Source organism: Janthinobacterium sp. SUN120, from assembly GCF_030397735.1.
In the GTDB taxonomy this organism is placed as follows: Bacteria; Pseudomonadota; Gammaproteobacteria; order Burkholderiales; family Burkholderiaceae_D; genus Janthinobacterium; species Janthinobacterium kumbetense.
Map to the genome: position 1 here is coordinate 170673 of NZ_JAPUBW010000002.1, position 115343 is coordinate 286015.

The following is a 115343-nucleotide window of genomic DNA, read 5'->3' on the forward strand; positions in this document are numbered from 1 at the left end:
GGCGCCGGCCAGCTTCCAGGCCAGGAATATCAGGTACAGCGCGCCCGCGATCCGCAGCACCTGCTGCGCCATCGGGTACGCGATGAACACGCTGCCCAGGCCCACGCACATGAGCACGGTTTGCACGAAGATGCCGGCCTGGATGCCGAGGACTACCGGTAGCGCACCGCGATAGCCGAAATTGGCGCCGGTGGTGGCCAGCATGACGTTGTTCGGTCCGGGCGTGGCGGACATCACGAAGCAATAGCTCATCAGGGGCAGGAGTTCGGTCATGGCAGGCAGTCGCAAGGTGGAGAAGGCCCCAGTCTAGAAGCGCGGCACGCCAGGGACAAGGCACAAGGCGACGGATACAAGCACATGCTGTATCAGTCGAACGACTGCTACAGCGGCCCCCGCCCGGACAAGCATGCGGAAAGCTCTGTTCGCGGCCTGAAGCGGAACCGTCTGCGTCAGCCCGGGGAATCGATGCGTTTGTCCAGCGGCTTCGCGTGGAGGGCATCGGCGGCCCGGTCCACGAATTGCCTCACGTCCCCCACCTCGGCAAACAAGCCGGCGTAGGCCGCCCGTATCAGCACCGTGCACTGCTCGAATTTCGCAAGCTGCGACAAACCCTCATCAGTGGGCATGAATACCCGGCGCCGGGCATCATTGTCATCGTTCCGATGCTGTATCAGGCCCAGGCGGAGCAGCTTGGGTATCTTTTGCATGACCAGCTGGTGCGAATGTCCGAGTTCGCGCGCCAGATCCGAGGCCGAGGCCGTGCCGAGCGCTGCCAGAACAGTCATCAGCGAACACGAACGCACCGGGATGACGATCCCCATCGTGTCGAAGACGGTCTTGGATTGCTCAGCGATCAGGACGCTCAGCCGTTCGACGGCGCGGCCGAGAAACACGGCGTCATCGATCGCGGCCGGGTGAGGTGTCTTCTCAGTCAAGGCGCTTGTACCTCTGGATGCTGCCGTCCTGGTTCACGCGTTCCAGCGCCGTCACTTTCCCGCGCGAAACATTCAAGCGGTATCGAAAATCCGACACGCCTTCCACCGCGAACAGGTCGGGACCGATCGGCTCCAGCGCGACGCGAAACCGGTCGCGCCAGATAGTGTAGAGCGTGCCCTTGTCCAGGACGATCTGGCGGCCTTCATATTTTCCGGCGGCTTGCGTCAACAGCCCGGCATCGACATGCGGGCGCTCGATCGCTGCCGTCAAGCTGGGGAGCAGCCAGGCAAGTTCGGTTCGCCTGGCGTCATCGGTCTTCGCCAGATGTTCAAGCGCCAGCTTGTGCGCCAGAGGCAGCGCGCGGATGGACGGGCTTGGGATATCGGGTTGCACGCCGGTTCCTTCGAAATCGCCATGCTCCACGGGATCCTGGATCTGGCCGATCGGCACTTGCACGAAAAAATCGTCGTTGAGCGGCTTGCGTGCCACCGGATGCGCACCACCGGCGGTGCGCTCCCCGATCAGTGTCGCTCGTCCGAGCTTTTTCATTGCATAGGAAAACCATTCTGCGGAGGAAAAAGACGTGGAGCCGGTCAGGATATAGACGGGCTTGTCCACCATGCGCTTGCTCGGCAAGCCCGGCAACACCCATTGCCCGCGCTGGATACGCTTGCCATCCTCATTATAGTAATAGTCGAAGAGCAGCTGGTCTTTCTCGCTGGAGAAGAAATAGCTCGCCAGAAACTGCGCCATTTCCAGATGCCCGCCATTGTTATAGCGCAAATCGATGATGAGGGCGTCCGTATTGCCGACGAAGCGCATAACGGACGCCGCCGTATCATGGGCAAGTTCCGGATCGGCAAAATAGCTGAAGCGTAGATAACCGATATTTCCCTTCAGGCGAGCGACCTCGTCGAAACCGAAATTGGTCTCTTCCAGCCTGCTCAATTCTTCTTTGCGTATCTTGGCCTTGAGCGTCGGGTTGGCCTTTGCCTTGAATTCCGCTATCCATGCTGGGTCGGCGCCCACGAAGAAATGCAGGTCGCCGCTGACTTTGACGAGGTCGTCCGTCAGCTTGCCCGCAAACTCTGCCTGCGTCGTCGCCGAGTCATAATCGCCCTTGGTCAGATGCTCCTGAAGCACCGGCGCAATTTTTCTTGCGATGTCCGGAAACGCGTAGTTTGCATTCAAGGTGCTATTGAGGGAGGCGATGATCTCGCTCTTTTCATTGCGCGAAAGGCCAGGCTCCCCGGCAAAAGCGCCCGGTGCGCACATGATGGACAGCGCCGACAGCGTTTGAAGCAGACATAAGTGATAACGCATTCTGATGTTCCCCCCTCGGTGAAATTCAATCATACAATATATTGCGCAACATATTGTAGAAAAATCAAATCACCTCGGTGAGGAAAATAAACAACCTCCGCTTCCGTCCGATCTGTTCTCGCCAAAACGGTGCTTCGGCCAGCGCTGTCAGATTCAACGCTTCAGTGGCAGCCTCCGGCCGGCCATCGTCATTCGCAGCTTCCGCCGACACGGGACCGTCGGAATGATTCAGTGCACGACCTTGCTGCCTTCAGAGCAAGCTGGCGGCTCGGTCCCGCGCTGCAAGCCCCGCTGCGCGCCCTCCTCCTGCCATCTACGGCGTCGGCGCCGTCTCGTCCGGGCAGCTGACCTCGTCCTCCGGCGTATACAAGGTCATCGGCACGCGCTGGCCGTCCACTTCCAGCTCGCGCACCTTCGGCGGCACAAGCTGGAACTGGCCCGCTTGCAGCTTCTCGCGCAGGGGCTTGCAGCGCAGGGCATCGGTGGGGATTTGCCCGCGCGCCGTCCAGCTGCCGTCTTCTTTTTCCGCCAGCAACACCGACGAGGCGCGCGGATCATTGCTGATCAGCAACACGTCCTGCTTGCCGTCGCCATCGAAATCGAGCAGGTAAGCGTCGCACTGCGGCCCTGCCCGCTTCAGGCAGGCGGGCAGGCGCCAGGCCGGGCCCACTTGCGTCCAGTCCTGACGCAGGAAACTGTCCGGCAGCTTCGCTGTCGCCGGACGCAGGGTCAGGTTGATCGACACGTCGCTCAGCGCGCCCGTCTCGTCGAGGCGGTTCTGGCGCTTGAGCATGGCGTCGGCGCGCGCCCGCACGATGGCCGCATCCGGGCCCGTCGTGCGTTTCGTCAATTCCTGCAAGGCCGCCTGGCCATAGCGGGCGCCCTGGAAGCGCAGGTATTCGAAATCGAACTTGTCCACGCCCACCTTGCCGCTGTCCAGGCGCGCCATCTGGCTGGCCACGGAAATGCGCGCCGGGTCCGCCAGCGGCGAGAACAGGGCGAACAGCACCAGCAGAGTCACAAAGGCGGTGGCCACGTTGACGTTGGCGATCAGGTGCAGCCAGTCGCCATACTTGCTGGCCGCCCAGGCATAGCCGGCCGCGTAGCAGGTGGCGACCAGCAGGCAGGCGGCAGCGATCAGGCGGTCGGACGTCCAGCCGTGCGACATCACGCGCAAGGTCAGCGCGTAGATGGCGATGCCCACCACCCACGGCAGCAGCAGGCAAGCCAGGCGCGTGCCCAGGCGGATGCCGCGCGCCACGCCATGGCCCACTTCGCCGTTCTGGAAGGCGGCATTGATCAGCACCACCAGCACGCCGGCCATGCCCAACAGCACGGACGCCGCATGGCGCGTGGCCCACAGGCGCTCGAAGCCGATGAAAGGCAAGGTCAGCAGGAAACCGGAGACGAGCACGGCGGCGATCGGCATCAGCCACGACAGCAGCACCAGCAGCAAGGTGCGGATGCCGCGCACGATGGATGGGCGCACGTCCGTGATGTGGATGGCAAAGGAAAACGCGAAGCAGATGACGGGAATCACGAACCAGGCCTGGCCCAGCAGCTTTTTCAGGAAACTGAGCTTAATCAGCAGGAACAATTGCCCGCCCAGCCACAGCACCAGCCACAGGCCCAGCACGAACAGCAGGGAAAACAGCAGCTGGATGCCCAGCTTCCAGGCGATTTCAAAGTAGGTCGGGTAGCGGGCGATGCGCCGGCCATCCTGGGCGCTGGCCAGCACCAGCGCGTGGGCGATATAAAACCCCACCACGCAAAAACCGAACAGCTGGGCTGAAATCACGCGCAGCGGCGCGCCCGGCTTGTAGTTGCCCCAAATCACGTGCTCGGCGCCACGCGCCACGTCGTGCCAGGCCAGCACGGCCAGCACGACGGCCGCGCCGGCCATCCACAGGGCGATGCGCTTGAGGGACATGTGGCCCAGGCTGGACACCAGCAGGATGGGCAACAGCAAGCTGATCAGCATCAACGGACCCAGCAGGTAGGCTTCCGTGGCGGGCCACACCTTGTCTTGCGCCGTGCTGTACAGCCAGTACAGCAGCAAGCCTTGCAGCAGGCCCGTCACCAGGCGCGTCACCGCGATACGCGGCGCCACCACCGGATCGAGCAACGCCATGTTTTTTCCTGCGGCATCCTGCTGCATAGTCATTCCCTTAATAGTCGTTCATTGCAGTCATTGTTGCACTGCGAGCACGGCCATTATTGCATTTCGTTATCGTCATCTCAACAGCGATTCGCGCGCGCCCCCTTCCCGCCCACCCTCGCTGCGGCGCACCGGCAAGCTTTGCGCGAGGCCCCAGGCCAGCTCCGGCACGAGGAATAGCCACAGCAGAGGCTGGCCCGTCATGAGCAAGGCCCACGCCATCCAGGTGGAAAACAGGTAGCGGGCCACCGCGTCGTAGCGGCCGAAGCGCAGCTGCGGATCGAGCATGCGCAGCACCGACCAGACCATCACCACGCTGCCCAGCAAGCTGCTGATGAGCAAATGCAAGGGTTCGAACACTGGCAGTGGCGCGCCGCCCAGGGCCAGGTTGATGGCGTTCAAGTGCTCGCGCAGCAGCAAAAACGTCCACGGCGTGGTAAACGGGGCAATCATGAGCACATCGTAAATGGCGCTGGCGCGCACCACGCGGCGGAAGGCGGAAACGGACAACATGGCAACTCCTGTGTATGGAAAGCATCCATTCTCAAGGCTGGAGTACACTCCATGGTCAAGCATTTTATGAAGGAATCTCCATGCAGATCGGCGAGATGGCGCAGGCGACGGGCTTGAGCCGCGATACCCTGCGCTTCTATGAAAAGCGGGGCTTGCTGCGCGCGCGGCGCGGCGCAAATGGCTACCGAGACTATCCGCCCGAAGCGGCGGACTGGCTGCGCTACCTGCGCACGGCGCAGCAGCTGGGTTTTACGCTGGCGGAAATCGAGGCCGACATGCCGCTGCTGGCCGGCGCAGGCGATCCGGCCATGGCGGACCTGCTGCGCGCGGCGCTGGCGCGCAAGCTGGCCGACATCGATGCGCGCATCGCCGGCTTGACGCAGTTGCGCGGCGAACTGGCGCGGCGGATGGAGCCGCAGGCGGCCGCCTGTCCATTGCGGGGAGATGCCGATGCAGCACCAGCTCCCTAAAAAACAAAAACCGCCTGGGCATGGCCGCAGGCGGTTTTGACGTGGCGCAAGGCTGGAATTACTTGGCGGCCTTGCGGCGGCGCAGGAAACCCATCAGGCCCAGGCCGGCCAGCAGCATGGCGTAGGTTTCCGGTTCCGGCACGGCGGCCATCACGGAAACATTGTCGATCACGGCGCCCGAGTAATTGTCGAACGGCGTACCGGCCTTGGCGGCGCTGGCAAACGACAGGGTCGCCAGGCCGGTGGAAGCGGCCGTGAAGCTCAGGGTATTGCTGTACAAGGTGTTCGAGGCGGCGGCCGTCGAGTAGAAATCCCCCACCACGCCACCGAAATTGACGCTCACGCCCTGGCCTGCAGGGCCGCCGGAATTGCGCGCCATGTCAAAGGTCAGGCTGTACGTCTGGCCGGCAACGACGCTGAAATTTTGCGACAGGAAACCCGGACCTGGCGTACCCAGCAAATCGACGCTGTAGCCGTTGATGGCGTTATACGCATTGCGGATCAGGTCGACGGAACTGGCGCCCACGGTCCAGCCCGTGATGGCCGACGAACCGCTGTTGACGACTTTAAAGCCGCTGTCGAAGGTATAGCCGGAAGCAACTGTTTCAAAATTGCCATTCGTGATCAGGTTGACGGGGCTGGCGCTGGCAGTGCCGGCAGCAAACAGGGCGACAACGGCTGCGATGGTGGCGATTTTCATGAGCTGATTTCCTTGCCTTATTGGCATTAAAGTTACCTTAAGTGAAATCATATCGCAGCCAGGATGAAAATCCAAGAACTTTGCAAAAATATATTTAATGTGAGCAATTTGCAACGCCTTCAGGCACCTTCCCCCTTCCTCCGGAGGGCGACAGCTCAATCAAGCTCTTGCCGCGCCACCAGGATGCCATCCGCATCGGCGTAGATCCAGTCGCCCGGATGCACGGCCACGCCGCTGATCTGCACGCGCACGTCGCGCTGGCCGGCGCCCGTCTTGTTGCTCTTGCGCGGATGCGTGGCCAGGGCGCGCACGCCGATCTGGCAGACATTGATTTCCTCGCTGTCGCGGATGCAGCCATCGACGACGATGCCAGCCCAGCCGTTGCTTTCGGCCAACACGCCCAGCTGGCCGCCCACCAGCGCGCGGCGCAGGCTGCCGCCGCCATCGATCACCAGCACATGGCCCTGGCCCGGCGTTTCCAGGGTGCTGCGCACGAGGGCATTGTCTTCGAACACGTGCAAGGTGGTGGCGGGGCCGCTGAAGCGCACGCGCTGGCCGAAGGCGCGGTACACGGGCGGCAGCACGGCCAGGGTGCCGTCGTCCAGCATGGCTGCATAGTCGTCGCACAGGTCGGTGGTGGCAAAGGTCATGGGGATTCCTTTCGTGGCAGATGGCAACGATTCTATGCCTTTTGCAGCGCCGCGGCACGTGTTTTGCCGCCCACGCCCACGGCCGTGGCGATCGCCAGCGCCTGGAACAGGCCGATGAAGACGAACAGCATGGCCGGATGGTCGCCATCCATCAGCGCGCCAAAGAACAAAGGGCCCACGGCCAGGCCGCTGTCGAGCCCCGAATACACGACGCCGTACACGCGCCCGGTGGCATTCTTCGGCGCGGCCGCGCGTATCATCAGGTCGCGCGACGGCCCCGCCACACCCGACATCAGGCCGATCGCGCCCATCAGCACCACCGCGCCCCAGGCCGGCACGACGGCCATGCCCAGCAGCACGGCCAGCAGCGCGGCGGCGGCAAAGGCGATCGCCACGTTGCGGTCCGGCTGCTTGCTGCGCGCGCCCACCACGCCGCCGGCCAGCATGCCCACGGCCGAGGCCAGCATATAGGCCGTGTAGGCGCTCGTGGCCAGCGCCAGGCTCATGCCATACAGCTTGACGAGCGCCACGCTGGCAAAGCTCTGAATGCCGCCCAGGGCGATGGCGGTAATGAAGAAGAAGGCAAAGCACATCCACACGGCAGGCAGGCGCAGGAAGTCCAGCGTGCCTTCGCCGCCCGCGGCCTGGCCCGGCGCGGCCTGTTTCACGGGTTCGGGGCGGATGGCGTGGCGGTTCAGGAACAGGATCAGCAGCACGCCGAACGGCAGCACGGCCGCGCATTGCAAGGCCACCCGCCAGTCGTAGTTGGTGGCGACATACGTCATGAACAGGGGCGCCAGGGCCCAGCCGATATTGCCGCTGATGCCATGCACGGAAAAGCCGTAGGCCACGCGGGCCGCCGACACGCGCTGGTTGAGGATCGTGTAGTCTGCCGGATGGAACACGCTGTTACCCATGCCGGCCAGCATGGCGCCCAGCATCAGCGCCGCATAGCTGTGGGCGGTGGACAGGGCCAGCGCCGACACGCCCAGCAAGAAAATGCCGGAAAACAGCACGGCACGCGCGCCGAAACGGTCGACGACAAAGCCGGCCAGCGCCTGCCCCACGCCCGAGATGATGAAGAATACCGTCATCAGCAAGCCCAGTTCCGCATACGACAGGTCGAAGGCGGGTTTCAGCCAGACGAACAGGGCCGCGAGGATCAGGTGATAAAAGTGCGACACGCCATGCGCCAGCCCCACCAGGGCGATGACGCGCGCATCGCCGCGCAAGGTGGGAAGTCCGGATGCCGAGTTAGTTGTTATCATGTCATACCCTGTCTTATACTGGTGAAGCTCAAGTGTATGCAAAATACCATCGTCTGTTTTCCGACAGAACGACATAATTTATCGAATTAAGGCCAAGCTGATGGGTGTACCTATCCTCCACCATACCCGCATGTGTCCCCCACGGGAAGCGCCCAGCGCCACCATTCCCGTGACCATGATCGCGCGCGACCTGCAACCCGATGAATTTTTATTGCCGCACAGCCACCCCTGGGGCCAGGTCACGATGGCGCTCGAAGGCGTGCTGCGCATCACCGCCAACAACAGCAGCTGGGTGCTGCCGCCCATGCGCGCCATCTGGATCGCGCCCAACGTGGAGCATGCCGTCACGATACTGGAAAAAACCCGCTTGCGCCCCCTGTGCATCCATGCCGCGCGCGCGCCCTTTGCGGGCCACGACTGCAAGGTGCTGGAAGTATCGAATTTGCTGCGCCAGCTGATCATGGCGCTGGAACAGCTGGATCCGGGGCAGGAACCGGCGCGCGAAGCGCTGCTGGCCGAACTGATCCTCGATGAATTGAAACGCTCGGCCACGCGCCCCATCCGCGTGCCCTTGCCGGGCGACAAACGCCTGAAAAGCCTGTGCGACAGCCTGATCGAGAAACCGGGCTTGAACCAGACGCTGGAACACTGGGCGCAGCAGGTCGGCGCCTCGGAGCGTACTCTGGCGCGGCTGTTCGAACGGGAATTGGGCATGAGTTTTGGCCAGTGGCGCCAGCAAGTGCGCCTGGCGCACGCGGCGCCCCTGATCGCGCGCGGCGTGCCGCTGTCTCAAGTGGCCGAGGAACTGGGCTACGCCAGCCAGTCGGCCTTTTCCGCCATGTTCAAGAAGACTTTCGGCAGTTCGCCGTCAGCCTTCTTTGCCCAGGGCGACAGAATCTAGCCAACTGGAAAGCGCGCCGATACAGCGCTCAGGGCAAGGCGCAGCGCCGCAGGCAGTACGCTGGTACGGCAAGGCGATGCAACGCCGCCATGGGCGCTTTAGCGGTGCGCTCTCAAGCCATGAAGTCGAACAGGGAATTCTTGCCCGTATAACCCGGCAAGGCCGAGTTCGTTCCCATCTGTTCCTGCGCGGAATACGCTTTCACCAGCGCCTGCGCCTGGGCCGTCAGCGCCTTGGCCAGCACGGCTTTCTTGTTGGTGAGCGTCGTGATGTCCTTGCCGACCGTCTGCACTTCCTTGCGGATGATGCTCGTTTCGCCCGTCAGCTCGCCGATCTTGCTGGCGAACTGGTCCGCCACACCCTTGCCGTTATTGGTGAACATCTTGCTGACGGCGTCCGGATCGGCCGCGATGGCAGCCTTGAGCTTTTTGTCGTCGAGCACCAGCTCACCGCTCTTGCCCAGGGTCACGCCGGCGCTGCCCAGCACCGACGATGGCACGCCCGTGCTGGCCGTGCGCAGCACTTGCTCCATCTGCGAGCGCACTTGCCCCAGGGCCGTGTCGGACTTCAAGTCGCCCTGCTGCAGGCTCTGCAGCTTGCTGTTGAGTTCATTGTAGGCCGTGACGAAACTGGCCACGTTGCTGGCGATCTGGCTGCTGTCCTTGGCGATGACGAGGTCGGTCGTGCCTTTTTTCTTCAATTCGATGGTGGCGCCCTCGACAGCCGTCGTCAGGGTATTCGTGGCGCTCTTGATTTCCTTGCCGTCGACGGTCAGCAGCGCATCCTGCGCGGCGGCCGTCTGCTGCATGCCCTTGCCGGCGCCGGGCGCATAGCTGAGCAGATTGCTGACGGCCGCGTCGCCGGACACGCTGATACGCATGCTGCTGTCGGCGCCGCTCTTGCCGTTCAGGGCCAGCGAGTAGCCATCGGGGCCCTTGACCACGCTGGCGTCGATGCCCTGCTGCTTGAGCGCGGCGGCGATGCCGTCGAGGCTATTGTTGCTGCTGTCGATGGTCACCGCAATGATCTTGCCGCTGCCGGGCGTAAATTGCTTGCCGTCGGCCGAGCCCACTTCGATCTTGACCAGCGCAGGCGCCCCCGTGCCGATGGCCGCGCTCGATGATTTCTGCGCGCCGCTGAGCAAGGTCTGTCCCTGCGCCAGTTGCTTGACGTTCATTTCATGGGTGCCGCTGACCGCCTTGTCGGTGGTGGTGGCGCTCAGCACATCCTTGCTGCTGGACGTGGCCGACGTGGCCAGGCCGCTGCCGGCCATGTTCTTGGCCACGGTCTGGAATTTCGCCAGCGCCGATTGCAGCTGGCCCAGGCCGGAGAACTTGGCCTGGTCGCGCGCCAGGCTGGCGTTGAGCTTGACGACGCCCGTGTTTTGCGACTGCATCTGGCGCTCCACCTTCGCATACACATCGGCCGAGATATTGCCCTGCGTCGTCTGCTGCGTGTTATTGGTGTAGGCCCTGCTGTTGATGGTCGAATTAAACATGGTAGGCGTTCCCGTCGGGTGTAAGGTCATGGCACACGGTTCAGGTCGTGACCGTGTTGCGCTGGAAACGGACGGCAGGCGCGCGTGGCGCGGCAAGGTCCTTCTTCTGGTTGATAATTATGCAGTATTACTGGAATATCAAAACAGCGAACAGAACAGGTTTTTCCTGACTGCAAACCCATATGCACCATTTTAGCGCAATCACTTGCCGCCTATCGCGGACGTGCCTCAGCGCATGAATTTCGAAATGGCGCTGCTGACGGCCATGTCCAGTTGCTGGAAAGTGAGTCCCACCTTGAAACCGGCACTGCTGAAAATGCAGTGCGAGACGGCCACGCGCGCCTCGATGATGTGCGCCGCGCCATCATAAAACAATTCGAACAGCACCTTGCCCTTCTTGCCTGTCGGCACCGGTTCCGCGATGACGGCCGACATGCCGCCCGGCCCCACATCGAGGGTGCGCGCCGCCACAGGGCCCGCGCCATCCATTACCAACATTGCCTTGGCACGCAATATCTTGCGTGCGCCCTGCCTTTGCTCAACTGACACTGTATTCCGCTTCTCTATCTATGCATTGTCGATGCGGATGCGCGAGGCGCATCCATCGGACAAATATTATAGTTCTAAACGGAAATTTTGTTTGACTTGTCTCAAGCTTGGCATTTAAACCATATCAAGCCAAACCTTTAAACACCTAGCATAACCGTAGCGAGCGGAAGTGAGTTGTAGCCGAGAAGCGCAGCTGTGCGAATGCACGGGGACGCCGAGTCAGTGAGCACCGCAGGCTGCAAATCGCGACGCGCAGTAGGTTAGATTCGGTGTTTTTACTCCAGGTCGCGCAACTTGTTAAATGCTTCATCGATGCGCTCGACGCCGATGACCTTGAGGCCCTCGATGACTTGCTTGGGCAAGTTCGACTTGGGCACCACGGCCAGGGTAAAGCCCAGCTTGGCCGCTTCGCGCAAGCGCTCCTGGCCCCGTGGCGCGGGACGGATTTCACCGGCCAGCCCCACTTCGCCAAACACCACCAAGCCCCGCGGCAAGGGCTTGTTGCGCATCGACGAGTTAATCGCCAGCAACACGGCCAGATCGGCCGCCGGTTCCGTGATCTTCACGCCGCCGACGGCGTTGATGAACACATCCTGGTCGAAGGCGGCGATGCCCGCATGGCGGTGCGCCACGGCCAGCAGCATGGCCAGGCGGTTCTGCTCCAGGCCGACGGACAAGCGGCGCGCATTCGGCAAGTGGCTCGTATCGACGAGGGCCTGGATTTCCACCAGCAGCGGGCGCGTGCCTTCCTGCGTCACCATCACGCACGAGCCCGGCACCTGGTTGTCGTGCTGCGACAGGAACAGCGCGGACGGGTTCGACACCCCTTTCAAGCCCTTTTCCGTCATGGCGAACACGCCCAGTTCATTGACGGCGCCGAAACGGTTCTTGATGGCGCGCACGAGGCGGAAACTGGAATGGGCGTCGCCCTCGAAGTACAGCACCGTGTCGACGATGTGTTCGAGCACGCGGGGGCCGGCCAGCGCGCCCTCTTTCGTCACGTGGCCGACCAGAATGATGGTCACGCCCGTCTGCTTGGCCGCGCGCGTGAGCTGGGCCGCGCATTCGCGCACTTGCGCCACGGAACCGGGCGCCGAGCTGAGCGCGTCCGAATACACGGTCTGGATGGAGTCGATCACCACCACTTCCGGTTTTAAATCGGCCAGGGTGGCGAGAATCTTTTCCAGTTGGATCTCGGCCTGCAGTTTGAGTTCCTTGGCGTCGATGACGAGGCGCTTGGCGCGCAGGGCGATCTGCGCACCCGATTCTTCGCCGCTGACGTACAGCACGCGCTTGTGGTGCGACATATTGGCCAGCGCCTGCAGCAGCAGGGTCGACTTGCCGATGCCGGGGTCGCCGCCGATCAGCACGACGCCGCCCGCCACCATGCCGCCGCCCAGCACGCGGTCGAATTCCTCGATGCCCGTGCCGAAGCGGGGCACGTCGATGGCGTCGATATCGTCGAGCGACAGCACGGGCGCCGTCTGCGCCAGCGACATGTGCTGCGGGTTCGAATAGCGGTTGTTGCCGCCCGTCTCGGGCAGGGTTTCCACCATGGTGTTCCACTGGTTGCACGAGGTGCACTGCCCCATCCATTTGTTGCTGATGGCGCCGCAATCGCTGCAGGTGTAGATGGTCTTGACTTTTGCCATGGTGTACTTTGCCCGGGTAAGGTGAAACTGCTGTCTATATATACAGTATATACAAACGGCGGGCCGCCGTCACTGTGTCGCTTCGACCACGGGCACGCGGGGCGCCAATGCGCACATCAGCTCGTAGCCGATGGTGCCGGCGGCCAGAGCCACCTCGTCGATCGGCATGCCCTGGCCCCACAAGGTGACGGCACTGCCGACTTTTGCACCGGGCACGTGCGTCAGGTCGACCATCAGCATGTCCATCGACACTCTGCCGATGAGTCCCGTGCGCACGCCGTCGACGAGCACGGGCGTGCCTTCGGGCGCATGGCGCGGGTAGCCGTCCGCATAGCCGCACGCCACCACGCCCACCTTGATATTGCCGGCCGCTTCGTAGCGGCTGCCGTAACCCACCACTTCGCCGGCGGCGATATCCTGGATGCCGATAATGCTGCTGCGCAAGGTCATGGTGGGCAGCAAGCCGAACGCCTGCGCCGACGTGCCGCCGGGAGCGCCGCTGGGCGTGCCGCCGTACAGCATGATGCCGGGGCGCACCCAGTCGCTGTCCAGGTGGTGCAGCAGCACGCCGGCCGAATTGCACAGGCTGCGCGGCAATGATGTGCCAACGCCGGCGCCGATGCTGGCCGCGCCCGCTTCGAAACGCAGCATCTGCTGCTCCAGGGGCAAGCGCGTGGGCGCCGCCTCGTCCGCGTTGGCGAAATGCGTCATCAGGGTGATCGTGCCGATATGCGGCATGGCGCGCAGGCGCGCATACGCCCCCGCCACGGCGTCCGGCGTAAAGCCCAGGCGGTTCATGCCCGTATTCATTTTCAGGTGCACATCGATGGCGTGCGGCAGGCGCGCCGCTGCCAGCAGGGCGATCTGTTCCTCGCAATGCACGCTGCCGTTCAAGCCATATTGCGCCATGACGGGCAAATCGCTGGCGTCAAAAAAACCTTCCAGCAGCAAGATGGGCTTGGTCCAGCCCAGTTCGCGCAGACGCACGGCGTAGTCGACCTCGACCAGCGCCAGGCCATCGGCATCGGCAAAGCCCCGCATGGCCCGTTCCAGGCCGTGGCCATAGGCATTTGCCTTGACGACGGCCCACACCTTGGCGCCGCGGGCGCCGGCACGGGCGCGCGCCAGATTGTGTTGCATGGCATCGAGATGGATGGTGGCGAGAAGGGGCCTGGGCATATGCATCGTTCACGGCGGGTGGGAAAGCCGTATTTTACCGGATGCACCGTACGCGGACACGGCAGACGCCCAAGGTCGTATGCAGAGGACATCATTTATAAAATGCTCACATGTATGTGTATTTTTCTACGGCAGAAAAATTAAGGTTCGCTTAGGCAAGAGTATGCAAAGCGGCCCCTTCCAAACTTGGGGTTTGCCGTTTTTTCGTGGTATAAAGCAAGCCAGATATGATTTCAGGCAATCCAGAATGAATCGTGGTTTTTATACCATCATGGCGGCGCAGTTCTTTTCCTCGCTGGCAGATAACGCCCTCTTTTTTGTCGCCGTCGATTTATTGGTGTCCATGAAATCCCCGGCGTGGATCACGCCGCTGCTCAAACTGTCGTTCGTGCTGTTTTACGTGCTGTTAGCCGCTTTTGTCGGCGCCTTCGCAGATGCATTGCCAAAAGGCAAGGTCATGTTCATCGCCAACATGGTCAAGATCTTCGGCTGCGCCCTCGTCTTCTTCCACGTACACCCGCTGCTGGCCTACGCCGTCGTCGGTTTTGGCGCGGCCGTGTACTCGCCCGCCAAATACGGCATCCTGACGGAACTGCTGCCGCCGGAAAAGCTCGTGGCGGCGAATGGCTGGATCGAAGGCTTGACCGTCACTTCCATCATCCTCGGCACCGTCATGGGTGGCGCGCTCGTCAGCGGCCACGTGTCCGACATGCTGCTATCCTTCGACTTCCCCCTGATCGACACGGGCATCACCAACAAGACGGAAGCGGCCCTGTGCGTGGTGGTCGGCATTTATGTGCTGGCGACCCTGGCCAACCTGAAGATTCCCGACACGGGCTGCGTATATCCGCACCAGGAACGCAATCCTATCAAACTGATCACCGATTTTGCCAATTGCTATTCCATCCTGTGGAAAGACAAGCTGGGCCAGATCACCCTGGCCGTGACGACCCTGTTCTGGGGCGCCGGCGCCACCTTGCAACTGATCGTGCTGGAATGGGCCAAGCAATCCTTGAACATGCCCTTCGACAAGGCGACCAGCCTGGTGGGCGTGGTCGCCATCGGCGTGGCCGCCGGCGCCGTGCTGTCGGCCCGCTTCATTCCACTGCGCAAATCGCTGACCGTCATTCCACTGGGCATCGCCATGGGCGTGATCGTCATGATGATGACGCAAGTACATTCCGTATGGATCGCCTACCCGCTGCTGATACTGATCGGCGCCCTGTCCGGCTTTTTCGTCGTGCCCATGAATGCATTGCTGCAACATCGCGGCCACGTGCTGATGAGCGCAGGCCATTCCATCGCCGTGCAGAACTTCAATGAAAACCTGTCGATTTTGACCATGCTGGCCGTGTATTCGATCATGATCCGCTTGCACCTGCCGCTGAACATCATCATTACCCTGTTCGGCCTGTTCGTCGCCGGCACCATGTACATGATCATGCGCAAGCACAAGCTGAACCAAGCCGAGCACGACAATCTTTCCTTGATTGGCGAGCAAAAGCATTAATTTCGGGGGCTGACCCAGCGGATCAGCCCCCAGCATTACGCTGGCAGCATGCCAGCCAGCCGCCGCGCGGCGGCCTGCTCCGTCCAGTCAAGCGGCACGACAAAACCGCGCGTGCGCTCCACTTCCCAGCCTTCGACATTATCCACCGTGGCCACCATCACCGGTTGCGCCAGATCAAACAAGCGCACACGCAAGGCATCCACATCCAGCACTTCCACGTCGCGGCCCTTGAACGGCGCCAGCCATTGCAATCGCGGCAGCACGACATAGCGCTGCTCCAGCAATTGTGTGGGCGCGCACCAGAAGCCGTGTCCATGATCCTGGGAAATACCGTCCAGGGCGGGCGTGGCGTCCGGGGCATAAAACAGCCAGCCCTTGACCAGCGCCTGCGCCGCCCGCACGGGCTGCACTAGCAGGGCTTGCGCGGCCGGATGGCGGGACAAAGCCAGTTGCTTGTCGAGGATCTTGCGCATCTTCAATCCCAGGGTGTCGGCCAGGTTGGGGCCAATCAAGTGATTGAAGACGCCGGGATCGGGCGCGCCTTCGAGCAGGTAGAACTTGGTGGCGAATTCCCAGTGCAGCAATGCGCCACCCTGCACTCCATCGCGCAGCAGGAAATCGAACTCGCCCACCGTGTCGTTGCGGTTGACCTGCACTTGCAAGCCATGCGCTTGCAGCAGTCCGTGTTGTTCAAAATAAAAGGCCAGCAGCTTTTCAGCGTACAGGCCCAGGCGGGAATAGAATTTCGGCCCCAGCGCCGCATCGAGCGGCGACGGATCATCCTGCAGCGCGCCCAGCCAGTCGGCAACAGAAGGCGTGACGGGCGCGAGGCTGGCGATGCGCCCGCCCCAGTGGGAGCTGGCCGGGTCCAGCAAGTCCGGCGAGTCGAGCAACCAGGCCAGCGCACGCACGCGGGGGTGCGTCAGATGCCCCCAGCGGCGCTCGAAGCGGGCCTGGAAAGTGCCGGCGGCCGCATCACTCACCGTGCGAATCACCGTGCGTGCTTTTCGCCAGGCACAGATCGGCCCAGGCACGCGCCTTGGCCTTGCCCGTCTCGTCCTGCAGCAGCATTTCCGGGTGGAAAGTGGCAACGACGGCAGCCTTGCCCAGTTGGCGCACGGTGCCGCGCACGGGCTTTTCGCCGGGATTGATGCCGGCGGCGGCCATCGAGCCGAGCGTCAAAATGGTACGCGGCTGCAGCAGGGCCAGTTCGCGCTCGAAATACGGGCGGCAGGCGGCCGACTCGGCTTCTGTCGGCAAGCGTTCCTGGCCCGCCTCGTCGAGCGGACGGCATTTCAGCAAATGCGTGATGTACACATCGCGATCCGCATCGACGGCGATGGCTTTCAGCATATTGTCGAGCAATTTCCCCTGCTCGCCCGGCAAGGCGCGCCCTTCCCGCTCTTCCAGGCGCGACGGGCTGCTGGCCAGCATCAGCCAATCGCCCTGGCGGTCGCCGCGGCCCATGACGACGCCCTTGCGCGTCTTGCACAGGTCGCAGCGCGCGCACTTGGCGACGGCCGCCGTCAAGCCATCCCAGTCGAGGGCGGCGATATCCGTATCGCTCAGCTGTCTGGCGGGCGGCGGTGGAGGCGCATCGTCGAACCAGGCCGTATCGTCGGATGCGGCGGGAGCGGCAGGCGTGGCGGCAGGCGTGGCAGGAACGGGAGCGACAGGCGCAGCAACGTCAACGGCTTTCACCTCAGCAACAACCTCAGCTGCGGGTGCGGGCGGCACGACAGCTTCAACCACGGCGGCCACCGATGCCGCTGCTGCTTCCACGATCTCGGCGACGTCAGCCGCTTCAGCGGCCTCGGGTGCGGCGCCCTGGCGCAAGCGCCACAGGGGGCCGACGCCCATTTCTTCGAGGAAAACGGCGCTGCGGCTCATAAGGTATAACGCATCACGATGGCGTCCTCACGTTGCGAGTTACTGGCCGGATAGTATCCCTTGCGCCGGCCGATCTGTTCAAATCCATAGCGCTGGTAAATATCGAGCGCGCGCACGTTCGACGGGCGCACTTCCAGCAGCATCGATTCCATGCCCAGCTGGCGCGCGCAGGCGCAGGACTGGTTCAGCAGGAAGCGGCCCAGTCCCTGGCCCTGGATGGCGCCTTCGACGGCCACGTTGAGCAAGTGCGCCTCGTCGACGACCAGCATCAACAGGAAGTAGCCAAGCAAGGTGCCATCCACGTCGCGCAGCACCCAGGCCGGATATCCGCTTTTGAGCGAATCGACAAAGTTGCCGTGCGTCCAGGGATGCGGATACACGCGCTGCTCCAACGCCAGCACCTCGGTCAAGTCCGCTTCGACCATCGGCTGATAGTCGAGGCGCAGCAAGTCCCAGCCGGCAGCGCGGTCCTGGCCCGCCACACTCATTGCGCGGACTCCGCAGCGGCCTTGGCCTGTTGCATCTCTTGCCGTTCCGCGCTTGTAAAGGCGATCTTGTTGCGCAAATACAAAGGCTGCGCCTCGGCCGCCGTCACGAACTGGCCGGCAGCAAAGGCGATGCGCGCCAGCTGCGCCACTTGCACGGCGTGCGGCATGATGGCGGCATCGGCAGTCGCGGCGCACGGCAGCGCAGCGAGCGCCTCGGCGTATGCACTGAAACCGTTGCCGCAAGCGGCGACATCGCCTTGCGGCGCCACGCCGGCCGGCGCGCTCAGGGCCGGTGGCGCAACAATCTGCAAGCCATCCTGGTAATCATATTGCGCCCAGTACACTTCGCCCATGCGGGCGTCGAGCACGGTCACGATGCGTTGCGCGCCATGCTGCTGGTGGCACGCGAGCGCCATGGCGTCGAGGGTGACGACGGGCACGACAGGCAGCTTGGCACCATAGGCCAGGCCTTGCACGATGCCGCAAGCCGTGCGCACGCCCGTAAACGAGCCGGGGCCGGAGCCGTAGGCGATGGCGTCGACGTCGGCCAGGGTCACGCCCGCTTCAGCGAGCAATTCCTGCACCATCGGCAAGATGGACTGGGAATGGGTGCGCACGCCCGACGACGCGCGGGACAGGACGACATCGCCGCGCAACAAGGCGCAGGAGGCGAGTTCGGACGAGGTTTCAATGGCAAGCAGGGTGGGAAGTAAGGTAGACATAGCGTATTTTACCTTGCCGCGCCACGGCATGGCACTCCCCGCTGCGGCATGCCGTGGCAAGCCGGGCAGCCCTCACGCCGATGCGGCTTGCACAGCGGCCCCGCGAGGACGGCTATAATGAAAGACGCGGCTCATTATTTGACCGGCATCAAGTCTGCCGCGCCAAGCAATCGCCTAGCAATCGCTGAGCAACATCGTCTTTCCACTCTTGCCCTGGTCCGTTCCGTGAATCCACTTCTTGCTAAACTGCAACCATATCCCTTTGAAAAGCTGCGCCAGCTGTTTGCCGGCGTGACGGTCAATCCCGAGTATGCGCCCATCAGCCTGGGCATGGGCGAACCCAAGCATCCGACGCCGGCTTTCATCGAGCAGGCATTGGTCGACAATATCCATGGCCTGGCCAGCTATCCGACCACCATCGGTTCGGAAGCCTTGCGTACAGCCATCGCCGGCTGGCTCGAACGCCGCTATGGCATCCCCAAGCTCAATCCTGCCACGCAAATCCTGCCCGTGAACGGTTCGCGCGAAGCGCTGTTTGCGCTGGCGCAAACGGTGATCGATCCGGCCGCCGGTTCGCTCGTGATCAGCCCGAATCCGTTTTACCAGATCTATGAAGGCGCGGCCTACCTGGCCGGCGCCGAACCGTATTTCGTCAATTCCGACCCGGCGCGCAATTTCGGCTGCGACTACGACAGCGTACCGTCCAGCGTGTGGGAAAAAGTGAAACTGCTGTTTTTGTGCTCGCCAGGCAACCCGACGGGCGCCGTGCTGAGCCTGACGGACTGGGAACATCTGTTCGCCCTGTCCGAGCGCTACGATTTCGTCATCGCCGCCGACGAGTGCTATTCCGAGATTTACCACGGCGACACGCCGCCGCTGGGCGCGCTGCAGGCGGCGCACATGCTGGGCCTGTCCACCATCGAGCGCCCGTATGCGCGCCTGGTGGTGTTTTCCAGCCTGTCGAAGCGTTCGAACGTGCCGGGCATGCGCTCGGGCTTTGTTGCCGGCGATGCCGAAGTATTGAAAAAATTCCTGCTCTACCGAACCTACCACGGCGGCGCCATGAGCCCTGCCGTGCAGGCGGCCTCCGTCGCGGCCTGGAACGACGAAACCCATGTCGAGGAAAATCGCGCCAAGTACCGCGCCAAGTTCGACGCCATCACGCCGCTGCTGCAATCGGTGATGGACGTACAATTGCCGGACGCCGGCTTCTACCTGTGGGCCGACGTCAGCCGCACGGGCCTGTCCGACACCGAATTCGCGCAACGCCTGTACGCCGAATATAATGTGACGGTATTGCCTGGCAGCTACCTGGCGCGCGACGCGCACGGCATCAATCCGGGCCGCAACCGCATCCGCATGGCCCTCGTGGCCGAAACGGCCGAAGGGCTGGAAGCGGCCTTACGCATAGTAAAATTCTGCCAGCAGCTTTCCGCATCCGCATTAACTCACTAATAAGACATCATCATGAGCCAACAACTGCAAAACATCATCGACCAGGCCTGGGAAAACCGCGCCGAGATCAATCCGGGCAACGGCACGGCCGAACTGCGCGACGCCGTCTCCCACGTCATCAATGGCCTGGACAACGGCAGCATCCGCGTGGCGGAAAAAACCTCGGGCGACTGGGTCGTCAACCAGTGGGTCAAGAAAGCCGTGCTGCTGTCGTTCCGCCTGGAAGACAACGTCGTGCTGCCATCGGACGGCACGATGCAGTTCTACGACAAGGTCCCGACCAAGTTCGCCAACTACACCAAGGAAGACTTCGCCAAGGGCGGTTTCCGCGTGGTGCCGCCAGCCGTCGCCCGCCGCGGCAGCTTCATCGCCAAGAACGTCGTGCTGATGCCGTCCTACGTCAACATCGGCGCCTACGTCGATGAAGGCGCCATGGTCGACACCTGGGCCACCGTCGGTTCCTGCGCGCAAATCGGCAAGAACGTCCACCTGTCCGGCGGCGTCGGCATCGGCGGCGTGCTGGAACCAATGCAAGCGAACCCGACCATCATCGAAGACAACTGCTTCATCGGCGCCCGTTCGGAAATCGTCGAAGGCGTGATCGTCGAAGAAAACTCCGTCATCTCGATGGGCGTGTACATCGGCCAGTCGACCAAGATCTACGACCGCGCCACGGGCGAAGTGACCTACGGCCGCGTGCCAGCCGGCTCCGTCGTGGTCTCGGGCAACCTGCCTTCGGAAGACGGCAAGTACTCGCTGTACTGCGCCGTGATCGTCAAGCGCGTGGATGCGAAGACCCGCGCCAAGACCGGCATCAACGAACTGCTGCGCGGTATTTAATTACTGCGCCGCAAGGCGCACGTAACACCCTGAATGTCCCGCCCCGGCGGGACATTTTCATTTCCGACTAGCAACTTCAATCGTCGCGCAGCCATCACCCATCCTGTCCTATACTGGATGGCATGAATACTCCTCCCGTATTGATCGTCGGCGCCGGTCCTACCGGCCTCATGCTTGCCTTGCGTCTGGCGCGCCATGGCGTCGATTGCCGCATCATCGATAAAAACAGCGGACCGGGCCAGGCGTCGCGGGCCATGGCCGTGCATGCACGCACCCTGGAGTTTTACCAGCAGCTGGGCTTTGCCGACGAGCTGGTCAGCCTGGGCATCAAGATCAATGCCATGCACATTCACGAAGGCGGCGAGGAGCTGGTGAAACTGGCGCTGGGCGAGATCGGCGAAGGCCTGAGCCCCTATCCTTTCGTGCTGAGCCTGCCCCAGGACGAGCATGAACGCTTTCTTATCTGCAAGCTGGCCGCGGCCGGCGTGCATGTGGAATGGAACGTCACGCTGGACCTGTGGACGCAGGACGATAGCGAAGTGCAAGCCATTCTGCTCAATAATGGCGAACGGCAATATTGCACGTTTAATTATATTTGCGGCTGCGACGGCGCCCGCAGCAAGGTGCGCGAGATCGCAGGCTTCGCGTTCTCCGGCGGCACCTACGACCACCTGTATTACGTGGCCGATGCGCAAGTGGCCGGCAAGAATACGGATTTGCACGCTCACCTGGGCGCGAATGCGTTTGCGCTGATGTTGCCCGTGCGCACCAGCGGCATGCAGCGCCTGATCGGCATCCTGCCCGACAAGCCGGAAGGCGCGCCCGCGCCCGTCTTCGACGACGTGCGGGAACAGGTGGAAAGCTTGCTGAATATCCAGGTCGAGCACGTGAACTGGTTTTCCACGTATAAAGTGCATCACCGGGTGGCGGCGCAGTTTCGCGAGCGGCGCTGCTTCATCCTCGGCGACGCGGCCCACCTGCACAGCCCCGTGGGCGGCCAGGGCATGAACACGGGCCTGGGCGACGCCGTCAACCTGGCCTGGAAACTGGCGCAAAAGCTGCGGGGACAAAGCAACGACGCCCTGCTCGACACCTATGAAAGCGAGCGCATCGTGTTTGCCCGCAAGCTCGTCGCCACCACCGACCGCGCCTTCCAGGCCATCGTCGCGCAAGGCATCGCCGGGCAATTCCTGCGCCGCTGGCTGGTGCCGCACGCGCTGCCCTTCCTCTCCGGCTTCGGGCGGGCGCGCCGCTTGCTGTTCCGGACCGTGTCGCAAATCCAGATCAGCTATGAAGACAGCGCCCTGTCCGCGGGCCACGCAGAATACTTGCGCGGCGGCGACCGCCTGCCGTGGTTCTCCGATGGCACGCAAGACAATTTCACGGCCCTGCGCAGCATGGATTGGCAATTGCACATCTATGGCGAAGCGGCGCCCGAACTGCTGGACGAAGCGCGCGTGCTGAAACTGCCCGTGCATTGCTACACCTTCAATGTCGCCGCCAAGCTGGCCGGCCTGGGCCGCGACGCGGCCTACCTGGTGCGCCCCGACGGCCACATCGCGCTGGCCCTGCACCTGCAGGAAAGCGGCGCCCTGCGCGCCCTGGCCCTGCGGCTGGGCCTGCATTTCGGTCCGGCCGAATCGGGCAAGGCGGCGCCACGGCCCGTGTAAGGGAAATCACTGGGGCGTGTTGCACTGCCGCATCGACTGCGCATCGACTGTATAATGTCGGCTAACATCGCATATCGCGCCAGCGCAAGCGCCGCGATCAAGCGAACCGCATTCATACCCCCTTAGCCCTACCCATGACGACCATTACACTCTACGGTATCCCCAACTGCGATACCGTCAAAAAGGCCCGCACCTGGCTGGCCGCGCAGCAACTCGATTTCACCTTCCACGACTTCAAGAAGCAGGGCCTGGAACGCGCCACCGTCGAGGCGTGGCTGGCGCAATTGCCATGGGACGTGCTGGTCAACAAGAAAGGCACGACGTGGCGCGCCCTGTCCGACGAGCGCAAAGCATCGATCACCGACGCCGCCAGCGCCCTGGAGCTGATGCTGGAAAACCCGTCCATCATCAAGCGCCCCGTGCTGGACAAGGATGGCCAGTTCAGCGTGGCGTTTTCGGATGCGCAGTACCAGACCCTTTTCTCGCTGTAACCATACTTAGTTGACCACCGGAACGATGTTGCCGGCACGACCTTACCCATGACCACCTCCAAAACCCTCGCCCTGACCGAAAAACTGATCGCCCTGTCCTCGGTCACGCCCGACGACAAGGGCTGCCAGCAGCACCTGATCGATATCCTCACGCCGCTGGGCTTTGTCTGCGAAACGATACAGTCGAACGACGTCACCAATCTGTGGGCGCGGCGCGGCACGACGTCGCCCGTGTTCGTCTTTGCCGGCCATACGGACGTGGTGCCGACCGGCCCCGTCGAGCAATGGCGTTCGCTGCCCTTCATTCCCACGCACCGCGACGGCAAGCTGTACGGCCGTGGCGCGGCCGACATGAAGACCTCGATCGCCGCCATGGTGATTGCCTGCGAGGAATTTATCGCCGCCACGCCCGAGCACACGGGTTCGATCGCCTTTCTGATCACCAGCGACGAGGAAGGCCCGGCCACGGACGGCACCGTCATCGTGTGCGAGCAGCTGAAGGCGCGGGGCGAGCAGATCGACTATTGCCTGGTGGGCGAGCCGACGTCGAGCGCGCAGCTGGGCGACATGATCAAGAACGGCCGCCGCGGTTCGCTGTCGGGCCGTTTGACGATCAAGGGCGTGCAGGGTCACATTGCCTATCCGCACCTGGCAATGAATCCCATCCACGAAGCGGCGCAGGCGCTGGCCGACCTGGTCGAGGAAAAATGGGATGCGGGCAACGAGTATTACTTGCCCACCTCGTGGCAAATGTCGAATATCAACGCGGGTACGGGCGCGAATAACGTGATTCCGGGCGACATGGTGATCGACTTCAATTTCCGCTTTTCCACGGCCAGCACGGCCGAGGGATTGCAGGAACGGGTGCACGCCATCCTCGACCGGCATGACTTGCAATACGATTTGCAGTGGACCCTGAGCGGCCTGCCCTTCCTCACGCCGCGCGGCACCTTGAGCGATGCGCTGTCGGCCGCCATCCTGGAAGAAACGGGCCTCACGACGGAGCTGTCGACCACGGGCGGCACCTCGGATGGCCGGTTTATCGCGCAAATCTGCCCTCAAGTGATAGAATTCGGGCCGCCCAATGCCAGTATTCACAAGATCGACGAGCACATCGAACTGCGCCACATCGATCCCCTGAAGAATATTTACCGGCGCACCCTGGAGCATTTGCTGCCCGTCTGAACCAGAATACCGAGGCCCGTCACGGCGGGCCAGAACACCGTCTTTTCGAGAATGCCATGACCCCGAACCCGTTTTCCACGCCACGCGACCTGCTGCGCTACGCCGTTACCCGTTTTAATACCGCCAAGCTGTTTTTCGGCCACGGCAGCGCCGAAGCGTTCGACGAAGCGGCCTATCTGATCCTGCACACGTTGAAGTTGCCGCTCGACAAGCTCGAACCGTTCCTCGACGCCAAGCTGCTGCCGTCGGAAGTGGCCAGCGTGATGAGCGTCATCGACCGCCGCAGCATCGACCGCGTGCCGGCCGCCTACATCACCAAGGAAGGCTGGCTGGGCACGTACAACTTCTACGTCGACGAGCGCGTGATCGTGCCCCGCTCCTTCATCGCCGAGCTGATCCCTGAATACTTCTCGCCGTGGGTGGCGGAACCGGAAGCCGTGGAAAACATCCTGGAACTGTGCACCGGTTCGGGCTGCCTGGCTATCATGATGGCCGACGCCTTCCCGAACGCCCAGGTCGACGCCGTGGACATTTCCGCCGACGCGCTGGCCGTGGCCAAGCGCAACGTCGACACGTACAAATTGCAGGACCGCGTCACCCTGATCGAATCGGACCTGTACACGAACGTGCCGGCCAAGAAATATGATTTGATCATCAGCAACCCGCCATACGTGAATTCCGCGTCGATGGGCGCCCTGCCCCAGGAATACCTGGCCGAACCGCAAATCGCCCTCGACGGCGGCAGCGACGGCATGGACCTGGTGCGCAAGATCATCGCCGGCGCGGCCGAGCGCCTGACGGACGACGGCATCCTGATGATTGAAATCGGCAACGAACGCGCATACGCGGAAGCAGCCTTCGGCGAACTGGGCCTGACCTGGCTGACGACGAGCGCCGGCGACGACATGGTCTTCCTGCTGACGGCCGAGCAGCTCAAGCTGGTATAAGCGCTGGCGTCAGCGCGCAGCGCCTTAATTTACAACACAAAGAAAAAAATGATACGTTTCCTACAAGTAAGCCTGATGCGCGGCATCAAACCGTTGCTCGAACAAGTCGATGTCACCCTCAATCCGGGCGACAAGATCGGCCTGATCGGCGCCAATGGCGCGGGCAAATCGAGCCTGTTCGCCATGATGCGTGGCGAATTGCACCCTGACCAGGGCGAGATCGATTTCCCGGCCAAGTGGCGCGTGGCTTACGTGGCGCAGGAAACGCCGCCGCTGGACCGTGCCGCGCTCGACTATGCGATCGATGGCGACGTCACCCTGCGCAAACTGGAAGCGGAACTGGCGCGCCTGGAGTCGGAGCCTGCCACGTCGGAAAACGGTATCGCCATCGGCGAAATCTACAGCGCCATGGCCGATGCCGACGCCTACACCGTGCAATCGCGCGGCGAGCAATTGCTGCTGGGCCTGGGCTTCACCCTGGACCAGATGCAGCAACCTGTGGCCAGTTTCTCCGGCGGCTGGCGCATGCGTCTGAACCTGGCGCAAGCGCTGATGTGCCCGTCCGACCTGCTGCTGCTCGATGAACCGACCAACCACTTGGATCTGGACGCCATCATCTGGCTGGAAGACTGGCTCAAGCGTTACGCCGGCACCTTGCTGATCATTTCCCATGACCGCGACTTCCTCGATGAAGTCGTCAACGTGGTCGTGCATATCGACGAGCGCAAGCTGAAACGCTACTCGGGCAACTATTCGAGCTTCGAGCGCCAACGCGCGGCGCAGATGATCCTGGCCGCCGGCGCGCTGGAAAAGCAGCAGCGCAAGCGCGCCCATCTGGAATCGTTCGTGAACCGCTTCAAGGCGCAAGCGTCCAAGGCCCGCCAGGCGCAAAGCCGCATGAAGGCGCTGGCGAAGATGGAAGAATTGGCGCCATTGCGCGCCGCCGCCGAATTCTCGTTCGAATTCCGCGAGCCGCTGTCGGCTCCGAACCCGCTGCTGGTGATGGAAGACGTCGATGCGGGCTACAAGATCGAGAACGAAGCGACGGGCGAAATCACGCATAAAACCATCGTCAACGGCATCAAGTTTTCGCTGCAGATCGGCCAGCGCATCGGCTTGCTGGGCCAGAATGGCGCCGGCAAATCGACCCTGATCAAGACCATCGCCGGCGAACTGATGCCGCTGACGGGCGACGCCACCATGGGCAAGGGCTTGAACATCGGCTACTTCGCCCAGCACCAGGTGGAAATGCTGCGCCACGACGAATCGCCGCTGTGGCATCTGGCGAAGATCGCCCCGACCGTGCGCGAGCAGGAACTGCGCAACTTCCTCGGCGGCTTCAACTTCCCCGGCAACATGGTCACCGCCTCGATCGCACCGTTCTCGGGCGGCGAAAAAGCCCGTCTGGCGCTGGCCCTGATCGTCTGGCAGCGTCCTAACCTGCTGCTGCTCGATGAACCGACCAACCATCTGGATCTGGAAACGCGCGAAGCGCTGACGGAAGCGCTGGCCCAGTTCGAAGGCACGCTGGTCGTCGTGTCCCATGATCGCCACTTGCTGCGCGCCACCACCGACGAATTCATCATCGTTGCCGACGGCAAGCTGCAACCGTTCGACGGCGACCTGGACGACTACAAGGATTGGCTGTTCAAGACCAAGCTGGGCAAAGGCACGGACGTGCTGCCGGCCGCCGGCAAGGCCAACAAGACGGACTTCCCCGTGACGTCTTCCGTACCTTCGCCGGTAGCTGCCGCCCCTGCCGCGCCCGTGCGCGACAAGCGCAAGGAAGCGGAAGAGCGCCAGAAAACGGCCGCCCAGCGCAAGCCGATCGAAAACAAGATCAAGCGCCAGGAAGAGCAGATCGCCAAGCGCAATGCACAAAAGGCGGAAACCGACGCCAAGCTGGGCGAGCCGACCATCTACGACGCGGCCAACAAGGCCAAGCTGAAGCAATTGCTGGCCGACCAGACCTTCTTCACCAAGGACCTGGCACAGCTGGAAGCGGAATGGCTGGACTTGCAAGATCAACTCGAAAAGCTCGGTTAAGCAAGTAGCGACAAAAGACGACTCCCGGGTCGTCTTTTTTTTATGCCGCCTGCATGGGGCTGGGACTGCGGATCGCCATCAGGCGGTCGATGTCGACGAGGATCAATCGGCGTCCTGCCACCGTGCCCAGGCCCAGCAGGTAATCGGCTTCCGTCTCGCCCAGGCCGGGCACGGCGGCGATGTCGGCGGGCGCCAGGCTGACGATATCGGTGACGCCATCGACCACCATGCCCATCACGCCATTGCTCAGCTGCAGGATGATCACGTCGGTGGCCGGGTCGGGTGCGCCGTGGGCGCTGCCGAACGCGGCGCGCATGTCGACGATGGGAATGATCACGCCGCGCGAGACGGCCACGCTGTGCAGCACTTCCCCTTCCGAGGAAAAACGGTCGAGTTCCTTCAGCGGACGCAATTCCCGCACGCAACGGTAATCGAGACCGTATTCCAGGCCGCCCAGCCGGAAGCTCAAGTACTGCGTCAGGTATTGCGCGGTTGCGGCGCCAGGCGTGGTCGTGGGCTGCATGGTGTTCCTTTCATCCGGTAAGCGCTGCCAGGATGCGCAGTGGCGCAACGTTGGCCCCATGCTAACCAGCATCGCCGCAGGCGGCGTTGAGAAAACTCAACTTTCCCGGAAGGCCAGCCTGACCTCGGCGCCCCGCCTTGCGCCGGCGCAGCCATCTTCCCTTACAATACCGACATTCCCCCCCAACAGGCAGGCCATGCAACACCTCGTCAACCCCGCTGAAGTTGAATTTTCCGCCATCCGCGCCCAGGGCCCGGGCGGGCAAAACGTCAACAAGGTGTCCAGCGCCATCCATTTGCGCTTCCCCATCGCCGCCTCGTCGCTGCCGGAAGCGTACAAGGAACGGCTGCTGGCCCTGCGCGACAGCCGCATCAGCAAGGATGGCGTGCTGGTGCTCAAGGCGCAGCAGTCGCGCAGCCAGGAACAGAACAAGGAAGAGGCGTTGCGGCGCTTGCAGGAAATCATCGACAGCGTGACTTTCCTGCCCGCCGTGCGCCGCGCCACCAAGCCCACGCGCAGCTCGCAGCGGCGGCGCCTCGACAGCAAGAGCACGCACAGCGTCCTCAAGCAATCTCGCGGCAAAGTTATCGACTGATCAGGGCGGTGGCTTGTAAGTCCAGTCCAGGCTGCCCGTGCTGTCCGCGAACACAGGCTGCGTGGCCGGCGTGGCGCTGCGCAGCAAGGCCTTGATTTCTTTCGGCGGCCGGTCGTAGACCTTGGCCGGTCCGGGCGGCACGACGAGGGCGCGCACCGTCGTCTCGCCATCGACGAGGCCCAGGGTGCAGCGCGACTGGCCCGCCGTCGCCTGCCGCTCCTGGCGCAATTGTTCCACCAGCGCCAGCATCTGCGCGTGCAGGATTTCCGACTGTTTCACTTCCACGCGCAGCCGCGCCACCTCTTTCAGCACGGGAGCGATGCGCGCGGCCAGCTTGTCGTACTGCAGCTGCTGCGTTGGCTGCAGCTGCAATTCGCCGCGCCGCAGCTGGCCCGCCAGGGTCAGGTAGTTGCGCACCTCGGGCAATTGCGCGATGGCATCGATTTCCTGCTGGCGCTTGTGCTGCACCTGCAGGAATTGCGCCGCCTTCGCCAGGCTTTCCCCGATCTTTTGCTCCAGCGCGCTCAAGTCGGGCACGAGGGGGAACAGCAGCATTTCCACCTGCCTGCGGGGACCGGCGCTGCCGATGCGGATGGTACGCGCCGCCACGGCGCAGCCTTCGGCCAGTTCGATGACGACCTCGTCGGCGATGATCTCGCAATTGCTGGCGCTGTCGATCACTACGCGCGTGCCGGCGATGACGCAGCTTTCGGCCCGCTTCACGTGCACTTCGCCGCTCAGCGCCTGCAGCACGGAACCGGAAGCGACGCCCTCGACGCGCACGTCGCCGTGCTCGTTGAAGGCCGTGCCGCCCACCAGGTTGCGCTTGAGCCATATCAACCCGCCATGCGAGTGCAGATGGCCATACACGTCGCCATGGATGGTGATGTCGCTGCCGTCGAGCTGGCGCTGCTCCTGCACTTCGCCATACTCCTCGTAGGCGGCGCGCAGCTTCAGATTGCCCGTGGTGCGGCTGCTGACGCCTTCGCGGCTGACGATCTTGTTTTCGATCGACATCTTGCCGTGCTCATCGACATTCACATAGCCATCCATGGTGGCGACGACGAAAGCGCCATCGCTGAAATACTCGACCGACGTGCCTGGCCCCGCCACCGCAGCCAGGTCCAGCTCCAGCGGCGCGGGCGGCGGCAGCGCCTTGCCGGCCAGGTCATAGCCAGGCAAGCCGGGCGTGCCCGGCAGCAGGCGCAGCAGGCGCGCGTGCTTTTTCACTTGCGGGAAGCGGTTCTTGAAGCTGAGCAAATCCAGGCGGCCATCGGAACGTTCGCGCGGCGCGTCGTCGCGGTGGATGCCTTGCGACACTTCGACCAGCTGGGCGTCGCGCCCCGGCTGCGGCGGCAGCACCCGCGCCACCGTGATGCGCTCGGCCTTGCCGCTGGCGAGCATGGCGCGCACGGCCACGCTATCGATGCCGTAGTGCACGCCCTTGCACCACAAGTCAGCCACCAGCTCGTCAAACTCGCGGCGCGCCGGCACCTGGCCATCCGCGTCGGCAGGCAAGGTTTCAAAGTAAAACTCGGCGCTGTCGCCCCGGATCTTGACCTGTTTATACAGGGCGCGGCGCTGGGGCGGGAATGGCGCCACGCGCACGGCGATGCGCAGCAAGGCGTCGCCCTTGGGCGCGGCGCGGGGTGCGGGCGCATGGAACAGGGTCAGCAGGAACAAACCGTAATCTAGGCCCGCCAGCAACTGCCCCGACTGGAACAGCTGGTCGACGGCGGCGCGCAGCTGCGCCGGCGCCAGCGACAGGTCCAGGAACACGCCCTCGTCGCGCTGGACCAGGCCGTGCGGCAAGCCGCCTGCGGGGACCGCATCCGGAACGGGTGTGTCGTCGTCGCTCACGCCTTGCCTCCCCCAGCAGCCATTTCAAAGAATTGCCTCCGTGCACTAGAACAATATCACGGGGCGGGGCCGTGTGCCTGACTGAGCAACAATGCGGGCGGCCAGATGCAAACAGGGCCATGTCTTGCGAGATGGCCCTGTCGGAGGGGGGATGGCTGCCTAGCGGCGCGGCGGGTTGGAATAGATATCCTGGCCCACTTCGTTGATCTGGCGGCGCAGGTCGCGCCGTTCGTCGGGCGTCATGCGGCCCGTGCGGCGCGAGGCGTCGGCACCTTCATTGGCGCGGCGCTGCTCTTCGGCGCGCGTGTCGAAGCTGCGTGCGTCACGCTGTTCGCGCAGTCGCGTATCATTGCTGTTACTGCGCTGTACCTGTTCATACCGCTGGGCCTGCATTTGCTGCTGGTCGTCACGGCGTGGTGGCGGCTGGTTTTGCGCTGACGCCAGGCTGGCGGCAAACACGGAACAAACGGCAAATGCGGACAGCACAGTCGTACGTGCGGCAATAACTGCGCTGGGAGCGGCGTGAATTTTTTTAGTAAAGATATTCATTGAGTTCCTCTTCCGCGATGCCGTATAAACTAAAGCTGATTTCCACTGTGGCCCCAGTGTATGATGCTTTACACGGTGCAGTAAGAGTAATTGGGTAAAGTTTGTAACACTTTGTAATGGGTCGCCACAGCCCCTTGCCGACGCCGCGCGAGGCGTTACTATAGCAACTAATATAAGATAACACGACACCCTAAATGACCACAACCTCCACTTCCGGCAGCAATACAACAACGCAATCGATCCACGGCCACCAGGCAAAAATCATGGTGGTCGATGACGATGTGCGCCTGCGCGACCTGCTGCGGCGCTACCTGACCGAACAGGGCTTCAATGTCTTCACGGCAGAGAGCGCGACGGCCATGAACAAGCTGTGGCTGCGCGAGCGCTACGACTTGCTGGTGCTCGACCTGATGCTGCCCGGCGAAGACGGCCTGTCGATCTGCCGCCGCCTGCGCGGCGCGGGCGACCAGACGCCGATCATCATGCTGACGGCCAAGGGCGAGGACGTGGACCGCATCGTGGGCCTGGAAATGGGTGCCGACGATTACCTGCCGAAACCGTTCAATCCGCGCGAACTGGTGGCCCGCATCGGCGCCGTGCTGCGCCGCAAGGGTCCCGATGAAATCCCGGGCGCGCCGTCGGAAACGCCGCAAACCTTCGAATTCGGCGACTTCGTGCTGGACCTGGGCACGCGCACGCTGAAAAAGAATGGCGAAACGGTGCCGCTGACAACAGGCGAATTTTCTGTGCTGAAAGTGTTTGCCCGCCATGCGCGCCAGCCCCTGTCGCGCGAGAAACTGATGGAACTGGCGCGCGGCCGCGAATACGAAGTCTTCGACCGCAGCCTGGACGTGCAGATTTCGCGCCTGCGCAAGCTGATCGAACCCGATCCGTCGAGCCCGCTGTTCATCCAGACCGTATGGGGCCTCGGTTACGTCTTCATCCCGGACGGACAACCGCGCTGATCGCAGGCGAGGCATGATGAAGCTTGTTCCCGATATCAGCCTGGCGCGGCTGAAAAGCGGCTTGTTCTGGCGCACCTTTTTGCTGCTCGGCACCTTGACCACGGTCAGCATGATCACCTGGATCGGCATGATTTCCGTCATCCAGCGCGAGCCGCAGGCGCAGCAGATTTCCGCCCAGATCATTTCCGTCGTCACCATCACGCATGCGGCACTGACGCACTCGGCGCCCGAGCTGCGGCGCGAACTGCTGTTCGACCTCGTCAGCAATGAAGGCATCCGCATCTTCTCGCTGGAAGAGGACGACCGCATCGAGCCGCCGCCCGACAATTACCTGATGCCCGACATCGAGGCGCTGGTAAAGGCCAAGCTGGGCAAGGACACGCGCTTTTCCGCGCGCGTCAACGGCGTGGCCGGCTTCTGGGTCAGCTTCAAGATCGACGACGACGAGTACTGGCTGATGCTGGACCGCGAGCGCCTGCGCGGCCTGACGGGCTTCCAGTGGCTGGGCTGGGCCAGCCTGGTGTCCGTGCTGTCCGTGCTGGGCGCGGCCATCATTTCCAGCCTGATCAATCTGCCCCTGTCGCGCCTGACGGCGGCCGCGCGCGACATCGCCAAGGGCAAGCAGCCGGCGCCGCTGCCGGAAAAGGGCCCGATCGAAATCATCGAGGCGAACCGCAGCTTCAACCAGATGGTCGACGATTTGAAACAGGTGGAATCGGACCGCGCCGTGATTCTGGCCGGCATTTCGCACGATCTGCGCACGCCGCTGGCGCGCATGCAGCTGGAAGTGGAAATGGCGAACCTGTCGGACGAGGCGCGCGAAGGCATCCAGTCCGATATCGGGCAGATGGACGCCATCATCGGCCAGTTCCTCGACTATGCCAAGCCGACGGAAGCGTCGAGCTTTACCGATGTCGACCTGAGCGGCCTGCTCAGCGACATGACGCGCGAGGCCATGCGCCTGCCGGACGTGAAGATCAACGCCACCATCGCCGAGGGCGCGCATGCGATGGGCAACCCCACCGACCTGCGCCGCGTGCTGAACAACCTGATCGAGAATGCGCGCCGCTATGGCAAGACGCCCGGCAGCGACATGACGGAAATCGACATCGCCTGCCAGGTGCGCACCAGCCACGGTACGAAAAAGGTCATCATCGAGGTGCAGGACCACGGCACGGGCGTGCCGGCGGAAAAGATCGAGCAGCTGATGAAGCCGTTTACCCGCCTCGACACGGCGCGCGGGCAGGCAAATGGCGCCGGGCTGGGCCTGGCCATCGTCGACCGCGTGCTGCTGCGCCATGGCGCCGAATTACAAGTGCGCAACCGCGAAGGCGGTGGCCTCGCGTTTCAGATCAGCTTGCCAGCGGCGTAAGAGACACACGGCGCAGGCAGGTGGACGATAGTCTGGGCCTGGCCATCGTCGACCGCGTGCTGCTGCGCCACGGCGCCGAATTGCAAGTGCGCAACCGCGAAGGCGGCGGCCTCGCGTTTCAGATCAGCTTGCCAGCGGCATAAACGGACGGGAACGGCACAGCTGTGCCGTTCCCTGCCGCTCAGGCGGATGCCTGTTCCTGCGCCAGCAATTTATTCATCAACAATTCCGTTGCCCCATAGCCGTACAGGGAATCGCTTTCCATGCCCGGCGTATCGAAGGGAATCGATTCCTCACGGTTCAGCTTGGCAGGGTCGGCATCCGCATAGCTGGCGCGCCAGGCGCGCTGCAAGGATTCATTGCGGCGGATAAAGGCCGGCATGGGCCAGGCGTCGCGCTCCCAGTGGCGGCTGTCGCCCAGCAGGGGCCAGCGCTCGTTGAGCAGGGCCATGTCGCCCGTGCGCAGGCGGCGCACGGCCTGTTCCGGGCGCAAGCCTTCCAGCTCTTCCAGCGTGGGCAAGCTGTCGCGCTTCGGCCCGAACATATACGCCAGCATGATGCGCCCGGCAGGCGCCCTGCGCGCCACCACGCCGACGGCATAGCCGCCGCCCGGCAAGGGCACGGCAAACCAGCTGCCTTCTCGGTATGGTAATGATCTCATTTCTTGAAGCCCCCTGAAATACACCGGACAGCCGCTGCTATCCGACGTTAAATTTAATTAGGGGCACAGTCTACGCGAAGCGATGCGAAAGTGGCGCATGGTACGCCACAGCAACAAACCAATAGTTACAATATTTTCTCGTCATAGTGATACTGGGCAACAATCGGCCCCGCCTTGAACAGCGCTTCCTTCATGGCCGTGTCCAGGCGCGCGTCGCGGCGGCGCATCCATTCGAGCAGCATGGCCGCTTCCTTGCGGCTGGTGTCGCCCGCATGCGCGAGCACGCGGCGCAGTTCCGGGTCCGTGCACGCCTCGAAGCGCTGGCTGTTCAAGTCCAGCGCCTGCAGTGCGGCGATGGTGGCGCCGATGGCGCGGTGCATGTCGAGCGCGGTGGCCGGCAGGCCGGATTCTTCCAGTGGGACGGTGGTCATGCGCATTCCTTTTCGCGTGGTGGTGACATCGGCTGCATTCTCCACCGCGCGGACGAAAAGCTCAAGCGTCCACGGCACGTTTCCACCCATTCGGCCATAATCATGGCTCAGCAACAGCCTAAACCTCAGCGGCAGGAGCCCCATGTTCAATTTCGACTTTTACAATCCGACGCAAATCCTTTTCGGCCAGGGCCAGATCGCCGCCATCACGGCGCTGATCCCGCCCCAGGCCAGAGTGCTCATGACGTATGGCGGCGGCAGCATCAAGCAGAACGGCGTCTACGATGAAGTCAAGGCGGCGCTGGCCGGCCATACGGTGCTGGAATTTGCCGGCATCGAACCCAATCCCAGCTATGAAACCCTGATGCAGGCCGTGGCCATGGTGAAAAGCGAGCGCATCGATTTCCTGTTGGCCGTCGGCGGCGGTTCCGTGGTCGATGGCACCAAGTTCATCGCCGCGGCCGCCCTGCACGAAGGCGTGGCGTGGGACATCCTGGCGAAAGGCGGCAAGATCGTCGAAGCCGCCCTGCCCTTCGGCACCGTGTTGACCTTGCCGGCCACGGGTTCCGAAATGAATGGCTCGGCCGTGATCACGCGCAAGGCCACGCAAGAAAAGCGCTCGTTCATGAGCCGCAAGGTCTATCCTAAATTCTCCGTGCTGGACCCGTCGAAGACGTTCACCTTGCCGCTGCGCCAGGTGGGCAATGGCGTCGTCGATGCGTTCGCGCATGTGATGGAACAGTATTTGACCTACCCAGTGAACGCGTCCGTGCAAGACCGCTTCGCCGAAGGCATTTTATTGACCCTGATCGAAGAAGGCCCGAAGGCCCTGTCGCACCCGGACGACTACGACGTGCGCGCCAACGTGATGTGGAGCGCCACCCTGGCCTTGAACGGCCTGATCGGCGTGGGCGTGCCGCAGGACTGGTCCACGCACGCCATCGGCCACGAATTGACGGCCTTGTATGAGCTCGATCATGCGCAAACCCTGGCCATCATCCTGCCCAGCATGTTGCGCGTGCGCAAGCAGGCCAAGCGCGCCAAGCTGCTGCAATACGCGGCCCGCGTGTGGGGCCTGGACGGCGGCGACGAGGATGGCCGCATCGAAGCCGCCATCGCGCGCACGGAATTCTTCTTCCGCCACATGGGCGTCAAGACGCGCCTGGCCGACTACGGCCTGAATCACGCCAGCGTGGACGCCGTCGTGTCCGCCCTGGAAGCGCACGGCATGACGGCCCTGGGCGAACAGCGCGAAGTGACGCCCGCCGTCAGCCGCAAGGTGCTGGAACTCAGTCTGTAGATTCGCATCACACTGTTGTAAAACGGTCAGCCGGGTGGGACAGCTGGCCGTGGTTCATGCTAAGCTGTCATTTCGCTAGGGGTCCTGGAGCAGTCATCCGGGTGAGAGATACCCTTCGTACCTGATCTGGATAATGCCAGCGAAGGAAAGCGCAAAGTACCTCCCTCCTTTGATAGCTCCTGCGTTGGCGCCAGCCGAACAAGCAGCCTGCCGTGCTCTTTTTACAGAGACGGCTTGAACCACGAGCAATCTATGTCCACACCGAATTTATCCGTTTCTGTTCTGACCCTGGCCATCCTGCACGCGTTTGCCGCGCCCGCCCTGGCTTCCGACGCAGCCGACCCGCAGGCGCAAAGCATGGCCGAAGTCGTCGTCACGGCCAGCAAGGCGCCGGCCGCCAAGCGCGCCTCCGTGGGCGGCTTCAGTGACGCGCCGCTGCTGCAGACGCCGGCATCCGTCACCGTCATTTCGCAAAAAGACATGCAGGACTTGCAGATCCGCAACCTCAGCGATGCCGTCAAGCTCGACACCAGCATCAACGACGCCTATAACGCCGTCGGCTATGCGGAACAGTTTTCCATCCGCGGTTTCAAGCTCGATAACAATTCCAGCTACCGCAAGGATGGCGTGGCCATTCCTGGCGACACGCAAATCCCGCTGGAAAACAAGGAACGCATCGAAGTGCTGAAGGGCCTGGCCGGCTTGCAGGCAGGCGTGGCCGCGCCGGGCGGCGTGATCGACTTCATCGTCAAGCGCCCCACCGCCGCCCCGCTGCGCACGGTCACCGTGGAAACGCGCGAGCGCGGCACCGTGTACGGCGCCATCGACCTGGGCGGCCGCCTGGAAGACACGCGTTTCGGTTACCGCGTCAACGTGGCGGCCGAGCGCCTGCGCTCCTACATCAAGGGCGCGGACGGCAACCGCAAGTTCATTTCCGGCGCCTTCGACTGGCAGATTTCGCCGCAAGCCCTGCTGCAAATCGATGCCGACTACCAGGACAAGGCGCAGGCGACGGCGCCCGGCTTCCAGCTGCTGAACAATAAAACCTTGCCAACCGGCATCAGCGCCGACGCCATGCTCAACCTGCAGCCGTGGACGCGTCCCGTGGAAACCGTCACCAGCAATCTCGGTCTGCGCTTCCAGTACGCGTTCAGCGACGACTGGCACGCCACCCTGTCGGCCAACCAGCACTCGTTCAAGCGCGACGACTACACGGCCTTCCCTTACGGCTGCAGCGCGCAAGACCTGTACCCCGGCTTCTGCGGCAATGGCGACTTCGACGTGTATGACTACCGCAGCCTGGGCGAGACGAAAAAACCGCTGAGCGCGCAAGCCATGATCCAGGGCAAGTTCGCCACCGGTTCCCTGCGCCATGAATTCACGGCCGGCGTCTCGACCTTCCGCCGCAAGGACCGCGCCGGCCTGTACGTGTACGACTGGGCCGGCGTGAGCAACATCTACCGCCCGCAGATCGTCGACATGTCGACGGGCGTGCAAGGCCCCGTGCGCCTGGTGCGCAAGGACACGGAAAACTCCGTCTTCGTGCAGGACATCGTCAGCCTGGCGCCGGACTGGAAGCTGCATGGCGGCTTGCGCCATATCAATGTCGACGGCTACCAGTATGTACTCAAGGCCGATACGGAAATCCGCGCCAAGCACGATTTCCTGCTGCCCAACGTCTCGCTCGTCTACACCCCGCTCGACAATCTCTCCGTGTATGCGGCCTATTCGCAAGGCATGGAACATGGCGGCACGGCCGACCGCAAGGCGCTCAATGCCAACGTGGAATTGTCGCCCAGCCGCTCGAAGCAGGTCGAAGTCGGCGTGAAGATGGATGTGACGCCGGACTTCATGCTGGCGGCCAGCCTGTTCCAGATCCGCAAGGGCCTGGAATTCAACCAGTACGTCGACAGCACCGCCTATAACTTCGTGCGCGAAGGCCAGGCCCAGCACCGGGGGCTGGAATTGTCGGCCCAGGGCAAGGCATCGTCCAGCCTGAGCCTGGGCGCGTCCGTAACGGCCCTGAACAGCCAGCAGTCAGGCACGGGCAATGCCGACCTCGACGGCAAGCGCGTGCCCAACGTGCCGGCCTTCAAGGCGGCCGTGCATGCGGATTACGCCGTGCAACAGGTGGCGGGCTTGAGCGTGAATGGCAGCTGGGAATATGCGGGCAAGAAAGCGTTTGAGTACAGCAACACGACCTTCGTGCCGTCGTACAACGTGTTCAACCTGGGCGCCGCGTACGCCACGCGCATCGCCGGCACGCGCGCCGTGCTGCGCGCCGCCGTCAACAACGTGGCCGACAAGTTCTACTGGCGCGACGTGACGCCGGAATCGGATGGCTATCTGTATCCGGGCGCCAGCCGGACGTTCAAAGTCTCGGCGCAGTTTGACTTTTAATTGAGGGAAATGGCAGGCGCCGCAGCGAGCGCCTGCTGCAGCAAAGGCGCCGCCTGTTCCAGGCGCGCTTCCAGGCTGTCGCGCAGCACGTGGTAGACGATGCCGCGCGCGTCGAGCTCATCGAGCAGGTAGCGGTAGATCAATTGGCGCACGGCTTCCGACTCGCGCTGCAAGCCATCGGCCACCCAGGGGCTGTCGGGCGCCGTGACCAGGGTCAGATCGTACTGCGTGGCATCAGCCAGCGCCGCCAGTTGCGCATCGGCGCCGTGAAAATAATGGCGGCTGTACACCACCGTCATCAAGGGCGTCGTGTCGCAGAACAGGAAGTGGCGGGCTTGGGCGGCAGCGGCCGCTTCGCGTTCGACTTGCGTACGCGCAATACCATACTGATCCGCCGCGACGGGCACCCTGCCTTGCGTTTCCACAAACTCGCGTAAATACTCGGGCACCCACACCGTGCCATGGCGCTCGGCCAGGGCCGCCGCCAAGGTCGACTTGCCCGACGATTCCGCGCCCAGGATGGCCACGCGCACGCAACGCTCCATCACTTGAGGACCATCGCGCTCGGCGCGGCCGGGGCCGACTTTCGCCACGCCAGCAAGCCGATGACGGCCATCACGACGAAGAACGCGTACAGCACGGCCGTCAGGGTCAGGCCCTTGTGCACATACAGCCACACGTACAGCACGTCGACGATGATCCAGGCGATCCAGTTTTCCAGTTTCTTGCGCGACAGCAGGAATTGTCCCACCAGGCTGCCGGCCGTGAGGAAACCGTCCGCATGGGGCACGTCCGTGTCCGTCGTCGTCAGCAGCCAGGCGATGAGCAGGAAGCCCACCAGCCAGCCGACGGCGCATGCCAGCCAGCCGCGGCCGTCGAGGCGCGTCACGGGCAGGGTCTTGCCGCCGCTGGCCGGATGCAGCCACTGGTACCAGCCCCAGAACGAGACGCTGATGAACAGCAGTTGCAAGGCCATGTCGCCATACAGGCGCGATTCGAAAAACACGAAACCGTAGGCGGCCGAGGAAATGATGGCGAACAGCCACGCCCAGTGATTCTGGCGGATGTTCAGCGCAACGGTTGTCAATGCCAGGACAAAGGAAATCAGTTCAAGCGGCGTGGTGGCAAAACCCAGCAGGAGAAGCGTATCGTTCATGGGAATCGTGATGAGGCTGGTGGTGCAGTATGCAATACCAGCCATGAATAAGCAAGATTGCCCGCACCGCCAGCCCCCTCCCCCGCTCAGGCAAAGCCGCCCTTGACGGCGCGCGCCAGCGAACGCTGCACGATCAGCTTGTGGAAAGGCCGGATCAGCAGGATGTAGGCGCGCCCCACCCGATTATGGCAATGCACGACGCTGGACATGGTCACGCTGCCATGCCGCCCCGCGTCGCGGTTGCGCAGCACCGACAAACGGAAATCCAGGTGGCTGTCATCCTCGCCCACGATGATTTCATCGTCGCTGACGGCAAAGATGCGGAAGATGCCGATGCGCTTGCCAGGCCTGGCTTCCATCTGCCTGGCCGTCCGGATGCCGAAGCGCGCCACGATGGCGTCGCGCACCACCATCAGCTTGCGCGCCCAGCCCGGCTGGCTGCCCAGCAGCACGCGCGCCAGACTTTCCATGTCCATCTGGCGCGCCTGCGCAGTCGGCAGCTCGACGGCATACGCGTCGGCCAGGTGGCTGCCCGGGTACAAGGGGGCGATGCTGGCGCCCGGCGGCAAGGCCACGGCGCGTACCGCATTGTTCATCTCTTGCATGTGCTCTCCATGTGTTCAGTGATAACATGGCCATCATACACGACAATGTGAACAGCGATAACATAACATGAGCACGAACAGCAATTATCACCATGGCAACCTGCGCGACACCCTGGTCGCCGCCACCATCGCGCAACTGGCGCAGCAGCACGACGCCGCCCTTTCCCTGCGCGAACTGGCGCGCACGGTGGGCGTGTCGATCGCCGCCGTGTACCGCCACTTCCCCAGCAAGGAAGCCTTGCTGGCCGACGTGGCGGCGGCCGGCTTCGCCAGCCTGATCGCCAAATGGGAAGCCGAACTGCCGCCGCAGGGCAGCCTGCCTTCCGAACAGCGGTTTCAGCTGCTGGGCCAGCAATACATCGAATTCGCCCTGGCCGCGCCGGCCCACTACCGGCTGATGTTCGAACACCAGGACGTGCGCCAGTTCCCCGCCTTGCAGGACGCGGCGCAGGCGTGCTTCCAGTACGTGCTGCAGACGGCCGGCGCGGCCGTGCGCGAAGCGGGCCTCGATGCGCGCTGGGACAAGGCCGCCGCCAGCGCCGGCTGGTCGCTGGGCCACGGCTACGTGATGCTGCTGCTGAGCGGCCGCCTGGCCATGGCGGACGGCGGCGACGAGCTGTCGCCGGCCATGGTGCCGCGCTTTTTTCAGTTGCCCGTGGAGGCATTCATGCAGGCAAAGAATAAAATCGGACAGGAATAATATTTCAAGGCCCGCCTCTTCAAGCTGCGTCGCTGTCATCGACGCAGCAGGCAAAAGGCCGACGCTAACACTGCAGCGTTTTCCCTCCTACAATCATCCTCTTACCTTGAGTCAGGGCAACAAAGTCATTGATGAAGCTACGCAGCGAATTTTCAAAAATACCGCTATGTCCAATCACCAGATTGTTATCCGTGTAGGCGACAATGAAGGGATTGTAGGGACGGTGTGGTTCTATCGGCCGGAAATCAACATTTCCATATTTCTTTTCGGCAGACAGGTCGCGCTGCGCGACCTTGCATGGACTATGCTCATATTCGGCCGGATCGAAATTTTGCTCGACAACTGGCTCGTCCAACTTCACGCTCATTACGTGGGTTCGCTGCGGGCCATATTCGCCAAGCGCCTTGCCCCACAACGGCCACCTGTCATCGTCAGGCTTGCCATTGATGGTCGAGCCGAGTGCGCGGCCGATGGGAAACGCCCACTTGCGAGCCCAATCGCCCTGGGATGAAATCACCAACATGACTGGCGCCTGCGCTTTGTCATAGCTGCGGCGCGATGCCATCTGGTGGATATTTTCATACTGTGCCGCTTCAAGTGCAGGATTGACCAGCACGGTCAAATCGCCAAAACCTTGCAATGGCCCGGCCTTGTCAGCCGCCAGTTCTTTTTCGATTGTTTCAGCGACGGCTTTGAAGACGACCTGCCCACCAAAGCTGTGCCCAAACGCAAGCAACCCCATGAAAGGCGTGTTTTCCGACTCGCGCCGGGCTTCGCCGCGGTCGCGATAAAGGCCATTGAGCGCGAGCAGAAAGTGATGCAAGTCGCCTTGCCCCACCCGTTCTGCCGCCCGTTTACGGCCCCAGAAAGTGCAGAAACTGAGCGGCATCGGTAGCGAGCGACCGCGCCAGCCGACATACACGCCGATGACATTCACGTCCCCGCTGCTGGTCAGATTCATCCGCGAACGCGTATAGGGTCCGGCGACGCCAAGCGGTGCATCATTCAGGACAGCCCTGGTCTTGGCAAGCGAACGAGAAAAATCAAATGCATTGGTATCATCGGGATCGGCATTGTGATGCCAGCCATGGACGAAAACTACTACAATGGTATTCTTGCTCTTCGCTGAATACCGAATAACGTCAAGTGCGCGCTCGGCCCCCTCCTTGTCCCAGAATCGTCCATCATCGTCGACCTGGATGACAAAATCATTCGGCTCATGGAATAGGCCATTATCCTGCTGTATGGATTTACTGCGATAGGCGAACGAGGGTATCAATGATCTCAACGCAACGGCTGAAAAAACCTTGCTGGACTGTGTCATGAGATGACTCTCCATGGATACTTTAATTGAACTTATATACGCAATAATATACGCAATATTCACCCATTATTAATAAATAAACAATAGGCAATTTCATTCAATGAACATGGCGTCGTCAATCGCCCATCCACGTGCGACTTTGCGCCACGGCTGTCGTCCCGCCTGAAAATGCACGCTCCCATGCATCCATCTACCATCCCTGGCACCGAGGGCTATGCGGAAAATGCCGGGCAGCTCATTGCCCGGTACGCAAGCGTCAACTTCCCGGATAAATATCGGCCCGTCAGTCATCTCTTGCCGACGCGATCAGGCGCCGTGCTCGATATCGGCGCCGGGACTGGCGGCGACGCGGCGTGGCTGGCAAGCCTGGGGCACACGGTGACAGCCGTTGAGCCCGTTGCCGCCTTCCGCGAAGCGGGCATGAAGGCGCAGGTCGTGGCCAACCTTGAATGGGTGGACGATAGCCTGCCTGCGCTGTCGGCGATCGGCGCGCGCCAAAGCAGGTATGACCTGATTGTCGTCGCGGCCGTCTGGATGCATCTGGCAGCGGAAGAAAGGATGGCGGCAATGGGCAATATCAGCACCTTGCTCAAGCCCGGCGCAATGCTCATCATGTCCCTGAGACATGGCCCGGCCCCTGAAGGGCGGCGCGTCTTTGATGTCCCTGCCAGTGAAACGGCAGACCTCGCGATGCAACATCAGCTCAAGGTGATGTTGCATACGCAGGCGCCATCCGTGCAGCCGCAGAATCGCCTGGCGGGGGTAAGCTGGTCCTGGCTTGTCTTTGAGAAATGATTCAAGCTGAACCAGCGTGCGCCAGGACGTTGACACGGCCGCATTCAGCCGAGGCTGGCCATTATTTTGAAACACCCTTCATTTATGCATGACATATCGATAGACACGCTCTCCGTGATTGCCAGGCAATGCTTGGCGCTCACGTGCCTGCAACGCTTTTGCCGGCAGCATGCCCTGCACCACCCGGCGCTGTCCGCGTTCGCCGGCCACGTGTGGAAGGTGGCGCAGCTCGCGCCGGGGGATTTTGCCGCCTGGGAGCGCGGCTTTGCCTGCCTGGCAGTGACGGGCATGGGCGATCCCTGGCCGGACGACCTGCGCATGGCGCTGCCCGGGCACCTGCTCGGCGCGCTGGAGCAACTTGTCGGGCATGTGCTGGAAACGAGCGCCTGTACCTGGCATGGCGATGACCTTGCGGCAAGCCGGCGCCAGCTGGAAGCCGTGCTTGATATCTGTGCCAGGCATGGCGTGGCGGCGCCGCCGCTTGCGCACTATGTGCAGCACGATGCGGCGCTGCGTGGCGGCTGGGGGCCGATGCTGACGGACGCGGAAGTCAGGCGCTGGCAAGCCCTGCTATAACGCGCGGCTTGCAATGGCGGCGGAGGTTCACGCCGGCAGGCCCTGGCGCACCTGGTCGAGCAGCCGCTCCTCTTCCTCCGTATCCGCGTCGATTTGCGTGACGACGGTCCAGAATCGCGGGCAGGTCTTGATCTGCTCGAACGCATGGCTCGTTTCAAGCCGCACCATGGTTTTCCTCAGGCTGTGCAGATAGCCCTCTTCGATGACATCGAGCAGTTCGTCATCGGCAGCATCGATCAGCTCGAGCAGCGCGCCTTCGATCCTTGCATAGCCCTCCTCCCACAGCTGGCCGATTTCCGGCACGTCGACTTCGATGCACTCGTTCGACCAGTCCGGAGGATAGTAATCGCGCTCCCGGTTGGCGGGATCGGTGTCAAGGCTCAGCGAAAGGGAGGGGAACGATACGGCGTTGAAGGCAAAGGCGGAAAATGCCTGGTCCTTGAATGGGGACGCGCCCAGCAAGGCCAGCGACGCGCTGGCCAGCTTGAAGCAGGTTTCTTCGACGTCGTAGGCAGTTTCAAATGTCTGCCAATCAAGTGGTAAAGCGGGAGTCGGGGGCATGGCGGGCCTGTCGGAAAAATAAGGGTGGAAAGTGATCGGAATTATACGTGGCGCAGCCGATACGGCAGGCGCCGGCCGCGCGTACGGTGCGGCCGCAAAAAAGCCGCATCGGCCCTGCGGCGGATGCGGCTTTGCGCTAGCGCAAGCTAAAGCTTATTTCTTGGCGGCTTTCACTGCCTTCGGATACTTGATCGTCATTTCCTGCAGCAAGTTATCCGCGTGGTCCACTTCCTTCATCACCCACAGCATGTAGCGGATGTCGAGGTGGATGGCGCGCGTGATGGCCGTGTCGAAGTACCAGTCCTTGGTGATCGATTCATACGTCGAATCGAAGTTCAGGCCGATCAATTCGCCGCGCTTGTTCATCACGGCCGAGCCGGAATTGCCGCCCGTGGTGTCCGCGCTGGTGAGGAAGTTGACGGGCACCGTGCCCAGTGCCGGGTCGCGGAACTGGCCGTAGCGTTTTTGCTTGACGGCGTCAATCAAGCCTTGCGGCGCTTCGAACGGAGCCTTGCCCGTGACTTTCTCGACGATGCCTTCCACGGTCGTGAACGGCCCCTTGGTGATGCCGTCGCGCGGCGAGTACGGCGATACCGTGCCGTACGTGACGCGCAGGGTCGAGTTGGCGTCAGGATAGACCGGCTTGCCTTGCGATTTCTTCCAAGCAATCACGGCTTGCATGTATTGCGGAATCACGCGTTCCAGGTTGCCGTCGATTTCCTTGCGGCGCTCTTCCAGCGCCGCTTCGACGGGCTGCAGCTTGATGGCCAGCGCCATGAAGGCGTCATCGGACTGGGCAACAGCGGCCTGGTCCTTTTCCAGCCAGGCCAGGCGCTTGGCCGTGTCAGCCAGTTGCGTCTGCTGGTACAGGGCCGCCACGGCGCCTGGCGCCGGCAGCAGCGCGTCCAGGCCTTGCGGATGGCTCTTCGCCGCCAGTTGCGCGTAACGCTTCAAGCCCGCTTCAAAACGCGCCTGGTCGACCTTGTTGACATACGACTGTTCCAGGCGGGCCAGGCGGGCCTTGATGAAGGCCAGGTCGCGCTGCTGGAAGCCCGATTCGCGCTCGGCATCCGCTTTCTGGCGCTCCAGCGACAGGCGGTAGATGGTGCGCGCGCTTTTCAGCAAGTCGCTGTTGGTGGCCACGCTCCAGGCGAACTCTTCTTCGCTCAAGGCCATGTCGCTGGCGATCGCCGCGTCCAGTTCGGCCAGCAGGGTCGGCGACACGTTCGGCTGTTTCGCGTACCAGGCGCGGAACTCGGCATCCTGCACGTCCTTGATGGCGGCGATGTCCTTGCGGGCGAAACCGTCGAGCAAGCCCTGGGTTTTCTTCAGCACGTTGTTGATGCTTTTCACCACGCTCGCATAGCGCACGGCAGCGGCCGGGTCGCCCTTCGTCGAGTCGGCCATCACGGCCAGGTCTGCTTGCAGTTCGGATACTTTCAGGGGGAAGGCCGTATCGCGCGCGAAACGGATTTCCGCCGGCAGCTTGTAGCGGCTGGTGCGGCCGGGGTAGCCCGCCAGCAAGATGCCGTCACCGGCTTTCAAGCCTTCGGCCGACACCACCAGGAAATCCTTCGATTGGTACGGCACGTTGTCGGGCGACGGGTCGGCCGGACGGCCATCCTTGCCCACGTAGGCGCGCAGGAACGAGTAATCGCCCGTGTGGCGCGGCCACTCATAGTTGTCGGTATCGCCGCCGAAGTTGCCGATCTTGTCCGATGGCGCGTACACGAGGCGCACGTCGCGTATCATCATCTGGCGGATGCGGTAGTACTCGAGGCCGCGGTGGAAGGCGGGCACGGAGCAGCGGTACATCTTGTCCGTTTCGCATTCGGCGATCAAGTCCTTGATGCGCTTTTCCACGGCTTCGTGGCGCGCGCGGCCGCTCATGTCGGCCGTCAAGCCTTTCAGCACGCGGTCGCTGACGTTTTCCACCTTGTCCGTCACATACACGAGGCTGTTCGGACCGCCCGGCAGCTCTGCGGCGCGCGTCTTGGCCAGGAAGCCGTCGGTGATGTAATTGTGTTCAGGCGTGGAATTGCGCTGCACGGCGCCATACGCGCAGTGGTGGTTCGTCACCACCAGGCCGGCGTCGGAAACGAAGGCGGCCGAGCAACCGCCCAGCGACACGATGGCGCTCATCGGGTGCTTGCTCAGGTCGGCCAGTTTTTCTGCAGGAATGTCGATGCCGACCCGTTTCAGTTCGGCTTTCAGCTGCGGCAATTGGTGTGGTTGCCACTGCCCTTCGTCAGCGTGTGCGCCGGCGAACGCGCCCAGCAAGGCGACTGGTAATACGATTGTCTTGAACAAGATTTGCTCCTCCATAAAAAGCAGGCGAAAGTATAGCCTGTCCAGGCGGCCTGAGTCGGCAAAAATTATCCCATTGCAATTTCTGTATCAGGCGGCCGGCCGTCCCGTCCCCTGCAAGGGGATCTGCAGGGCCAGCCGGCAACCGGCGCCCGAGGCCGGCACACCGACCTCGAACTGCCCGCCCAGCGCCGTCACGCGCTCGGCGATGCCGATCAGGCCAAAGCACTGCTTCTTGCGCTGCTGCTGCGGCGTGATGCCGATGCCGTTGTCGCTGATGGCCACGTACACGGCGCAGGCATCCGAACTGAGCTCGATCTCGACCTGGCTGGCCTGGGCATGGCGCATGACGTTGCTGAGCGCTTCCTGCACGATGCGGAACAGCACGATCTCGACCTGGCTGCCGATGGCGGAAAACAATGCCTCGTCGCGTATCAGCAGCTGGCAAGCGACGCCGCTGCGCTTGCGGAAGTCGCCCACCTGCCATTCGATGGCGGCTTGCAAGCCCAGGTCCAGCGCCATCGGGCGCAGCTCGTTCATGATGCCGCGCACGCTCTTGATGGTGGTGTCGACGTTGCTGAGCACGGCGCCGACCCGGCGGTGCAGGCGCGGATGGGACCCTTCCGTGCGCGCGCTGAGCATGGAAATATCGATGCGCAGCGCCAGCAGGTTTTGCCCCAGTTCATCGTGGATATCGCGCGAAATGCGCTTGCGCTCATCTTCCTTGGCCGTTTCCAGGTGCAGCGCCAGCTGGCGCAGCTGCGCATGCGACTGGCGCAGGGCGCCATCCATCAGCTTGCGTTCGGTAATGTCCGTGTGCGCCACCACCACGCGCAGCGGCCCTTCACCGAGGAAGCGGCTGATCCTGGCCTGCGACCAGCGGGGACCCGAGCGCGTGGCAAACTCATATTCGAGCGCAAACGTGTCCGCATTGCCGGCGATGACGGAGCGGATGCCTGCGGCCAGCTCGCGCCCGGCGCTGCGCTGCCAGCGCGGGTCCGTGTCGCAGAATTCCAGGTAGTGCAGCGGCTGCGGCGTTTGCCCGACGAAGGCCAGGCAAGCCTGGTTGGCATGCACGACGCGGCCCGACCGGTCCAGCACCAGCACCCGGTCCGTCAGGGAATCGATGGTGGCGTGAAAGAAGCGCTCGGCATCGCGCAAGGCTTCCTGTGCCCGCTCGCGCTGGTGTACTTCCAGCTGCAGGTGCTGGTTGGCCCGCAGCAATTCGGCCGTGCGGTCGACCACCCGCTGGTCCAGCTCGCGGTGCAGTTCGCGCAAGTCCGCCTCGGCCAGCTTGCGCTCAGTGATATCGGAAAACACGCCGACAAAATGGCTGATCGCGCCATCCGGGCTGCGCATCGGCGTGATCGACAGCGATTCGACGAAGCGCTCGCCATTCTTGCGCCGGTTCACCAGTTCGCCATACCAGCTGCCATCCTGGTGCAGGCTGCGCCACATGGCTTCATAAAAATGCGGCAGATGCGTGCCGCCGCCGAGGAAGGACGGATCGCGGCCGATGGCTTCCTCCGCCTGGTAGCCGGTGATGGTGGTGAACGCGGGGTTGACGGAAATGATGCGGTTGGCGCTGTCCGTCACCAGCACGCCTTCGCGTATGCTGTCGAGTATCACGAAGGCGCGCCGCAAGGCCGATTCGCGCGCGTGCTCGTCGCCCAGGTCCGTCACCAGCATGCGCGCCGTGGCGCTGTCCGCATCGTAATTGGCTTCGATGCGCACCATGCCGCACATGCCGCCCGCTTCGCCTTCGAACAGCGGCGCTTCGAGCACCTGGCGCGCGCCGCCGGTGAAGACGGCGTCGAGGAAGCGCCGGAAGCCGCCCTGCGCCTGGGGCGCGACGAATTGCTCGAAACGCCGTCCCAGCAGCCGGTTCTTGTCGCGTTGCAACAAGCCGCAAGCTGCCACGTTGACACGCGTGATCACGCCTTCGCGCGCCAGCGAAAAGTAACTGACGGGCGCCTGTTCATACAGCTGCGCATAACGGTCGCGGCTGCTTTCAAATTCATTTTTCAGCTGTTCCAGCTCGGCCAGGGCCGCGCTCTGCATTTCCAGCTCGATCTGGCTGACCTGCAACTCATGCAGCTGACGCATCACGTCTTCATTCGACTGCGGCGCGGGCTGGTGCTGCTCCGCGGCCAATTGCTCCGCCTGCTCTCTCAGGCGGGCCGGCGCGCTGCCGTCGAATGGTTCGCTCATGACACGTGCTCGCCGCTACTGCCGCCGGCCACGGCGCCGGACTGGATCTGGCGCAGCTGGGCTTCCAGCAGTTTCGACTCTGTAATGTTGATGAAGGTCACCACCACGCCATCGATCACATTTTCGATCGTGCGGTACGGCATGATGCGCACGTTGTACCAGCGCCCCGTCTTCGTTTCCACTTGCCGCTCGCAAAACACCAGGCTGCGGATCACTTCCAGCGCATCGTCTTCCAGGCCCGGATAATCGAGGTCGTTGACGATGTCGCTGAGCGGACGGCGCAAGTCCGTCTGGATCAGCTTGTAGATTTGCGTGGCCGGCGCCGTGAAGCGGCGGATGCGCAGGTCGCTGTCGAGGAAAATGGTGGCGATATCGGTACTATTGAGCAAATTCTTCATGTCGCTATTGACCAGCGACAAATCATCGACCTTCGATTGCAGCTCCGCATTGACCGTGTACAACTCTTCGTTGAGCGACTGCATCTCTTCCTTCGACGTGGTCAGCTCCTCGTTCGTCGATTGCAGCTCTTCATTGGTCGACTGCAGTTCCTCGTTGGCCGATTTGAGTTCCTCGCGCGACGTCTGCATCTCGTCGCGCACGGCCTGGATTTCATTGCGCGCCTGCGCCAGTTGCTGTTCCAGTTCCAGCACCTTGGGGTTCGGCGAGCGGCCGCGGCGCGCCTCGGCCACCAGCGGCGCGCTGGCAAACGTCACGAACACCATGCCGCGCAGGGATTCAGGCTGGCTCAGCGCTTCCGCGCTCAGGTCGACGCCCAGCGACTGTCCCAGGTGGTCCTTGACCACCAGCCCCTTCAGGCGCACCACCCTCTCGCTCTGCAAGGCTTCCTTGATGAGGCCAGCCAGCTCGTAGCGCAAGCCTTCGCGCGCCATCGCGTGGATATTCCAGTTGGCCTTGCCGGCTGCCGGTTCGAGGAAGGCGCCCGTGCGCCCGTTGATATACAGGATGTCGCCATCCTGGTTCAGCAGCGCGGCAGCCGGTGAATATTTCTGGAGCAATAATTGCTCGACATGGGATTGAATCTTTCCAGTCATGCTGACTTCTCTCGTGTCGCTAGGTGTAGGGGGGGATGCCAACGATACCTTGGTAGGAAAATACGTGGGCAGGCGCTGGCGCGCCAGGTTGTCGAGGCGGCGGTACAACCGGGTCGACGTGGTCAGCGGTGAAAACAGGTCGGAAAAATGGCCGGGCGTGTCGGCGCTGCCCAGCAGCAAAATCCCGTCGCGGTTCAAGGCGTAATGAAACAGGGGTATCAAACGCTGCTGCAGCTTGGCATTGAGATAAATCAACAGATTGCGGCAGCACAGGATGTCGAGCTTGGTGAACGGCGGGTCGGAAATGATGTTTTGCTGGGCAAAGATGATCGTGTTGCGTATCTCTTTTTTCACGTGATAATCGTTCTTGTCGCGCAAGAAGAAACGCCCGAGGCGTTCGGCCGACACGTCGCTGCTGATGCTGTGCGGAAAGCGTCCCTGGCGCGCGCGGTCGATGGCGTCGGCCGACAGGTCGGTGGCAAAGATCTGCAGGCTGTACTTCGACGGCGGATTGATGCTGGCCACCACTTCATGGAACACCATGGCCAGCGAATACGCTTCCTCGCCCGTGGAACAGGCGGGCACCCAGGCCTTGAACGCGCGTCCGTCCGGATGGGCCGCCAGCAATTGCGGCAAGGCGACCATCTTCAGGTATTCCCACACTTTCGGGTCGCGGAAGAAACTCGTCACGCCGATCAGCAATTCCTTGAACAGCAAGTCGATTTCGGTGGGATTGGTGCGCAAGTACGGCACGTATTCTTCCATCGACGTCATTTGATACAAGCTCATGCGCCGCTCGATGCGCCGCAGCACCGTGTTGATCTTGTAATCCGTAAAACTGTTGCCCGTGTGTTCGGACAGCAAGGCGACAATTTCCTGCAAGGAATTGCGCCCGTTCGGTTCATGGCCTGGCAGGCTGAGGAAGCTGCTGCGGAACAGATAGGTGATGATCTTGTCCGGCATCTTGTCGGGAAAGTCGACCAGGTCCACCACTTCCGCGGCAATCGCGCTTTGCGGCATCATGTCGAACTTGGCCGTGTCCGGATGCTGGGCCAGGGTCAGCCCCCCTGCCTGCTTGATCGCCTGCAAGCCGCGCGTGCCGTCATTGCCCATGCCGGAAAAAATCACGCCCACGGCCAGTTCGCCCAGTTCGCTTGCGAGGCTTTCGAAAAAGGTGTTGATGGGCAAGCGGTGCCCGCGCAGCTGCACCGGTTCGCTGAGCACGAAACGTCCCTTGGACAAGCCCAGGTCGGCATTCGACGGTATCACATAGATATGGTTGGGCCGCAACTCCGCCTGGTGCGTGATTTCCGTGACGGGGATGCTGGTGGCGCGCTGCAGCAGTTCCGGCAGCATGGCCTTTTGCGTGGGATCAAGATGCTGGATCACCACATAGGCAATCCCGCTCTCCTGCGGCACGTTCGCCAGGAAGGCAACGATGGGATCGAGTCCGCCGGCGGATGCGCCGATGGCCACCACGGGGAAAACGATGGTGGCCACTTCAGGGACGGAAGCATTGCTGTGTTTACTGCGTGTCATCTTCTGCAAGAGTGCAGCCACGGCCAAAGCGTCAGGCTGGGAATTGATAATCTTGCATTCTAGCACTCAAGATGCGCGGCAAAACACGAATTTGGCGCAGGGCTTTTCCCTGCGCCAGGCTGCCCCCTAGCCGTCCCCTTTACTGCGCCTGCGGCACGTGCCAGCCGCCGCCCAGCGACTGGATCAGGGCCACGGCCGTCGTCTGGCGGTCCGCCTGCGCCTGCACCAGCGAACGGCGCGCCGACAGGGCCGTCACTTGCGCCGTCACCACGTCCGTATAGCCGACCTGGCCCGCGTTGTAGCGGTTCAGCATCTGCTGCTCGACCTGGTCGGCAGCGGACGACGCCTGCTGGCGCAAGGCCAGCTGTTCGGCCAGCGCGCGCGTGGCCGACAACTGGTCTTCCACGGCGCCAAAGGCACTCAATACCGTCTGGCGGTAGCGCGCCACGGCCGCCTCGTGTCCCGCCTTGGCCGCATCCACGCTGGCCGTGGTGGCGCCCGCGTTGAACAGGGTTTGCGCGGCCGACACACCCAGCGACCACAGGCTCGATGAGGCATTGAACAGGTCGCCCACCTTGCTGGCGCCGGAACCGTAGGAACCCGTCAGGTTCAGGCTCGGGTAATACGCGGAACGGGCGATGCCGATCTGCTCGTTGGCCACGGCCACCCGGCGCTCGGCGGCGGCGATGTCGGGACGGCGCTGCAGCAGGGTCGACGGCACACCCAGCGGCACCTCGGGCACGGTCAGGGTCCACGGCGCCACGGCCAGGCTGAAGTCGGACGGCGCGCGGCCCAAAAGTATCGCGATCGCATGTTCCAGCTGCGCGCGTGAACGCGTCTGGCTCGACAGGTCGATCTGCGCATTGGCCAGCTGCGTCTGCGCCTGCAGCAGGTCGGACTTGGCGGCGATGCCCGAATTGAAGCGGTTGCTGGTGATGTCGAGCACGCGCTTGTAACCATCGATGGTGGCATTCAGGAGCGCGATCTGCGCATCGCTCTGGCGCAGCGAAAAGTAATTGGTGGCCAGTTCGCCCTGCGCCGACAGGCGCGCGGCGGCCAGGTCGGCCGCACTGGCACTGGCGCTGGCGTCCGCCCCCGTCACGCCGGCGCGCAGCTTGCCCCACACGTCCGGTTCCCACGACGCGCCGATGGCGGCCTTGAAGTTGTTGTTCGTCTGCTGCTCGCCCCCGCCGCCCGAGCGGGCGCCGCTGCCCGTCAGGTTCACGGTGGGGAACAGCGAGGCGCGCTGTTCGCGCACCAGCGCGCGCGCCTGCTCGTAGGAAGCGATGGCGGCGGCCACGTTCTGGTTCGAGATGTCGATGCCTTCGGCCAGCTGGTTCAATTGCGCGTCGCCGAACAGGGTCCACCACGGTCCCCGCTCCAGGGTGTCGGCCGGCACGGCAGGCTGCCAGCCGGCCGCCTCCTTGAACGTCTGCGGCGCGGCGGCCGTCGGCGTTTCATACGCGGGGCTGACGGCGCAGCCGGACAGCAGGAGGACGGCGGTGGCCGCGCCCAGTGCCAGCAGGTGGCGTGCAGGGACGGTCGATACGATAGGTTTTACTTGCTTCATGATTGTGTGCTCGGGTTATCTGGCCCAGGAATGCGGCTCAATTGCTGCTCGTCGGCGCTGCGCGTGCGCAGCTTGTCGAGCAGGATGTAGACCACCGGGGTGGTCAGCAATGTGAGTAACTGGCTGGCAATCAGGCCGCCGATGATGGCGACCCCCAAGGGCTGGCGTAGCTCTGACCCCTCGCCGAAACCGATCGCCAGCGGCAAGGCGCCAAGCGCCGCCGCCAGGGTGGTCATCAGAATGGGGCGGAAACGCAGCAAACAAGCCTCGCGCACCGCTTCCACAGCTGTCAGCCCGCGCGAACGCTCGGCCTCCAGCGCGAAGTCGATGATCAATATAGCATTTTTCTTGACGATACCGATCAACAGGAACACGCCGATCAGGGCGATGATGGAAAACTCCATGCGGAACAGCAGCAAGGCCAGCACGGCGCCCACCCCCGCCGACGGCAAGGTCGACAGCACGGTGACGGGGTGGATCAGGCTTTCGTACAGGATGCCCAGCACGATGTAGATCACCACGATGGCCGCCAGGATCAGCAGCGGCTGCTCCTTGTTGCTGTCCTGCGCGCTCTTCGCCGAACCCTGGAAGCTGCCGCGCACATTCACCGGCATGCCGATTTCCGACTCCGCCTGGGCCACGGCAGCCTGCCCGTCGCTGAGCGGATAGCCGTCGGCCAGATTGAACGACACGGTGGTGGCCAATTCGCCGCCCTGGTGGTTGATCGACGTGGCCGTCGAGCTTTCCGCGAAGCTGCTGAACGACGACAGCGGCACCATCTTCGCCAGGGTGGTGCTCAGGGCCGAGCCGCTGGACGGGTCGCGCGCCGCCGTCGTATTGGACGTCGTCGCCGCCACGCTGGTGCTGGCCGCAGCGGCGCTGGCGGCCGTCGTGCCGGTGGCGGCGACGGCGGCCGCATTCGACGCGGGCACGTACACGGAGCGCAGCGCTTCCGGGCTTTGCGCGTAGCGGGGCGCCACTTCCATGATCACGTGATACTGGTTCAGCTCATCGTAGATGGTCGCCACCTGGCGCTGGCCGAAGCTGTTGTACAGCGCATTGTCGATATCCTTCACCTGCACGCCCAGCTGCGTGGCGCGGTCCTTGTCGATGGAAACAAAGGTTTCCACGCCGTTTTCCGCCTGGTCCGTGTCCACGTCGATCAGGGCTGGCTGCAGCTTCATCTGGTCGGCCAGTTTCGCCGCCCATTTCTTCAAGTCCGCCTGGTTGTCGCTGATCAGGGTGTACTGGTAGGTGGAATTGCTGGAACGCCCGCCCATGCGCAAATCCTGCACGGGGTTGAGGAACAGCGAAATGCCCGTCACCTTGGCCAGCTGCGGACGCAGGCGGGCGATCACGGCTTGCCCCTTGTCCGTGCGCTGCGAGGCCGGCTTCAAATCGATGAACATGAAGCCGCCCCCCGCCCTGCCGCCGCCCGTGAACCCGACGACGGTGGCGACGGCCGGATCGTCCTTGATGATGTCGACCAGCTGGCGCAATTTGGCCTGCATGGCCTGGAACGAGATGCTCTGGTCGGCGCGCATGCCGCCATTGATCTGGCCCGTATCCTGCTGCGGGAAGAAGCCCTTGGGCGCGGCCGCGAACAGGTACACGTTCAGGCCGACGACGAACACGAGGATCGTCATCACGAGAGCGGCGCTCGACAAGGCCCAGTCCAGGCAGTGTTCATACACGTTCAGCATGCGCTCGAAACCCCGCTCGAACCAGCGCGCAACAAGCCCGGGCGGCTTGTGGTGCTCGCCGCTTTTCAGCAGCCAGGCGCACATCATCGGCGTCGTGGTGAGCGAGATGACGAGCGAAATCATCACGGCGGCCGACAGGGTCACGGCGAATTCGCGGAACAGCCGCCCCACCTGGCCGCCCATGAACAGCAGCGGGATGAAGACGGCCACCAGCGACAGGCTGATCGACAGTACCGTAAAGCCCACTTCGCGCGCGCCCAGCAGGGCCGCCTTGAAGCGGTCCATGCCCGCCTCGATGTGGCGCTGCGTGTTTTCCAGCACCACAATGGCATCATCGACGACAAAGCCCGTGGCCACCGTGAGCGCCATCAAGGAAAGGTTATTTAGCGAAAAGCCCAGCATGTACATCACGCCGAAAGTGCCCAGCAGCGAGACGATGGTGGCCACGGCGGGGATGATGGTGGCGCGCACGCTGCGCAAAAAGGCGCTGACCACCAGCACGACGAGCACGATGGACAGGATCAGCGTGAACTCGATCTCGTGCAGGGACGAGCGGATGGAATTGGTGCTGTCGGACGCCACCTGCAGCTTGATGTCGCCGGGCAGCTGCGCCTGCAGTTGCGGCAGCAGCGCGCGCACGCCGTCCACCGTGGCGATGACATTGGCGCCGGGCTGGCGCGTGATCAGCACGATGACGGCCGGGTCGCCATTGAACAAGCCCAGGGTATTGCTGTTTTCCACGCCGTCGACCACTTCGGCCACGTCGTCGAGGCGGATGGCGGCGCCGTCGCGCCAGGCCACCACCAGGCTGCGGTAATCGGCGGCGCTGCGCCCGCCCGACGCCGTCGCCGCGCCCGAATAGATCTGCAGGCTGCGCTCGTCGCCGGAAATCGCCCCTTTCGGGCGGTTGGCGTTGCTGGCCTGGATGGCCGCGCGCACGTCTTCCATCGATACGGCATAGTGATTGAGCTGGTACGGCAGCAATTCCACGCGCACGGCCGGCAGCGAGCCGCCGCCCAGTTCCACGTCGCCCACGCCCTTGACTTGCGCCACCTTTTGCTGCACCAGGTTCGACACGGCGTCGTAGATCTGGCCCGGCGTGCGCGTCTTCGACGTCAGCGCCAGGATGATCACGGGTGCGTCGGACGGATTGGCCTTGCGGTAGGTGGGGTTGCTGCGCAAGGTGGCCGGCAAGTCCACGCGCGAGGCGGCAATGGCCGCCTGCACTTCGCGCGCGGCCGAATCGATCTTGCGGTTCAAGTCGAACTGCAGATTGATGCGCGCCGAGCCCGTGCCCGACGACGACGTCATCTCGTTCACGCCCGAGATCACGCCCAGGCGCCGTTCCAGCGGCGTGGCCACCGACGTGGCCATGGTCGCGGGGCTGGCGCCGGGCAGGCTGGCGCTGACGGAAATGGTCGGATAATCGACCTGCGGCAGCGGCGAGACGGGCAGCACGAAGAAGGCGCCGATGCCCGCCAGCGCGATACCAATGGTCAGCAGCACGGTGGCGATGGGGCGCTTGACGAACGGTTCGGACAGGTTCACGCGGCGCTCCCCGCGTTATCGGCCGGCTTGTCCAGCTTCACCGCGGGCGTCTTGCGCGCAAAGCGCTGGCCCAGGCGGTCGAAGCCCAGGTAGATGACGGGCGTGGTAAACAGGGTCAGCACCTGGCTGACGATCAAGCCGCCGAAGATGGCCAGGCCCAGCGGACGGCGCAACTCGGCGCCCTCGCCCCAGCCCAGCATCAGCGGCACGGCCGCGAACAGGGCCGCCAGGGTCGTCATCAAAATCGGGCGGAAGCGCAGCAGCGCCGCCTGGTGGATGGCTTCCTGCGGGCTCTTGCCTTCGTCGCGCTCGGCTTCGATGGCGAAGTCGATCATCATGATGGCGTTCTTCTTGACGATGCCGATCAGCAGGATGATGCCGATGATGCCGATCACGCCCAGGTCTTGCCCGGAAATCATCAGCGCCAGCAAGGCGCCCACGCCGGCCGACGGCAGGGTCGACAAAATCGTCAGCGGGTGGATATAGCTTTCGTACAGCACGCCCAGCACGATGTACACGCAGACGACGGCGGCGAGAATGAGCCACAGCTGGTTCGACAGCGAGTTTTCATACGCGCCGGCCGCGCCGAGGAAGGTCAAGGTCACCGATGGCGGCAAGGCGATGTCTTTCGCCGCCTGGCGGATGGCGTCGACGGCGCTGCCCAGGGCCACGCCTTGCGTCGTATCAAAGCCGAGCGTCGTGGCCGGGTATTGCGCCACGTGCGTGATTTGCAGCGGCGCCTGTTTTTCGCTGACGCTGGCAAACGCGGACAGCGGCGTCGACTTGCCGGAACCCGTGCGCACCTGCAGGTCCGACAGGTCGGACGGCGTCGTGACGATGCCCGGCTGCGCTTCGAGGATCACGCGGTACTGGTTGGTTTCCGTGAAAATCGTCGAAATGATGCGCTGGCCGAAGGCGTTGTACAGCGCGTCGTCGACGGTGGCCGTGGTGACGGACATGCGCGCGGCGCTGTCGCGGTCGATGGCGACCGTCACGGCGGCGCCCGTGGCGCCCGCATCCGTGACGACGTTGCGCAGCTGCGATTTTTCGCGCATGCGCGCCGCCAGCTTGCCGGCCCACTCGGTGACGGTGGCCGTGTCGGCCCCTTCGAGCGAAACGCGGTACTGCGTCGGCCCCGATTCCGCATCGATGGTCAGATCCTGCGTCGGCTGCAGATACAGGGTCACGCCGGCCACCTTGGCCACGCGGTCGCGCAGGCGCTCCATGATCTCGTCCTGGCTGCCGCTGCGCGGACGCTTGAGATTGATCAGCATGCTACCCGTGTGCAGCATGGTATTGTTGGCCGCATCGACGCCGACGAGGGAACTCAAGGTATCGACAGCGGGATCTTCCAGCAGCGCGCTGGCGGCAGCCTGCTGCAAGGTGGCCATGCGCTCGTACGAGACGGCTTGCGAGGTTTCGATGCGCGCCTGCAGCTGGCCCGTGTCCTGCGTGGGGAACAGGCCTTTCGGAATCGTGATGTACAGGATCACCGTCAGCAGCAAGGTGGCCAGGGCGACGAGCAAGGTCAGGCCCTGGCGTTTCAAGACCCACACGAGCGCATGGTCGTACTGCACGATCACCTTGTCGAGGAAAGCCTGGATGCGCTGGCCCGTGGCACTGATCTTTTCATCGGCGTGGCTCTTCAGCCAGCGCGCCGACATCATCGGCACCAGGGTCAGCGACACCACGGCGGAAATCAGGATGGTGATGGCCAGGGTCATGGCGAATTCGCGGAACAGCCGGCCCACCACGTCGCCCATGAACAGCAGGGGAATCAGCACGGCGATCAGTGACACGGTCAGCGAGATGATGGTAAAGCCGATCTGCGACGCGCCCTTCAGGGCGGCGGCCATCGGCGTTTCGCCCTCCTCGATGTAGCGGGCGATGTTTTCGATCATGACGATGGCGTCGTCGACGACGAAGCCCGTGGCAATCGTCAGCGCCATCAGGGACAGGTTGTTCAGGCTGTAGCCGAGCAGATACATGACGCCGCAGGCGCCGATCAGCGAAATCGGCACGGACAGGCTGGCGATCACGGTGGCGCGCATGCTGTGCAGGAAGGCGAAGATCACCAGCACCACCAGCAGCACGGACAGCAGCAGTTCCATTTCCACGTGTTCGACGGAGGCGCGGATGCCCGTCGTGCGGTCGCTCAGCACGTCGAGCTTCATGGCAGCCGGCAGGCTGGCCTGCAGGTCGGGCAGCAGGGCCTTGATGGCGTCGACCGTCTTGATGACGTTGGCGCCGGGCTGGCGCTGCACGTTCAGGATGATGGCCGGCTGCTTGCCGGACCAGGCGCCCAGGCGCGTGTTTTCCGCGCTGTCGACGACATTGGCCACGTCGGACAGGCGCACGGGCGCGCCGTTTTTATAGGTGATGATCAGGCGCTTGTAATCTTCCGCCGTGACGAGTTGATCGTTGGCGTTGATGGTGAACGAGCGCGTGGGGCCGTCGAAACTGCCCTTCGCGCTGTTGACGTTGGCCGCCGCGATGGCCGTGCGCAGGCTGTCGAGGCCCAGGCCGTACGAGGCCAGCAATTTGGTGTCGCCCTGGATGCGCACGGCGGGACGCTGGCCGCCCGAAAGCGACACGAGGCCCACGCCGTTGACCTGGCTGATTTTCAGCGCCAGGCGCGTGTTGACGATGTTTTGCACCTGCGTCAGCGGCATTGTGTCCGACGTGATGGCCAGGGTCAGCACGGGCGCGTCGGCCGGGTTGATCTTCGCGTACACGGGCGGCGCCGGCAAGTCGGTGGGCAGCAGCGAGCCGCCCGCGTTGATGGCGGCCTGCACTTCCTGCTCGGCCACGTCCAGCGTCTGGCCCAGGGTGAATTGCAGGGTGATGATGGAGACGCCGGCCGCGCTGGTGGAACTCATGCGCTGCAAGCCGGACATCTGCCCGAACTGGCGCTCCAGCGGCGCCGTCACGGTCTGTCCCATGACTTCGGGACTGGCGCCCGGGTACAGGGTCTGCACCTGGATGGTGGGGAAGTCCACCTGCGGCAAGGCGGCCAGCGGCAGGAACTTGAAGCCGACCAGCCCCGCCAGCACGATGGCCAGCATCAGCAGCGCCGTGGCGACGGGGCGCTTGATGAAGGGAGTCGATGGACTCATTGCGCTGCGCCCTTCGCCGGCGCCGTGGCTGGCACTGCGGCTGGCGCGGATGCCGATGCGGACGCCGAGGCGCTGGCCGCGCCGTCAGCGTGCTGGCGGCGGTGGCGGCGTTCGCCGTTCGCCCCGGCGGCACCGGCAGCACCGGCGCCGCCCATGGCAGGCTTGTCGCCCGCCAGGGTCACTTTCGCGCCTTCCTTCAGGCGGTCGGCGCCTTCCGTGATGACTTGCTCTCCCGCTTCCAGGCCGGCGCGGATTTCCACCATGTCGGTGGTCGCCTGGCCCCGCGTGACCATGCGCACGGTGACGGTCTTGTCCGCTTTCAGCACGTACACGAAGTCGCCGTTATTGCTGTGGCGCAAGGCCGTGACGGGCACCAGCACGGCGCCCGTGATGTTGCCCAGTTCCAGGCGCACGTTGACGAACTGGCTGGGGAACAGGGCCATCTTGTCATTCGTGTAGCGGGCCTTGGCGCGCACGGTGCCCGTCTGCACGTCGACCTGGTTGTCCAGCGCCGTCAGGCTGCCCTTGTCCAGGGTATGCGTGCGCGTGCGGTCCAGCGCCAGCGCCGCCAGGGCCGTGCCGCCATTCAGGCGTTCCTGGATCGTCTGCACCTTATCCTGCGGCACGGAAAATTCCACGTCGATGGGCGACAGCTGCGTCACCACCACCACGCCGCCCGTGTCGCTGGTGCTCACCAGGTTGCCGATATCGACCACCTTCAAGCCCGCGCGGCCGCTGATCGGCGACACCACCTTGGTGTAGCCCAGGTTCAGCCTGGCCGTGCCTTCGGCGGCGCGGTCCGTCATCACGGTACCTTCCAATTGTTTGACCAGGGCGGCCTGCGTGTCGACATCCTGGCGCGCGATGGAATCCTGGCCCAGCAGGGTTTGATAGCGTTTCAGGGTCAGGCGCGCGTTTTCCAGCTGCGCTTCATCGCGCTGGCGCTGGCCCGTGGCCTGCATCAGCGCCATCTCGAACTGGGCCGGGTCGATCTGCGCCACCACCTGGCCCGCCTTGACCATGCCGCCTTCCTTGAATTTCAGCTCCTTCAAAATGCCCGACACCTGCGGGCGCACCGTCACGGTGGACGCGGCCGTCACCGTGCCCAGCGCATCGAGCACCACGGGCAAGTCGGATTTCACGGCCGTGGCCACGCCCACGGTGGTCGAGGGGCCGCCGCGGCGCCCGCCCGGGCCTCCCGGCCCTCCGGGGCCACCGGCGCCGGGCTGCGCGCTGACGCCCGAATGGGTCAGGTACCAGGCACCGCCCCCCAGCGCAGCCATCACGGCCAGCGCGATGACCGTGCCGACGATTTTCGAACGGCGGCTGCGCCGCGGGGTGTTGGGTGTAGTCTGCGAATCCATCGCTTATCCTTGTCTAGGCCGCTGGCACGGCGAGTCTGTGGCGCCGGCCGAGGTGGAACACACTCAGGCCGGACGACCGTTTTTCGGGGTTGTTTCGGTACAAAGCCGGGGGAGTCAAGAGCTGAAAGTCAGCTGAAAAAACATCGCTCCCTAGCGTGAAACGACTCTAGCATAGTCATGTAACTGTTTCATTTCTACTTGAAACAATTACACACAGCCTGGCAGGCATGGAAGGATCAGGCGGGCCGGCAGGCATGCCGCCCCTGTGGGGGAACGGTGGAAGAATCAGGCTTGCGGGGCGTCGCGCCCCGGCGCCGGCGGCGCGCGGGCGACTCGCATGCAGATACAAACTCGCTACAAATCTCCCGCCAGCCGGCTTGACCTGGCGCCGCGCAGGCCGTTGGCGCTTACAGCGTCATGCCGAGGATGACATCCTGATAGTCGGTGCGGCCCACGCGGAAGGTGCGCCGGCCCACCTGCGCAAAGCCGCAGCGCGCATAAAACGCCAGCGCATCGTGGTTTTCCGCGTACACGCCCAGCAGCACCCGCCCCGCCCCGCTGGCGCGCGCCTGTTCCACGGCCGCCTGCATCAGGCGCTGGCCCACGCGCTGGCCCTGGAAGCGGTGCAGCAGGTAGACGCGCTTGATTTCCAGGTCGTCCGGCCGCGGGTCGGCCACCGGCAGGCCGGCGGGACTGAGGACCAGGTAGCCGACGGGCGCGCCGCCCGGCGTGGCCTCGGCCAGCCACAGGCGCATGGCCGGCAGCGCCAGCCAGTCGCGGTACAGCTGCGCGTCGTGCTGGCGCTGGCAATGGGCGATGACGTCGGCGCCATCGAGGATGCCGGCGAACGCTTCCAGGAAGGTCGCTTGCCCCACCAGCGCCAGCGCCAGCTCGTCGCCCTTGGCGCAGGGGCGGATGGTGATGGCCGTGCCGGTTTTTTCGTTCATGTCGCTTGCCATGCCTTGCTCCTGATGTGAAACAAGCCGGGCGAAGCCGGCTTGGGTATGTCATCTATATTGCCGTGTAACGCCTGACAAAATCGTAGCGAGCGAAGATGAGTTGTGACCGAGAAGCGGAGCTGTGCTTGAGCACAGTGAGCATCGCAGGCCGCAAATCATCGAGCGCAGTAGATTTGGTCAGGTGTTACTTGCCGCCCAGGGGCACTTCGCACAGGCAGTGCGTGAGGGCCATGAACGGTTTGTGCTCACGCGTGATGCCCGACAGCCAGCTCAGGTCCTGCGCCATGCCCAGCGCCGCGTCGGCCGGCAAGCCCGTGCCGGCCAGGCCCAGTTTCACGTGTTCGCCCAGCCCCAGCGAGGCCATGGCCTTGGAGCCGAACATGCCGATCAGGCGGTCCACGTTCGACGTTTCCTGCTCCAGGTACGTGACGCGGTAGTCGGCGCCCAGGTTGGCGCGCTTGGCGGCCGACGCCAGCGCATCGCCGTAGCTGCCGATGCGGTCGACCAGGTTGCGCTCTTTCGCCTGCAAGCCCGTCCAGACACGGCCCTGCGCCACTTCATTGATCTTTTCCGGCGTCGTCTTGCGCGCCTTGGCGGCCAGGTTCAGGAAGTCGCCATACACGTGGTTGATCGAACCCTGGATCACTTGCGCAAAGCGGGGGTCGAGCGGACGCAAAGGGTTGCCCGCGTCGGCCAGCCAGGTGGTCGGCGAGCCGGCCGTGTGGATGCCCAGCTTTTCCACCACCTTGTCGGCCGTCGGCAAAATCGCGAACACGCCGATGGAACCGGTGATGGTGGCCGCGTCGGCGATGACTTCGTCGGACGAGGTGCTGATCCAGTAGCCGCCGGAAGCGGCCACGTTGCCCATCGAGACGACCACCGGCTTGCCGGCGGCGCGCGTCAGCTCCAGTTCGCGGCGGATCAATTCCGAGCCGAAGGCGCTGCCGCCCGGCGAATCGACGCGCAGCACGACGGCCTTGATCGACTTGTCTTCGCGCGCCTGGCGGATCAGACGCGAGGTGGACAGGCCGCCGATGGCGCCCGGTGGCGCGATGCCGTCGCCGATTTCACCGGAGGCGATGACCACGCCGACGGCGTCGCCGATGTGCACGGGGCGCAGGCGCGCCAGGTAGTCGGTGTAGTTCACCTGGCGGAAATTCGTGCCTTCCGTGTTCTTCGCGCCGCGCGCCATCATGAACTGGCGCAGTTCGTCGCGCGTCTTCAGGCCGTCGACCAGCTTGGCGTCCAGCGACAGCTTGCCCAGGTCGCCGCCGGCCGCCGTCATCAGCGCCGGCAGCGCATCGATCGATTGCATGATGGCGCCGGCCGGCAGCTTGCGCGCCTTTTCCACGTCCGTCGTGTAGGTGGTCCACAGGCCGTTGTTCAGGTAGCGGTCCGCTTCGGCAGCCGCTTCGGACGGGCCGTTGGCGATGAAAGGCTCGGCCGCACTCTTGTACGTGCCCACTTTCAGCAGGTTGACCGTCACGCCGACCTTGTCGAGCGCATCGCGGTAGTAATTGCGGTAGCGGCCAAAGCCTTCCAGCATGACGCCGCCCATCGGGTGCAGGAAGACCTCGTCGGCCTTGACCGCCACCAGGTACTGGCGCTGGTTGTAGCTGGAACCCCAGGCCGTCACTTTCTTGCCCGTGGCGCGGAAGCGTTCCACGCCGGCCGCCACTTCGCGCAGGGAAGCGAGGCCGCCGCCCTGCAACTCGTCGAGCAGGATGACCATGGAACCGATGTTCTTGTCCTTGGCCGCCGTGTCGAGCACGGCCAGCACGTCGCGCAGCTGCACGTTCTTCTTGACTTCGCCGCTGACATTGGCCAGCACCGCTTCGCGCACGCCGCCCGGAGTTTCCTCGACCAGCGGGCCTTGCAAGTCCAGCACCAGCGTGGTCTTTTCCGCCAGGGGCTTGGCGCCGCCGCCAAAGATGGCGATCAGGATGGCGATGACGATCAGCAGGAAAATCAGATTGATGACCGCGCGGCGGGTGGCGTCCAGCGCGCGCCAGAATGCGCCAAAACCGCGGCGCAGCGGCGGGAAGGGATTGAGTGACATTGATGCTCCGTGAGGTTATGTACCTAAAGGAAATCAATATAGCTGAAAATGGCCGCGATCGCCTTGGGATTCGTCTTATTTTGACAAGTATTGCGCGCCCTGGGCGCCCTGCCCTGGCGGCGTGGAAATGAGGAACAGGCCGCCCAGCACGAGGGAACCGTTCAGTATCAGCAATTCCAGGCCGAGGCGGTAATGCGCGAACAGCAGCGCCTGCTCCTGCTCGATGAGCGCGCACAGCAGCGGCCCGGCCACGGCCACCAAAGGCACCCAGCGGTCGCGCACGCCGCGCCGGCTCAGCAGGCCGAAGGCGAACAAGCCCAGCAGCGGACCGTAGGTATAGCTGGCCAGCTTCAGGATCACGCCTATCATGCTGGGATCATCGAGCCACTTGAAGGCCATGATCAGGATCAAGAACAGGGCCGCAAAGCCCAGGTGTACCTTGCGGCGCCAGCGCATCTGCACGGCCGGGCTCAAATCCTGCCGCCGCTGCAAGCCCAGGATGTCGATGCAGAAGGTGGACGTCAAGGCCGTGAGCGCCCCGTCCACGCTGGGAAACAGGGCGGAAATGAGGGCGATGAAGAAGATCAGCTGCACCACGGCAGGAAAGTGCCCGAGCACCACGGCGGGGAACAATTTGTCGCCTGTGGCCGTCACGCCGGCCAGCGGCGCGTACAGGTGCAGCAAGCCGCCGAGGAAGAGGAACAACAGCAGCACGCCGGTCAGCACCACGGTCAGGCTGAGCATATTCTTTTGCGAGTCGCGCAAGGTGCGCACGGAGATGTTCTTTTGCATCATTTCCTGGTCCATGCCCGTCATGGCGACCGTGATGAACATGCCGGCAAGAATATGCTTCCAGACGTAGGCAGGGCTGTCCGGGTCGGTGGTAAACATGCGCGTGAGGCCTTGCGCGCGCATGCGCTCGAGGCTGTCGACGAGGGACAAGTCCATCTGGCGCAGCAAAAACACGCTGCAGATGACGAGACCGGCCAGCATGCACGCCGTTTGCAGGGTATCGGTCCAGACGATGGTCTTGACGCCCCCTTCATACGTGTACAGCAGGATCAGCAGCAGCACGACGCACGCCGTCAGCCAGAACGGCACGCCGAAACTGTCGAGAATAGTTGCCTGTAGGATATTGACCACCAGATACAGCCGCGCCGTGGCGCCCAGCAGGCGCGAGACGATGAAAAACGCCGCCCCGCTCTGGTAGGAGCGCCGCCCCAGACGCAATTCCAGGTAGCGGTAAATCGATGTGAGCTGCAGCCGGTAGTACAGCGGCAGCAAGATGAAGGTGATGGCCAGGTAACCGAGCACATAGCCGAGCATCAGCTGGATATAGCCGAAGCCGTTGCTGCCCACGGCGCCGGGCACGCTGATGAAGGTCACGCCCGTCAAGGTCGTGCCCACCATGCCGAAGGCCACCAGCATCCAGTTGCTGTCCTTGTTGCCGATGAAGAAACTGTCGTTGGTGGCATGGCGCGAGGTGCGCCACGCCACGCCCAGCAAGATCAGGAAATACGCGAGGACGACGGCAAACAGGATGACTGGGGACATGGATGTTGCGCTGGCGGCAAAGGTGAACAGGGGCAGAAATATACAGCAAAGCCCCTGTTGACGCCGGCGTCAGCAGCCGGTCGGTTTGACTTTTTCCACTTCCAGGCCGAACCACGGACGCAAGCGCGTGCCGATGACGTTGCCCAGGAAGGCGCACACCAGCCACAGCCAGCCGTGCAAGCTGCCCGAGACGATGCCGCTGAAATACGCGCCGATATTGCAGCCGTAGGCCAGGCGCGCGCCGTAGCCGAGCAGCAAGCCGCCGACGATGGCGGCGATCAGCGAGCGACGCGGGATGCGCCACACGGGCGCGTAACGGCCGGCCAGCGCCGCCGCCAGCATGGCGCCGAGCACGATACCGATATCCATCACGGAAGTCTTGTCTTGCGTCAATGGCGCGGCCAGGGCGGCGGCATTCGCCTTGGTGGACCAGTAAGCCCAGCTGGCCGTGTCGATGCCGACCACGGACGCCGCTTTCGCACCCCACAGGGCGAACGCGGACGTCACGCCCCACGGCTTGCCCGACAGCGCCAGGGTGGCGAAGTTCAGCACGACAAGCGCAACGGCGCCCGCCACCAGCGGCCACGGGCCGTGCAGCCAGGGCGACGCCTGCGCCGGGCGCAGGGGTGTGGCGACGAGCTTGCCATGGCGGCGCTTTTCAACGAAGACCGTGATGGCGGCGATCAAGGCGAAGACGATCCAGTTCAGCGCCAGCGCGGGCGCCAGGCCCAGGGTCGTGACGAGGGAAATCGGCTTGAGCTGCGGCAGCGCCGTCCAGAACGGCATGTGCGCCGTGCCGATCACGGAGCCGACGATGAAGGCGGCCAGGGTGATGAGCATGCGCGTGCTGCCCCCACCGACTGTATACAAGGTGCCGGACGCGCAACCGCCGCCCAGCTGCATGCCGATGCCGAAGATGAAGGCGCCGAAGATGACGGACGTGCCGGCGGGAGAAACGAGGCCCGCAACGGGCGTGCCGAACAGGGTGCCGGCCGACAGCGCGGGGAAAAACAGCGCCACGCCCACGGCCAGCATCAGCATTTGCGCGCGCAAGCCATCGCCGCGGCCATCGGCGATGAAGACGCGCCAGGCGGACGTGAAACCGAAAGCCGCGTGATACAGGGTAATGCCGAGCAAGGCGCCCACCACGTACAGCGCGGCCTGGTTGATGCCGACGGTGTGCGCCAGGTACCACGCACCGATCAGGATGAGCAACAGGGCGACGCCCAGCGGTTTCGGATTGATGGCGGCGCGCAGGCCTGGCGGCGAAGCTGCAATATCGGACATGATGGGGGACGCTAAAGGGAGGGAAACGCCATTTTCCCCCGTTTTGCTGTTTTCTGCCAGCAAGTTAGCCGTCCGCCGGACGCCGCCACGCCAAACGCCCCGTCACCCGGGTCGAGGGACGGAGCGGATGGCGAGGGGCACGTACCGGCAGGGAAGGCCTGCGCCTCCCTGCCCTGCGTGCCCGCTGCGGCGTCAGCTGACGCGCATCACTTCGACAGTTTCACCTGCGCCAGTTCCGCCGTCAGGTAGCCGACAGCACCGCTGGCCTTGCTGTTGTAGTTGGTGTTGATGATGATGTTGATCTGGTCCTTCAGCGCGGACGGCAAGGCGGGGAAGCGGCTCCACTCGTCGCCCGGATGCTGGAAGTTGCTCATCACATAGGTCCAGCCATTGATTTCATCGACCGCATGCAGGCCCGTCGATTCCGCGCCGGCCGGGCACGACAGCAAGCGCTCCAGCTTCTTGGTATCGACGTTGTACGCCCACAGGAAGTTGTTCAGGTGGTTGCCGCTGTCCTCGCCGATGAACAGGGTGCGCAGTTTTTCCGAGAACTTCAGGTTGTCGGGGCTGGCGATCTTGGCCGGGTTGGCCGTGTTGCCCAGGCCATCGGCCGCGATGTCTTCGCCTGCGATCAGCAGGGTCGACTCGCTTGGCACCCATTCGCTGTCGATCGCCGCGCCCGTGTCATCCTTCTGTCCGCCCGTCAGCTTGTGCGACACGACGGCGCCCGCCACCAGTTTCTTGAACTTGACGTTGTGGCCGGCCACGTAGCCCGAACCGCCTTCGACCATCGAATCCTGGATGTTGGCATACGCCGAGTAGGCAATCTTGTCCTTGGCGTTGACCGTCGTGCCCTCGTTCTTGGTAAAGGCCATGCTGCCGCCCTTCAGGGCCGCGTAGCGGTGGGTTTCCAGGAAGGCGGCGGCTTTTTCCTGGCCGGCCTTGACCCTGACCCAGGCGGTTTTCTTGTTCAGCACGATCTTCGTGTAGCTGGCGTCGGACGGATCGGCCAGGGTCGAATCCATGATGTCGGTGGCCTTGATGCCGCCGTCGACCAGCGCCTTGATCTCGGCGTGCGTCGCATGGCCCAGCTTGACCCATTGCAGCTTGCCGGTGGTGGTCTCGGTCAGCTGGGTCGTGTATTTGGCGACGTACAGGGTGCCGCCTGCGGCCAGGTCGGCGACCTTGTCGGCCACGAACATGAACAGCCCGCCATTCGTATAGTCGTCGCCGCCCAGAATGGTGCGCTGGTCCGGCATCACCTGCACCAGTTCGCGCGAGTAGCGGCCCAGGCAATAGTGCTTCTTGATGCTGCCGGTGCCGTCCGGGTTGACGGACACTTCCGGCAGGTGGCCGTAGTCGTACGGATTGGCGGTCGTCGTATCGCCGAAGACGTTCTTGCTGAATTCCTTGAGCACGGCCAAGGTCTGGCCGCCCAGGCCCTGGTCGAAGGCGTCGGGTTCGTACTCTTCGCTCGACAGATGGGTATTCCACGGCGACAGGCTGGCGCCGCAGGTAATCCACAGGCCCTTCACCAGCGAGGTATCGACGTTGTGGTATTTCACCAGCGACAGCTTGCCGGTGGTCTGGTCCTGGTCCAGGCTCAGTACGGCGATCGGCGACGGCAGCGTGCCGTAGGTGGAAGCGCCGGCCTGGTTCAGCGAGTTGTATTCAAATTGCACCACGGCAAACACCGGCTTGCCCTTGACGCCGCTCACGCTGGCGTTGGCCACCGTCAGCATCGAGCTGCCGTCCGGCGAATCCGAGAAGAACTGACGTTCCTTGCCCGGCACCGAACTGTCGATGATGGGCTGGTTCTTGATGTCGAAGTAGCCGCCCGCGATCACGGTACCGCCCTTGCCGTCCGGCACCCGGTCGCCCGTCAGGAAGAAAGGCTGGTACGCCAGGTTATAGCTGTTGCTGCTGCCATCGCTGAAATTGACCTTGAGCTTGGAGCCGACGGTGGTCGTGGCCAGCGCGGCAGGCGAACTCGCCAATGGCGCGGCCATGCCGGTGAATTCCGCCGTGGTAAACGTCGCGGTGGGCGTGACTGGCGGCGTCACCGGTGGCAGGTCGTTGTCCGAACTGCCGCCACAACCGGACAGAAAAGCGCTGACGCCGGTCAAGCCGGCCAAAGGCAGCATGGGGGCACCGGCAAACAGTTGCAACAGGCGGCGGCGTGAGGACTCAGGGGCGTAATTCGACATTTTTTGTTTCTTCCGTTATAAATAAATATCGTGGGACAGACCTGCTGGAATACGAGGCCGGAGCATAAACGACAAATATTTCAGCTTGATTACAGGCAAGCTGCACCGTGGAAGCGACGCCAGGCGGACGCCCCGCTTCTCAATGCCCCGTCGCCCGCATCGCTTTTGCGCCAGCGGGCCGCACGGAGATCGGGTTCAACCGGTCCAGGCGGCCGCTCAAGGCCGTCAAGCCGAATGCGCCCAGCACGACGAGGGCGCCGATCCAGCCCGTGTGCACGAGGCCCAGGTGTTCCACGATGAGGCCGCCACCCCAGGCGCCGCCGGCGATGCCCAGATTGAAGGCGGCGATATTCAGGCCGGACGCCACGTCGACGGCGCGCGGCGTGAAGTGTTCCGCTTGCTGCACGACATACACTTGCAAACCAGCCACGTTACCGAAGGCCACGGCGCCCCACAGCAGCACGGTGATGACGACGAGCACGGGATGCGGCGCCGTGAAGGTCAACAGCAACAAGACGGCCGCCAGCAGCAGGAAGATCAGTTTCAGTGCGCTGACAGGGCCTTTCTTGTCGGCCAGCTTGCCGCCCCAGATATTGCCGAACGCCACGGAGACGCCATACACGAGCATCACCACGCCCACGGCGCCGGCGCTGAAACCCGACACTTGCTGCAGAATCGGCGCCAGATAGGTGAAGGCGATGAAGGAGCCGCCATAGCCGACGGCCGTCATGGCGTACACCAGCAGCAGGCGCGGCTGGCCCAGCACCTGCACTTGCTGCAGCAGCGAGGCCGGTTTGCTGTGCTTGATGGTCGATGGCACGTACAGCAGGCTGCCGACAAAGGCGATCAAGCCCAGCGCCGAAACGGCGAGGAAAGTTTCGCGCCAGCCGAAATGCTGGCCGATGAAGGTGCCCAGCGGCACGCCCGTCACCAGGGCCACGGTCAAGCCCGTAAACATGATGGCAATCGCGCTGGCCGCCTTGTCTTTCGGCACCAGGGACGTGGCGATGGTCGAGCCGATGGAAAAGAAGACGCCATGCGCCAGCCCCGTCAGGATGCGGGCGATGACGAGGGTTTCGTAGCCCGGCGATTTCCAGGCCAGCAAGTTACCCAGAGTGAACAAGACCATCAGCGAGAGCAGCAAGGTCTTGCGCGGGATCTTGCCCGTCAGGGCAGTCAGCACGGGCGCACCGACGGCGACGCCCAGCGCATACAGGCTGACCAGCAAGCCGGCCGATGGCAGGTTGACGCCCAGGTCCGCGGCGATGGTGGGCAACAGCCCGACGATGACAAACTCCGTGGTTCCGATGGCAAATGCGCTGAGGGTCAGCGCGAGCAAGGCAATGGGCATGGCAAACTCCGATAAATGATGTTGGCATGCAGTATCGGGGTTTTCTTTGTTTCGAAAAATACCTCATCAGGCAGAAGATAGTTGCGCACAGCTCAACAATAGAGCGGTCTGCTACACTGGCCGCATCCACACGGGGTCACCACCATGAATTCAGAAAAACTGGCGCTGCTGGTCACGCGCGAAATGCCATATGGGAAATATCAGGGACGCTTGCTGGCCGACTTGCCGGGCCACTACCTGGGCTGGTTCGCGCGCGAGGGCTTTCCCTCGGGCGAACTGGGCAGTCTCATTGCGCTGATGTACGAGCTCGACCACAACGATCTGCGCAGCTTGCTCGACCCCTTGCGCACGCGCAAGTCGCCGTGGCGGCCGGGCGAGTAAGACAGCGCTTAAAACTCGCGCACTTTCTTTGCCAGCATGGCGCTGAACTCGCCATTTTCCACGAGCTTGTGCAGCTCGCTGGCGCCACCGATGAGCACGCCGTTGACAAAGACCATGGGGAACGTGGGCCAGCCCGTCCACATCTTGAGGGCATTGCGGCGGTGCCACTGGTTCAAATAGCTGCCGTATTGCAGGTACTGGTAGGGCGTGCCCAGCACGTCGAGGATCTTGCGCGCCTTGCGCGGAAACGGATTGAGCGCCATGCCGACGACGACCACCTGGTGCGCGGCGATGGCCGCCTGCACTTCGCGCACGATGTCCTTGTGCTTGCTGCCGATCAAAGGGCGGGCAGCGGGATGGATCTGGGCTTGGTCAAGGATGGCGCGGGTCATGAAAGTCCTGGGGTGAGTGGCATGCGGAACACGCATTGTGCCACGCGCCCAGGCCGGCGTGGGCTACACTGCGCTTCTTCTCCTCTACGCGTGAAATATATGCAAGAAATCATTCCCATGCCTGAATACCGCACCCGCCGCCTGCTCGGAGCTCTTCTGCTCGCCGCCGCCACTTGCGCCAGCGCCGCCGCTGCAGCATCTGCTGCCGCTGCCGATGGGGGACTCGAAAACGGCCTGATCAATGCGCTGCACCTGAAAAAGGGCACGACGCAGCGAGTGGGCACCTCCGGCAAGGCCATCGCCGCCTACATGCGCGAAGGTTTTATCGGCAAGCGCCCCAACCAGCGCTTCGACTACACGGATTATTACCTGCTCAAGAAACCGGCCAGCTTCATGGGACACGAACTGGTGCTCATCGAAGAGGAATACATCACGCAATACATAGGCTGCTGCGTCAGCCCCGGGGCCGGCGTGACGGTAAAGGTAAACGGCAGCACGCAAAAGCTGCAAGCGTTCGCCCGCGCCCAGCGCTGCACCCTGACCGACCCCGTCGATATCCGGAAAAACCTGCGCGAAGTGGCCATCCAGGCCACGCTGCCCAAGGGCCATTACGCCTCCTTGAGTTGCCGCGAACGCGACGCGGAGCGCGAAGAGCCGTGATGACTGCCAGCATTCAAAACAGCTCGTCGAGCAGCAGATGGAATTGCAGCTTGCCTTGATCGATATCAACGATCCCATATTGCTGAACAAACCTTGGCGGTAGCGCGGCGTCCAACTCACCAAGAGCACGCCAAACGATGGCCAGGTCCTGATAACGGTCGGCAACGCCCGCCCGGCCCACGTCGAGGCAGCCGACGACGGCGCCATCGTGCATCAGGATATTTTCCAGCGAAAAATCGCCATGCGTGACGACGAGGTCGGGGGTGAGCGGCAGGTAGTCTTGCAGCGCCAGCCACACTTGCTGCGCCGTCCAGCCTTCCCGCTCGGCATCGAAATCGCCGGCATCGACGAAGCCCGCATCGATGCGCCGGCGCGCCTGGACCAGCCGCACGGCATGGCCGGCGTCGAATGGGCAGTCGTTGACGGGAAGCACGTGCAGGCGGCGCAGGAAGGCCGCCAGCGCGTCGGCCACGGCGGGACCCAACGCAGGATTGTCTTCCAGCACCTGGCACGCCGTGTTGCCCGGCAGGGCCGCCGTCAGCAGCCATGCCTGGTCCGGTGCTGCCGCGCGGGCAAATTGCGCCACGGCCGGCACGGACAGGTACTGCGCCAGCCAGCGCAGGCGCGCCAGTTCGTCGGCGAGCTCGGCAGCGGCGGCACCCGTGCCGTGTTTGAGGAACAGGTCCGGCGCGCCATCCCTGCCCTGCAAGCGGTAGACGGCAGCGTCCGACTCACCGACGCTGTCGCGCGCCCAGTCGTACCCTGCCACGGCGGCGCGCATGCTGGCGGGCATGGCGGCCAGCACGGCCGCTTGCTTCTTGCTGGAGAGCGTCATCTGCCTGGCCCTTGTTCTATGTCAGCGGCACGTGCAAGCCCATCTTGAGGCAAGTCAAGGCCACCGACGTGCGGTAGCGCCGGATATTGTCGTCGCCGCCAAACAGGCGTTCCGTCAGCGCCTCGTATTCGGCCATGCTGCTGGCCGTGATGACCAGCAGGTAATCGGCCTCGCCCGTGATGCCGTAGCACTGCTGGATGGCGGGTTCGGCCATGATGCGCGCGCGCATGCCGGCCGTGCGCAGCGGATGCTCGTCGTGCAAATGCACTTCCACCGTCAGTATCAGCGGGCGGCCCAGGCGGCTCGCGTCGAGCACGGCCACCTCGTTGCGGATCACGCCGCTCTCGCGCAGGCGGCGGATGCGCCGCTGCACGGCCGGCGCGGACAAGTGCACGGCCTGGGCGATTTCGCGCTGCGAGGTCGTGTTATCGCGCTGCAAGATATCGAGGATGGCCAGGTCGAAGGCGTCGAGGGCGACAGCAGGCGTGAGCGAAAGTTGCGTCATAAAGGTCAAAATGCAGTGCAAATATCGGAGCAGACACAATAAACTTTCACCACTTCGATATCAAGCCATTTATCACCATGCCATTACGCCGCTATTCCTCCTTGATTCCCCTGCTGGCCATCCTCGGCTCCGTCACCTGCCTGGGACTGGGCACGTCGTGGGCCAAGCACAGCCTGTTCCCGCTGGTGGGCGCGCAAGGCACGACGGCCGTGCGCGTGGGCTTTTCCGCCCTGCTGCTGTTGCTGTTCTGGCGCCCGTGGCGCTGGCAGCTGAGCCGCGCCGACCTGCGCACGGTGGCCCTGTACGGCGCGGCGCTGGGGCTGACGAACCTGTGCTTCTACATGGCCTTGCGCACGATACCGTTCGGCATCGCCGTCGCCATCGAATTTTCCGGCCCGCTGGCCGTGGCGCTGCTGGCCTCGCGCCGCCCGCTCGACTTCGTCTGGGTGGCCCTGGCCGTGGCGGGACTGGCGCTGCTGTTGCCGCTGGGTCACGACGTCAGCAATCTCGATCCCACGGGCGTGCTGTTCGCCCTGGGCGCGGCCGTCTGCTGGGCTTCGTACATCGTCTTCGGCAAGCGCGCCAGCCATTTGCATGCGGGCCATTCCGTGTCGCTGGGCCTGGCCATGGCCGCGCTGGTGGTGGTGCCCGTCGGCGTGATGCACAGCGGCGTCGCCCTGCTCTCGCCCGTCGTGCTGGGCGTGGGCCTGGGCGTCGCGCTCATTTCCAGCGCCATCCCGATCTCGCTGGAAATGGTGGCCCTGAAACGGCTGACGCCGCAAGCGTTCGGCATCATGAGCAGCATGGAACCGGCCGTGGCCGCCATGCTGGCGTTCATCCTGCTCGACGAACGGCTGAACGCGCCGCAATGGCTGGCCATCGCCATGATCATGGCCGCATCGATGGGCAGTTCCTACATGGCGCAGCGCATGAAGAAACCGGCACCGGCCGTCGCCGTGCATACCTGAACCTCAGTGCGCGGCCGCGCCCGCCACGTGGGACGCCAGGTTCTTGCGCGCCAGCCAGGCCAGCGGCAGCAGGGCCAGCAGCGCGGCGGCCACGCCGGCCCACGGCGACGACGCCATCAGCTGGCGCGAAACCATCAGCGCACCGAGCATGGAACCGAAGGAAATGCCGAGGTTAAACGCGGAAATGTTCAGGCCCGAGGCGAAATCGACGGCGTGCGGCGTGTAGCGCTCGGCCGTGGCCAGCATGCCTGCTTGCAGGGCGGGCGACAGGCCGAAGGCGAACACGCCCCAGACGAACAGCATCACCGTCATCATCCAGGGCGAACTGATGCTCAGCGCCACGCCCGCTTGCGTGACGGCCAGCAATAGCAGCATCGCGCGCAAGGCCTTTTGCCAGCCCAGGTGGCTGGTCAGGTAGCCGCCCGCCAGGTTGCCGGCAAAGGTGGCGGCGCCAAACACGATCAGCAAGGCGCTGGCCATGGTGGCGGAAAAGCCCGTCACATCCGTCAGGATTGGCGTGATGAACGTGAACGCGGCAAAGCTGCTGCCAAAGCCAAACGTCGTAATCGCCATCATCGTCAGGATGGGGCCGCTGCCCAGCGCCGCCAGCTGCGTCATGGCCTTGCCGCCCTTGCCTTGCTGCAAACCGGCCGGCAGCCAGCGCGCCATGGCGGCCAGGCCCAGCGCGGCCAGCAGCACCACGGCAAAGAAGGGCAGGCGCCAGCCCATCAAGTTGCCGAGGAAACTGCCGAACGGCACGCCGATCACCATGGCCAGGGTCAATCCCGCAAACATCACGGAAATCGCCCTGCCCGCCTGCGCCTTGGTGACGAGGCTGGCGGCCACGGTGGCGCCGATGGCAAAGAACGTGCCGTGCGCCACGGCCGTGATGACACGCCCCAGCAGCAACAGTTCGAACGTGTGCGAAAAGGCGGCCAGCAGGTTACCGGCCAGGAACACGCTCATCAGCCCCAGCAGGGCAGCCTTGCGCGGCAGGCGCGACATCAGCAGCACCAGCAGCGGCGTGCCGATGGCCAGCGCCAGCGCATACAGGCTGACCAGCGAGCCGGCCGATTCGATGGAAATATGCAAATCTTTCGCGATGGTCGGCAAGATGCCGACGACGATGAATTCGGTCACGCCGATGGCAAAGGCGCCGACGGCCAGCGCCAGCACGCCGGGCGGCATCTTGCTGGCTGAAGTGGAAACAGGGTTTGCGGTGGTCATGGTATTTCTCCGGCAGAGTTCAAGCCAGCCAGTGTATCGATGCAAACGCTTTTGATATAGACTCCAATAATGGAAACACCTGTGAAATGGATTCAATAATGGCCAGGCAAGATATCAACCGCGCGTTCGAGATGGCCGTGTTTGCCGCCGTGGTGGAAACGGGCGCCTTTTCCGCCGCCGCGCGCCGCCTGGCCTTGACGCCGTCGGCCGTCAGCAAGCTCGTCAATCGACTGGAAGCGCGGCTCGGCGCGCGTTTGCTCCAGCGCAGCACGCGCCAGTTGCACACCACGCCCGAGGGCGACGCCTTCTTTATCCAGTGCAAGCGCATCCTCGACGATATCGAGAGCGCCGAGCGCGAAGCATCGCAGGGCGCCGCGCCGCGCGGGCGCTTGCGCATCAACTGTTTCGTGCCGTTCGGCGTGCGCCATCTGCTGCCCATCCTGCCCGAGTTCGCGCAGCGCTATCCCGACATCGTGCTCGACGTCGTCGTCAGCGACGCCATCGTCGATCTGCTGGAAGACCGCACCGACATCGCCATCCGCACGGGCAAGCTGAAGGAATCGAACCTGGTGGCGCGCAAACTGGGCGAAGACGCGATGGTCGTCGTGGCGTCGCCCGCCTACGCGGCGCGCCACGGCTTGCCGCGCACGCCGCAGGAGTTGTCACAGCACAATTTATTGGCGTTTAACTTCCGCTGCCAGAACGAAACCTGGCCCTTCCTCGATGAGGCTGGCAACACCATGCAAGTGGCGCCGCAGGGCAATACCTGCGTCAGCGATGGCGAAAGCGTGCGCCAGCTGGTGCTGGCCGGCATGGGGCTGGGACGCTTTTCGCGCCAGCACGTGCTGCGCGACATTGAGCGAGGCGATTTGATACCCGTGCTGCAGGACTACAACCCGGGCGACAAGGAAATCGTGCACGCCGTCTTCGTGGGACCGGGCTTGCAAGTGCCCGCGCGGGTGCGCGTGATGCTCGATTATCTGCTGGAAAAAGTGCAGCTGGGTGGCGCTTAGAGCGCCAGTTCTTCCAGCCGCAACTGCCGGCCTTCACCCAGCATCAGCTCGAATTCGGCCGCCGGCACGGCCGGGCTGAACAGATAACCTTGCAACTGGTCGCAGCCCAGTTCGCGCAGGAAGCGCATCTGCTCGGCCGTTTCCACCCCTTCGGCGACGATTTCCTGGCGCAGCTGCTGCGCCATGGTGACGATGGCGCGGGCGATGGCGCAATCGTTTTCCTCGAAGGGCAAGCCGATGACGAAGGAGCGGTCGATTTTCAAGGTGCTGATGGGGAATTTCTTCAGGTAGGCCAGGCTGGAATAGCCGGTGCCGAAGTCGTCCAGCGCCAGCGCCAGGCCCATGGCCACCAGCTGGTTCATGATGTCGATCACCTTGTCGGCACCGCGCATCAACAGGCTTTCCGTGATTTCCAGCATGATCTGGTCGGGCCGCACACCGTAGCGTTCCAGCACGGCCGCTATGCGCGCCGGCAACTGTTCATCGAACTGGCGCGCCGACAGGTTGACGGCGATGGCCGGCATGTGCAGGCCGCGGTCTTCCCAGCTGCGGATCTGGCGGCACGCCTCGTCCAGCACCCAGGTGCCCAGCTCCAGAATCAGGCTGGTTTCCTCGGCGACGGGGATGAAGAGGCCGGGCGAGACCATGCCGCGCATCGGATGCTTCCAGCGCAGCAAGGCTTCCGCGCCCACGATGCGCCCGCTGGCCAGGCTCACTTTCGGCTGGTAATGCAATTCCAGTTCCTTGTCGCCCAGCGCCAGGCGCATTTCGCTTTCCAGGCGCAAATGTTCCTTGGCCCGGCGGTTCATGTCTTCGCGGTAAAACAGGAAGGTCGATTCGATCGTCTGCCCCGCCTTGGCCACGGCCACGTCGGCAAAACGGAACAGGGCCGGCGCTTCCAGGCCGTCTTCCGGATACACGGTGATGCCGATGCTGGCGCCTACGTGCAGGGCGTGCGCATCGATATTGATCGGTGCTTCCAGCAAATTGAGCAGCTTTTGCGCCACGTTCGCCGCGTGTTCGCGCTTTTCGATGTGCAGCAGGGCGACGACGAACTTGCTGTTGTCGACGCGCGCCAGGATGTCGGCGTCGCGCAGGGCGCCGCGGAACAGCTGGCCGATGGCGATCACCAGCTGGTCGCCCACTTCATGGCCCAGCGTGTCGCTGATGGAACCGATGCGGCTGATGTCGATGACCATCAGCGCGCCATGCGTGCCCTGGCGTTTCGCCTCGGCCAGGCCCTGGTCGACCAGCTGGTTCAGCAGGCAGCGGTTGGGCAAGCCCGTCAGGCTGTCGTAGTTGGCCATGCGCTGCATGCGCGCCTCGGCATCCTTGTGCACGGAGATATCGGAAAACAGGGAAAACACGTGGCTGATTTCGCCGAATTCGTCGCGCACGACGCTGATGGTGACGTCTTGCGGGAACAGTTCGCCATTCTTGCGCTTGCCGATGATTTCGCCGCGCCAGGAGCCGTGTCCCCGCATCGCGGCGCGCACCTTGGCGCGGAAATCGGGATCGTGCACGCCCGAGCGCAGCAAGTCCGGCGTGCGGCCGATGGCTTCGGCCGGCGAATAGCCGGTGATGCGGCTGAAGGAACTGTTGATGGAGACGATGCGCTCTTCCGCATCCGTGATCAGCACGGCTTGCTCGCTGTCTTCGATGATGCGTGCGTGCAACCTTACCTTGTCCACGTCGGACAGCGGCTCGCTCATGGCCGACAGGCGCACGGCCATGCCGCACGCCTTGCCCGCCTGGTCGTGGATCACGTGGCGGTGCATGCGCAGCCACGTCACCATGCCCGACTTCTTGCGCCGGCGCACATCGGTGGCCACGTCGCCCTGCGTGAAATGCAATTCCAGCACGCTCGCTTCCGCGTCGTCTTCCGGATACAGGAACAGGATGTGCTGGCCCAGGGCTTCCAGTTCGGAATAGCCGAACATCTGTTCGGCGCCATGGTTCCAACCGATCAAGAAGCCGTCGGGATCGATTTCCAGCAAGGCGTCGGGGGGCGCCACGCGCACCACGGGCCGGCTGGCGCCGCGCAGCCGCTCCAGTTCCTCCTCCAGCCGCGCCAGGGTGGCGGCCTGCTGCGGCCCCGCCTGCTCACGGGCATCCTGGGCCAGGCGCAGGCACAGCGCAACCTTCGCCTCAAGCATGGCAACCCCACTCTAGGGCCAGGTCAGGGGAACAGATCAGGGGCGCTGCGGTGTGTGTAATCATCAAAATCCCACTGTGGGGCGTGGAGGTCGGGCGGAAATACTGTGAATATGGTAACTTAAAAATGTTGGCGTATGTCAACATTTTAAGACCTACGCCGAATGGCCCGGCAGATGCTGCGCCAGGCGGGCAAACACATCCGGTTCGCGCATGCGCGCCATCCACCAGCGCAGCGCCGCGCCATCCTCACCCACTCTCCAGGCCAGGTAAAACGTTTCCGACGGTTTCGGCTCTTCCACGGCCTTTTCCACCAGCAAGCCACGCGCGATGGCGGCGCGGGCGCACGGTCCCGGCAGGAAGCCAAAGCCCAGCCCCAGCACCTGGTAGTCGAACTTGACCTGCATGTTCGGCACGCTCAAGGCATCTTGCCCCAGCAGCAGGCCCACCGTGCGCGGCGCCATCTGGCGCGCCGAATCGGCCACCACCACGGCCCGGTGCTGCTGCAGGTGGCCGCGCGACAAGGGCTCCTGCACCTGCGCCAGCGGATGCGTGGGCGCCACGGCAAACACGAAGTCGAGCATGCCGATCGGCTGCGCGATATAGCCGCCGCCCGCCGGCCCGTCGCCGGGCGCGCCCACCAGCAAGTCGGCCCGCCGGTCCAGCAGCGCTTCCCACGTGCCCGACAAGGTGTCTTGCGACAGGCGCAAGCGCGTCTGCTGCGCCACGTCATAAAAGGCGCGCACGTCGTCGGCCAGGGCCAAGGCGGAAAACATGGAATCGATGCCGATGGACAATTCCGTTTCCCAGCCGGACGCCACCCGGCGCACGCGGTGTTCGAGGTCCTGCGCCGCCTTCAGCAGGTAGCGGCCCTCTTTCAGCAATTCCTGGCCGGCCGCCGTCAGCATGACTTTCGGACCGTTGCGCTGGAACACTTGCACACCGAGGTCGTCTTCCAGCTTGGCCACCGTATAGGAAATGGTGGACGGGACTTTGTGCAACTCCTTGCCGGCCGACGAGAACGATCCGCGGCGGTCGATGGCGTCGACGATTTGCAGGGCTTCCAGGCTCAGTCTTAACATTCGATTTTTTCGATCATAGGTCGCAAGATTTTCCGTTTTTCTTTCCCTGCACAGGGGCCTATACTTTGTTCATCGTACAGCGAAGGGCAGAAATGAGCCGCGGCGTAGCGCTAGGCAACGGTCCTTCGAAATTATCGCACATTAACTTATAGAAACGGAGTCCACCATGTTACAGATTCGTCACAGCGAAGAACGCGGCGCCGCCAACCACGGCTGGCTCAATTCCCACCACAGCTTTTCCTTCGGCAGCTATCACGATCCGCTGCACATGGGCTTTGGCCCCCTGCTGGTGATCAATGAAGACCGCGTCACGCCCGGCCAGGGTTTCGGCACGCACGGCCACCGCGACATGGAAATCATTTCGTATGTACTCGACGGCGCGCTGGAACACAAGGACAGCATGGGCACCGGTTCCGTCCTGCACTACGGCGACGTGCAGCGCATGAGCGCCGGCAGCGGCGTGCGCCACAGCGAATTCAATCACTCGGCAACGGATGGCTTGCACTTCCTGCAGATCTGGATCCAGCCGAACGTGACGGGCATTCCACCCAGCTATGAAGAGAAGCACTTCGCGCCGGACAGCAAACGGGGCAAGCTGCGCCTGATCGCTTCCTCGGACGGCCGCCAGGGTTCCGTGCTGATCCACCAGGATGCCGCCATCTACGCCAGCATCCTGCAGGAAGGCGAACAGGCCGAACACGCGCTGGAAGAAGGCCGCCTCGCCTATGTGCACCTGATCCGCGGCAGCCTGGTGGTCAACGGCACGCCCTTGAAAGCGGGCGATGCGCTGAAACTGACGCAGGAAGCGGCCGTGACAATCACCCAGCCTGAAGACGCGGAATTCCTCCTCTTCGACCTGCCTAAATGATGGCACCTGGCCAAACCTACTGCGCGTCGCGCTTTGCGGCCTGCGATGCTCACCGGCTCGGCGCCCCCGTACAAAGTACGGTTGCGCTTCTTAGCCACAAATCACTGCCGCTCGCTACGGTTTTGCCAGGCACCGCAAGTCAACCTCAAATCTTGATAAAAACAATTGGATTACTATGAAAAATAATACTGATCTGCTGCTCCCCCTCGGCCGTGCCGCCCTTGGCGTGCTGTTCTTTGTCTCGGGCTTGCTGAAAATCGGCGCCTTCGCGGGGGTGGCCGGCTACATGGCCAGCCAGGGCTTGCCGATGGCAAACATCCTGCTGGTGGGCGTGATCGCCCTGGAAGTGGGCGGCGGCTTGCTGCTGATCACGGGCTGGCAAGCGCGCTGGGCGGCGCTGGCCCTGGCGCTGTTCCTGATTCCGACCACCATGATCTTCCACGCCTTCTGGAGCGCGGACGCGGCCCACTTCCAGGACCAGCTGACAAACTTCCTGAAGAACCTGTCCATCTTCGGCGGCATGCTGTTGCTGGTGGAGCGGGGCTTCGGCAAGGCCGGCCGTCTTGTAAAAGGCTGATCCGGCCGCAATTAGAGCAATATCACCAGGCATTCCAGCTTTCAAATCTCAGCCAGGGGAAATGGCTTCCCCTGCTTTTTGGTATGATGACAGGGCGCGCCGGCACCGGAGTGGTGTCGCGCGCCTTTTATTTTTGACAATTACCTATATGAGCACAACCATGCAAAGCGGCGCAGACCTCCTGGCGACAGGCGAATTGGATTACACGACTTCCTGCGCACTGCCGACGCCGTGGGCACAGTTCACCCTGCACGCCTTTGTCGAGCACGCCACTGGCAAGGAACACCTGGCCATGGTGCTGGGCGATATCGGCAACGGCGAACCGGTGCTGGCGCGCGTGCATTCCGAGTGCCTGACGGGCGACGTGCTGTTTTCGCAGCGCTGCGACTGCGGCGCCCAGCTCGAGGGCGCCTTGAAACGCATCGCTGAAGAAGGCCGCGGCATCTTGCTGTACCTGCGCCAGGAAGGACGCGGCATCGGCCTGATCAACAAGATCCGCGCCTACCGCCTGCAGGAAGCGGGCGCCGACACGGTGCAGGCGAATGAACAGCTGGGCTTCAAGGCCGACGCACGCAACTACACCCTGTGCAAGCCCATGTTCGCGCAATTCGGCATCCACAGCCTGCGCTTGATGACGAACAACCCGCGCAAGATCGCCGCCATGGAAGCGCTGGGCATCACGGTGGCCGAACGGGTGCCGCTGCTGGTCAACCGCAACGCCTTCAACCAGCACTACCTGAATACCAAGCAAAGCAAGCTCGGTCACATGATGACGCCGCAAACGGCACCGGCGCTGGAAGACGGCGCCCTGTAGTCCCCCGGGCCGGCGCGTGCGCGATACCGCGCCGCGCCGGCCGCGCTCCTGCTCACGCACAAAGGATGCATGAAATTATCTAACTACGCCTGCTTGCTGGCCAGCCTGTGCGCTGCCGCAGGCGCACACGCGGCCGCGGCGCCTGTACCTGCCGCGCCTGCCGCTGCCGCCACCGCATCGACTCCCCCCATCAAACCGCCGCCAGCCACCGCCGCGCCCGCCGCCACGGAACATGCGGCCCTGCCGCCGCCCTCGTCGGCCGCGCAAAAGCTGTACACGGCGGCGCGCGCCGACATCCTGCAAGTGCGCGTGCTGCTGAAAAACGGCCGCACGCAGTCGTCCGTGGGTTCCGGCTTTTTGATCGGCACGGGCGACCTGGTGGTGAGCAACTATCACGTCGTGTCGCAATTCGCCCTCGACCCCGATACCTACGTGGGCGAATGGGTCGACACCAGCGGCCAGCGCGGCAATGTGGAATTGCTTGCCGTCGACGTGCTGCACGACCTGGCCGTGCTGCGCGTAAACCGCCATGGCACGGGTTTCTTCAAGATGCCGGAGCCGCTGGCGCCGCTGACGCAGGGCCAGTACCTGTATTCGATGGGCAATCCGCTGGACCTGGGCTTCGCCATTTCGGAAGGTTCCTATAATGGCGTCGTCACGCGCAGCTTCTACGATCAGCTGATGTTTACGGGACCGATCAATTCCGGCATGAGCGGCGGCCCCAGCGTCACGGCGAATGGCGACGTGGCCGGCGTGAATGTGTCGAAACGCCTCGATGGCGAACTCGTCAGTTTTCTCGTGCCTGCCCGCTATGCCCAGCAATTGCTGGCCAAGGTGGCGCAGCAAGGCAAGCCGCCGAAGGACTTCAAGCCGCTGGTGACGGCGCAACTGCTGGCGCACCAGGAAGTCATGCTGGCGCGCCTGCTCGATACGCCATTGAGCCTGAAAGCCATGGGCCCGTATCGCGTGCCCGTGCGCGAGTCCGACCAGATGCGCTGCTGGGGGCGCTCCAACGTCAAGTCCGACAAGCCCTACATGCTCGACAACACCAGCTGCGCCATGGAATCGGCCATCTTCATCTCCGGCGCCCTGCAGACGGGGCAAGTGTCGATGCGCCACGAATTCCTGCGCAGCAGCGGTCTGGGCGCCCTGCGCTTTTCCGAACTGGCCAGCGCTTCGTTCAAGAATGAAAGTTTCGGCAGCTACAAGAGCGCTAGCCTGACAGGCCCGCAATGCACCGAACAGTTCGTCAAGAACAAGACCCTGCCCTTGCGCGCCGTCCTGTGCGTGCGCGCCTACCGCAAGTTTACCGGCCTGTACGACTTTGCCCTGCTGGCCGCCAGCACCGATGAGCCACTCATGAGCCTGCAAAGCCGCATCGACGCGCGCGGCGTGTCCTACGCCAACGGCATGCGCGTCACGCGCACCTTCCTCGAAGCGCTGTCGCGGGAAAGCCGCCGCAAGCCATGAAAGCACCATACTTCATCGAAATCCTCGCCGACAATGGCGAGGTGCGGCAACGCCAGCGCATAGCCACCCTGCCGATCCGCATCGGGCGCGGCTACGACAACGACTTCATCCTCGACGACGCGCATACGGCCGCAGCGCACGCCATCGTCGAAGACGACGGCGCAGGCGGCCTGCTGCTGCGCGACCTGGGCAGCCAGAATGGCGTGATCCACCGGGGCCAGCGGCAACTGCAGGTGGCCATGACGGGCAACAGCATCGTGCGCCTGGGCCACACGCGCCTGCGCGTGCGCGCCAGCGACCACCCGGTGGCGCCCGAACTGGGCGACACGACCCGGCACGACTGGGAAGGCTTGCGCCCCGCCATCGCCGGCCTGGCCATGATCGGTGCCTCGGCCGCCTTCAGCAACTGGCTGAGCGACGCGGACGCCTTCGAGCCGATTTCCTACCTGATGATCATCGCCTACGCGCTGGCCGGCGGCCTCGTGTGGGCGTCGATCTGGGCCGTGGCAAACCGCCTGTTTGGCCATGGGGCGCGTTTCGGCCGCCACCTGTTCATCATCGGCTGCGGCTTGCTGGCCATGGAAGTGTGGGAACTGGGCAGCAATGTGACGGCGTATGCGCTGTCGCTGGAAGTGCTGACGCGCTACGGACGGCATATGTTCATCATCATTGTATGCGCGATGATCTATTACCATTTGTGCACGATCAAGCCGCAGCATCCGCGCCGCTTCGGCCTCGTCGCCGTCGTGCTGGCCATCGTCGGCTCGACCCTGATCCTGCTGAGCAACCTGCAAGCCAGCGGCCGCCTGGCCGACGAGGCCTACATGTCCGTGATCTACCCGCCAGCCTTGCGCCTGAGCCCGGATCACACGACGGACGCCTTCTTCCGCGACGCGGCCAGCCTGCAGCGCGCCGTCGATGCCGAGCGCGGCCAGGCGGCCAAGGGCGCCGACGAAGACGAAGACAGCGGCGACTGACAGTGCGTACATAAAAAAAGCCCGCCGCATCCTGACGGAGCGGCGGGCTTTTTTACGTGCGCTCGGGATGTGCGCTTAAAACTTGGCTTCCTGCTTGCGGCGTGCCGTGAAGCCCAGCAAGCCCAGGCCGATCAGCAGCATGGCATAGGTGCTTGGTTCCGGCACGGCCGAGACCAGGCCGTCGGTGCTGGAAAAGCTGGCGAAATTGTTGTTGCCCGCCTTGAACTGAACTTGCTGGCCGCCATCGCAGCAGCCTTCCAGGCCGAAGATGCTCAAGGTATGGTTGCCTGCAGCCAAAGTGCCCGAACCGGCGAGGAACTGGCTGCTGCTATTGTAGTTACCGGCCCACCACAGGTCGCTGCTCTTGAAGTCCAGCGCCACGCCGTCGAGGAACAGGGCGCCGCCCTTGCCGAAATCGACGCCGCTGCGGAAGCTCCAGGCGCCCGCATCGGCCGCGCTGACGCCAAAGTTGATCACCGACTTGAAGGCGATATTCGAACCGCTGCCGAACAGGCTGCTATTCGTGACATTGTTGTAGCTGGCAATCGTCGTCGTGCCATAGCCGGCGCCCGGCGTGGCCACGGCGGCATTCACGACGGACTGGTAAGCGGCGGCGGACGCTTGCGCGCCGGCATTCGAGTAGCCGGTGGAGACGGTAATGGTGCTGGCGTTCGCGTGGGCAAACACACCAACGGCGATCAGGGACAAAGCGATTTTAGGCAAGTTTTTCATAATGGGTATCCAGTCAATAAGTATTCAACGGGCGCAACAGGCGTGAAGGCGCTTGAGCTGAATACACGCTGCATTGAGGCGTGTCGGCATAGCGCAAGAATTGCAAGAATGAGCGGTCGGGGGCGTGGCTTCCGCAAAACTTCGCGGACTTGCGGCGTGCCATGGCGGCACTGCAAGCGTCCTGGAAAGGGTTCGGGTTCCCGGGACAAAACCAGACAATTGACGGGTCAGGTGAAACGTTGAATCTATTCTATCTTAAATTCCCTAGAAGAAAAGTATTTTTCTTTTAGCCATGTAAGATATTTATATGACAAGCACCTTGAAACAGGCTGAACAAGCCTGCCGGGATGGGCATTTTACCCCTGGCGCGCTGGCCGGACCTGTCGCGCAAGCGCCACAAGCGCGCGCGCCAGTGTCGCATCTTGCGCATTTCTTTTCGCATGCCGCTGCACCACGCGGCGAAACAGCATGGCAAAATGTAGTCACGCTGCTATCTATCCGAACTGGGGGAAAGAGGAATGGTCGACCTGGAAGAACTACGCTATCTGGCACTGTCGTTTCCCGACGCCACCGAGGAAGAACACCACGACCGTCCGGCCTTCCGCGTGGGCGGGAAGATCTTCGCCACCCTGCCCGATGACGAGCACATCAATGTGCTGCTCGATGCGGAAGCGGCGCACATCGCCACCGTCATCACGCCGTCCGGCTGCGAGAAGCTGTGGTGGGGCGAACGCCTGGCCGGCATCACGGTGCGCCTGGCGGATGCCGAGCTGGACATGCTGGCCGCCGCCCTGACGGCCGCCTGGCGGCGCAAGGCGCCCAGCGACCTGGCCAAGACCATCGCCCCGACGGAGTAGCTACATCGGCCAATTGCGCAGCAGCAATCCCACCATCTGCTGCAATTGCTCGCGAGATACGCCGGCCGCCGCCTGGATGGCCATGCCCTGCGACAGGGTCACGACGAAGCGCGCCTGCTGCTCCGGGCAGGAGTCGGGCGGCAAATCCCCCTCTTCCTTCGCGCGCCGCAAGCGGTCGCGCAGCTTGATTTCACCGCGCAGCCGGCGCGCGAACAATTCATCGCGGATCGGCAAGGCATCGTCGCTGCAGGCGAGCGCCGCATTGACGCCCATGCAGCCGTGCGGGCCGTCCGGCATCGTTTGCGCGTCGACATATTGCGTCAGCAAGGCTTCCACCACCTGGCGCGCCGTCGGCTGTTCCAGCGCCGCATCGAAAAACCGCATGCGCGTATCGCTGTAGCGCTCCAGCGCCTTGTGGAACAATTGTTCCTTGTTGCCGAAGACGGCATACAGGCTGGGCCGGTTCATGCCCATGGCTTTCGTCAATTCCGGCAAGGAACTGCCTTCATAGCCTTTTTCCCAGAATACTTTCATGGCGCAATCGAGCGCCTCGTCCGCGTCAAACGTGCGGGGCCGCCCCGTTTTCGCCTTGACCGCCTCTTCTTTTTTATCTTGTTTCATACCGTTCGGTAAAAAATTATTGACAACAATGTCCACCTGCCCTGATTATATACCGACCGGTTAAAAACCTCTCGGCTTTTCAGGAACCTCTCATGCATACACTTTCCAACGCTACCGACGACGATACCACCGTGGCGCCGTGGCTGGCCGTCTTATCCGTCGGCATCGGCGCCTTCGCCCTCGTCACTTCCGAATTCCTGCCCGTCGGCCTGCTGCCCGCCATGGCCGCCGAACTGGCCATCAGCAAGGGCCAGGCGGGCTTGATGATCACCACGCCCGGCATCGTTGCCGCCTTTGCCGCCATCTTCGTCACCGTCGGCTCGGGCCGCCTGGACCGCCGCATCGTGCTGCTGGCCCTGACGGCCCTGCTGGTGGCCTCGAACCTGCTGGTGGCGCTGGCCCCTTCGTATGCGTGGATACTGCTGGGCCGCGCCATGCTGGGCGTGGGCGTGGGCGGCTTCTGGGCCATCGGCAGCGCCATCGGCCCGCGCCTGGTGGCGCCGCAGCATGCCTCGCGCGCCATGTCCATCATCTTCGCCGGCGTCTCGCTGGGCACGGTGGCGGGCGTGCCGGCCGGCGCGCTGGTGGGCGATCTGGTGGGCTGGCGGGTCGCGTTCGGCGCGGCCAGCGCCATTGCCGTGCTGGTCTTCGTCGGCCAACTGTTGCTGCTGCCCAAGCTGCCGCCGACACAGGCCATCCGCCTGCGCCAGTTGCCGATGATTTTCGGCATCCGCAAGGCCAGGCTGGGCCTGATCGCCACGGCCATGCTGTTCACGGGCCAGTTCGCCGCCTACACGTATATCGCGCCTTTCCTCACGCAAATCTCGCACCTGGCGGCCGGCACGGTCAGCGCCATGCTGCTCGTGTACGGCGCTTCCGGCTTCATCGGCAACCTCGTGGGCGGCTGGGCCGCCGGCCGCTATGAACGGGCCGCGCTGATGGCGACGGGCGCCGTGCTGGGCGTGTCCACCCTTGCCCTGGCCGCGTTCGGCAGCCATTCGCTTACCGCCATGCTGCTGGTGGCCGTCTGGGGTTTCGGTTTCGGCGCCATGCCGATCGCCGTGCAGACGTGGATGTTCAAGGCGGCGCCGGAGCTGATGGAAGGCAGCAGCGCGCTCTTCGTTGCCATCGTGCAAGTGTCGCTGGCGTCCGGCGCCTTGCTGGGAGGCGTGGCCGTCGACCGGCTGGGCGTGTCCAGCGCGATGGTGGTCGGCGGCTTGTTCGCCCTCGGCTGCGGCTTGACGATCGCCATCTTCGGCAAGCCGCAGGCCGGCGCCAAGGCCGGCGCGGCCTGCATCGCCTCGTAGGAATCAGATGCGGCCGCGGCGGAATTCTCCGAGGAATTTCGTCACTTCGGCCGGCGTCATCACCACGTCCGCGTCGCCGTGATACGCATACAGGAAAGGCGTGCCGCCCAGGCGGTCCGTCAGCTTGGCAAAGAGCAGAAAGCGGCTGCCCAGGGGATGGCGCTGCAGGTCGGCCAGGCGGCGCGAGCACTGCACGGCCAGCTCCGGCGAAAAGGCCTGGCCCGGCACGGGCCGGATTTCCACGCGGCCATTAATCGCGCGCGATTCGACGGCGACGTGCCGGTATGCATAAGTATCACGGGCCATGCCGCCACCTTGAATGAAGTAAAGGCGCCATCTTAAGCGAAGTGGGCGCCTGCCGTGCTACTGCGGCACGATGCGCAACAGGCGGCCGTTGTCTTCGTCCGTCAGCGCGTACAGGTAGCCATCCGGTCCCTGGCGCACGTCGCGCACGCGCGCGCCGATGGCCAGGCGGTCCTGCCCCGTCACCTTGCCGCTGGCATCGACGGCGATGCGGCGGATATCCTTGGCCGCCAGGCCGCCGCTGAAGATGCTGCCGCGCCAGGCGGCAATCTTGTCGCCCGTATAGACGGCCAGTCCGGACGGCGCCGGCGACGGCACCCAGGCCACGCTCGGATTGAGCATGCCGGCCACTTCGTGCTTGCCGACGGGTTCATGCGTCGTATAGTCGGCGCCATAGCTTTGCAGGGGCCAGCCATAGTTGCCGCCCGCCACCACCAGGTTCAGCTCGTCGCCGCCGTACGGACCGTGTTCCGTGGCCCATACGCGGCCGGAAACGGGGTCGAGCGCCAGGCCCTGCACGTTGCGGTGCCCATACGACCAGATTTCCGGCAAGGCGCCCTTGGCGGCCAGCGGATTGCCGGGCGCCGGCTTGCCGTCTTCCGTCAGGCGCAGGATGGAACCCTGGTGCGTGGCCAGGTTTTGCGCCTGCTCGCGCGCCAGGCGGTCGCCGATGCGCAGCGGCGGGTTGCCGCCATCGGCCACGCTCATCAGCAAAGTGCCGTCCGGCAGCCACAGCAGGCGCGAGCCGAAGTGCTGGCCGCCGCTCTTGTCCGTGGCCACCTTGAACAGGGTCTGGATGCCCGTCACCTTCTTGCCGTCGAACACGCCGCGCACGAGGGTCGTGCGGTTGGCATCATTCGTGCCAGTCGACACCGTCATATAGACGCGCGGATTCGGCTTGGCCGCATCCTGCGGGTGCAGCACGATATCGAGCAAGCCGCCCTGCCCGCCCGTAAACACCTTGGGCATGCCTTCCAGCGCCACATCGGTAAAAGTCTTTCCATTGAGTAAATGCAAGGTGCCCTGCTTGCTGGTGACGAGCGCGCGCCCCTCGCCCAGCCAGGCGATGCCCCACGGCTGGCGCACGCCTTCGGCCACGGCAACGGCTTTCCACGGCTGTTTCGCGGCGGGCGGTTCGCCCGTGGCTTGCAGTTCGGCGTGGGCAGGCATGGCGCAGGCGGCGAAAGCTCCCAGCAGCAATGCGGTGGCAAGGCGTGTACGCTTGATGATTGGCATCGGGAATTCTCCTGTGTCGTCAATAAAAAAAGCGGCCGCGATGGTCTGTGCCATCGCGCCGCCTTTAAAAATAGCACAGATTGCCAGGCGGACGCGCCGCCGCTTCCATGCGATCAGCGATACACCAGATAGTACTTGGCGCGCGCGGTGCCCTTCTGCGCGCCGCCCGTCTGCACCAGCGCCACCGGATCGCCGGCGGCCGTGTGGAAGATGCCGATGCCATAGCTGGGTTCGCCACCGATGTACGGCAAGGTGACATCGCCTGCAGGGAACAACAGATCTCCTGTGAAACGCTTGTAGCTGGCTTGATACGCCGGATCACTGCCGAGATAGCCGAGGCCATCACGCTCCATCACCAGCGCCTCCGCCTTTACGGGCGAATAGCTCACCGACAACACGCCGTTGTTCGTATTGCTCAAAGCAAAGCGACCAACGTATACCAGCGTATCAGCCTTAAAGTATGTTCCGCTTGCCGTAAATAGCAGGTCTTCCTTGGGTGACAAGAAAAACGGCGCGGCCATCGGGATCGGATGCGGCATGAAAATAGAGTAGGAGGTTTGCAAGATATAGCCTTGCTGCGAATCAACGAGAAAAGCCGAGGGCTGGAACAGTGGCTCCTCATTGATGGTAACGAGTCCCTTGTTCAGCGATGCCACGAAGATACCCTTCATTTCACCATAGAAACCTCCGCTCGTGGTTCGCCTCTCTACAAGCTGGCCAGTACGCGCATTGAACCCTTCCAATACTGGCTCTCTGAGCGATCCCTTGGATTGACCGGACAGAAAGACGATGCCCGCATCGGTCGTGAACACTTCGGTCTGCGAACCGGCTGTACCGGTCGAACGCAGCAGTTTCCCCGCTTCCAGATCAATCAGGCTGACCACCCCCTCATGCAATACGCCGGCCAGTTTCCCGTCTGCACTCAGACTGAAGGACTTGACGGCGGCAGGCAAACTGACGCTGCTGAAAGTACCATCGGCCGGATTAATGATTTTCAAGCTATCGGGATTGGGCGTCACCACGATCAGTCGGTCCATTCCCTTGCTGTAACGCGCCTCCAAAGGCTTGAACGGCAACGCCATGACACTGTAAGTCGGGACGATCACATTGAGCTTCAGGTAGGCCACCGCCAATTGCCGGCCACTGGTGACCGTCATCGACAGCACATACGCGCCGGTCACGTCTGGCGTGAACGACGGCACTACCGCCGTTGCTTCCCCGATCACGGCGACGGAACCAGCAGGCCGGCTGTCAACCGCCCATGCATAAGCGAGTTTGCCACCTCCCTCGTCATAGCTCAGGATACCGCTAGTCACCACCGGCTGGCCGACGGGCACTGTTTGATTTTCACGGCTGATGACAGCGACCGTGCCTTGGATCACGCCGGATGGCATCGTATTATTAGCATCGAACTGGTACACCGTTTCGGCATACGCGCCCTTGCCATCCGCACCGCGGGCGCGTATTTTATACAGGCCCAGCACATCGGGCGAGAAACGGGCAACCTGATCGACAACGCGCAAATTGGATGTGCTGCCAGCCGGTTTTTCGATCAAGTCCCACGTGGTGGTGACCTTGTCACCGTCAGCGTCAGTGCTGCCGGTGGCGTCGAGAACGATACCGGCTCCCAGCGACACACTCACGGCTGGTTTGACAAGTGCTTGCGCCGTAAACGTCGCATTGACCACCACCACCGCATTCGGCACACGGTTATTCACCAGCACGGTGGCATTCTTTTCCGCAAAGCCACCCTTGCCATTCGTCACGCGCAGCTTGAAAATATACGTGCCCAAGGCGTCGGGCTGGAAGTTCAGTTTCGGGGTTGCAACAGCACCCATGTTCAAGCCGCTGCCGGCAGGCTTGGATACCAGGCTCCAGACAAAACTCAGCGTCCCGCCGTCGCTATCCTTGCTGCTACCGGCATCGAGTTCAATCTGTCCACCCACGCTGCCGATGGCATCGGCACCTTCGGCCGCCGCCGACACGGCACCAGCAAACAAAATGGCAGGCTGCGGCACCGCCGCCACGGGCGGCGCAGCAGTTTCACTGCCACCACCACCGCCGCCACATCCGGCCAGCATGACCATGGCCAACAGACCCGCTCCCAACCAGCGCGCGGCTGGTCCCTGCATACGACTGCGCATATGATCCCGTTCTCTCAATATTTCCAGTGGTTATAAGGTGACGTCTTGTCGCGTCCGAAAAAGCGGACAAATATTATCATGACAATAACGTTAAAATTTCACCAAATTTCATTTTGGAAATATTAATTTTCAGAAATCATTTAAAAGGTGCTGCAGGGTATGCTCAGGCGCGCAGCAGCAAGGCCACGGCTTCGGCCGCGATACCCTCTTCGCGGCCCAGGTAGCCCAGTTTCTCATTCGTCTTGGCCTTGATATTGACCTGGCCCACACTCACGCCCAGGTCTTCGGCCACGTTGGCGCACATGGCGGCGATATGCGGCGCCATTTTCGGGCGCTGGGCGATGATGGTGGCGTCGATATTGCCGATGATATAACCGGTCGCCTGCACGCGGCGCACGGCTTCGCGCAGCAGGGTGCGCGAATCGGCGCCCTTGAATTGCGCATCCGTGTCGGGGAAATGGCGGCCGATGTCGCCCAGCGCGGCGGCGCCGAAGATGGCGTCCGTGATGGCGTGCAGCAATACGTCCGCGTCGGAATGGCCGAGCAAGCCCAGGTGATGGGGGATTTTCACGCCGCCGATGATCAGGTCGCGGTTTTCCACCAGCGCGTGGCAGTCATAGCCCTGGCCGATGCGGAAAGGCAGTACGGGAGTCGTTGTGTTCATGCGGGTCTCTCTGGAATTCAAGGGTTGGCCAAATACAGTTCGGCCGTGTGTATGTCGCGCGGCAAGGTCACCTTCAGGTTGCGCGGGTGGCCTTCGACCAGCCTGGGCGCCAGGCCCAGCGCTTCGACGGCGCTGGCGTCGTCCGTGATCGCTTGCGGATCGGGCGCTTGCGACAGGGCCCGGTGCAGCAGCGCATAGCTGAACATCTGCGGCGTCTGCGCCAGCCATAAATGGTCACGCGGCACCGTCTGCGCCGACAGGCCGTTCTGTCCTGCCCGCTTGACGGTATCGACCACGGGCAAGGCCAGCAAGCCGCCTGCCGGATGGTCAGCAACTTCGGCGATGAGTTTTGCGATCAGCGCCGGCGTCAGGCCAGGGCGCGCCGCGTCGTGCACCAGCACCTGGTCGTGGGCGGCTATGCTGCCGTGCAGTGCCTGCATGGCATTCAGTATCGTTTCCATGCGCGTGGCGCCGCCGCAGCGCAGCACGGTCACGCCTGAGGCTGCGCCCTGCCCCGGCACGACGGCGTCGATCTGGCCATCCTCGGCGCTGACGACGACATACGTATGCGCGATCAGGGGGCTGGCGAGAAAGGCGTCGAGCGCGTGGCGCAGCATGGGCTTGCCGGAGATGGGTAAATATTGCTTGGGACTGCCCGCTTCCATGCGCGCGCCCACGCCGGCGGCGGGGATCAGGGCAAAATAACGGGGGCGATTCGGTGCTGCTGTCATGCCATTCCTTGTCTAGTTGGCGGGTGCTGTCTTGCCCGCCAGGATATTCTGGATCTCACCATTGCACGCCTTGCCCAGGCGCGCATATTCCTGCGGAGAATCGATGGCCGCCTGCAAAATTTCCACCTTGCGCATTTCGGCCTTGACGTACGGCAACCAGCCCGTGTCGATCTCGCGCGCCAGCGCCGCCTTGGCCGTGCCGCTGGGCGCATACAGGGGCCGCGCCTCGAAGCGCCTGGCCAGCGCGGCGCGCACGGTCTTTTCCACGCGCGGCAAGTGTTCCATATAGGTTTTCATGTGCCGCAGTTCGTGCGCCAGTATCTCATCATACGCGCAAGTGCCGGGGGCAAATTCGCGGCCGATATAGATCACCACGGGCGCATACGTGAGGGTGACGGTAATCTGCGGCGCCACGCATTCGTAGCCGCTGGCCGGGTCTTGCAGCATGGGGCCGGCCAGGGCGATGGCCACGCGCGACTCGGTCTTGGTCAAGCCCAGCACCCAGGTATTGGCGCGCGCCGTGCCCTTCATCACCGTCAGGGCCTTGTACGGCAGATGCGTGTCGATGCTGTAGCCGTTCTGCTGCGCCGTCAGCACGGACACCGTCTTGCTGATCGTGTCTTCGCAGCGCACCTGGAACGGCGTGCGCGCCGCCCCGTGTGCGCCCAGGCTGGCCGAGGCCAGCAACAGGAAGATCGCCGTGCGCATGCGCAGGATCAAGCCGGCTGCCAGGCGCCGCTGGTAATCTTGTCGAGCCAGAAGATACCGATGACGGTTTTCACGTCCGTGATGGTGCCATCCTTGACCCAGTCGAGCAGCTGCGGCACGGTGGCCGTGAACGTTTCCAGGAATTCGCCTTCATCGAGCTGGCGTTCGCCCGCTACCAGGCCGCGCGCCAGGAACAGTTCCAGGTGCTCGTCCGAATACGCGATGGCGTTATGGATGGTGGAGACGAATTGCCAGTCGCTGGCCGTGTAGCCCGTTTCTTCCAGCAACTCGCGCTGGGCGCACGCCAGGTGCGATTCGCCCGCATCGATCTTGCCGGCAGGGAATTCAATGAAGACCCGGTCCAGCGGATAGCGGTACTGGCGTTCCATCAGCACCGTGCCGTCGTCGAGCAGCGGCAGGATGACGACGGCGCCCGGATGCAGGACGAATTCGCGCGCCGTGATCTTGCCGTCCGGCAGAGCAACCCGGTCGCGCTGCACGCGCAGGAAGCCGCCTTGGTAGACAAGTTCGCCGTCTACCTTGGTCTCAGTTAAATTCATATCCATGCGTTCAGTATCCATACCTTGATTATGCTCAATAAAAAAAAACGGCGCCAGAGGCGCCGCTTTCGGTCGATGGGGCTAATGTCGTTTGCGCAGGTAGCGTGTGACAAAGCCGGGGAAAGCCAGCACTAGGAACAGGCATCCCGTGATGGCATAGAACTCCCACGTCTGCGGGAAACCGTTGCCGATGCGCGCTTCGAGCGCGAACGCCACGGCGCCGACGATGAAGTACAGAATCACCATCTCCAGCAGGCGCAGCGCCAGCGGCTTGCGCCAGCCTTTGCCCCCGTCTGCTTGCGCCGCCTTTTTCAAGGGCACGGCGGCAAACAGTTTCTCGTTCAGGAAAGGCAGGTTGGCGCCCAGGATGCCCAAGGCGATCACCAGCCAGCTCGAGACGGTGACATCCATCGGTCAGGACGCCAGGGTCTTGGTGATGGCGGTTGCGCAGGCAGCCAGGATGCTGTTAGGCATCGCACCCAGCGCCAGGACGAACACGCCATTCAGGGCCAGCACGACGCGCATGTCGCCATGCACGACCAGCGCATTGCTGTCGGTCGGCTCGTCGAACCACATCATCTTCACGACGCGCAGGTAGTAGAAGGCGCCGATCAGCGAGAACAGCACGGCGGCGATGGTCAGCCACAGCTGGCCCGTGGCCAATACCGATGCCAGCACCGAGTACTTGGCCATGAAGCCCATCAGCGGCGGCACGCCGGCCAGCGAGAACATGAACAGGGTCATCACCAGCGCGAAGATCGGGCTGCGTTTGCCCAGGCCCTTGAAGTCGGCCAGTTCGTCTGCTTCGAAACCATTACGTGCCAACAACATGATCACGCCAAAGGTGCCCAGGGTGGTGAACACGTAGGTGATCACGTAGTACATCGACGCGCCGTAGGCGGTGGCTGCGCCAGCCGCGTTCAGGGTGTTGTTCGGTGCATCCACGGTACCGGACAGCAGGCCCAGCAGGACGAAGCCCATTTGTGCGATGGTCGAGTACGCCAACATGCGCTTCAGGTTGGTTTGCGCGATGGCGGTGAAGTTACCGATCGCCAGCGACATCACGGCCAGCACCAGCAGCATTTGCTGCCAATCATGCGCCATCGGCAGCAAGCCTTCGGCCAGCAAGCGCAGGGTGATGGCGAAGGCGGCCAGTTTCGGCGCCGCGCCCAGCAGCAGGGTCACTGCCGTCGGCGAACCTTGATACACGTCAGGCACCCACATGTGGAATGGCACGACGCCCAGTTTGAAGGCCAGGCCGGCGACGAGGAACACCAGGCCGAAGACCATGATGGTGCCGTTGGTCTTGCCGTTCTCCAGCGCCACGCGCAGTTCGCCCAGGTCCAGGGTACCGGACGCGCCGTACAGCATCGAGATACCGTACAACATGAAACCGGAAGCCAGCGCGCCCAGGATGAAGTATTTCATGGCCGCTTCCGTGGCCTTGGCATTGTCACGGCGCAAGGCGATCAGTGCGTACAGCGACAGCGACATCAGTTCCAGACCCAGGTAGATGATCAGGAAGTTGTTGGCCGAGATCATGATCATCTGGCCCAGCAGTGCAAACAGGGCCAGCACGTAGAACTCGCCGCCCAGGTTACCCGACAGCATGCTGCGGTCGGTGGCGTAGGCACGCGAGTAGATCAGGGTCAGCGCCACGGCGCCGTAGGAGAACAGTTTCAGCAACTGCGACATCGGGTCCGACACGAACATGTTATTGAACGTGTAGACGGTGGTGCCCGCGTTGAAGTCGCCCACGGTCAGCAAGGCGCAGCCGGCCAGGGTCAGCAAGGCCAGCACGTAAGTGATCGAACGCTTCGCCGCAGGCAAGAACATATCGATCAGCAAGAGCGCCGACGTGGCGATCAGCAGAAAGATTTCCGCGTACAGCGGTACCAGATTAGGTGCATTAGTCATGTTATCGGTCTTCTATTTAAGGCAACTTGCTGATGGCGACATGCTGCAGCAGGTCGGCAACCGAAGTTTGCATCGTGTCGGTGAACGGGGCTGGGTACAGACCCATCACGAGCACGGCGATGGCCAGCACAGCAAGCATGAAGAATTCACGTTTGTTGATGTCGGTCAATTCGGCCACATGCTTGTTCTTGATCTTGCCGAACACCACGCGCTTGGCCATCCACAGCGAGTACGCCGCGCCCCAGATCAGTGCCGTTGCAGCCAGCAGACCAATCCAGAAGTTGAATTTCACCGCGCCCAGGATCACCATGAACTCGCCGACGAAGCCGGACGTCGCTGGCAGACCGCAGTTGGCCATCGAGAACAGCACGAAGAAGGCGGCAAATTTCGGCATGCGGTTCACGACGCCGCCGTAGTCGGCGATGTTGCGGGTATGCATGCGGTCATACAGCACGCCGATGCACAGGAACATCGCGCCGGAGATGAAGCCGTGCGAGACCATCTGCACGATACCGCCCTGTACCGAGATGTCGTTGAACATGAAGAAGCCCAAGGTGACGAAACCCATGTGCGCGATCGACGAATAGGCAACCAGTTTTTTCATGTCGGTTTGCACCAGGGCAACCAGACCGATATAGATGACGGCGATCAGCGACAAGGCGATCATGAAGCCCGACAGGTAGTGGCTGGCGTCCGGCGTGATCGGCAGCGAGAAACGCAGGAAGCCGTAAGCGCCCAGTTTCAGCATGATGGCGGCCAGCACGGCGGAACCGCCCGTAGGCGCTTCCACGTGGACGTCCGGCAACCACGTATGCACGGGGAACATCGGCACCTTGACGGCAAACGCCATCAGGAAGGCCAGGAAGATAAAGATCTGTTCGTTCATCGTCAGCTTGAACGCATGCCAGGCCAGGATGTCGAAAGTGCCCGACACATTGCGCAGGTAAATGATGGCAACCAGGGTCAGCAGCGAACCGAAGAAGGTGTACAGGAAGAACTTGAACGACGCGTACACGCGGTTCGAACCGCCCCAGATACCGATGATGATGAACATCGGGATCAGGGTTGCTTCAAAGAAGAAGTAGAACAGCAAGCCGTCCAGCGCACAGAACACGCCGATCATCAGGCCCGACAGGATCAGGAACGAGCCCATGTACTGGGCGATGCGCTTCTCGATCACTTGCCAAGCGGAAATGACGACGATGACGGTGATGAAGGCCGTCAGTGGCACGAACCACAGGGACAGGCCGTCGATACCCAGCGAGTACCAGATATTGAAGGTTTCAATCCACGGTGCTTTTTCGACGAATTGCATGCCGTGCGCGGCGTTGTCGAAATGCTGGATCAGGGGCCAGGTGCACAGCATGCTGAGCACCGCGCCGGCCAGCGACAGCCAGCGGGTAAAGCCCGCTTTGCTGTCACGGCCGAGAGCCAGGACCAGGACGCCGCAAATGATCGGCACCCAGATCGACAGACTCAGGTAAGGAGGTAGTGTAGAAATCGTAGACTGCATCATGGTTCTCAGTATTCTTTTATCAGGTCAGCTTACTTAGCGGGCCAGAATGGCAGGAAATAGATCAGGAAGCCCAGCACGCCCAGGATCATCACGAATGCATAGTGATAGATGTAGCCGGTCTGCAACACTCGCGACAGCGAGGACAGCCAGGCGACGACCTTGGCGCTACCGTTGACCAGCAGGCCATCGATCAGCTTCTTGTCACCGAAGTTCCACAGGCCATTACCCAGCAAGCGGGCACCGCCGGCGAACACGACTTCATTGAACTTGTCCATGTAGTACTTGTTGTCCAGCAGGGTGTGGATCGCGTGGAACTTGGCAAAGAACCAGGCCGGTACACGCGGGTTGACCATGTAGCAGTAGTAGGCTGCCACCACGCCGGACAATGCCAGCCAGAACGGTGCCGTCGACAGGCCGTGGATCGCCATCGCCATTGCGCCGTGGAATTCATGCGACAACTCTTCCATTGCTGGATGGTTTTCGCCAACGAAGATCACGCCCTTGAAGAAATCGCCATGCAGCATCGGGCCGATCGTCAGGTAACCGATGATCAAGGAAGGAATCGCCAGCATCACCAGCGGGAACCACACGACGAACGGCGATTCATGCGGCTTCTGGCCAGGTTCCAGACCGTGGTGGCCGTGGTCGTCTTCCTCTTCTTCATGACCATGGTCGTCATGTGCATCGCCGTGCGCGCCATGGGCCGCTTTCGGTGCGTGATGGTCGTCATGGCCGTGCGCATGCGGCTGGCCGAAACGTTCCTTGCCGTGGAAGACGAGGAAATACATGCGGAACGAGTAGAAGGCGGTAACGAAGACGCCAGCCAGCACGGCGAACTGGGCAAAGCCAGCGCCCCAGATATGCGTCGCTTCGACGGCTTCGATGATGCTGTCTTTCGAGTAGAAACCGGAGAACAGCGGCGTGCCGATCAGGGCCAGCGAACCGACCAGGGAAGTGATCCAGGTGATCGGCATGTATTTGCGCAGGCCGCCCATGTTGCGGATGTCCTGGTCATGGTGCATGCCGATGATGACGGAACCGGCGCCCAGGAACAGCAGTGCCTTGAAGAATGCGTGCGTCATCAGGTGGAACACGGCCACGGAGTACGCGGACGAACCCAGCGCCACGGTCATGTAACCGAGCTGCGACAGGGTCGAGTAAGCGACGACGCGCTTGATGTCGTTCTGGATGATGCCCAGGAAGCCCATGAACAGCGCCGTGATGGAGCCGATCACCAGGATGAAGGACAGTGCCGTGTCGGACAGCTCGAACAGCGGCGACATGCGCGAGACCATGAAGATACCGGCCGTCACCATCGTCGCGGCGTGGATCAGTGCCGAAATCGGGGTAGGACCTTCCATCGAGTCAGGCAGCCACACGTGCAGCGGGAACTGCGCCGACTTGCCCATCGCGCCGATGAACAGGCAGATGCAGGCAACGGTCAGCAGGGCCCAGTCGGTACCTGGCAAGCTCAGCAGTGCCAGTTCGTCTTTCTTGGCGAACACTTCCTGGTAGTTCATGGTGCCGGCGTAGGCCAGCAGCAGGCCGATGCCCAGGATGAAGCCGAAGTCGCCCACGCGGTTGACGAGGAAAGCCTTCATATTGGCCACGATGGCCGTCGGACGCTGGTACCAGAAACCGATCAGCAGGTAAGAGACCAGGCCCACTGCTTCCCAACCGAAGAACAGTTGCAGGAAGTTGTTGGCCATGACCAGCATCAACATCGAGAACGTGAACAGCGAGATGTAGGCGAAGAAGCGGTTGTAGCCTTCGTCATCCTTCATGTAGCCGATCGTGTAGATGTGCACCATCAGGGAGACGAAGGTGACCACGCACATCATCATCGCCGACAGCGAATCGATCTGGAAGCCCACTTCCATCTTCAGGGTGCCGATCGTCATCCAGTTATAGATCGTGCCATTGAATGTCGCGCCATCCATCACTGCCAGCAATGTCTGCACGGACAGGATGAACGCAATCAGTACGCCCAGGATCGTCGCGGTATGCGACGTCTTGCGTCCGACCAAATTACCCAGGAACTGGGTGCCAAGCAAGCCTGCAATCGCGGCACCGGCCAGCGGCGCCAGCGGTACGGCAAGAAGGAGGTTAGGGTTGAGGAGTTGCCCCGCCATGATGAACCTTAATCGTTATTATTCGAGAGATCGAGTCTGAAAAACATCAGCCTTTGAGGCTGTCCAGGTCTTCGACGTTGATGGTATCCAGATTACGGAACATCACCACCAGAATAGCCAGACCAATAGCCGACTCAGCGGCGGCAACCGTCAGGATGAAGAAAACGAAGATCTGACCGGCCGCGTCGCCCATGAAATGGGAGAACGCGATGAAATTCATATTCACCGCCAGCAGCATCAATTCGATTGCCATCAGCAATACGATGATGTTCTTGCGGTTCAGGAAAATACCGACGATCGAGATTGCGAACAGGATCGCGCCCAGGACCAGAAAATGTGTGAGCGATAATGTCATGGTGCCTCCTTAACTTCCGGCTCAGCCGCAGGACGCTCGACAACCGCGTCCATCTTGATGATCTTCAGGCGGTCGTTGCGCTTGACGCGTACCGCATCGCCTGGAGCAAAATGCTTGGTATCCTTGCGTTTGCGCAAAGTCAGTGCGACCGCGGCAACGATGGCCACCAGCAGCACGACGGCAGCGATCTCGAAGGCGAACACATATTTCGTGTAGATCAGCAGGCCCAGTTCCTTGGTGCCGCCCAGGTTGACGTTCACCGGAGCGATGCTAGGCGCAAAGTTGCGGAAACCGTGCCACAGGACGGCGGCCATTTCCAGCACGATGATCACGCCCACCGTCACCGACAAAGGCAGATAGCCCCAGAAACCTTCGCGCATGCGGTCGATATTGATATCGAGCATCATGACCACGAAGAGGAACAGCACCATCACGGCGCCGACATACACCAATACCAGCACGATGGCCAGGAATTCAGCTTGCAGCAGCATCCAGATGCCCGCTGCGGAAAAGAAGGACAGTACCAGGAACAGTACTGCGTGGACCGGATTACGGGCCGTGATGACGCGCGTCGCTGCCAGAATCAAGATCAGCGCGAAGGCGTAAAACAAAATTGTTTTAAAGTCCATAAAAAACCCAATAGACGTACAGATGAACGAGGGGCGCGCCGCAGCTGGTCAGCTGCGGCGCATCCATCAGCGATAAGGTGCGTCGGCGGCACGCGCAGCGGCGATGTCATTTTCATAACGATCACCTACGGCCAGCAACATCTCTTTCGTGTAATACAAATCCCCGCGTTTCTCGCCGTGGTATTCCAGGATTTGCGTCTCGACGATCGAATCGACCGGGCAGGACTCTTCGCAGAAACCGCAGAAGATGCACTTGGTCAAGTCAATATCGTAACGCGTGGTGCGGCGCGAGCCGTCGTCACGCTGTTCCGATTCGATCGTGATGGCCATCGCCGGGCAAACTGCTTCGCACAGTTTGCAGGCGATGCAACGTTCCTCGCCGTTCGGGTAGCGGCGCAGCGCGTGCAAGCCACGGAAACGCGGCGAGATCGGTGTCTTCTCTTCCGGGAATTGCACCGTGATCTTGCGTGAAAACATGTACTTGCCTGTCAACGCCATGCCCTTGATCAGCTCGCCTAACAAGAGGCTGCTGAAGAAATCTTTTACCTTATCCATTCGTATGCACTCTCTTACTTCCAAATATTCCAGGATGTCTGCATCCAGGCAGCGACGAAGACCAGGTAGACCAGCGTCAACGGGATAAACACTTTCCAGCCGAGGCGCATGATCTGGTCATAACGGTAGCGTGGGAAAGTACCGCGTACCCAGATGAACACCGACACGATGAAGAAGGTCTTGGCGAACAACCAGAAGAAGCCGCCGAAACCACCCCAGAACTCAAGGAAAGCAAATGGTGCGGACCAGCCACCGAGGAACATGATCGAAGCCAGGGCGCCGATCAGGATCATGTTGGCGTATTCGGCCAGCATGAACATGGCGTAGGCCATGCCCGAGTACTCGACCATGTGGCCGGCCACGATTTCCGACTCGCCTTCGACGACGTCGAACGGGTGGCGGTTGGCTTCAGCCAGGCCCGACACCAGGTAGATGACGAACATCGGCAGCAGCGGCAGCCAGTTCCACGACAGGAAGTTCACGCCCTTGTCGGCGAAGAAGCCGATTTGCTGGCCGCCAACGATGTCGATGAAGTTCAGGCTGCCCGACACCATCAGCACGATGACCATCACGAAGCCCATCGGGATTTCATACGAAATCATCTGTGCCGAAGCGCGCATGGCGCCCATGAACGAGTACTTCGAGTTCGAGGCCCAGCCGGCGATGATGATGCCGTAGACTTCCATCGAGGTAATCGCCAGCAGCATCAGCAAGCCTGCGTTGACGTTGGCCAGTACGGCTTGCGGGCCGAACGGCACGACCGACCAGGCGGCCAGGGCCGGCATGATGGTCATGATCGGGCCGATCACGAACAGGCCCTTGGCGGCCTTGGACGGGATGATGATCTCTTTGAACAAGAGTTTCAGCGCATCGGCGATCGGTTGCAGCAAGCCCAGGGGACCCACGCGGTTCGGGCCGACGCGGATCTGGATCCAGCCGATCAGCTTGCGTTCCCACAAGGTCAGGTAGGCAACCAGGCCCATCAGCGGCAGCAGCACGCACAGGATCTTGATCAGGGTCCAGAAGAACGGCCAGGAGCCGCCCAGCAAATCCTGGCCGCTGCTGTTGATGACGTTTACAAATTCAGGCAGAGCCATCAGATTTTCCCCTCTGCTGTTTCAACTGTGATGTCACCGAACATGCCGCCCAGGCTAGCCGTCGAGGCATGCGCCGCCGACACTTTCACCACATTGGCTGGCAGGCCGGCATGGATTGCCGCCACCAGGATGGCGCTGCCGGAGCCTTGCGCCACTTTGACCTTGTCGCCCGCCTTGATGCCCAGCTTGTCAGCCAGCGCCAGGGACAGGTGCGCTTGCGGCGCGGCGCCATCGACCGTGCGCAGCAGCGGTTCGGAGCGGCGTACCAGCGCGTCGGCGAAGTAGATCGGCACGTCGGCGATGCGTTGCAGCTTTGGTGAAGCCGGTGCATACGAGGCCGCTTCCGGGGCGTTCTTGGCGATGTTGTTCAGCTGTGCCGACAGATCGGTCACACCGGCGCCAAACGCTTCGTCGCGGATCGCTTCCGAGGTATCGTAGTCGAAACCGGCCAGGCCCAGGATGTTGCCCAGGACGCGCAGCACTTTCCAGGCTGGACGGGTATCGGCCAGCGGTTTCACGGTGCCGTTGAAGCTTTGCGCGCGGCCTTCGCAGTTGACGAAGGTGCCCGAGGTTTCAGCGAACGGCGCGATCGGCAGCAAGACGTCGGCGTAATCCATGCCGTGCTTGAAGGCGGACATGGCCACGACCATGTCGGCGCCATCCAGGGCAGCGCGGGCCGCTTGTGGATTGGCGGCATCGAGTTCCGGCTCCGCGTGCAGCAGCACGTAGGCTTTCTTCGGCACGGCAAACGCAGCTTGCACGTTGGCGCGCGGCTTGGCGACCAGGTGCGCGCCAACCGTGTTGGCCGCTTCCGTCAGGTAACCGAGCTTGGCGCCCGTCTGTTCGGCGATCCATTGCGCGGCAGCATGCAGTTGCGACGCTTGCGGATGTTGCGTTGCCGCATTACCCAGCAGCACGGCGCCGTTGTCGCCGGCCATCAGGCTGGCGGCAATCGCGACGGCCACGTCCGAAGCGCTCACCGCTTCAAAACCGGCTGGTGCGGCGATTTCTTTCGCTTTAGCAACAGCAACGACCACTTCCGACAAGGCCGCCAGCCAATCGCCAGGCGCGACGATCATCTTGTTGGCGATGGTGATCAATTGATCATCGTCGGAGGCGTGCAGGATCGACAGCTTGGCGCCGCCCTTGACGGACGCGCGCAGACGCGTGGCCAGCAATGGGTGATCCTTGCGCAGGAACGAGCCGATGACGAAGGCGCGCTTGATCTGGCCAAATTCGTTGATCGGCATGCCCAGCCAAGGTTTGACGGACGCGTCGAGCGCGAAGTCGGTCTGGCGCAGGCGGAAGTCGACGTGCTCGGAACCGAGACCGTTGGCGACTTTCTGCAGCAGGACCAGCTCTTCGACCGTCGAATGCGGCGTTGCCAGCGCGGCGATGGCGTCGGCGCCATGCTCGTGCTTGATATTTTTCAAACCGTGCGCCACGTATTCCAGTGCCGTTTGCCAATCGACTTCTTTCCACTCGTTGCCTTGTTTCAGCATCGGGGACGTCAGGCGTTCGGCGCTGTCCAGCGCTTCGTACGAGAAACGGTCCTTGTCCGAGATCCAGCACTCGTTGACGGCTTCGTTTTCCAGCGGCAATACGCGCTTGACCTTGCCAGCTTTCACTTGCACGATCAGGTTCGCGCCCAGGCCGTCATGCGGGCTGACCGATTTGCGGCGCGACAGTTCCCACGTACGGGCGCTGTAGCGGAACGGCTTCGAGGTCAGTGCGCCGACCGGGCACAGGTCGATCATGTTGCCCGACAGTTCGGAGTCGACCGTCTGGCCCACGAAGGACACGATTTCCGAATGTTCGCCGCGGCCGATCATGCCCAGTTCCATCACGCCGGCCACTTCCTGGCCAAAGCGTACGCAACGGGTGCACTGGATGCAGCGCGACATTTCTTGCATGGACACCAGCGGACCGGCTTCCTTCGGCTGCACGACGCGCTTGTCTTCCTTGTAGCGCGATTCGCTCTTGCCGTAGCCCACTGCCAAGTCTTGCAACTGGCATTCGCCGCCCTGATCGCAGATAGGGCAATCGAGCGGGTGGTTAATCAGCAAGAATTCCATGACCGACTTTTGCGCCTGCACAGCTTTATCGCTGGCGGAGCGCACGATCATGCCGGCACTGACCGGGGTCGCACAAGCGGGCAAAGGCTTGGGCGCCTTTTCCACTTCGACCAGGCACATGCGGCAGTTCGCTGCGATCGACAATTTCTTGTGATAGCAGAAGTGCGGAATGTAGGTTCCCAATTTGTTGGCGGCGTCCATCACCATGCTACCAGCAGGGACTTCGACTTTTTTGCCGTCTATTTCGATTTCAACCATGGTGATCGTTACCTGACGCAGCTTAGATATATGCGGGCACTAAGCAATGCTTGTGCTCGATATGATATTCAAATTCTTCACGGAAATTCTTAATGAAGGCCCGTACCGGCATGGCAGCCGCATCGCCCAGCGCGCAAATGGTGCGGCCCTGGATGTTGTCGGCGATCGAGTTGAGCATGTCCAGGTCGTCTGGACGACCCTGCCCCTGCTCGATGCGGTGCACCATGCGGTACATCCAGCCTGTGCCTTCACGGCAAGGCGTACACTGGCCGCACGATTCTTCAAAGTAGAAGTAGGACAGGCGTTCCAGCGCCTTTACCATGCAGCGTGTTTCGTCCATCACGATGACGGCGCCCGAACCCAACATCGAACCGGCTTTCGCGATCGAGTCATAGTCCAGGTCGGTCTGCATCATGATGTCGCCGCGGATCACCGGAGCGGACGAACCGCCAGGGATCACGGCCTTGATCTTTTTGCCACCGCGCATGCCGCCTGCCAGTTCCAGCAGGGTCGCAAACGGGGTGCCGAGCGGCACTTCGTAGTTGCCCGGTTTTTCCACGTCGCCCGAGATCGAGAAGATCTTCGAACCGCCGTTGTTCGGCTTGCCCATCGCCAGGTATTTCTCTGGACCAATGTTCAGCACGAAAGGCACGGCCGCGAAGGTTTCCGTGTTGTTGATCGTCGTCGGCTTGCCGTACAGGCCAAACGAGGCTGGGAAAGGCGGCTTGAAGCGCGGCTGGCCTTTCTTGCCTTCCAGCGACTCCAGCAGGGCCGTTTCTTCGCCGCAGATGTAGGCGCCATAACCATGGTGCGCATGCAACTGGAACGAGAACTCGCTGCCCATGATCTTGTCGCCCAGGAAACCGGCGGCGCGCGCCTCTTCCAGCGCTTCTTCGAAACGCAGGTATTCCTGGAAGATTTCACCGTGGATATAGTTATAACCGACGGTGATGCCCATCGCATAAGCGCCAATGGCCATGCCTTCGATCAGCGCATGGGGATTGTAACGAATGATGTCGCGGTCCTTGAAAGTGCCCGGTTCGCCTTCATCTGTATTGCAGACGAGGTATTTTTGACCCGGGAACTGGCGCGGCATGAAGCTCCACTTCAAGCCGGTAGGGAAACCCGCGCCGCCACGGCCGCGCAAGGACGAAGCCTTGAGGTCGGCGATGATCTGTTCCGGCGTGATTTTCTCTTCCAGGATACGCCGCAGGGCGCTATAGCCGCCGCGGTTCACATAATCTTGCAAATGCCAGTTCTTGCCATCCAGATCCTTCAGGATCAATGGATCGATATGGCGGTTGTGGAGTGACGTCATTTCTTGAGTTCCTCCAGCATGGCGTCGATCTTCTCGTTCGACATCCAGCTGCACATGGTTTTATTACTGACCAGCAAGACAGGCGCATCGCCGCAAGCACCCATGCACTCGCCTTCAACCAGGGTGAACTGGCCGTCTGCGGTGGTTTCGCGGAAATCGATACCCAGTTTCTGCTTCAGGTAGTCTGCAGCGCGCACGCCGCCCGACAGGGCGCATGGCAGGTTGGTGCACACGGTGATCTTGTGCTTGCCCACGGGTTTCACGTTATACATATTGTAGAACGTGGCCACTTCCTGCACGGCAATCGCCGGCATGCCGATGTAATCGGCCAGTTCCTTCATGGTTTCCGGCGCCAGCCAGCCCAGTTCATCCTGGGCATGGGCCAGCGCGGCCATGACGGCCGACTGACGCTGGTCGGCCGGGTACTTGGCCAGCTCGCGGTCAATTTTCTTATAGCATTGCTCTGATAACAACATACTTTTTGCCTCTTAGCGGTCAATACTGCCGAACACGATATCTTGCGTCCCGATGATGGTCACGGCGTCGGCAAGCATGTGCCCACGCGCCATCTCGTCGAGCGACTGCAAGTGGGCGTAGTCTGGCGCGCGCAGTTTCATGCGGTACGGCTTGTTGGCGCCATCGGACACCAGGTACACGCCGAACTCGCCCTTCGGATGTTCCACGGCGCTGTAGGCCTCGCCTGGCGGCACGTGGAAACCTTCCGTGAACAGCTTGAAGTGGTGAATCAGCGATTCCATGTTGGTCTTCATGTCGACGCGGCCCGGAGGCGCCACCTTGCGGTTGCTGGTCATGACAGGACCTTCATTGTTGCGCAGCCACTCCACGCATTGCTTGATGATGCGGTTCGACTGGCGCAGCTCTTCCACGCGGACCAGGTAGCGGTCGTAGCAATCGCCGTTAGTGCCGATAGGAATGTCGAAATCCATCAAGTCGTACACTTCGTACGGCTGTTTCTTGCGCAAATCCCACTGCACGCCCGAGCCGCGCAGCATGGCGCCCGTAAAGCCCATGGCCAGTGCATCTTCCGGCGAGACCACGCCGATGCCGACGGTACGCTGTTTCCAGATACGGTTGTCGGTCAGCAAGGTTTCGTACTCGTCCACGGAGTTCGGGAAGCGGCGCGCGAAGTCTTCGATGAAGTCCAGCAGGGAACCCTGGCGGTTTTCGTTCAGCTTGCCGATGGCCTTGGCGTTGCGGATGATCGACGCCTTGTGCTGCGGCATCGCATCCGGCAAGTCGCGGTACACGCCGCCCGGACGGTAGTAGGCCGCGTGCATGCGCGCGCCCGAGACTGCCTCGTAGGCGTCGAACAAGTCTTCGCGGTCGCGGAAGCAATACAGGAACGGGCCCATGGCGCCAACGTCCAGCGCGTGGGTGCCGAGCCACATCAGGTGATTCAGGATACGCGTCATCTCGTCGAACATGACGCGGATGTATTGCGCGCGCAGCGGCACTTCCAGGCCCAGCATCTTTTCGATGGCCATCACGTACGCATGTTCATTGCACATCATCGACACATAGTCGAGACGGTCCATGTACGGCACGGATTGCAGGTAGGTCTTCTGTTCAGCCAGCTTTTCGGTGGCGCGGTGCAGCAGGCCGATATGCGGGTCGGCGCGCTGGATGACTTCGCCATCCATCTCCAGCACCAGGCGCAGCACACCGTGCGCGGCCGGATGCTGCGGCCCAAAGTTCAGGGTGTAGTTCTTAATCTCAGCCATTATTTCATCCCGTAATGTTCTTCGCGGATCACGCGCGGCACGTTTTCCCGCGGCTCGATCGTCACGGGCTGGTAAATCACGCGCTTTTGTTCCGGATCGTAGCGCATCTCGACATAGCCGGAGACGGGGAAATCCTTGCGGAACGGATGGCCGATGAAACCGTAGTCGGTCAGCAGGCGGCGCAAGTCGTTGTGGCCTTCGAAGAGGATGCCCAGTAGGTCGAATGCTTCGCGCTCGTACCAGTTGACGGCGCGCCAGATGCCGACCACGGAGGGCAGCAGCGGCATGTCGTCGTCCGGCGCGAACACGCGCACGCGCACGCGCCAGTTGTGCTTGACCGACAGCAAGTGCGAAACGGCCGCGAAACGCAGGCCATCCCAGCTACCGTCGCCATAGGTCGAGTAGTCGACGCCGCACAGGTCGAGCAATTGCTCGAAATGCAGGGTCGGATCGTCGCGCAGGGTCAGCATCACGGCCAGGTAGTCCTCGGCCTTGACGACCAGGGTGACTTCGCCCAGCGCAACCGTCGTGCTAACGCGATCGCCCAGGGCAGTGCCGAGGGCGTTTTGCAATACTTCTAAATGTGTTGTCATAATCTGAAGCGGCCCCGTTAGCGTGCGATCGTGCTGGTACGCTTGATCTTGTTCTGCAACTGCATGATGCCGTACAGCAAGGCTTCAGCGGTCGGAGGACAGCCAGGCACATACACGTCGACGGGCACGATGCGGTCGCAACCGCGCACCACGGAATAGGAGTAATGGTAGTACCCGCCGCCATTGGCGCAGGAACCCATCGAGATGACCCAGCGTGGCTCTGCCATCTGGTCGTAGACCTTGCGCAGGGCCGGCGCCATCTTGTTGCACAGGGTGCCGGCAACGATCATGACGTCGGACTGACGCGGCGACGGACGAAACACGACGCCGAAACGGTCCATATCGTAGCGGGCTGCGCCCACATGCATCATTTCGACCGCACAGCAGGCCAGACCGAACGTCATCGGGAACATAGACCCGGTGCGCGCCCAGTTGATCAGCTTGTCGGCCGAGGTGGTGATGAAACCTTCGCTTAATACGCCTTCAATAGCCATGGCTTATTCCCAGTCAAGGGCACCTTTCTTCCAAATGTACCAAAATCCGACCACGAATTCAGCGATGAACACCATCATCGTGACGAAACCGGCCCAGCCCAGGTCGCGCATTGCAACGCCCCATGGGAAAAAGAATGCCGTTTCCAGATCGAACAAAATAAACAGGATTGCGACCAGATAGTAGCGCACATCAAATTTCATGCGCGCGTCTTCGAATGCTTCAAAGCCACATTCGTACGGGGAGAGTTTTGCTGCGTCGGGCTTGTTAGGGCCTAACAGGCGCCCCAGGAGCTGGGGAGCGATACCGACACCAAGGCCGATAATAATGAACAGCAGGACGGGGAAGTAATTTTCGAGGTTCACGATTGATGAGCTTATATTGAACGATCGGTTAAATGAGGACGCTGCGATCATTTGCAGCGTATCTAACGCACGACCCCAATCAAAGCTAAGACCAGGATCGAACGACACATCCTCGTAAAAAAAGCCAGCAACTTTGTACGAGCCATGGCTCGTGCGCCGTTGCTGGCTTCTGATTTCTGGTGCCGACGACGAGACTCGAACTCGTACAGCTTTCGCCACTACCCCCTCAAGATAGCGTGTCTACCAATTTCACCACGTCGGCGGTAAGGCCCGTATTCTACTCTGCTTTGCCGCTAAAGTTAATGCACAAATGCATCAAAACACAGATAAAAACGATAAATTTTTACATCTTCCAGCGCGCCACGATTTTTTCCTGCCGCACTGCTAAAACATTGAGCAATAATCTGCCCGTAATGAGAATTACTCTCGATGAGGTATCGAGCTGATACAGAATTACTTCGGAATCGCGCCGGCCGGGGTGCTGGCAACCGGAGCCGCCGCTGCCGGAGCGCTGGCAGCCGGAGCTGCTGCTGGCACCGTCGTCGGGATCGCGCCCGCGCCGGTGACCGGCACTGGCTTGACGACTTTATCCATCACGCCGCCGCCGACCGTGGTGGCGCGCTGATTCGCCATCAGCGACAGGGCCAGGGTGGCGCCGAAGAAGATCGCGGCGGCAACGCCCGTCGATTTCGACATGAAGTTCGACGAACCCGTCGCACCGAACAGGCTGCCCGAGGCGCCCGAACCGAAGGCGGCACCCATGTCGGCGCCCTTACCGTGCTGCAACAACACCAGCGCGATAATCGACAAAGCCGAAATAACCTGTACTACCACTACCAGATTGAACATCATGTTCATTGCAATTCCATTCTTAGTTTAAAGTAATTCAATCAGCGGCGTGAATAATCGCCAGGAAATCCGCCGCCTTCAATGCTGCTCCACCGATCAGACCGCCATCGATATCCGGCATCGCCATCAATTCTTTTGCGTTCTCCGGCTTCATGCTGCCGCCGTACAGGATTTGCACGCCGGCGGCCGCTACCGCATTCTTTGCCACCAGCTGGGCGCGCAACACCTGATGCACGTCCTGCGCCATTTGCGGCGTGGCGGTCTTGCCCGTGCCGATGGCCCAGACTGGCTCATAGGCCAGCACCAGTTTCGCCACGTCGTCGGCGGAAATCGCCGCCAGCACGGCGCCCAGTTGCTGCGCCACCACGGCATTGGTCTGGCCCGCTTCGCGCTGCGCCAGGGTTTCGCCGATGCAGACGATAGGCGTGATGCCCGCCGCCAGCGCCGCAACCGTCTTGGCCGCCACCTGCGCATCGCTCTCGCCATGGTAGGCGCGGCGCTCGGAATGCCCGATCACCACGTAGCCGCAGCCAAAATCCTGCAGCATGGCGGCCGAGATTTCTCCCGTGTAGGCGCCGCTGGCGTGCGCGGACACATCCTGCGCGCCCCAGCCAAGGGCCGTGCCTGCCAATTGCGCCTGGCACTGCGCCAGATACGGCGCAGGCACACAGACGGCGCTGGCGGCGCCAGAGGCAGCCAGGCCAGCAACTATTTCAGACAATAACACCGCGTTCGAGGTGCGACTGCCGTTCATTTTCCAATTTCCGACGACGAGTTTGCGACGCATAGTAGCCTAAATTCTAATAACCCGTCATTCTAACTCCGGCACCGATGCCGGTCAAACAGGCAGTGCCCCGTTTCAGGCAACTTGCAACATGATCTTGCCCACGTGCGTGCTCGCCTCCATCAAGGCATGCGCCTCGTTGGCTTTTTCCAACGGGAAAGTTTGATAGATCACGGGCTTGATCTTGCCCGCCTCGATCAACGGCCAGACGGTCGCGCGCAAATGGCTGGCGATGGCCGCCTTGAAGGCGACGGAACGGGGGCGCAGGGTGGAACCCGTCACCGTCAGGCGGCGGCGCAGCAAGCTACCCAGGTCCAGTTCCGCCTTGGTGCCGCCCTGCACGGCGATCAGGCCGATGCGGCCATCGTCGGCCAAGCAATCGATTTCGCGCGGCAGGTAGTCGCCGCCCACCATGTCGAGGATGACGTCGACGCCTTTGCCACCGGTCAATTCCTTGACGACGGCGACGAAATCTTCCGTGCGGTAGTTGATACCCCGTTCGGCGCCCAGCGCCTCGCAGGCGCGCGCCTTCTCGTCGCTGCCCGCCGTGGCGAACACGCGATGCCCCAGGGCGGCCGCCAGCTGGATGGCCGTCACGCCGATGCCGGACGTGCCGCCCTGCACCAATAACGTTTCGCCGTCAAGCAGCGCGCAGCGGTCGAAGACATTGCTCCAGACGGTAAAGAAGTTTTCCGGCAGGGACGCGCCTTCCAGCGCCGTCAAGCCTTGCGGCAAGGGCAGGCACTGGCCGCTTGGGGCGGCGCAGTATTCGGCATAGCCGCCGCCCTGCACCAGCGCGCAGACCAGGTCGCCCTTCTTGAATCCGGTATTGGTAAAATCGCCATCGACGACTTCGCCCGCCACTTCCAGGCCCGGCAAGTCGGACGCGCCGGCGGGCGGCGCATACTTGCCCAGGCGCTGCAGCACGTCGGGGCGGTTGATGCCGGCCGCGTGCACCTTGATCAGCAGTTCGCCCGCCTTATATTGCGGCATGGGACGTTCCGCGATCCGCAAAACGTCGGCGGGACCTGGCTGGCTGATGGCAACTGCACGCATGGCGGGACTCTCTCAAGGGAAAACGGCGATTGTACGCCAAGCCGCCCTCCCCTGCAGACCACCGCCCCGTCTTAACCGGCGCCCGTTTTCGACTGGCGCGGCAAGGGCGTGCCCGGCTTCCATTTCGCCGACAGGGCTTGCCCCTCTTCGACTTGCTCATGCGTCATCTTGCGCACCACGGCGGCGCGCTGGTCGGCCGCATTCGCGTTGCCATTCGCGGCCGCCAGATTCCACAACATGTAGGCGATGACGTTATCCTGCTGCACGCCGCCCATGTGGTAGCGGTACATCAGGCCCAGCACCTGCTGCGCCTCGGCATGATTCTGCTCGGCCGCCTTGCGGAACCAGCCCACGGCCTGCTTATGATCCTGCAGCACGGCGTTGCCCGTGTAATACATGGCGCCCACCACATACTGGGCGTCGGCCTTGCCCTGCTCGGCCGCCTTGCGGTGCCAGAACATGGCTTGCTTGTAATCCTGCGGCAAGCCCCGCCCCATGTAATACATCAAGCCCAGCAAGTGCTGGGCATCGGCGCTGCCGGTCTTGGCAAGGGGCAATATTTCCTTGTAGGCCAAGGCGTAATTCTTGTTGTTGTAGGCACTGGCGCCTTCGGCGAAGCCAGCCCGCGCGGGTAGCTGTATCGTCAACAGCATGAGTAATGTAATGATCAGTTTTTTCATCGGAATGGGATGTGGTCTGACTACTTATTCTTGTCCTGCCAATACGGCCTGCGGCAGGATGCTTTTACTTCCAGCTAACTTTGCCCAGGCCCTCGACGCTGACATCGCGGTTGGCCGGCTTGCCGTACACCACCACCGAACCGAGCCCGCTCAAGTTCAGCTTGGCATTCGTATGGGCATTCACCGTGGCGTTGCCGAGGCCGCTCAATTCCAGGTTCACGGCGTCCGCTTCGAATTGCTGCGCATTCAGGCTGCCCAGGCCGCCCAGGCTGGCTTTCAAGAGTCGTCCGCGTCCGCCCAGCACGACAGAGCCCGCACCCTGCAAGTCCAGCTCGGCCCGCTCATTGTTACCGATCCATATCTGCATGCTGCCCACGCCGCCCAGGCTGGCATTGAGCTTGCGGTAGTCGCCCACCAGCTTGATGCTGCCCGCCCCCTCCAGCGACAGGGTCAGTTCCTCGCCCTTGAAACCCGTGATGTCCGTGCTGCCGAAGCCTTCCGAGCTCAGCTCGCGCAAATTCGGCAAGACCAGGTCCGCGCGGATCGACGAAGGGCCGATCTTGAAGCCGCGCACTTCCGTTTCGATGTGCAGGGTGTCGCCGCTTTGCGCCGTGCTGACGTCGGCGATGTAGCGCTTGTCGGCCGTGATGCTCAGCGAAGGCACGTTGCCCTGGCGAATGCGCACTTCCATCACGCCATCGAGCTTGACGCGCACCACGCGGGCGTCGATGTTGCGCATTTCCAGCAAGCGGGTCTCGGCGGCCGCGCCGCGCACCAGGCCCAGAGTCGCCAGGAACAGCAGCGCCAATTGCAGTGTCTTTTTCATGTAATGCATCCTCGGTATCTTGTTTTTATGTGTCGCGGCGCCCTCGTGGGACTCGCGCGCATTGCCGCTGGCTGCCACTGTAGCAGCAGCAAAAATTGCTGACAATCAATTATGCAAAACGGGCTTTTTCCAGGGCGGTCAGGCGCTTGGCCTTGACCACCACCACTTGCATGGCCGCCTTGTTCGCGGGCGCGGCCAGGGTGGCCGTGGAACTGGCCACTTGCAGGGCCGGGGCGGCCGGGGCGATGGCGTAGCAGCTGGCGCCGAGCAGGATGGCGGCGGCAACGGCGATGACTTCCATGTTTTTAGCGACGTTCATTTGAATCTCCTCGGGTGTCTGGCAGTGGGCTTGCGGTATGGTGTCACTATAGCCATACCGCCCCCGGCAGACACGCCGATTGCGACGAACTGCGCTTTTGGCAGGCTGGCCTGACAAAAACGCGGATGAACGTCGATTTACTGCTGCGTGCTTAAAACTCTTCCCACTCGTCGGCGCCGGACTTGGCCGCCTTGACGGGCCTGGCCGGCGACAGCGCGCGGGCTGGCGCGCGCGGCGCGGGGGCACGAACGACCGGCTTCGCCTTGAGGCGGGTCACGGGCGTGGGCGCCGCGGCAGGACCCGCATCGCCAAGGCGGAACATGCCGACGGCTTGCGCCAGGTCCACGGCCTGCTCCTGCAGGCTTTCCGCGGCAGCGGCGGCTTGCTCGACGAGGGCCGCGTTTTGCTGCGTCATGGTATCCATGTGCGTGACGGCCGTATTGATCTCGCCGATGCCGGCGCTCTGTTCGCGGCTGGCCACCGTGATCTCGCTCATGATGGTCGTCAATTGCTGCACCGACGCCACCACCTGGCCCATGGTCTGGCCCGCCTCATCGACGAGACGCCCGCCCGCATCGACTTTCTCCACCGAATCGCCGATCAATTCCTTGATTTCCTTCGCCGCGCCGGCAGACCGTTGCGCCAGGTTGCGCACTTCGGACGCCACCACGGCAAAGCCCCTGCCCTGCTCGCCCGCGCGCGCCGCCTCGACGGCCGCGTTCAGGGCCAGGATATTCGTCTGGAAGGCGATGCCGTCGATCACGCCGATGATGTCGACGATCTTGCGCGAGCTTTCCTGGATGCCGGCCATGGTGCCGACCACTTGCTGCACCACGCGGCCGCCCTTGGCCGCCACTTCCGAGGCGGACACGGCCAGCTCATTGGCCGCATGCGCGTTTTCCGCATTCTGCTTGACGGTCGACGTCAGCTCATCCATCGAACTGGCCGTTTCTTCCAGCGCGCCCGCCTGCGCTTCCGTGCGCGAGGACAGGTCGGCATTACCTGCGGCAATATCGGCCGATTCGCTGCGCACCAGGCTGCTGATGCTGCGGATCTGCACCAGCACGGTGGCGATCTTTTCGACGAACAAGTTGAACGCCTTGGCGATCTGCGCCAGCTCGTCCGTGCCTTCCGCGTCGAGGCGGCTGGTCAGGTCGCCGTCGCCCGTGGCGATCGCTTCCATCGCATCGCGCACCAGGCCCAGGCGGCGCAAGGCGCGCGCCACCAGCACGCTCAAGACCGTGGCGGCCAGGGCCAGCACCAGCAAGGCCGTCAATGCCGAGGCGCGCAGCATGGAGCTCAGGGCTTGCGTCGCTTCTGCACGGTCGAGCACGGTCGCCAGCAGCCAGTCGCTGCCCGGCACCTTACTCACATGCAAGATGCCATTGCGTTCACCCAGGCGAATGGCGGCGCCGTCGCCGCTCTTTTCGATATCGGCCAGCGCCTGCGCACTGAGGCCCGGGTCCAGCTCGGCCAGCGGCTTCAGGGTCAGCTTGCCGTCCGGATGGGCGATGATCTTGCCGCCGCCATCGACGAGGAAGGCATAGCTGGACGCCGTCGGCTTGATCGAGGCGACATTTTGCACCACCGCATCCATCATCACGTCGGCCGCCATCACGCCCGTGACGCTGCCCTTGCCGCCCAGCGGCTCGGCAAACGTCACCACCAGCTTGCCCGTGCTGGCGCCGATGTAGGGCGCCGTGATGATGGGGCCGCCCACTTCGGACGCCAGCTTGTACCAGGGCCGCGCCGTGGGATCGTAGTCGGCGGCGCGCTTGCGCTCCTGCGAAAAGACGGCGTGCTTGTCGGCAAAGCCGATATACGCCATGTCGAAGGTGCCGGCCTGCTCGGCCGCCTTCAGGGCTGGCAGCGGATCGGCCGCCGTGGCGCCCTGCTTGAGCGAGCCCACGACGGCTTGCTTGGAACGCAGCCATTCGGCGATGGCCGCGGCATGGCTGTGCGACAACTGCAGCATCTGCGTGTCGAGCGCGGCCAGGGTGCTGGAGCGGGTAGTGAAGAAGTTGGCGATGGCGACGGCCAGCATGGCCAGCACGACGATGGAAACGGCGATGGCGATCAGCCGCGCCTTAAGGGAGGACAACATGGTGCATCCAATAAAAAAGAGAAAATCGGGAGGGATGCGCCATGGTCAGGGAATAAGATTTTGTCGTCAAGCAATACTGACAGTCAATTACCCATAAACAACAATTGATACCATATATTAATCAGATCTCGCCGCGCAGCTTGCGCAGGGCCGGCGATTCGCCGCCCGTCGCCTCGATGCGGAAACGGGAAAATGCCTGCTCCAGCTCGGGGTAACGGCGCAAGCCGCCTTCCGTGAAATAACGCCCGCCGGGGATGTCGCCCCACGGCAGGGGCGTCGTCAAGGCGCCGCTGCCCGCCAGGGCCAGCAGCGGCTCCAGCGCGCTGCGCAGGTCGGCCACTTCCCCATCGGCGGGCGCCAGACGCGTCAACAACTGTTCCAGTTCGGCGGCATGGGCTTGCAGGCGCGGTTGATCCATCATCTCTCCTCAATTCTTGATCGTGCCGATCAGCACGGGGGCCGACCACAGGCTGCGGTTGGGCAGCAGATACTGCTGCGCCCCGCCACGGCGCCGCACCAGCCCGCCCAGCTCTTCCGTCGGCGCCACCTGGCTGACGAACACGCTGACGGTACCCTTGGGCATGACCTGATACACATCATACAGCGGCGCCTCGCTCTTCAAGGGCAAGCCGAAACAGTCGGCCAGGCTGGCGC

At 63.0% G+C, this 115343-nt stretch carries 108 protein-coding genes, 1 tRNA gene and 1 riboswitch (2 of these 110 cut by a window edge); of the genes, 30 read left to right on the forward strand and 79 right to left on the reverse strand.

Annotated elements, in window-relative coordinates:
* The 5 genes from O0879_RS10455 to O0879_RS10475 form a co-directional block, all read right to left on the reverse strand.
* A protein-coding gene (locus O0879_RS10455; protein WP_289916355.1) for a LysE family translocator crosses the window boundary here: on the reverse strand, positions 1-273 show its beginning. The gene continues 312 nt to the left of window position 1, outside the view; 273 of the gene's 585 nt are visible here — the first part of the coding sequence; the start codon lies at positions 271-273; its stop codon lies beyond the left edge, outside the window.
* A gap of 176 nt (positions 274-449) precedes the next feature.
* Entirely contained in the window at positions 450-935 is a 486-nt protein-coding gene (locus O0879_RS10460) for a MarR family winged helix-turn-helix transcriptional regulator (protein WP_289916356.1), read from the reverse strand.
* Positions 928-2259: a S41 family peptidase gene (locus tag O0879_RS10465; protein WP_289916359.1), complete on the reverse strand. Its 1332-nt coding sequence runs from the start codon at positions 2257-2259 to the stop codon at positions 928-930. The genes O0879_RS10460 and O0879_RS10465 overlap by 8 nt, the downstream gene beginning before the upstream one ends.
* A 313-nt stretch (positions 2260-2572) precedes the next feature.
* On the reverse strand, positions 2573-4390 hold the full coding sequence (locus tag O0879_RS10470) for a DUF4153 domain-containing protein (protein WP_289916360.1): 1818 nt from the start codon (positions 4388-4390) through the stop codon (positions 2573-2575).
* Between the two features lie 102 nt (positions 4391-4492).
* Positions 4493-4930 carry a hypothetical protein gene (locus O0879_RS10475; protein WP_289916362.1) on the reverse strand — a complete coding sequence of 146 codons (438 nt, stop codon included), beginning with the start codon at positions 4928-4930 and terminating at the stop codon, positions 4493-4495.
* Between the two features lie 80 nt (positions 4931-5010).
* On the opposite strand from O0879_RS10475, the gene O0879_RS10480 reads away from it, so the two are divergent.
* On the forward strand, positions 5011-5400 hold the full coding sequence (locus O0879_RS10480) for a MerR family transcriptional regulator (protein WP_099667219.1): 390 nt from the start codon (positions 5011-5013) through the stop codon (positions 5398-5400).
* A 58-nt stretch (positions 5401-5458) separates the two neighbouring features.
* On the opposite strand, the gene O0879_RS10485 is transcribed toward O0879_RS10480, so the two are convergent.
* From O0879_RS10485 to O0879_RS10495, 3 genes are all read right to left on the reverse strand, one after another.
* Positions 5459-6100, reverse strand: a complete 642-nt coding sequence (locus O0879_RS10485) for a choice-of-anchor C family protein (protein ID WP_251351617.1) — start codon at positions 6098-6100, stop codon at positions 5459-5461.
* A 155-nt stretch (positions 6101-6255) separates the two neighbouring features.
* Positions 6256-6750, reverse strand: a complete 495-nt coding sequence (gene rraA, locus O0879_RS10490) for a ribonuclease E activity regulator RraA (RefSeq protein WP_035820358.1) — start codon at positions 6748-6750, stop codon at positions 6256-6258.
* Positions 6751-6782: 32 nt separating this feature from the next.
* A complete protein-coding gene (locus tag O0879_RS10495) occupies positions 6783-8018 on the reverse strand; it encodes an MFS transporter (RefSeq protein WP_289897246.1) in 1236 nt (411 codons plus the stop codon).
* 100 nt (positions 8019-8118) lie between these two features.
* Here O0879_RS10495 and O0879_RS10500 point away from each other — a divergent pair, with 100 nt between their 5' ends.
* Positions 8119-8919 (forward strand): helix-turn-helix transcriptional regulator, encoded by an 801-nt coding sequence (locus tag O0879_RS10500; RefSeq protein WP_180278731.1) that lies wholly within the window; start codon positions 8119-8121, stop codon positions 8917-8919.
* A 112-nt stretch (positions 8920-9031) separates the two neighbouring features.
* Here O0879_RS10500 and fliD read toward each other — a convergent pair whose 3' ends face one another.
* From fliD to alr, 4 genes are all read right to left on the reverse strand, one after another.
* Positions 9032-10417: a flagellar filament capping protein FliD gene (gene fliD, locus O0879_RS10505; RefSeq protein WP_289904280.1), complete on the reverse strand. Its 1386-nt coding sequence runs from the start codon at positions 10415-10417 to the stop codon at positions 9032-9034.
* A gap of 228 nt (positions 10418-10645) precedes the next feature.
* Entirely contained in the window at positions 10646-10966 is a 321-nt protein-coding gene (locus O0879_RS10510; RefSeq protein ID WP_289897244.1) for a PilZ domain-containing protein, read from the reverse strand.
* Between the two features lie 275 nt (positions 10967-11241).
* Positions 11242-12618 (reverse strand): DNA repair protein RadA, encoded by a 1377-nt coding sequence (gene radA, locus O0879_RS10515; protein WP_230540493.1) that lies wholly within the window; start codon positions 12616-12618, stop codon positions 11242-11244.
* A gap of 69 nt (positions 12619-12687) precedes the next feature.
* Positions 12688-13797 (reverse strand): alanine racemase, encoded by a 1110-nt coding sequence (alr, locus tag O0879_RS10520; RefSeq protein ID WP_289916364.1) that lies wholly within the window; start codon positions 13795-13797, stop codon positions 12688-12690.
* Positions 13798-14044: 247 nt separating this feature from the next.
* On the opposite strand from alr, the gene lplT reads away from it, so the two are divergent.
* The gene (gene lplT, locus O0879_RS10525; protein WP_034779369.1) at positions 14045-15307 is read left to right on the forward strand and encodes a lysophospholipid transporter LplT; all 1263 of its coding nucleotides are present in this window, start codon (positions 14045-14047) and stop codon (positions 15305-15307) included.
* Between the two features lie 35 nt (positions 15308-15342).
* Here the strand turns inward: lplT and O0879_RS10530 are convergent, their stop codons facing one another.
* The 4 genes from O0879_RS10530 to tsaB are packed head-to-tail and all read right to left on the reverse strand — an operon-like array spanning position 15343 to position 18407.
* On the reverse strand, positions 15343-16299 hold the full coding sequence (locus O0879_RS10530) for a DUF1853 family protein (RefSeq protein WP_289917855.1): 957 nt from the start codon (positions 16297-16299) through the stop codon (positions 15343-15345).
* Entirely contained in the window at positions 16283-17197 is a 915-nt protein-coding gene (locus O0879_RS10535) for a uracil-DNA glycosylase (protein ID WP_289916365.1), read from the reverse strand. Before O0879_RS10535 ends, O0879_RS10530 begins: the two co-directional genes overlap by 17 nt.
* Positions 17194-17685 (reverse strand): ribosomal protein S18-alanine N-acetyltransferase, encoded by a 492-nt coding sequence (gene rimI / locus O0879_RS10540; RefSeq protein ID WP_289916366.1) that lies wholly within the window; start codon positions 17683-17685, stop codon positions 17194-17196. Before rimI ends, O0879_RS10535 begins: the two co-directional genes overlap by 4 nt.
* Positions 17682-18407 (reverse strand): tRNA (adenosine(37)-N6)-threonylcarbamoyltransferase complex dimerization subunit type 1 TsaB, encoded by a 726-nt coding sequence (gene tsaB / locus O0879_RS10545; RefSeq protein WP_289916368.1) that lies wholly within the window; start codon positions 18405-18407, stop codon positions 17682-17684. The genes rimI and tsaB overlap by 4 nt, the downstream gene beginning before the upstream one ends.
* A gap of 225 nt (positions 18408-18632) precedes the next feature.
* Between tsaB and dapC the strand changes: the two genes are divergently transcribed.
* The 7 genes from dapC (at position 18633) to O0879_RS10580 (ending at position 27041) form a co-directional block, all read left to right on the forward strand.
* A complete protein-coding gene (dapC, locus tag O0879_RS10550) occupies positions 18633-19862 on the forward strand; it encodes a succinyldiaminopimelate transaminase (RefSeq protein WP_251351625.1) in 1230 nt (409 codons plus the stop codon).
* 12 nt (positions 19863-19874) lie between these two features.
* On the forward strand, positions 19875-20702 hold the full coding sequence (dapD, locus tag O0879_RS10555) for a 2,3,4,5-tetrahydropyridine-2,6-dicarboxylate N-succinyltransferase (protein ID WP_070282206.1): 828 nt from the start codon (positions 19875-19877) through the stop codon (positions 20700-20702).
* A gap of 122 nt (positions 20703-20824) precedes the next feature.
* A complete protein-coding gene (locus O0879_RS10560) occupies positions 20825-22372 on the forward strand; it encodes an FAD-dependent monooxygenase (RefSeq protein ID WP_289916370.1) in 1548 nt (515 codons plus the stop codon).
* Between the two features lie 134 nt (positions 22373-22506).
* Complete coding sequence (locus O0879_RS10565) at positions 22507-22863, forward strand: ArsC family reductase (RefSeq protein WP_099667207.1); 357 nt, start codon at positions 22507-22509, stop codon at positions 22861-22863.
* A 48-nt stretch (positions 22864-22911) separates the two neighbouring features.
* Positions 22912-24048, forward strand: coding sequence for a succinyl-diaminopimelate desuccinylase (dapE, locus tag O0879_RS10570; protein ID WP_289904271.1), 1137 nt, complete (start codon positions 22912-22914; stop codon positions 24046-24048).
* A gap of 56 nt (positions 24049-24104) precedes the next feature.
* Positions 24105-24995, forward strand: coding sequence for a 50S ribosomal protein L3 N(5)-glutamine methyltransferase (gene prmB / locus O0879_RS10575; protein ID WP_099667205.1), 891 nt, complete (start codon positions 24105-24107; stop codon positions 24993-24995).
* Between the two features lie 48 nt (positions 24996-25043).
* Positions 25044-27041 (forward strand): ATP-binding cassette domain-containing protein, encoded by a 1998-nt coding sequence (locus O0879_RS10580; RefSeq protein WP_289916372.1) that lies wholly within the window; start codon positions 25044-25046, stop codon positions 27039-27041.
* Positions 27042-27081: 40 nt separating this feature from the next.
* Here the strand turns inward: O0879_RS10580 and O0879_RS10585 are convergent, their stop codons facing one another.
* On the reverse strand, positions 27082-27564 hold the full coding sequence (locus O0879_RS10585) for a chemotaxis protein CheW (RefSeq protein WP_077406904.1): 483 nt from the start codon (positions 27562-27564) through the stop codon (positions 27082-27084).
* Between the two features lie 196 nt (positions 27565-27760).
* Here O0879_RS10585 and arfB point away from each other — a divergent pair, with 196 nt between their 5' ends.
* On the forward strand, positions 27761-28159 hold the full coding sequence (arfB, locus tag O0879_RS10590; RefSeq protein ID WP_034779396.1) for an alternative ribosome rescue aminoacyl-tRNA hydrolase ArfB: 399 nt from the start codon (positions 27761-27763) through the stop codon (positions 28157-28159).
* Here the strand turns inward: arfB and O0879_RS10595 are convergent, their stop codons facing one another.
* On the reverse strand, positions 28160-30019 hold the full coding sequence (locus tag O0879_RS10595) for a flagellar assembly protein A (protein ID WP_289916375.1): 1860 nt from the start codon (positions 30017-30019) through the stop codon (positions 28160-28162).
* A 159-nt stretch (positions 30020-30178) separates the two neighbouring features.
* Complete coding sequence (locus O0879_RS10600; protein ID WP_289916378.1) at positions 30179-30568, reverse strand: hypothetical protein; 390 nt, start codon at positions 30566-30568, stop codon at positions 30179-30181.
* Positions 30569-30831: 263 nt separating this feature from the next.
* On the opposite strand from O0879_RS10600, the gene ompR reads away from it, so the two are divergent.
* The 3 genes from ompR to O0879_RS10615 are packed head-to-tail and all read left to right on the forward strand — an operon-like array spanning position 30832 to position 33048.
* A complete protein-coding gene (gene ompR / locus O0879_RS10605; RefSeq protein ID WP_223278807.1) occupies positions 30832-31533 on the forward strand; it encodes a two-component system response regulator OmpR in 702 nt (233 codons plus the stop codon).
* Positions 31534-31546: 13 nt separating this feature from the next.
* Positions 31547-32905 (forward strand): sensor histidine kinase, encoded by a 1359-nt coding sequence (locus tag O0879_RS10610; RefSeq protein WP_289916380.1) that lies wholly within the window; start codon positions 31547-31549, stop codon positions 32903-32905.
* A 20-nt stretch (positions 32906-32925) separates the two neighbouring features.
* Positions 32926-33048 (forward strand): hypothetical protein, encoded by a 123-nt coding sequence (locus O0879_RS10615; RefSeq protein WP_354670183.1) that lies wholly within the window; start codon positions 32926-32928, stop codon positions 33046-33048.
* Positions 33049-33086: 38 nt separating this feature from the next.
* Here the strand turns inward: O0879_RS10615 and O0879_RS10620 are convergent, their stop codons facing one another.
* Together O0879_RS10620 and O0879_RS10625 are read right to left on the reverse strand one after the other, a co-directional pair.
* A complete protein-coding gene (locus tag O0879_RS10620; RefSeq protein WP_099667202.1) occupies positions 33087-33566 on the reverse strand; it encodes an Imm26 family immunity protein in 480 nt (159 codons plus the stop codon).
* Between the two features lie 125 nt (positions 33567-33691).
* Positions 33692-33997, reverse strand: coding sequence for a hypothetical protein (locus tag O0879_RS10625; RefSeq protein ID WP_034750230.1), 306 nt, complete (start codon positions 33995-33997; stop codon positions 33692-33694).
* A 142-nt stretch (positions 33998-34139) separates the two neighbouring features.
* On the opposite strand from O0879_RS10625, the gene O0879_RS10630 reads away from it, so the two are divergent.
* Both O0879_RS10630 and O0879_RS10635 read left to right on the forward strand, forming a co-directional pair.
* Positions 34140-35297, forward strand: coding sequence for an iron-containing alcohol dehydrogenase (locus tag O0879_RS10630; protein WP_099667201.1), 1158 nt, complete (start codon positions 34140-34142; stop codon positions 35295-35297).
* Positions 35298-35364: 67 nt separating this feature from the next.
* A riboswitch (TPP riboswitch) is annotated at positions 35365-35462 on the forward strand.
* 87 nt (positions 35463-35549) lie between these two features.
* Positions 35550-37697: a TonB-dependent siderophore receptor gene (locus tag O0879_RS10635; RefSeq protein ID WP_289916381.1), complete on the forward strand. Its 2148-nt coding sequence runs from the start codon at positions 35550-35552 to the stop codon at positions 37695-37697.
* On the opposite strand, the gene O0879_RS10640 is transcribed toward O0879_RS10635, so the two are convergent.
* The 3 genes from O0879_RS10640 to O0879_RS10650 all read right to left on the reverse strand — a co-directional run bounded on the left by O0879_RS10640 (position 37694) and on the right by O0879_RS10650 (position 39458).
* Complete coding sequence (locus O0879_RS10640; protein ID WP_289904825.1) at positions 37694-38242, reverse strand: ATP-binding protein; 549 nt, start codon at positions 38240-38242, stop codon at positions 37694-37696. The genes O0879_RS10635 and O0879_RS10640 overlap by 4 nt on opposite strands.
* Positions 38242-38853: a nicotinamide riboside transporter PnuC gene (gene pnuC / locus O0879_RS10645; RefSeq protein ID WP_099667198.1), complete on the reverse strand. Its 612-nt coding sequence runs from the start codon at positions 38851-38853 to the stop codon at positions 38242-38244. The genes O0879_RS10640 and pnuC overlap by 1 nt, the downstream gene beginning before the upstream one ends.
* 86 nt (positions 38854-38939) lie before the next feature.
* A complete protein-coding gene (locus tag O0879_RS10650) occupies positions 38940-39458 on the reverse strand; it encodes a DUF2867 domain-containing protein (protein ID WP_251351635.1) in 519 nt (172 codons plus the stop codon).
* 67 nt (positions 39459-39525) lie between these two features.
* On the opposite strand from O0879_RS10650, the gene O0879_RS10655 reads away from it, so the two are divergent.
* Positions 39526-40158 (forward strand): TetR/AcrR family transcriptional regulator, encoded by a 633-nt coding sequence (locus tag O0879_RS10655; protein ID WP_289904265.1) that lies wholly within the window; start codon positions 39526-39528, stop codon positions 40156-40158.
* Between the two features lie 64 nt (positions 40159-40222).
* On the opposite strand, the gene O0879_RS10660 is transcribed toward O0879_RS10655, so the two are convergent.
* Positions 40223-41482: a hypothetical protein gene (locus O0879_RS10660; RefSeq protein ID WP_289916383.1), complete on the reverse strand. Its 1260-nt coding sequence runs from the start codon at positions 41480-41482 to the stop codon at positions 40223-40225.
* Between the two features lie 180 nt (positions 41483-41662).
* Here O0879_RS10660 and O0879_RS10665 point away from each other — a divergent pair, with 180 nt between their 5' ends.
* Both O0879_RS10665 and O0879_RS10670 read left to right on the forward strand, forming a co-directional pair.
* The gene (locus O0879_RS10665; protein WP_289916384.1) at positions 41663-42277 is read left to right on the forward strand and encodes a class I SAM-dependent methyltransferase; all 615 of its coding nucleotides are present in this window, start codon (positions 41663-41665) and stop codon (positions 42275-42277) included.
* 132 nt (positions 42278-42409) lie between these two features.
* Positions 42410-42853, forward strand: a complete 444-nt coding sequence (locus O0879_RS10670; RefSeq protein WP_289916386.1) for a hypothetical protein — start codon at positions 42410-42412, stop codon at positions 42851-42853.
* A 27-nt stretch (positions 42854-42880) separates the two neighbouring features.
* Here O0879_RS10670 and O0879_RS10675 read toward each other — a convergent pair whose 3' ends face one another.
* The 14 genes from O0879_RS10675 to O0879_RS10740 form a co-directional block, all read right to left on the reverse strand.
* A complete protein-coding gene (locus O0879_RS10675; RefSeq protein ID WP_289916388.1) occupies positions 42881-43414 on the reverse strand; it encodes a hypothetical protein in 534 nt (177 codons plus the stop codon).
* 153 nt (positions 43415-43567) lie between these two features.
* Complete coding sequence (locus tag O0879_RS10680) at positions 43568-45724, reverse strand: S46 family peptidase (RefSeq protein WP_354670184.1); 2157 nt, start codon at positions 45722-45724, stop codon at positions 43568-43570.
* Between the two features lie 87 nt (positions 45725-45811).
* Positions 45812-47932: a PAS domain S-box protein gene (locus tag O0879_RS10685; RefSeq protein WP_289916394.1), complete on the reverse strand. Its 2121-nt coding sequence runs from the start codon at positions 47930-47932 to the stop codon at positions 45812-45814.
* Positions 47929-50523: a chemotaxis protein CheB gene (locus O0879_RS10690; RefSeq protein ID WP_289916395.1), complete on the reverse strand. Its 2595-nt coding sequence runs from the start codon at positions 50521-50523 to the stop codon at positions 47929-47931. Before O0879_RS10690 ends, O0879_RS10685 begins: the two co-directional genes overlap by 4 nt.
* A gap of 139 nt (positions 50524-50662) precedes the next feature.
* Positions 50663-52093, reverse strand: coding sequence for an efflux transporter outer membrane subunit (locus tag O0879_RS10695; RefSeq protein ID WP_289916396.1), 1431 nt, complete (start codon positions 52091-52093; stop codon positions 50663-50665).
* Positions 52090-55344 carry an efflux RND transporter permease subunit gene (locus O0879_RS10700; protein WP_289916397.1) on the reverse strand — a complete coding sequence of 1085 codons (3255 nt, stop codon included), beginning with the start codon at positions 55342-55344 and terminating at the stop codon, positions 52090-52092. The genes O0879_RS10695 and O0879_RS10700 overlap by 4 nt, the downstream gene beginning before the upstream one ends.
* The gene (locus O0879_RS10705) at positions 55341-58460 is read right to left on the reverse strand and encodes an efflux RND transporter permease subunit (protein WP_289916398.1); all 3120 of its coding nucleotides are present in this window, start codon (positions 58458-58460) and stop codon (positions 55341-55343) included. Before O0879_RS10705 ends, O0879_RS10700 begins: the two co-directional genes overlap by 4 nt.
* A complete protein-coding gene (locus O0879_RS10710) occupies positions 58457-59824 on the reverse strand; it encodes an efflux RND transporter periplasmic adaptor subunit (protein WP_289910780.1) in 1368 nt (455 codons plus the stop codon). Before O0879_RS10710 ends, O0879_RS10705 begins: the two co-directional genes overlap by 4 nt.
* 407 nt (positions 59825-60231) lie before the next feature.
* Positions 60232-60771 carry a GNAT family N-acetyltransferase gene (locus O0879_RS10715; protein WP_289916399.1) on the reverse strand — a complete coding sequence of 180 codons (540 nt, stop codon included), beginning with the start codon at positions 60769-60771 and terminating at the stop codon, positions 60232-60234.
* Between the two features lie 196 nt (positions 60772-60967).
* Positions 60968-62842 (reverse strand): signal peptide peptidase SppA, encoded by a 1875-nt coding sequence (sppA, locus tag O0879_RS10720; protein WP_099667188.1) that lies wholly within the window; start codon positions 62840-62842, stop codon positions 60968-60970.
* A 75-nt stretch (positions 62843-62917) separates the two neighbouring features.
* The gene (locus tag O0879_RS10725; protein WP_289916400.1) at positions 62918-64396 is read right to left on the reverse strand and encodes a sodium:solute symporter; all 1479 of its coding nucleotides are present in this window, start codon (positions 64394-64396) and stop codon (positions 62918-62920) included.
* Positions 64397-64465: 69 nt separating this feature from the next.
* Entirely contained in the window at positions 64466-65683 is a 1218-nt protein-coding gene (locus O0879_RS10730; protein ID WP_289916401.1) for a YeeE/YedE family protein, read from the reverse strand.
* 206 nt (positions 65684-65889) lie between these two features.
* On the reverse strand, positions 65890-67890 hold the full coding sequence (locus tag O0879_RS10735) for an alkaline phosphatase PhoX (RefSeq protein ID WP_289916402.1): 2001 nt from the start codon (positions 67888-67890) through the stop codon (positions 65890-65892).
* A 139-nt stretch (positions 67891-68029) separates the two neighbouring features.
* A complete protein-coding gene (locus O0879_RS10740) occupies positions 68030-69241 on the reverse strand; it encodes an MFS transporter (RefSeq protein ID WP_289916403.1) in 1212 nt (403 codons plus the stop codon).
* Positions 69242-69385: 144 nt separating this feature from the next.
* On the opposite strand from O0879_RS10740, the gene O0879_RS10745 reads away from it, so the two are divergent.
* Complete coding sequence (locus O0879_RS10745; protein ID WP_034749909.1) at positions 69386-69622, forward strand: DUF3820 family protein; 237 nt, start codon at positions 69386-69388, stop codon at positions 69620-69622.
* 8 nt (positions 69623-69630) lie between these two features.
* Here O0879_RS10745 and O0879_RS10750 read toward each other — a convergent pair whose 3' ends face one another.
* Positions 69631-70014: a glutaredoxin gene (locus tag O0879_RS10750; protein WP_251351461.1), complete on the reverse strand. Its 384-nt coding sequence runs from the start codon at positions 70012-70014 to the stop codon at positions 69631-69633.
* Positions 70015-70131: 117 nt separating this feature from the next.
* Here O0879_RS10750 and O0879_RS10755 point away from each other — a divergent pair, with 117 nt between their 5' ends.
* Positions 70132-70674, forward strand: a complete 543-nt coding sequence (locus O0879_RS10755; RefSeq protein ID WP_289916404.1) for a hypothetical protein — start codon at positions 70132-70134, stop codon at positions 70672-70674.
* A 13-nt stretch (positions 70675-70687) separates the two neighbouring features.
* Here O0879_RS10755 and O0879_RS10760 read toward each other — a convergent pair whose 3' ends face one another.
* Positions 70688-71509, reverse strand: coding sequence for an APH(3')-I family aminoglycoside O-phosphotransferase (locus O0879_RS10760; protein WP_289916405.1), 822 nt, complete (start codon positions 71507-71509; stop codon positions 70688-70690).
* A 16-nt stretch (positions 71510-71525) separates the two neighbouring features.
* Entirely contained in the window at positions 71526-72014 is a 489-nt protein-coding gene (locus O0879_RS10765) for an Lrp/AsnC family transcriptional regulator (RefSeq protein WP_077406995.1), read from the reverse strand.
* A gap of 77 nt (positions 72015-72091) precedes the next feature.
* On the opposite strand from O0879_RS10765, the gene O0879_RS10770 reads away from it, so the two are divergent.
* Positions 72092-72982: a DMT family transporter gene (locus O0879_RS10770; protein ID WP_289916406.1), complete on the forward strand. Its 891-nt coding sequence runs from the start codon at positions 72092-72094 to the stop codon at positions 72980-72982.
* Between the two features lie 3 nt (positions 72983-72985).
* Here the strand turns inward: O0879_RS10770 and O0879_RS10775 are convergent, their stop codons facing one another.
* Positions 72986-74209 (reverse strand): MFS transporter, encoded by a 1224-nt coding sequence (locus O0879_RS10775; protein WP_289910788.1) that lies wholly within the window; start codon positions 74207-74209, stop codon positions 72986-72988.
* 98 nt (positions 74210-74307) lie between these two features.
* Here O0879_RS10775 and O0879_RS10780 point away from each other — a divergent pair, with 98 nt between their 5' ends.
* Positions 74308-75222, forward strand: a complete 915-nt coding sequence (locus tag O0879_RS10780; protein ID WP_289916407.1) for a LysR family transcriptional regulator — start codon at positions 74308-74310, stop codon at positions 75220-75222.
* On the opposite strand, the gene O0879_RS10785 is transcribed toward O0879_RS10780, so the two are convergent.
* Positions 75219-77378 carry an EAL domain-containing protein gene (locus tag O0879_RS10785; RefSeq protein ID WP_251351451.1) on the reverse strand — a complete coding sequence of 720 codons (2160 nt, stop codon included), beginning with the start codon at positions 77376-77378 and terminating at the stop codon, positions 75219-75221. The genes O0879_RS10780 and O0879_RS10785 overlap by 4 nt on opposite strands.
* A 153-nt stretch (positions 77379-77531) precedes the next feature.
* Positions 77532-78458 carry a LysR family transcriptional regulator gene (locus tag O0879_RS10790; protein WP_289916408.1) on the reverse strand — a complete coding sequence of 309 codons (927 nt, stop codon included), beginning with the start codon at positions 78456-78458 and terminating at the stop codon, positions 77532-77534.
* 166 nt (positions 78459-78624) lie between these two features.
* Here O0879_RS10790 and O0879_RS10795 point away from each other — a divergent pair, with 166 nt between their 5' ends.
* From O0879_RS10795 to O0879_RS10815, 5 genes are all read left to right on the forward strand, one after another.
* Positions 78625-79326: a pirin family protein gene (locus O0879_RS10795; RefSeq protein ID WP_289916409.1), complete on the forward strand. Its 702-nt coding sequence runs from the start codon at positions 78625-78627 to the stop codon at positions 79324-79326.
* A gap of 175 nt (positions 79327-79501) precedes the next feature.
* Complete coding sequence (locus O0879_RS10800) at positions 79502-79903, forward strand: DoxX family protein (protein WP_289916410.1); 402 nt, start codon at positions 79502-79504, stop codon at positions 79901-79903.
* A 160-nt stretch (positions 79904-80063) separates the two neighbouring features.
* Positions 80064-80717: a GTP cyclohydrolase II gene (gene ribA, locus O0879_RS10805; RefSeq protein ID WP_077407024.1), complete on the forward strand. Its 654-nt coding sequence runs from the start codon at positions 80064-80066 to the stop codon at positions 80715-80717.
* Positions 80718-80786: 69 nt separating this feature from the next.
* The gene (locus O0879_RS10810; protein WP_289916411.1) at positions 80787-82187 is read left to right on the forward strand and encodes a serine protease; all 1401 of its coding nucleotides are present in this window, start codon (positions 80787-80789) and stop codon (positions 82185-82187) included.
* On the forward strand, positions 82184-83164 hold the full coding sequence (locus O0879_RS10815; protein ID WP_289916413.1) for an FHA domain-containing protein: 981 nt from the start codon (positions 82184-82186) through the stop codon (positions 83162-83164). The genes O0879_RS10810 and O0879_RS10815 overlap by 4 nt, the downstream gene beginning before the upstream one ends.
* A gap of 75 nt (positions 83165-83239) precedes the next feature.
* Here the strand turns inward: O0879_RS10815 and O0879_RS10820 are convergent, their stop codons facing one another.
* Positions 83240-83896 (reverse strand): CCXG family PEP-CTERM protein, encoded by a 657-nt coding sequence (locus tag O0879_RS10820; RefSeq protein ID WP_099667172.1) that lies wholly within the window; start codon positions 83894-83896, stop codon positions 83240-83242.
* A 518-nt stretch (positions 83897-84414) separates the two neighbouring features.
* On the opposite strand from O0879_RS10820, the gene O0879_RS10825 reads away from it, so the two are divergent.
* Positions 84415-84753: an MmcQ/YjbR family DNA-binding protein gene (locus O0879_RS10825; RefSeq protein ID WP_099667171.1), complete on the forward strand. Its 339-nt coding sequence runs from the start codon at positions 84415-84417 to the stop codon at positions 84751-84753.
* Here O0879_RS10825 and O0879_RS10830 read toward each other — a convergent pair whose 3' ends face one another.
* On the reverse strand, positions 84754-85374 hold the full coding sequence (locus O0879_RS10830) for a TetR/AcrR family transcriptional regulator (RefSeq protein ID WP_077407037.1): 621 nt from the start codon (positions 85372-85374) through the stop codon (positions 84754-84756).
* Positions 85375-85466: 92 nt separating this feature from the next.
* Here O0879_RS10830 and O0879_RS10835 point away from each other — a divergent pair, with 92 nt between their 5' ends.
* Complete coding sequence (locus O0879_RS10835) at positions 85467-86681, forward strand: MFS transporter (RefSeq protein WP_289916414.1); 1215 nt, start codon at positions 85467-85469, stop codon at positions 86679-86681.
* Between the two features lie 3 nt (positions 86682-86684).
* On the opposite strand, the gene O0879_RS10840 is transcribed toward O0879_RS10835, so the two are convergent.
* The 32 genes from O0879_RS10840 to O0879_RS10995 form a co-directional block, all read right to left on the reverse strand.
* Entirely contained in the window at positions 86685-86987 is a 303-nt protein-coding gene (locus O0879_RS10840; protein WP_251351441.1) for a hypothetical protein, read from the reverse strand.
* A 57-nt stretch (positions 86988-87044) separates the two neighbouring features.
* Positions 87045-88220 carry a PQQ-dependent sugar dehydrogenase gene (locus O0879_RS10845; RefSeq protein WP_289916415.1) on the reverse strand — a complete coding sequence of 392 codons (1176 nt, stop codon included), beginning with the start codon at positions 88218-88220 and terminating at the stop codon, positions 87045-87047.
* 113 nt (positions 88221-88333) lie between these two features.
* Positions 88334-90364: a hypothetical protein gene (locus O0879_RS10850; protein WP_289916416.1), complete on the reverse strand. Its 2031-nt coding sequence runs from the start codon at positions 90362-90364 to the stop codon at positions 88334-88336.
* Between the two features lie 163 nt (positions 90365-90527).
* On the reverse strand, positions 90528-91028 hold the full coding sequence (gene ispF / locus O0879_RS10855) for a 2-C-methyl-D-erythritol 2,4-cyclodiphosphate synthase (protein WP_099388380.1): 501 nt from the start codon (positions 91026-91028) through the stop codon (positions 90528-90530).
* Between the two features lie 17 nt (positions 91029-91045).
* Positions 91046-91759, reverse strand: coding sequence for a 2-C-methyl-D-erythritol 4-phosphate cytidylyltransferase (ispD, locus tag O0879_RS10860; protein ID WP_289916418.1), 714 nt, complete (start codon positions 91757-91759; stop codon positions 91046-91048).
* Positions 91760-91771: 12 nt separating this feature from the next.
* Positions 91772-92479 (reverse strand): hypothetical protein, encoded by a 708-nt coding sequence (locus tag O0879_RS10865; protein WP_289916419.1) that lies wholly within the window; start codon positions 92477-92479, stop codon positions 91772-91774.
* Positions 92476-93033 carry an NUDIX hydrolase gene (locus tag O0879_RS10870; RefSeq protein WP_070255807.1) on the reverse strand — a complete coding sequence of 186 codons (558 nt, stop codon included), beginning with the start codon at positions 93031-93033 and terminating at the stop codon, positions 92476-92478. Before O0879_RS10870 ends, O0879_RS10865 begins: the two co-directional genes overlap by 4 nt.
* 75 nt (positions 93034-93108) lie before the next feature.
* Positions 93109-93438 carry a DUF2818 family protein gene (locus O0879_RS10875; RefSeq protein WP_289910803.1) on the reverse strand — a complete coding sequence of 110 codons (330 nt, stop codon included), beginning with the start codon at positions 93436-93438 and terminating at the stop codon, positions 93109-93111.
* A gap of 3 nt (positions 93439-93441) precedes the next feature.
* A complete protein-coding gene (gene nuoN, locus O0879_RS10880) occupies positions 93442-94944 on the reverse strand; it encodes an NADH-quinone oxidoreductase subunit NuoN (protein ID WP_099667163.1) in 1503 nt (500 codons plus the stop codon).
* A 16-nt stretch (positions 94945-94960) separates the two neighbouring features.
* Positions 94961-96460: an NADH-quinone oxidoreductase subunit M gene (locus tag O0879_RS10885; RefSeq protein ID WP_251351432.1), complete on the reverse strand. Its 1500-nt coding sequence runs from the start codon at positions 96458-96460 to the stop codon at positions 94961-94963.
* 29 nt (positions 96461-96489) lie between these two features.
* Positions 96490-98592, reverse strand: coding sequence for an NADH-quinone oxidoreductase subunit L (gene nuoL / locus O0879_RS10890; protein WP_099667161.1), 2103 nt, complete (start codon positions 98590-98592; stop codon positions 96490-96492).
* A 46-nt stretch (positions 98593-98638) separates the two neighbouring features.
* Positions 98639-98947, reverse strand: coding sequence for an NADH-quinone oxidoreductase subunit NuoK (gene nuoK / locus O0879_RS10895; protein WP_010399724.1), 309 nt, complete (start codon positions 98945-98947; stop codon positions 98639-98641).
* Positions 98944-99576 carry an NADH-quinone oxidoreductase subunit J gene (locus tag O0879_RS10900; protein WP_034779507.1) on the reverse strand — a complete coding sequence of 211 codons (633 nt, stop codon included), beginning with the start codon at positions 99574-99576 and terminating at the stop codon, positions 98944-98946. Before O0879_RS10900 ends, nuoK begins: the two co-directional genes overlap by 4 nt.
* Before the next feature lie 66 nt (positions 99577-99642).
* Complete coding sequence (gene nuoI / locus O0879_RS10905; RefSeq protein ID WP_010399726.1) at positions 99643-100131, reverse strand: NADH-quinone oxidoreductase subunit NuoI; 489 nt, start codon at positions 100129-100131, stop codon at positions 99643-99645.
* A gap of 14 nt (positions 100132-100145) precedes the next feature.
* The gene (gene nuoH, locus O0879_RS10910) at positions 100146-101228 is read right to left on the reverse strand and encodes an NADH-quinone oxidoreductase subunit NuoH (RefSeq protein WP_071076363.1); all 1083 of its coding nucleotides are present in this window, start codon (positions 101226-101228) and stop codon (positions 100146-100148) included.
* A complete protein-coding gene (nuoG, locus tag O0879_RS10915) occupies positions 101228-103561 on the reverse strand; it encodes an NADH-quinone oxidoreductase subunit NuoG (RefSeq protein WP_289916420.1) in 2334 nt (777 codons plus the stop codon). Before nuoG ends, nuoH begins: the two co-directional genes overlap by 1 nt.
* Before the next feature lie 22 nt (positions 103562-103583).
* A complete protein-coding gene (nuoF, locus tag O0879_RS10920; protein ID WP_010399729.1) occupies positions 103584-104879 on the reverse strand; it encodes an NADH-quinone oxidoreductase subunit NuoF in 1296 nt (431 codons plus the stop codon).
* Positions 104876-105355, reverse strand: a complete 480-nt coding sequence (nuoE, locus tag O0879_RS10925; RefSeq protein ID WP_034749989.1) for an NADH-quinone oxidoreductase subunit NuoE — start codon at positions 105353-105355, stop codon at positions 104876-104878. Before nuoE ends, nuoF begins: the two co-directional genes overlap by 4 nt.
* A gap of 12 nt (positions 105356-105367) precedes the next feature.
* Positions 105368-106621 (reverse strand): NADH-quinone oxidoreductase subunit D, encoded by a 1254-nt coding sequence (locus tag O0879_RS10930; RefSeq protein WP_034749992.1) that lies wholly within the window; start codon positions 106619-106621, stop codon positions 105368-105370.
* Positions 106621-107214 (reverse strand): NADH-quinone oxidoreductase subunit C, encoded by a 594-nt coding sequence (locus tag O0879_RS10935; RefSeq protein ID WP_251351428.1) that lies wholly within the window; start codon positions 107212-107214, stop codon positions 106621-106623. Before O0879_RS10935 ends, O0879_RS10930 begins: the two co-directional genes overlap by 1 nt.
* A 17-nt stretch (positions 107215-107231) precedes the next feature.
* The gene (locus tag O0879_RS10940) at positions 107232-107708 is read right to left on the reverse strand and encodes an NADH-quinone oxidoreductase subunit B (protein ID WP_010399733.1); all 477 of its coding nucleotides are present in this window, start codon (positions 107706-107708) and stop codon (positions 107232-107234) included.
* 3 nt (positions 107709-107711) lie between these two features.
* Positions 107712-108071 carry an NADH-quinone oxidoreductase subunit A gene (locus O0879_RS10945; RefSeq protein WP_010399734.1) on the reverse strand — a complete coding sequence of 120 codons (360 nt, stop codon included), beginning with the start codon at positions 108069-108071 and terminating at the stop codon, positions 107712-107714.
* A gap of 177 nt (positions 108072-108248) precedes the next feature.
* Positions 108249-108333: transfer RNA gene (locus tag O0879_RS10950), tRNA-Leu, on the reverse strand.
* 191 nt (positions 108334-108524) lie between these two features.
* A complete protein-coding gene (gene secG / locus O0879_RS10955; protein ID WP_034749996.1) occupies positions 108525-108929 on the reverse strand; it encodes a preprotein translocase subunit SecG in 405 nt (134 codons plus the stop codon).
* Positions 108930-108957: 28 nt separating this feature from the next.
* A complete protein-coding gene (gene tpiA, locus O0879_RS10960; RefSeq protein WP_251351426.1) occupies positions 108958-109707 on the reverse strand; it encodes a triose-phosphate isomerase in 750 nt (249 codons plus the stop codon).
* 72 nt (positions 109708-109779) lie between these two features.
* Positions 109780-110760 (reverse strand): NAD(P)H-quinone oxidoreductase, encoded by a 981-nt coding sequence (locus O0879_RS10965; RefSeq protein WP_289916421.1) that lies wholly within the window; start codon positions 110758-110760, stop codon positions 109780-109782.
* Between the two features lie 71 nt (positions 110761-110831).
* The gene (locus tag O0879_RS10970) at positions 110832-111440 is read right to left on the reverse strand and encodes a tetratricopeptide repeat protein (RefSeq protein WP_289898460.1); all 609 of its coding nucleotides are present in this window, start codon (positions 111438-111440) and stop codon (positions 110832-110834) included.
* Positions 111441-111504: 64 nt separating this feature from the next.
* Positions 111505-112266 (reverse strand): DUF2807 domain-containing protein, encoded by a 762-nt coding sequence (locus O0879_RS10975; RefSeq protein ID WP_289916422.1) that lies wholly within the window; start codon positions 112264-112266, stop codon positions 111505-111507.
* Between the two features lie 109 nt (positions 112267-112375).
* On the reverse strand, positions 112376-112585 hold the full coding sequence (locus tag O0879_RS10980) for a hypothetical protein (protein WP_099667156.1): 210 nt from the start codon (positions 112583-112585) through the stop codon (positions 112376-112378).
* A gap of 151 nt (positions 112586-112736) precedes the next feature.
* Positions 112737-114689, reverse strand: a complete 1953-nt coding sequence (locus O0879_RS10985) for a methyl-accepting chemotaxis protein (protein WP_289916423.1) — start codon at positions 114687-114689, stop codon at positions 112737-112739.
* Positions 114690-114810: 121 nt separating this feature from the next.
* The gene (locus tag O0879_RS10990) at positions 114811-115110 is read right to left on the reverse strand and encodes a hypothetical protein (protein WP_289916425.1); all 300 of its coding nucleotides are present in this window, start codon (positions 115108-115110) and stop codon (positions 114811-114813) included.
* 6 nt (positions 115111-115116) lie between these two features.
* Positions 115117-115343: the final stretch of a hypothetical protein gene (locus tag O0879_RS10995; RefSeq protein WP_289916426.1), read on the reverse strand. The gene runs 469 nt beyond the window's last position; the window shows 227 of its 696 coding nt (coding positions 470-696); the start codon falls outside the window, past its right edge — the gene reads right to left on this strand; the stop codon is at positions 115117-115119.

Coding starts and splice junctions, on each gene's coding strand:
- O0879_RS10465 (WP_289916359.1), bottom strand. CDS start 2,259: ATGCGTTATCACTTATGTCTGCTTCAAACGCTGTCGGCGCTGTCCATC.
- O0879_RS10470 (WP_289916360.1), bottom strand. CDS start 4,390: ATGGCGTTGCTCGATCCGGTGGTGGCGCCGCGTATCGCGGTGACGCGC.
- O0879_RS10475 (WP_289916362.1), bottom strand. CDS start 4,930: ATGTTGTCCGTTTCCGCCTTCCGCCGCGTGGTGCGCGCCAGCGCCATT.
- O0879_RS10480 (WP_099667219.1), top strand. CDS start 5,011: ATGCAGATCGGCGAGATGGCGCAGGCGACGGGCTTGAGCCGCGATACC.
- O0879_RS10485 (WP_251351617.1), bottom strand. CDS start 6,100: ATGAAAATCGCCACCATCGCAGCCGTTGTCGCCCTGTTTGCTGCCGGC.
- rraA (WP_035820358.1), bottom strand. CDS start 6,750: ATGACCTTTGCCACCACCGACCTGTGCGACGACTATGCAGCCATGCTG.
- O0879_RS10495 (WP_289897246.1), bottom strand. CDS start 8,018: ATGATAACAACTAACTCGGCATCCGGACTTCCCACCTTGCGCGGCGAT.
- O0879_RS10500 (WP_180278731.1), top strand. CDS start 8,119: ATGGGTGTACCTATCCTCCACCATACCCGCATGTGTCCCCCACGGGAA.
- fliD (WP_289904280.1), bottom strand. CDS start 10,417: ATGTTTAATTCGACCATCAACAGCAGGGCCTACACCAATAACACGCAG.
- radA (WP_230540493.1), bottom strand. CDS start 12,618: ATGGCAAAAGTCAAGACCATCTACACCTGCAGCGATTGCGGCGCCATC.
- alr (WP_289916364.1), bottom strand. CDS start 13,797: ATGCCCAGGCCCCTTCTCGCCACCATCCATCTCGATGCCATGCAACAC.
- lplT (WP_034779369.1), top strand. CDS start 14,045: ATGAATCGTGGTTTTTATACCATCATGGCGGCGCAGTTCTTTTCCTCG.
- O0879_RS10535 (WP_289916365.1), bottom strand. CDS start 17,197: ATGAGCCGCAGCGCCGTTTTCCTCGAAGAAATGGGCGTCGGCCCCCTG.
- rimI (WP_289916366.1), bottom strand. CDS start 17,685: ATGAGTGTGGCGGGCCAGGACCGCGCTGCCGGCTGGGACTTGCTGCGC.
- tsaB (WP_289916368.1), bottom strand. CDS start 18,407: ATGTCTACCTTACTTCCCACCCTGCTTGCCATTGAAACCTCGTCCGAA.
- dapD (WP_070282206.1), top strand. CDS start 19,875: ATGAGCCAACAACTGCAAAACATCATCGACCAGGCCTGGGAAAACCGC.
- O0879_RS10560 (WP_289916370.1), top strand. CDS start 20,825: ATGAATACTCCTCCCGTATTGATCGTCGGCGCCGGTCCTACCGGCCTC.
- O0879_RS10565 (WP_099667207.1), top strand. CDS start 22,507: ATGACGACCATTACACTCTACGGTATCCCCAACTGCGATACCGTCAAA.
- dapE (WP_289904271.1), top strand. CDS start 22,912: ATGACCACCTCCAAAACCCTCGCCCTGACCGAAAAACTGATCGCCCTG.
- prmB (WP_099667205.1), top strand. CDS start 24,105: ATGACCCCGAACCCGTTTTCCACGCCACGCGACCTGCTGCGCTACGCC.
- O0879_RS10580 (WP_289916372.1), top strand. CDS start 25,044: ATGATACGTTTCCTACAAGTAAGCCTGATGCGCGGCATCAAACCGTTG.
- O0879_RS10585 (WP_077406904.1), bottom strand. CDS start 27,564: ATGCAGCCCACGACCACGCCTGGCGCCGCAACCGCGCAATACCTGACG.
- arfB (WP_034779396.1), top strand. CDS start 27,761: ATGCAACACCTCGTCAACCCCGCTGAAGTTGAATTTTCCGCCATCCGC.
- O0879_RS10600 (WP_289916378.1), bottom strand. CDS start 30,568: ATGAATATCTTTACTAAAAAAATTCACGCCGCTCCCAGCGCAGTTATT.
- ompR (WP_223278807.1), top strand. CDS start 30,832: ATGGTGGTCGATGACGATGTGCGCCTGCGCGACCTGCTGCGGCGCTAC.
- O0879_RS10610 (WP_289916380.1), top strand. CDS start 31,547: ATGATGAAGCTTGTTCCCGATATCAGCCTGGCGCGGCTGAAAAGCGGC.
- O0879_RS10620 (WP_099667202.1), bottom strand. CDS start 33,566: ATGAGATCATTACCATACCGAGAAGGCAGCTGGTTTGCCGTGCCCTTG.
- O0879_RS10625 (WP_034750230.1), bottom strand. CDS start 33,997: ATGACCACCGTCCCACTGGAAGAATCCGGCCTGCCGGCCACCGCGCTC.
- O0879_RS10630 (WP_099667201.1), top strand. CDS start 34,140: ATGTTCAATTTCGACTTTTACAATCCGACGCAAATCCTTTTCGGCCAG.
- O0879_RS10635 (WP_289916381.1), top strand. CDS start 35,550: ATGTCCACACCGAATTTATCCGTTTCTGTTCTGACCCTGGCCATCCTG.
- O0879_RS10640 (WP_289904825.1), bottom strand. CDS start 38,242: ATGGAGCGTTGCGTGCGCGTGGCCATCCTGGGCGCGGAATCGTCGGGC.
- pnuC (WP_099667198.1), bottom strand. CDS start 38,853: ATGAACGATACGCTTCTCCTGCTGGGTTTTGCCACCACGCCGCTTGAA.
- O0879_RS10650 (WP_251351635.1), bottom strand. CDS start 39,458: ATGCAAGAGATGAACAATGCGGTACGCGCCGTGGCCTTGCCGCCGGGC.
- O0879_RS10655 (WP_289904265.1), top strand. CDS start 39,526: ATGAGCACGAACAGCAATTATCACCATGGCAACCTGCGCGACACCCTG.
- O0879_RS10660 (WP_289916383.1), bottom strand. CDS start 41,482: ATGACACAGTCCAGCAAGGTTTTTTCAGCCGTTGCGTTGAGATCATTG.
- O0879_RS10665 (WP_289916384.1), top strand. CDS start 41,663: ATGCATCCATCTACCATCCCTGGCACCGAGGGCTATGCGGAAAATGCC.
- O0879_RS10675 (WP_289916388.1), bottom strand. CDS start 43,414: ATGCCCCCGACTCCCGCTTTACCACTTGATTGGCAGACATTTGAAACT.
- O0879_RS10685 (WP_289916394.1), bottom strand. CDS start 47,932: ATGAGCGAACCATTCGACGGCAGCGCGCCGGCCCGCCTGAGAGAGCAG.
- O0879_RS10690 (WP_289916395.1), bottom strand. CDS start 50,523: ATGACACGCAGTAAACACAGCAATGCTTCCGTCCCTGAAGTGGCCACC.
- O0879_RS10695 (WP_289916396.1), bottom strand. CDS start 52,093: ATGAAGCAAGTAAAACCTATCGTATCGACCGTCCCTGCACGCCACCTG.
- O0879_RS10705 (WP_289916398.1), bottom strand. CDS start 58,460: ATGAGTCCATCGACTCCCTTCATCAAGCGCCCCGTCGCCACGGCGCTG.
- O0879_RS10710 (WP_289910780.1), bottom strand. CDS start 59,824: ATGGATTCGCAGACTACACCCAACACCCCGCGGCGCAGCCGCCGTTCG.
- O0879_RS10715 (WP_289916399.1), bottom strand. CDS start 60,771: ATGAACGAAAAAACCGGCACGGCCATCACCATCCGCCCCTGCGCCAAG.
- sppA (WP_099667188.1), bottom strand. CDS start 62,842: ATGTCACTCAATCCCTTCCCGCCGCTGCGCCGCGGTTTTGGCGCATTC.
- O0879_RS10725 (WP_289916400.1), bottom strand. CDS start 64,396: ATGTCCCCAGTCATCCTGTTTGCCGTCGTCCTCGCGTATTTCCTGATC.
- O0879_RS10730 (WP_289916401.1), bottom strand. CDS start 65,683: ATGTCCGATATTGCAGCTTCGCCGCCAGGCCTGCGCGCCGCCATCAAT.
- O0879_RS10735 (WP_289916402.1), bottom strand. CDS start 67,890: ATGTCGAATTACGCCCCTGAGTCCTCACGCCGCCGCCTGTTGCAACTG.
- O0879_RS10740 (WP_289916403.1), bottom strand. CDS start 69,241: ATGCCCATTGCCTTGCTCGCGCTGACCCTCAGCGCATTTGCCATCGGA.
- O0879_RS10745 (WP_034749909.1), top strand. CDS start 69,386: ATGAATTCAGAAAAACTGGCGCTGCTGGTCACGCGCGAAATGCCATAT.
- O0879_RS10750 (WP_251351461.1), bottom strand. CDS start 70,014: ATGACCCGCGCCATCCTTGACCAAGCCCAGATCCATCCCGCTGCCCGC.
- O0879_RS10755 (WP_289916404.1), top strand. CDS start 70,132: ATGCCTGAATACCGCACCCGCCGCCTGCTCGGAGCTCTTCTGCTCGCC.
- O0879_RS10760 (WP_289916405.1), bottom strand. CDS start 71,509: ATGACGCTCTCCAGCAAGAAGCAAGCGGCCGTGCTGGCCGCCATGCCC.
- O0879_RS10765 (WP_077406995.1), bottom strand. CDS start 72,014: ATGACGCAACTTTCGCTCACGCCTGCTGTCGCCCTCGACGCCTTCGAC.
- O0879_RS10770 (WP_289916406.1), top strand. CDS start 72,092: ATGCCATTACGCCGCTATTCCTCCTTGATTCCCCTGCTGGCCATCCTC.
- O0879_RS10775 (WP_289910788.1), bottom strand. CDS start 74,209: ATGACCACCGCAAACCCTGTTTCCACTTCAGCCAGCAAGATGCCGCCC.
- O0879_RS10780 (WP_289916407.1), top strand. CDS start 74,308: ATGGCCAGGCAAGATATCAACCGCGCGTTCGAGATGGCCGTGTTTGCC.
- O0879_RS10785 (WP_251351451.1), bottom strand. CDS start 77,378: ATGCTTGAGGCGAAGGTTGCGCTGTGCCTGCGCCTGGCCCAGGATGCC.
- O0879_RS10790 (WP_289916408.1), bottom strand. CDS start 78,458: ATGTTAAGACTGAGCCTGGAAGCCCTGCAAATCGTCGACGCCATCGAC.
- O0879_RS10795 (WP_289916409.1), top strand. CDS start 78,625: ATGTTACAGATTCGTCACAGCGAAGAACGCGGCGCCGCCAACCACGGC.
- O0879_RS10800 (WP_289916410.1), top strand. CDS start 79,502: ATGAAAAATAATACTGATCTGCTGCTCCCCCTCGGCCGTGCCGCCCTT.
- ribA (WP_077407024.1), top strand. CDS start 80,064: ATGCAAAGCGGCGCAGACCTCCTGGCGACAGGCGAATTGGATTACACG.
- O0879_RS10810 (WP_289916411.1), top strand. CDS start 80,787: ATGAAATTATCTAACTACGCCTGCTTGCTGGCCAGCCTGTGCGCTGCC.
- O0879_RS10815 (WP_289916413.1), top strand. CDS start 82,184: ATGAAAGCACCATACTTCATCGAAATCCTCGCCGACAATGGCGAGGTG.
- O0879_RS10820 (WP_099667172.1), bottom strand. CDS start 83,896: ATGAAAAACTTGCCTAAAATCGCTTTGTCCCTGATCGCCGTTGGTGTG.
- O0879_RS10825 (WP_099667171.1), top strand. CDS start 84,415: ATGGTCGACCTGGAAGAACTACGCTATCTGGCACTGTCGTTTCCCGAC.
- O0879_RS10830 (WP_077407037.1), bottom strand. CDS start 85,374: ATGAAACAAGATAAAAAAGAAGAGGCGGTCAAGGCGAAAACGGGGCGG.
- O0879_RS10835 (WP_289916414.1), top strand. CDS start 85,467: ATGCATACACTTTCCAACGCTACCGACGACGATACCACCGTGGCGCCG.
- O0879_RS10840 (WP_251351441.1), bottom strand. CDS start 86,987: ATGGCCCGTGATACTTATGCATACCGGCACGTCGCCGTCGAATCGCGC.
- O0879_RS10845 (WP_289916415.1), bottom strand. CDS start 88,220: ATGCCAATCATCAAGCGTACACGCCTTGCCACCGCATTGCTGCTGGGA.
- O0879_RS10850 (WP_289916416.1), bottom strand. CDS start 90,364: ATGCGCAGTCGTATGCAGGGACCAGCCGCGCGCTGGTTGGGAGCGGGT.
- ispF (WP_099388380.1), bottom strand. CDS start 91,028: ATGAACACAACGACTCCCGTACTGCCTTTCCGCATCGGCCAGGGCTAT.
- ispD (WP_289916418.1), bottom strand. CDS start 91,759: ATGACAGCAGCACCGAATCGCCCCCGTTATTTTGCCCTGATCCCCGCC.
- O0879_RS10870 (WP_070255807.1), bottom strand. CDS start 93,033: ATGGATATGAATTTAACTGAGACCAAGGTAGACGGCGAACTTGTCTAC.
- O0879_RS10875 (WP_289910803.1), bottom strand. CDS start 93,438: ATGGATGTCACCGTCTCGAGCTGGCTGGTGATCGCCTTGGGCATCCTG.
- nuoN (WP_099667163.1), bottom strand. CDS start 94,944: ATGACTAATGCACCTAATCTGGTACCGCTGTACGCGGAAATCTTTCTG.
- O0879_RS10885 (WP_251351432.1), bottom strand. CDS start 96,460: ATGATGCAGTCTACGATTTCTACACTACCTCCTTACCTGAGTCTGTCG.
- nuoL (WP_099667161.1), bottom strand. CDS start 98,592: ATGGCGGGGCAACTCCTCAACCCTAACCTCCTTCTTGCCGTACCGCTG.
- nuoK (WP_010399724.1), bottom strand. CDS start 98,947: ATGACATTATCGCTCACACATTTTCTGGTCCTGGGCGCGATCCTGTTC.
- O0879_RS10900 (WP_034779507.1), bottom strand. CDS start 99,576: ATGGACTTTAAAACAATTTTGTTTTACGCCTTCGCGCTGATCTTGATT.
- nuoI (WP_010399726.1), bottom strand. CDS start 100,131: ATGGATAAGGTAAAAGATTTCTTCAGCAGCCTCTTGTTAGGCGAGCTG.
- nuoH (WP_071076363.1), bottom strand. CDS start 101,228: ATGGCTCTGCCTGAATTTGTAAACGTCATCAACAGCAGCGGCCAGGAT.
- nuoG (WP_289916420.1), bottom strand. CDS start 103,561: ATGGTTGAAATCGAAATAGACGGCAAAAAAGTCGAAGTCCCTGCTGGT.
- nuoF (WP_010399729.1), bottom strand. CDS start 104,879: ATGACGTCACTCCACAACCGCCATATCGATCCATTGATCCTGAAGGAT.
- nuoE (WP_034749989.1), bottom strand. CDS start 105,355: ATGTTGTTATCAGAGCAATGCTATAAGAAAATTGACCGCGAGCTGGCC.
- O0879_RS10930 (WP_034749992.1), bottom strand. CDS start 106,621: ATGGCTGAGATTAAGAACTACACCCTGAACTTTGGGCCGCAGCATCCG.
- O0879_RS10935 (WP_251351428.1), bottom strand. CDS start 107,214: ATGACAACACATTTAGAAGTATTGCAAAACGCCCTCGGCACTGCCCTG.
- O0879_RS10940 (WP_010399733.1), bottom strand. CDS start 107,708: ATGGCTATTGAAGGCGTATTAAGCGAAGGTTTCATCACCACCTCGGCC.
- secG (WP_034749996.1), bottom strand. CDS start 108,929: ATGAACATGATGTTCAATCTGGTAGTGGTAGTACAGGTTATTTCGGCT.
- tpiA (WP_251351426.1), bottom strand. CDS start 109,707: ATGCGTCGCAAACTCGTCGTCGGAAATTGGAAAATGAACGGCAGTCGC.
- O0879_RS10965 (WP_289916421.1), bottom strand. CDS start 110,760: ATGCGTGCAGTTGCCATCAGCCAGCCAGGTCCCGCCGACGTTTTGCGG.
- O0879_RS10970 (WP_289898460.1), bottom strand. CDS start 111,440: ATGAAAAAACTGATCATTACATTACTCATGCTGTTGACGATACAGCTA.
- O0879_RS10975 (WP_289916422.1), bottom strand. CDS start 112,266: ATGAAAAAGACACTGCAATTGGCGCTGCTGTTCCTGGCGACTCTGGGC.
- O0879_RS10980 (WP_099667156.1), bottom strand. CDS start 112,585: ATGAACGTCGCTAAAAACATGGAAGTCATCGCCGTTGCCGCCGCCATC.
- O0879_RS10985 (WP_289916423.1), bottom strand. CDS start 114,689: ATGTTGTCCTCCCTTAAGGCGCGGCTGATCGCCATCGCCGTTTCCATC.
- O0879_RS10990 (WP_289916425.1), bottom strand. CDS start 115,110: ATGATGGATCAACCGCGCCTGCAAGCCCATGCCGCCGAACTGGAACAG.